At 66.9% G+C, this 114460-nt stretch carries 104 protein-coding genes and 1 pseudogene (2 of these 105 cut by a window edge); 38 read left to right on the top strand and 67 right to left on the bottom strand.

The window, feature by feature from the left end; genetic code table 11:
* Positions 1 to 1788 carry the 3' portion of an adenosylcobalamin-dependent ribonucleoside-diphosphate reductase gene (locus B6K69_RS07280; RefSeq protein WP_108643313.1) on the top strand. Its footprint begins 489 nt before the window's first position, so 1788 of the gene's 2277 nt are visible here — the last part of the coding sequence; the start codon falls outside the window, past its left edge; it ends in the stop codon at positions 1786 to 1788.
* A gap of 175 nt (positions 1789 to 1963) precedes the next feature.
* On the opposite strand, the gene B6K69_RS07275 is transcribed toward B6K69_RS07280, so the two are convergent.
* From B6K69_RS07275 to B6K69_RS07240, 8 genes are read right to left on the bottom strand one after another with little or no spacing between them, the layout of a single operon-like run.
* Positions 1964 to 2758 carry an ABC transporter ATP-binding protein gene (locus B6K69_RS07275; RefSeq protein WP_108643312.1) on the bottom strand — a complete coding sequence of 265 codons (795 nt, stop codon included), beginning with the start codon at positions 2756 to 2758 and terminating at the stop codon, positions 1964 to 1966.
* Positions 2739 to 3707, bottom strand: a complete 969-nt coding sequence (locus B6K69_RS07270; RefSeq protein ID WP_164681905.1) for an ABC transporter ATP-binding protein — start codon at positions 3705 to 3707, stop codon at positions 2739 to 2741. Before B6K69_RS07270 ends, B6K69_RS07275 begins: the two co-directional genes overlap by 20 nt.
* Positions 3694 to 4533 (bottom strand): ABC transporter permease, encoded by an 840-nt coding sequence (locus tag B6K69_RS07265; RefSeq protein ID WP_108643310.1) that lies wholly within the window; start codon positions 4531 to 4533, stop codon positions 3694 to 3696. Before B6K69_RS07265 ends, B6K69_RS07270 begins: the two co-directional genes overlap by 14 nt.
* On the bottom strand, positions 4530 to 5552 hold the full coding sequence (locus B6K69_RS07260; protein WP_108643309.1) for an ABC transporter permease: 1023 nt from the start codon (positions 5550 to 5552) through the stop codon (positions 4530 to 4532). The genes B6K69_RS07265 and B6K69_RS07260 overlap by 4 nt, the downstream gene beginning before the upstream one ends.
* Positions 5553 to 5564: 12 nt before the next feature.
* Complete coding sequence (locus B6K69_RS07255; protein WP_108643308.1) at positions 5565 to 7133, bottom strand: ABC transporter substrate-binding protein; 1569 nt, start codon at positions 7131 to 7133, stop codon at positions 5565 to 5567.
* Positions 7130 to 8281 carry a DUF917 domain-containing protein gene (locus B6K69_RS07250; protein ID WP_108643307.1) on the bottom strand — a complete coding sequence of 384 codons (1152 nt, stop codon included), beginning with the start codon at positions 8279 to 8281 and terminating at the stop codon, positions 7130 to 7132. Before B6K69_RS07250 ends, B6K69_RS07255 begins: the two co-directional genes overlap by 4 nt.
* Entirely contained in the window at positions 8278 to 9828 is a 1551-nt protein-coding gene (locus B6K69_RS07245) for a hydantoinase/oxoprolinase N-terminal domain-containing protein (RefSeq protein WP_108643306.1), read from the bottom strand. The genes B6K69_RS07250 and B6K69_RS07245 overlap by 4 nt, the downstream gene beginning before the upstream one ends.
* Positions 9828 to 10325 carry an Lrp/AsnC family transcriptional regulator gene (locus B6K69_RS07240; RefSeq protein WP_107672250.1) on the bottom strand — a complete coding sequence of 166 codons (498 nt, stop codon included), beginning with the start codon at positions 10323 to 10325 and terminating at the stop codon, positions 9828 to 9830. The genes B6K69_RS07245 and B6K69_RS07240 overlap by 1 nt, the downstream gene beginning before the upstream one ends.
* 449 nt (positions 10326 to 10774) lie before the next feature.
* Here B6K69_RS07240 and B6K69_RS07235 point away from each other — a divergent pair, with 449 nt between their 5' ends.
* Positions 10775 to 12595, top strand: a complete 1821-nt coding sequence (locus B6K69_RS07235) for an SLC13 family permease (protein ID WP_108643305.1) — start codon at positions 10775 to 10777, stop codon at positions 12593 to 12595.
* 7 nt (positions 12596 to 12602) lie between these two features.
* On the opposite strand, the gene betC is transcribed toward B6K69_RS07235, so the two are convergent.
* Complete coding sequence (gene betC, locus B6K69_RS07230) at positions 12603 to 14108, bottom strand: choline-sulfatase (protein ID WP_108644826.1); 1506 nt, start codon at positions 14106 to 14108, stop codon at positions 12603 to 12605.
* A 158-nt stretch (positions 14109 to 14266) separates the two neighbouring features.
* Here betC and B6K69_RS07225 point away from each other — a divergent pair, with 158 nt between their 5' ends.
* The 6 genes from B6K69_RS07225 (at position 14267) to B6K69_RS07200 (ending at position 22306) form a co-directional block, all read left to right on the top strand.
* The gene (locus B6K69_RS07225) at positions 14267 to 16306 is read left to right on the top strand and encodes a CocE/NonD family hydrolase (protein ID WP_108643304.1); all 2040 of its coding nucleotides are present in this window, start codon (positions 14267 to 14269) and stop codon (positions 16304 to 16306) included.
* Positions 16307 to 16422: 116 nt separating this feature from the next.
* On the top strand, positions 16423 to 18009 hold the full coding sequence (locus B6K69_RS07220) for an ABC transporter substrate-binding protein (protein WP_107672253.1): 1587 nt from the start codon (positions 16423 to 16425) through the stop codon (positions 18007 to 18009).
* 12 nt (positions 18010 to 18021) lie between these two features.
* A complete protein-coding gene (locus B6K69_RS07215; protein WP_108643303.1) occupies positions 18022 to 18978 on the top strand; it encodes an ABC transporter permease in 957 nt (318 codons plus the stop codon).
* Positions 18975 to 19790 (top strand): ABC transporter permease, encoded by an 816-nt coding sequence (locus B6K69_RS07210; protein ID WP_108643302.1) that lies wholly within the window; start codon positions 18975 to 18977, stop codon positions 19788 to 19790. The genes B6K69_RS07215 and B6K69_RS07210 overlap by 4 nt, the downstream gene beginning before the upstream one ends.
* Positions 19783 to 21420 carry an ABC transporter ATP-binding protein gene (locus tag B6K69_RS07205; protein ID WP_108643301.1) on the top strand — a complete coding sequence of 546 codons (1638 nt, stop codon included), beginning with the start codon at positions 19783 to 19785 and terminating at the stop codon, positions 21418 to 21420. The genes B6K69_RS07210 and B6K69_RS07205 overlap by 8 nt, the downstream gene beginning before the upstream one ends.
* Positions 21421 to 21472: 52 nt before the next feature.
* Positions 21473 to 22306: an alkaline phosphatase family protein gene (locus tag B6K69_RS07200; protein WP_108643300.1), complete on the top strand. Its 834-nt coding sequence runs from the start codon at positions 21473 to 21475 to the stop codon at positions 22304 to 22306.
* Between the two features lie 6 nt (positions 22307 to 22312).
* Here B6K69_RS07200 and B6K69_RS07195 read toward each other — a convergent pair whose 3' ends face one another.
* From B6K69_RS07195 to B6K69_RS18140, 4 genes are all read right to left on the bottom strand, one after another.
* Complete coding sequence (locus B6K69_RS07195) at positions 22313 to 23059, bottom strand: class II aldolase and adducin N-terminal domain-containing protein (RefSeq protein ID WP_108643299.1); 747 nt, start codon at positions 23057 to 23059, stop codon at positions 22313 to 22315.
* Positions 23056 to 23976, bottom strand: a complete 921-nt coding sequence (locus B6K69_RS07190) for an alpha/beta hydrolase (protein WP_108643298.1) — start codon at positions 23974 to 23976, stop codon at positions 23056 to 23058. The genes B6K69_RS07195 and B6K69_RS07190 overlap by 4 nt, the downstream gene beginning before the upstream one ends.
* A 102-nt stretch (positions 23977 to 24078) precedes the next feature.
* Positions 24079 to 24285 carry a cold-shock protein gene (locus B6K69_RS07185; protein WP_108643297.1) on the bottom strand — a complete coding sequence of 69 codons (207 nt, stop codon included), beginning with the start codon at positions 24283 to 24285 and terminating at the stop codon, positions 24079 to 24081.
* Between the two features lie 301 nt (positions 24286 to 24586).
* Positions 24587 to 24745, bottom strand: coding sequence for a hypothetical protein (locus B6K69_RS18140; RefSeq protein WP_164681842.1), 159 nt, complete (start codon positions 24743 to 24745; stop codon positions 24587 to 24589).
* Between the two features lie 397 nt (positions 24746 to 25142).
* Here B6K69_RS18140 and B6K69_RS07180 point away from each other — a divergent pair, with 397 nt between their 5' ends.
* Complete coding sequence (locus B6K69_RS07180) at positions 25143 to 25328, top strand: hypothetical protein (protein ID WP_108643296.1); 186 nt, start codon at positions 25143 to 25145, stop codon at positions 25326 to 25328.
* 56 nt (positions 25329 to 25384) lie between these two features.
* Here the strand turns inward: B6K69_RS07180 and ettA are convergent, their stop codons facing one another.
* Positions 25385 to 27040 carry an energy-dependent translational throttle protein EttA gene (gene ettA / locus B6K69_RS07175; protein WP_107672261.1) on the bottom strand — a complete coding sequence of 552 codons (1656 nt, stop codon included), beginning with the start codon at positions 27038 to 27040 and terminating at the stop codon, positions 25385 to 25387.
* 74 nt (positions 27041 to 27114) lie between these two features.
* Here ettA and B6K69_RS07170 point away from each other — a divergent pair, with 74 nt between their 5' ends.
* Together B6K69_RS07170 and dacB are read left to right on the top strand one after the other, a co-directional pair.
* The gene (locus B6K69_RS07170; RefSeq protein WP_107672262.1) at positions 27115 to 27711 is read left to right on the top strand and encodes a nicotinate-nucleotide adenylyltransferase; all 597 of its coding nucleotides are present in this window, start codon (positions 27115 to 27117) and stop codon (positions 27709 to 27711) included.
* Positions 27712 to 27819: 108 nt separating this feature from the next.
* On the top strand, positions 27820 to 29277 hold the full coding sequence (gene dacB / locus B6K69_RS07165; protein WP_108643295.1) for a D-alanyl-D-alanine carboxypeptidase/D-alanyl-D-alanine endopeptidase: 1458 nt from the start codon (positions 27820 to 27822) through the stop codon (positions 29275 to 29277).
* A gap of 305 nt (positions 29278 to 29582) precedes the next feature.
* Here the strand turns inward: dacB and B6K69_RS07160 are convergent, their stop codons facing one another.
* Positions 29583 to 30002, bottom strand: coding sequence for a tellurite resistance TerB family protein (locus B6K69_RS07160; protein WP_107672264.1), 420 nt, complete (start codon positions 30000 to 30002; stop codon positions 29583 to 29585).
* Positions 30003 to 30116: 114 nt separating this feature from the next.
* Here B6K69_RS07160 and B6K69_RS07155 point away from each other — a divergent pair, with 114 nt between their 5' ends.
* Together B6K69_RS07155 and B6K69_RS07150 are read left to right on the top strand one after the other, a co-directional pair.
* The gene (locus tag B6K69_RS07155) at positions 30117 to 31700 is read left to right on the top strand and encodes a lysine--tRNA ligase (protein WP_108643294.1); all 1584 of its coding nucleotides are present in this window, start codon (positions 30117 to 30119) and stop codon (positions 31698 to 31700) included.
* A 218-nt stretch (positions 31701 to 31918) separates the two neighbouring features.
* Positions 31919 to 34207 (top strand): glycosyl hydrolase family 28-related protein, encoded by a 2289-nt coding sequence (locus B6K69_RS07150; RefSeq protein WP_108643293.1) that lies wholly within the window; start codon positions 31919 to 31921, stop codon positions 34205 to 34207.
* 79 nt (positions 34208 to 34286) lie between these two features.
* Here B6K69_RS07150 and B6K69_RS07145 read toward each other — a convergent pair whose 3' ends face one another.
* Positions 34287 to 34799 carry a HugZ family pyridoxamine 5'-phosphate oxidase gene (locus B6K69_RS07145; RefSeq protein WP_108644825.1) on the bottom strand — a complete coding sequence of 171 codons (513 nt, stop codon included), beginning with the start codon at positions 34797 to 34799 and terminating at the stop codon, positions 34287 to 34289.
* Positions 34800 to 34908: 109 nt separating this feature from the next.
* Here B6K69_RS07145 and B6K69_RS07140 point away from each other — a divergent pair, with 109 nt between their 5' ends.
* From B6K69_RS07140 to B6K69_RS07120, 5 genes are all read left to right on the top strand, one after another.
* Positions 34909 to 36558, top strand: a complete 1650-nt coding sequence (locus B6K69_RS07140; RefSeq protein WP_108643292.1) for a SulP family inorganic anion transporter — start codon at positions 34909 to 34911, stop codon at positions 36556 to 36558.
* A 356-nt stretch (positions 36559 to 36914) separates the two neighbouring features.
* Positions 36915 to 38879, top strand: coding sequence for an acetate--CoA ligase (gene acs, locus B6K69_RS07135; protein WP_108643291.1), 1965 nt, complete (start codon positions 36915 to 36917; stop codon positions 38877 to 38879).
* Position 38880: 1 nt separating this feature from the next.
* Positions 38881 to 39555, top strand: coding sequence for an adenylate kinase (locus tag B6K69_RS07130; RefSeq protein WP_107672269.1), 675 nt, complete (start codon positions 38881 to 38883; stop codon positions 39553 to 39555).
* A gap of 217 nt (positions 39556 to 39772) precedes the next feature.
* Entirely contained in the window at positions 39773 to 41866 is a 2094-nt protein-coding gene (locus B6K69_RS07125; protein ID WP_164681904.1) for an MFS transporter, read from the top strand.
* A 93-nt stretch (positions 41867 to 41959) separates the two neighbouring features.
* Complete coding sequence (locus B6K69_RS07120) at positions 41960 to 42361, top strand: response regulator transcription factor (RefSeq protein WP_108643290.1); 402 nt, start codon at positions 41960 to 41962, stop codon at positions 42359 to 42361.
* Between the two features lie 4 nt (positions 42362 to 42365).
* On the opposite strand, the gene B6K69_RS07115 is transcribed toward B6K69_RS07120, so the two are convergent.
* Together B6K69_RS07115 and truA are read right to left on the bottom strand one after the other, a co-directional pair.
* Positions 42366 to 42650: a hypothetical protein gene (locus B6K69_RS07115; protein ID WP_108643289.1), complete on the bottom strand. Its 285-nt coding sequence runs from the start codon at positions 42648 to 42650 to the stop codon at positions 42366 to 42368.
* 73 nt (positions 42651 to 42723) lie between these two features.
* Complete coding sequence (gene truA / locus B6K69_RS07110; protein WP_108643288.1) at positions 42724 to 43497, bottom strand: tRNA pseudouridine(38-40) synthase TruA; 774 nt, start codon at positions 43495 to 43497, stop codon at positions 42724 to 42726.
* 90 nt (positions 43498 to 43587) lie between these two features.
* Between truA and B6K69_RS07105 the strand changes: the two genes are divergently transcribed.
* Together B6K69_RS07105 and B6K69_RS07100 are read left to right on the top strand one after the other, a co-directional pair.
* Positions 43588 to 45003, top strand: a complete 1416-nt coding sequence (locus tag B6K69_RS07105) for a YcjX family GTP-binding protein (RefSeq protein ID WP_108643287.1) — start codon at positions 43588 to 43590, stop codon at positions 45001 to 45003.
* Positions 45004 to 45026: 23 nt separating this feature from the next.
* On the top strand, positions 45027 to 46019 hold the full coding sequence (locus tag B6K69_RS07100; RefSeq protein WP_108644823.1) for a YcjF family protein: 993 nt from the start codon (positions 45027 to 45029) through the stop codon (positions 46017 to 46019).
* 11 nt (positions 46020 to 46030) lie between these two features.
* Here the strand turns inward: B6K69_RS07100 and B6K69_RS07095 are convergent, their stop codons facing one another.
* The 3 genes from B6K69_RS07095 to B6K69_RS07085 all read right to left on the bottom strand — a co-directional run bounded on the left by B6K69_RS07095 (position 46031) and on the right by B6K69_RS07085 (position 48706).
* Positions 46031 to 47173, bottom strand: coding sequence for a serine hydrolase domain-containing protein (locus B6K69_RS07095; protein WP_108643286.1), 1143 nt, complete (start codon positions 47171 to 47173; stop codon positions 46031 to 46033).
* A 93-nt stretch (positions 47174 to 47266) separates the two neighbouring features.
* Positions 47267 to 47941, bottom strand: a complete 675-nt coding sequence (gene pth / locus B6K69_RS07090) for an aminoacyl-tRNA hydrolase (protein WP_108644822.1) — start codon at positions 47939 to 47941, stop codon at positions 47267 to 47269.
* 168 nt (positions 47942 to 48109) lie between these two features.
* Positions 48110 to 48706: a 50S ribosomal protein L25/general stress protein Ctc gene (locus tag B6K69_RS07085; RefSeq protein ID WP_107672275.1), complete on the bottom strand. Its 597-nt coding sequence runs from the start codon at positions 48704 to 48706 to the stop codon at positions 48110 to 48112.
* Between the two features lie 241 nt (positions 48707 to 48947).
* Between B6K69_RS07085 and B6K69_RS07080 the strand changes: the two genes are divergently transcribed.
* Positions 48948 to 50108 carry an MFS transporter gene (locus B6K69_RS07080; RefSeq protein ID WP_108643285.1) on the top strand — a complete coding sequence of 387 codons (1161 nt, stop codon included), beginning with the start codon at positions 48948 to 48950 and terminating at the stop codon, positions 50106 to 50108.
* On the opposite strand, the gene B6K69_RS07075 is transcribed toward B6K69_RS07080, so the two are convergent.
* From B6K69_RS07075 to B6K69_RS07055, 5 genes are all read right to left on the bottom strand, one after another.
* Entirely contained in the window at positions 50096 to 51670 is a 1575-nt protein-coding gene (locus B6K69_RS07075) for a 5-guanidino-2-oxopentanoate decarboxylase (protein ID WP_108643284.1), read from the bottom strand. The genes B6K69_RS07080 and B6K69_RS07075 overlap by 13 nt on opposite strands.
* Positions 51667 to 52854 (bottom strand): pyridoxal phosphate-dependent aminotransferase, encoded by a 1188-nt coding sequence (locus B6K69_RS07070; protein WP_108643283.1) that lies wholly within the window; start codon positions 52852 to 52854, stop codon positions 51667 to 51669. The genes B6K69_RS07075 and B6K69_RS07070 overlap by 4 nt, the downstream gene beginning before the upstream one ends.
* Positions 52851 to 53525, bottom strand: coding sequence for a TetR/AcrR family transcriptional regulator (locus tag B6K69_RS07065; RefSeq protein ID WP_108643282.1), 675 nt, complete (start codon positions 53523 to 53525; stop codon positions 52851 to 52853). Before B6K69_RS07065 ends, B6K69_RS07070 begins: the two co-directional genes overlap by 4 nt.
* 93 nt (positions 53526 to 53618) lie before the next feature.
* Entirely contained in the window at positions 53619 to 54521 is a 903-nt protein-coding gene (locus B6K69_RS07060; RefSeq protein WP_108643281.1) for a cation diffusion facilitator family transporter, read from the bottom strand.
* A gap of 43 nt (positions 54522 to 54564) precedes the next feature.
* Positions 54565 to 55146 carry an SH3 domain-containing protein gene (locus B6K69_RS07055; RefSeq protein ID WP_418260465.1) on the bottom strand — a complete coding sequence of 194 codons (582 nt, stop codon included), beginning with the start codon at positions 55144 to 55146 and terminating at the stop codon, positions 54565 to 54567.
* A gap of 138 nt (positions 55147 to 55284) precedes the next feature.
* Here B6K69_RS07055 and B6K69_RS07050 point away from each other — a divergent pair, with 138 nt between their 5' ends.
* Complete coding sequence (locus tag B6K69_RS07050; RefSeq protein ID WP_107672281.1) at positions 55285 to 56271, top strand: 2-hydroxyacid dehydrogenase; 987 nt, start codon at positions 55285 to 55287, stop codon at positions 56269 to 56271.
* Here B6K69_RS07050 and B6K69_RS07045 read toward each other — a convergent pair.
* Positions 56247 to 56987 (bottom strand): endonuclease/exonuclease/phosphatase family protein, encoded by a 741-nt coding sequence (locus tag B6K69_RS07045; protein WP_108643280.1) that lies wholly within the window; start codon positions 56985 to 56987, stop codon positions 56247 to 56249. The two genes, B6K69_RS07050 and B6K69_RS07045, sit on opposite strands and share 25 nt — an antisense overlap.
* On the bottom strand, positions 56984 to 58336 hold the full coding sequence (locus B6K69_RS07040) for a phospholipase D-like domain-containing protein (RefSeq protein WP_108643279.1): 1353 nt from the start codon (positions 58334 to 58336) through the stop codon (positions 56984 to 56986). The genes B6K69_RS07045 and B6K69_RS07040 overlap by 4 nt, the downstream gene beginning before the upstream one ends.
* A gap of 148 nt (positions 58337 to 58484) precedes the next feature.
* On the opposite strand from B6K69_RS07040, the gene B6K69_RS07035 reads away from it, so the two are divergent.
* The gene (locus B6K69_RS07035; RefSeq protein WP_108643278.1) at positions 58485 to 59231 is read left to right on the top strand and encodes a TerC family protein; all 747 of its coding nucleotides are present in this window, start codon (positions 58485 to 58487) and stop codon (positions 59229 to 59231) included.
* A gap of 75 nt (positions 59232 to 59306) precedes the next feature.
* On the opposite strand, the gene B6K69_RS07030 is transcribed toward B6K69_RS07035, so the two are convergent.
* The 7 genes from B6K69_RS07030 to B6K69_RS07000 all read right to left on the bottom strand — a co-directional run bounded on the left by B6K69_RS07030 (position 59307) and on the right by B6K69_RS07000 (position 67757).
* Positions 59307 to 60572, bottom strand: a complete 1266-nt coding sequence (locus B6K69_RS07030) for an NAD(P)/FAD-dependent oxidoreductase (RefSeq protein ID WP_228156830.1) — start codon at positions 60570 to 60572, stop codon at positions 59307 to 59309.
* Positions 60573 to 60633: 61 nt separating this feature from the next.
* Complete coding sequence (locus B6K69_RS07025; RefSeq protein ID WP_108643277.1) at positions 60634 to 61794, bottom strand: iron-containing alcohol dehydrogenase; 1161 nt, start codon at positions 61792 to 61794, stop codon at positions 60634 to 60636.
* Between the two features lies 1 nt (position 61795).
* Entirely contained in the window at positions 61796 to 63175 is a 1380-nt protein-coding gene (locus B6K69_RS07020; RefSeq protein WP_108643276.1) for an aldehyde dehydrogenase family protein, read from the bottom strand.
* A gap of 73 nt (positions 63176 to 63248) precedes the next feature.
* Complete coding sequence (locus tag B6K69_RS07015) at positions 63249 to 64616, bottom strand: glutamine synthetase family protein (protein WP_108643275.1); 1368 nt, start codon at positions 64614 to 64616, stop codon at positions 63249 to 63251.
* Positions 64617 to 64814: 198 nt separating this feature from the next.
* Positions 64815 to 65855, bottom strand: a complete 1041-nt coding sequence (locus tag B6K69_RS07010; protein ID WP_107672288.1) for a TRAP transporter substrate-binding protein — start codon at positions 65853 to 65855, stop codon at positions 64815 to 64817.
* Positions 65856 to 65910: 55 nt separating this feature from the next.
* Positions 65911 to 67251, bottom strand: a complete 1341-nt coding sequence (locus B6K69_RS07005; protein WP_108643274.1) for a TRAP transporter large permease — start codon at positions 67249 to 67251, stop codon at positions 65911 to 65913.
* Complete coding sequence (locus B6K69_RS07000; RefSeq protein ID WP_108643273.1) at positions 67251 to 67757, bottom strand: TRAP transporter small permease subunit; 507 nt, start codon at positions 67755 to 67757, stop codon at positions 67251 to 67253. Before B6K69_RS07000 ends, B6K69_RS07005 begins: the two co-directional genes overlap by 1 nt.
* A gap of 201 nt (positions 67758 to 67958) precedes the next feature.
* On the opposite strand from B6K69_RS07000, the gene B6K69_RS06995 reads away from it, so the two are divergent.
* Entirely contained in the window at positions 67959 to 68837 is an 879-nt protein-coding gene (locus B6K69_RS06995; RefSeq protein WP_108643272.1) for a MurR/RpiR family transcriptional regulator, read from the top strand.
* 8 nt (positions 68838 to 68845) lie between these two features.
* Here the strand turns inward: B6K69_RS06995 and B6K69_RS06990 are convergent, their stop codons facing one another.
* The 27 genes and pseudogenes from B6K69_RS06990 to araD1 form a co-directional block, all read right to left on the bottom strand.
* Positions 68846 to 69775, bottom strand: coding sequence for an NAD(P)-dependent oxidoreductase (locus B6K69_RS06990; RefSeq protein WP_107672292.1), 930 nt, complete (start codon positions 69773 to 69775; stop codon positions 68846 to 68848).
* Between the two features lie 81 nt (positions 69776 to 69856).
* On the bottom strand, positions 69857 to 70612 hold the full coding sequence (locus tag B6K69_RS06985) for a TIGR02186 family protein (RefSeq protein ID WP_108643271.1): 756 nt from the start codon (positions 70610 to 70612) through the stop codon (positions 69857 to 69859).
* Complete coding sequence (locus tag B6K69_RS06980) at positions 70609 to 71529, bottom strand: sulfite exporter TauE/SafE family protein (RefSeq protein ID WP_107672294.1); 921 nt, start codon at positions 71527 to 71529, stop codon at positions 70609 to 70611. Before B6K69_RS06980 ends, B6K69_RS06985 begins: the two co-directional genes overlap by 4 nt.
* Positions 71530 to 71607: 78 nt before the next feature.
* Entirely contained in the window at positions 71608 to 72402 is a 795-nt protein-coding gene (locus B6K69_RS06975; RefSeq protein ID WP_108643270.1) for a purine-nucleoside phosphorylase, read from the bottom strand.
* Between the two features lie 93 nt (positions 72403 to 72495).
* Positions 72496 to 73464 (bottom strand): ABC transporter permease, encoded by a 969-nt coding sequence (locus B6K69_RS06970; protein WP_107672296.1) that lies wholly within the window; start codon positions 73462 to 73464, stop codon positions 72496 to 72498.
* Positions 73464 to 74567: an ABC transporter permease gene (locus B6K69_RS06965; RefSeq protein ID WP_107672297.1), complete on the bottom strand. Its 1104-nt coding sequence runs from the start codon at positions 74565 to 74567 to the stop codon at positions 73464 to 73466. Before B6K69_RS06965 ends, B6K69_RS06970 begins: the two co-directional genes overlap by 1 nt.
* On the bottom strand, positions 74567 to 76114 hold the full coding sequence (locus B6K69_RS06960; RefSeq protein ID WP_164681903.1) for an ABC transporter ATP-binding protein: 1548 nt from the start codon (positions 76112 to 76114) through the stop codon (positions 74567 to 74569). The genes B6K69_RS06965 and B6K69_RS06960 overlap by 1 nt, the downstream gene beginning before the upstream one ends.
* A gap of 143 nt (positions 76115 to 76257) precedes the next feature.
* Positions 76258 to 77262 (bottom strand): BMP family lipoprotein, encoded by a 1005-nt coding sequence (locus tag B6K69_RS06955; RefSeq protein WP_108643269.1) that lies wholly within the window; start codon positions 77260 to 77262, stop codon positions 76258 to 76260.
* 192 nt (positions 77263 to 77454) lie between these two features.
* Positions 77455 to 77868: a GNAT family N-acetyltransferase gene (locus tag B6K69_RS06950; RefSeq protein ID WP_107672299.1), complete on the bottom strand. Its 414-nt coding sequence runs from the start codon at positions 77866 to 77868 to the stop codon at positions 77455 to 77457.
* The gene (gene tsaB / locus B6K69_RS06945; protein WP_108644818.1) at positions 77865 to 78476 is read right to left on the bottom strand and encodes a tRNA (adenosine(37)-N6)-threonylcarbamoyltransferase complex dimerization subunit type 1 TsaB; all 612 of its coding nucleotides are present in this window, start codon (positions 78474 to 78476) and stop codon (positions 77865 to 77867) included. Before tsaB ends, B6K69_RS06950 begins: the two co-directional genes overlap by 4 nt.
* The gene (locus B6K69_RS06940) at positions 78463 to 79026 is read right to left on the bottom strand and encodes a NifU family protein (protein WP_108643268.1); all 564 of its coding nucleotides are present in this window, start codon (positions 79024 to 79026) and stop codon (positions 78463 to 78465) included. Before B6K69_RS06940 ends, tsaB begins: the two co-directional genes overlap by 14 nt.
* 102 nt (positions 79027 to 79128) lie before the next feature.
* Positions 79129 to 79287: a hypothetical protein gene (locus tag B6K69_RS18135; RefSeq protein WP_164681902.1), complete on the bottom strand. Its 159-nt coding sequence runs from the start codon at positions 79285 to 79287 to the stop codon at positions 79129 to 79131.
* 143 nt (positions 79288 to 79430) lie between these two features.
* The gene (locus B6K69_RS06935) at positions 79431 to 79805 is read right to left on the bottom strand and encodes a diacylglycerol kinase (RefSeq protein WP_108643267.1); all 375 of its coding nucleotides are present in this window, start codon (positions 79803 to 79805) and stop codon (positions 79431 to 79433) included.
* A 1-nt stretch (position 79806) separates the two neighbouring features.
* Positions 79807 to 81390 (bottom strand): phosphoethanolamine transferase, encoded by a 1584-nt coding sequence (locus B6K69_RS06930; RefSeq protein ID WP_236939019.1) that lies wholly within the window; start codon positions 81388 to 81390, stop codon positions 79807 to 79809.
* Positions 81391 to 81604: 214 nt separating this feature from the next.
* Positions 81605 to 83353 (bottom strand): S1C family serine protease, encoded by a 1749-nt coding sequence (locus B6K69_RS06925; RefSeq protein ID WP_123876545.1) that lies wholly within the window; start codon positions 83351 to 83353, stop codon positions 81605 to 81607.
* 123 nt (positions 83354 to 83476) lie between these two features.
* Positions 83477 to 83932 carry a universal stress protein gene (locus B6K69_RS06920; RefSeq protein WP_107672304.1) on the bottom strand — a complete coding sequence of 152 codons (456 nt, stop codon included), beginning with the start codon at positions 83930 to 83932 and terminating at the stop codon, positions 83477 to 83479.
* A gap of 59 nt (positions 83933 to 83991) precedes the next feature.
* Positions 83992 to 85311: an MATE family efflux transporter gene (locus B6K69_RS06915; RefSeq protein WP_108643264.1), complete on the bottom strand. Its 1320-nt coding sequence runs from the start codon at positions 85309 to 85311 to the stop codon at positions 83992 to 83994.
* Between the two features lie 72 nt (positions 85312 to 85383).
* Positions 85384 to 86382 (bottom strand): aldose epimerase family protein, encoded by a 999-nt coding sequence (locus B6K69_RS06910; RefSeq protein WP_228156829.1) that lies wholly within the window; start codon positions 86380 to 86382, stop codon positions 85384 to 85386.
* Between the two features lie 19 nt (positions 86383 to 86401).
* Positions 86402 to 86872 carry an ABC transporter permease subunit gene (locus B6K69_RS18505; RefSeq protein WP_250645398.1) on the bottom strand — a complete coding sequence of 157 codons (471 nt, stop codon included), beginning with the start codon at positions 86870 to 86872 and terminating at the stop codon, positions 86402 to 86404.
* Positions 86873 to 87038: 166 nt separating this feature from the next.
* Positions 87039 to 87224, bottom strand: a pseudogene (locus tag B6K69_RS18500) (sugar ABC transporter permease YjfF); the annotation flags it as partial.
* 149 nt (positions 87225 to 87373) lie between these two features.
* Positions 87374 to 88393 carry an ABC transporter permease gene (locus tag B6K69_RS06900; RefSeq protein ID WP_108643262.1) on the bottom strand — a complete coding sequence of 340 codons (1020 nt, stop codon included), beginning with the start codon at positions 88391 to 88393 and terminating at the stop codon, positions 87374 to 87376.
* Positions 88390 to 89889, bottom strand: coding sequence for a sugar ABC transporter ATP-binding protein (locus tag B6K69_RS06895; RefSeq protein ID WP_108643261.1), 1500 nt, complete (start codon positions 89887 to 89889; stop codon positions 88390 to 88392). Before B6K69_RS06895 ends, B6K69_RS06900 begins: the two co-directional genes overlap by 4 nt.
* A gap of 81 nt (positions 89890 to 89970) precedes the next feature.
* The gene (ytfQ, locus tag B6K69_RS06890) at positions 89971 to 90927 is read right to left on the bottom strand and encodes a galactofuranose ABC transporter, galactofuranose-binding protein YtfQ (RefSeq protein WP_107672443.1); all 957 of its coding nucleotides are present in this window, start codon (positions 90925 to 90927) and stop codon (positions 89971 to 89973) included.
* A 103-nt stretch (positions 90928 to 91030) separates the two neighbouring features.
* Complete coding sequence (locus B6K69_RS06885; RefSeq protein ID WP_108643260.1) at positions 91031 to 92545, bottom strand: aldehyde dehydrogenase (NADP(+)); 1515 nt, start codon at positions 92543 to 92545, stop codon at positions 91031 to 91033.
* 9 nt (positions 92546 to 92554) lie between these two features.
* Positions 92555 to 93475, bottom strand: coding sequence for a Gfo/Idh/MocA family protein (locus B6K69_RS06880; protein WP_108643259.1), 921 nt, complete (start codon positions 93473 to 93475; stop codon positions 92555 to 92557).
* Positions 93475 to 95217 (bottom strand): L-arabinonate dehydratase, encoded by a 1743-nt coding sequence (gene araD, locus B6K69_RS06875; protein ID WP_108643258.1) that lies wholly within the window; start codon positions 95215 to 95217, stop codon positions 93475 to 93477. The genes B6K69_RS06880 and araD overlap by 1 nt, the downstream gene beginning before the upstream one ends.
* Positions 95218 to 95225: 8 nt before the next feature.
* Positions 95226 to 96218, bottom strand: coding sequence for an AraD1 family protein (araD1, locus tag B6K69_RS06870; RefSeq protein ID WP_108643257.1), 993 nt, complete (start codon positions 96216 to 96218; stop codon positions 95226 to 95228).
* 272 nt (positions 96219 to 96490) lie between these two features.
* Between araD1 and B6K69_RS06865 the strand changes: the two genes are divergently transcribed.
* Positions 96491 to 97429, top strand: coding sequence for a LysR family transcriptional regulator (locus tag B6K69_RS06865; protein WP_228156828.1), 939 nt, complete (start codon positions 96491 to 96493; stop codon positions 97427 to 97429).
* 14 nt (positions 97430 to 97443) lie between these two features.
* On the opposite strand, the gene mmsB is transcribed toward B6K69_RS06865, so the two are convergent.
* The 5 genes from mmsB to B6K69_RS06840 all read right to left on the bottom strand — a co-directional run bounded on the left by mmsB (position 97444) and on the right by B6K69_RS06840 (position 102325).
* Positions 97444 to 98643 carry a multiple monosaccharide ABC transporter permease gene (gene mmsB, locus B6K69_RS06860; RefSeq protein WP_108643256.1) on the bottom strand — a complete coding sequence of 400 codons (1200 nt, stop codon included), beginning with the start codon at positions 98641 to 98643 and terminating at the stop codon, positions 97444 to 97446.
* Positions 98643 to 100172 carry a multiple monosaccharide ABC transporter ATP-binding protein gene (gene mmsA / locus B6K69_RS06855; protein ID WP_108643255.1) on the bottom strand — a complete coding sequence of 510 codons (1530 nt, stop codon included), beginning with the start codon at positions 100170 to 100172 and terminating at the stop codon, positions 98643 to 98645. The genes mmsB and mmsA overlap by 1 nt, the downstream gene beginning before the upstream one ends.
* Positions 100173 to 100237: 65 nt before the next feature.
* Positions 100238 to 101317 carry a multiple monosaccharide ABC transporter substrate-binding protein gene (gene chvE, locus B6K69_RS06850; protein ID WP_108644817.1) on the bottom strand — a complete coding sequence of 360 codons (1080 nt, stop codon included), beginning with the start codon at positions 101315 to 101317 and terminating at the stop codon, positions 100238 to 100240.
* Between the two features lie 163 nt (positions 101318 to 101480).
* A complete protein-coding gene (locus B6K69_RS06845) occupies positions 101481 to 101906 on the bottom strand; it encodes a PaaI family thioesterase (protein ID WP_108643254.1) in 426 nt (141 codons plus the stop codon).
* Entirely contained in the window at positions 101903 to 102325 is a 423-nt protein-coding gene (locus B6K69_RS06840; RefSeq protein ID WP_108643253.1) for a PaaI family thioesterase, read from the bottom strand. Before B6K69_RS06840 ends, B6K69_RS06845 begins: the two co-directional genes overlap by 4 nt.
* Before the next feature lie 101 nt (positions 102326 to 102426).
* Here B6K69_RS06840 and B6K69_RS06835 point away from each other — a divergent pair, with 101 nt between their 5' ends.
* From B6K69_RS06835 to B6K69_RS06775, 13 genes are all read left to right on the top strand, one after another.
* Entirely contained in the window at positions 102427 to 102825 is a 399-nt protein-coding gene (locus B6K69_RS06835; protein WP_108643252.1) for a MerR family transcriptional regulator, read from the top strand.
* Positions 102826 to 102964: 139 nt separating this feature from the next.
* The gene (locus B6K69_RS06830; protein WP_107672321.1) at positions 102965 to 103375 is read left to right on the top strand and encodes a MerR family transcriptional regulator; all 411 of its coding nucleotides are present in this window, start codon (positions 102965 to 102967) and stop codon (positions 103373 to 103375) included.
* 37 nt (positions 103376 to 103412) lie between these two features.
* Positions 103413 to 105188 (top strand): acyl-CoA dehydrogenase C-terminal domain-containing protein, encoded by a 1776-nt coding sequence (locus B6K69_RS06825; protein WP_107672322.1) that lies wholly within the window; start codon positions 103413 to 103415, stop codon positions 105186 to 105188.
* A 62-nt stretch (positions 105189 to 105250) separates the two neighbouring features.
* Positions 105251 to 105463, top strand: a complete 213-nt coding sequence (locus B6K69_RS06820) for a hypothetical protein (RefSeq protein WP_107672323.1) — start codon at positions 105251 to 105253, stop codon at positions 105461 to 105463.
* 269 nt (positions 105464 to 105732) lie between these two features.
* On the top strand, positions 105733 to 106371 hold the full coding sequence (locus B6K69_RS06815; RefSeq protein ID WP_108643251.1) for a glutathione S-transferase family protein: 639 nt from the start codon (positions 105733 to 105735) through the stop codon (positions 106369 to 106371).
* A gap of 10 nt (positions 106372 to 106381) precedes the next feature.
* Positions 106382 to 107593, top strand: coding sequence for an acetyl-CoA C-acetyltransferase (locus B6K69_RS06810; protein WP_108644816.1), 1212 nt, complete (start codon positions 106382 to 106384; stop codon positions 107591 to 107593).
* On the top strand, positions 107593 to 108066 hold the full coding sequence (locus B6K69_RS06805) for a cupin domain-containing protein (RefSeq protein WP_108643250.1): 474 nt from the start codon (positions 107593 to 107595) through the stop codon (positions 108064 to 108066). The genes B6K69_RS06810 and B6K69_RS06805 overlap by 1 nt, the downstream gene beginning before the upstream one ends.
* The gene (locus B6K69_RS06800) at positions 108066 to 108533 is read left to right on the top strand and encodes a cupin domain-containing protein (protein WP_108644815.1); all 468 of its coding nucleotides are present in this window, start codon (positions 108066 to 108068) and stop codon (positions 108531 to 108533) included. Before B6K69_RS06805 ends, B6K69_RS06800 begins: the two co-directional genes overlap by 1 nt.
* Entirely contained in the window at positions 108530 to 110719 is a 2190-nt protein-coding gene (locus B6K69_RS06795) for a 3-hydroxyacyl-CoA dehydrogenase NAD-binding domain-containing protein (protein ID WP_108643249.1), read from the top strand. Before B6K69_RS06800 ends, B6K69_RS06795 begins: the two co-directional genes overlap by 4 nt.
* Positions 110720 to 110822: 103 nt before the next feature.
* Positions 110823 to 111491, top strand: a complete 669-nt coding sequence (locus tag B6K69_RS06790) for an HAD family hydrolase (protein ID WP_108643248.1) — start codon at positions 110823 to 110825, stop codon at positions 111489 to 111491.
* On the top strand, positions 111488 to 112453 hold the full coding sequence (locus tag B6K69_RS06785) for a sugar-binding transcriptional regulator (RefSeq protein WP_108643247.1): 966 nt from the start codon (positions 111488 to 111490) through the stop codon (positions 112451 to 112453). Before B6K69_RS06790 ends, B6K69_RS06785 begins: the two co-directional genes overlap by 4 nt.
* A gap of 165 nt (positions 112454 to 112618) precedes the next feature.
* The gene (locus B6K69_RS06780) at positions 112619 to 113932 is read left to right on the top strand and encodes an ABC transporter substrate-binding protein (RefSeq protein ID WP_108643246.1); all 1314 of its coding nucleotides are present in this window, start codon (positions 112619 to 112621) and stop codon (positions 113930 to 113932) included.
* 96 nt (positions 113933 to 114028) lie between these two features.
* Positions 114029 to 114460: the start of a carbohydrate ABC transporter permease gene (locus B6K69_RS06775; RefSeq protein ID WP_107672330.1), read on the top strand. The gene runs 441 nt beyond the window's last position; only the first 432 of its 873 coding nucleotides appear in the window; it begins with the start codon at positions 114029 to 114031; the stop codon falls past the right edge of the window.

Below are 114460 nucleotides of genomic sequence, written 5' to 3'. Positions count from 1 at the left end.
ATGATGGCGACCATGCGCTGTGACCACCCCGACATCGAATCCTTCATCGAGGCCAAGAAAGACCCCGCCCGCCTGCGGATGTTCAACCTCTCGGTTCTGGTGACCGATGCCTTCATGGCGGCGGTCAAGGCCGACGGGCCGTGGGAGCTGACCTTCGGCGGCAAGATCTACAAGACCTTGCCCGCCCGCGACCTGTGGAACCGGATCATGCGGTCCACCTATGATTTCGCCGAACCGGGCGTGATCTTCATCGACCGCATCAACGCCATGAACAACCTGGGCTATTGCGAGACGATCGCCGCCACCAACCCCTGCGGCGAACAGCCCCTGCCGCCCTATGGCGCCTGCCTTCTGGGCAGCATCAACCTGGCCCGGCTGGTGAAGGATGCCTTCGAGCCCCATTCCAGCCTGGACATGGCCGCGCTGGACCGGCTGGTCCGGCTGGCCGTGCGGATGATGGACAATGTGGTGGATGCCAGCCGCTTCCCCCTGCCCGAACAGGCGCAGGAAGCGGCGGCCAAGCGCCGCATCGGGCTGGGCGTCACCGGGCTGGCCGACGCGCTTCTGATGGTGGGCCTGCGTTATGGCAGCGACGAGGCGGCCAAGGCGACCGAGATCTGGATGCACGCCATCGCACGGTCGGCCTATCTCGCCTCGGTCGATCTGGCGCGCGAGAAGGGCGCCTTCCCCCTGTTCGAGGCCGAGGGCTATCTGGCCAGCGGGTCCATGGCCCAGATGGATGACGACGTGCGCGCCGCCATCGCGAAGCACGGCATCCGCAACGCGCTGCTGACCAGCGTGGCGCCGACGGGCACGATCTCGCTTTACGCGGGCAACGTGTCCAGCGGGATCGAGCCGGTCTTCGCCTATGCCTATACCCGCAAGGTGCTGCAGAAGGACGGTTCGCGCAGCGAGGAAGAGGTGGTCGATTACGCCGTGCAACTGTGGCGTGAGAAGAACGGTGACGAACCGCTGCCCGACTATTTCGTGAATGCCCAGACCCTGCCGCCGCTGGACCATGTGCGTATGCAGGCCGCCGCGCAGAAATGGGTGGATTCCAGCATTTCGAAAACCATCAACTGCCCCGAGGACATCAGCTTCGATGCCTTCAAGGAGGTCTATATGGCCGCCTGGGATCAGGGCTGCAAAGGCTGCACCACCTACCGCCCGAACGATGTGACCGGCTCGGTGCTGACCGTCTCGGAATCCAGCGACAAGACCCCGGCCGAAGCCCCCGAAACCACGCGCGGCGCCGAGGTGGTGTATCTCAGCGAACCGCTTGACCGGCCCGCCGCGCTGGAAGGCCAGACCTACAAGGTGAAATGGCCGGGCAGCGAACACGCGCTTTACATCACCATCAACGACATCGTCATCGCCGGCCACCGCCGCCCGTTCGAGGTGTTCATCAACTCCAAGAACATGGAGCATTTCGCCTGGACCGTGGCGCTGACCCGGATGATTTCCGCCGTGTTCCGCCGGGGCGGCGACATCAGCTTCGTGGTCGAGGAACTGAAGGCCGTGTTCGATCCGCGCGGCGGCGCCTGGATGGAGGGGAAATACATCCCGTCGATCCTGGCCGCCATCGGCGGGGTGATCGAACGCCACCTGATCGAGATCGGCTTCATCGAGGGCGAGGGGCTTGGCCTGAAATCCGACCCCAAGGCCGAAATGCTGCGCGTCGGAGAGGCCCCGCGCGGCGCGGCCTGCCCCGCCTGCGGCAGCTATGACCTGCGCAAGGTGGAAGGCTGTCTCACCTGCGGAAGCTGCGGCCATTCCAAATGCGGCTGACGGGTCCGGTTCCGGCCCGGCCCGGAAACGGCAGATGACGACGCAAGGGGGGCGAAAGGCCCCCCTTGCTGCTGCAGGCGGCTGAACAAGCCGACGAACGGCCCTCCGCGCGCGCCGCAGCGACCCGGCGTTCAGCCTTGGGGGCGGGGATCAGCTCTCGGGAACCGGCCGTCACTCAGACGGCGGTCTGGCGCGCACGCATCCCGAAACCGAACAGGCGATGCGTGTAGTCATGGCGCGGCGCAGACATCAGCTCTGCCGTCGTGCCTTGTTCCAGCACCTCGCCGTTGCGCATGACCACCAGATGATCAGAAATATGCGCCACGACCTTCAGGTTATGGGTCACGAAAAGCATTGAAAGCCCCGATTCCGCCTTGAGATCGGACAGAAAGTTCAGGATCTGCGCCTGAACCGAAATATCCAGCGCCGAGGTGGGCTCATCCAGCACCAGCAGCTTGGGGTCCAGCGCAAGCGCCCGGGCGATGGCAACCCGCTGCGCCTGTCCGCCGGACAGCTCTCTTGCCCGGCGGGGCAGGAAATCGGCGGGCAGGCCGCAGCGCGACAGCAGTTCGGCGGCCCTGTCCTGCAAGGCCCGTCTTGCAAGGCCCTGGCGGGCCAGCAGCGGCTCGGCCAGGATTTCGGCAATGGTCATGCGCGGGCTGAGCGACAGGAAAGGGTTCTGCGCGACAACGCCGATGTCCTGGCGCGCGCGGCGCAGCTCGCGGGGGGACAAGGCCAGCCAATCCTGACCGTCCAGCACGACCTTGCCGCTTTCCGAGGGCACCAGCCGCAGGATCGCGCGCAGCAGGCTGCTTTTGCCGGACCCGGATTCGCCCACCACGCCAAGCGTCTGCCCCGGGGCAAGCGACAGGCTGACCCCTGACACCGCCGGGCGGGGCTGCCCGCGGAACAGCCCGCGGCTTCCATACCGGACAACCAGATCGCGCACCTCAAGCAGCGGCTTGGTCATCGGTTCCCCTTTCCACCAGGCAGGTCCAGCGGTGTGGCCCGTCCTGCCGCTCGGGCGGCGGGCGAAGGCGACATTCGGCCTGTGCGGCTGCGCAGCGTGGTGCGAAGGCGCAACCGGCAATCGCCTCGAAGGGCGGCGGGATGCGCCCTTCGATGGCGGCAAGCCGGGTGCCAGGCGGCCCTGCATCGGGCAAGGCGGCCAGCAGCGCGCGGGTATAGGGGTGGCGTGGCCGGGTCAGCACCTCGGACACCGGCCCGTCTTCGACCGAGGTTCCGGCATACAGGACCGTGGCGCTGTCGCAGACCTCGGCCACCACATCCATGTCATGGGTGATCATCAGGATGGTCAGGCCGCGCTCCTGCACCAGACGGCGCAGCAGCGCCAGCACCTGCGCCCCGATGGTCACGTCCAGCGCCGTTGTCGGCTCGTCCGCGATCAGCAGATCGGCCCCGGTCGCCAGCGCCTGCGCGATGACCACCCGCTGCTGCATCCCGCCCGAAAGCTGATGCGGATAGCTGCGCAGCACCCGCGCGGGGTCGGGCAGCCCGGTTGCGGCCAGCAGTTCAACCGCGCGGGCGTCGCGGGCCACCCGGGGCAGGTCGTGGTGGGCGCGCAGCACGTCGTCGATCTGGCGGCGGATGGTCAGAACCGGGTTCAGCGCCGCCGCCGGGTCTTGCGAGATCAGGGCGATGCGCCGGCCCCGCAGGCTGCCTGCGACATCGCGCAACGCCATGCCGTCAAACAGGAAACGCTCCGCCCCGATGTCGGCACCGCGCGGCAAAAGGCCCAGCAGCGCCATGGCCGTCATCGTCTTGCCGCAGCCGGATTCGCCGATCAGCCCGTGGATCGTGCCCCGCGTGACCGTCAGGTCCATCCGGCGCAGGGCGTGGATGGCACCGCCCGGGGCGGGCAGGTCCACCGACAGGGCGCGTATGTCAAGCAGAGCCATCGCGGCGCCCTCCTGCACGGTCGCGCAGCGCATCCCCCAGAACCGAGAAGGCCAGCGCAAGGATAAAGACCGCCATCCCCGGGGCGGCGGAATACCACCAACGCTCGGGAAAGAACTTGCGCCCCGCATCGACCATCTGGCCCCAGTCCGCCGTCGGCGGCAGCACGCCCAGCCCAAGGAAGGACAGCGCCGATGCGGTCAGCAGGGCAGGCCCCACGTCCAGCGCGGCCTGCACCGACAGCGGGCGAACGGCGGCGGGCAGGATGTGGCGCAGGATGATGCGCGGATGGCCGACCCCCATCAGTTGCGCCGCCTCGACATAGGGCTGCCCGCGCAGCGCCAGCACCTCGGCCCGGGCCATGCGGGCATACCAGGGCCACCAGGTCACGGCCACGGCGACGATGCTGTTCAGAAGGCCCGGCCCCAGCGCCGCCGCCATCAGCACCGCCAGCAGCAGCGCCGGGAAGGCCAGAAACACATCGGTGATCCGCATCAGCCCTTCATCCAGCCAGCCGCCGAAATACCCGGCCAGCACGCCGACCGGCAGTCCGATCAGCAGCGAGAAGGCAACGATCAGCAGCCCCGAACTCAGCGACACCCGGGCGCCGTAGATCACCCGGCTTACCATGTCGCGGCCAAGGTGATCGGTGCCCAGAAGGTGATCGGCCGAAGGCGGCAGGAACTTGGTGGCGATGCTGGGCGCCCCGGCGCCCTGATCGGGAAAGGGCGCGACCCAGGGCGCCAGAAGCGCCATGCCGAAGGCGATCAGGATCAGGGCCAGCGACACCGCGCCCGGCCAGCCAAGCCGCTGATGCAGGACCCTCATTTCAGCGTCACCCTCGGATCAATCAGCGCCTGCGCCAGATCGAGAACCAGGTTCATGGCGACATAGCACAGCGTCACCACAAGGGTTGCGGCGGCGATGACGGGAAAGTCCTTGGACAGGATCGCCTCGGACACATAGCGGCCAAGGCCGGGCCAGGCGAAGATGATCTCGACCAGAACCGCGCCGGTCAGCGCAAAGGCGAAACTCAGCCCCAGCACCGTCAGCGCCGGCCCCACCGCATTGGGCAGCGCATGGCCGAACAGGATGCGGCGGCCCGACAGGCCAAGGGCGCGGGCCGCCAGGATGTGCCGGCGCTCCAGGATCTCGATCATGGCCGATCGGGTCAGCCGCATGGCGATGCCCGCGGGATAGGCCGCCAGCGTCAGCGCCGGAAGGATCAGATGCGCCAGCGCGTCACCAAAGGCATCCAGGCGGCGCGACAGCAGCGCGTCGATCAGGGCAAAGCCCGTCACCGGCGCCAGCGGGGCCGAGATGGCAATCTCGCGCGACATCCGCCCCGACAGCGGCAGCACCCCCAGCCATTTGGCAAAGACGAATTGCAGCAGCATGGCAAGAAAGAACGCGGGCATGGCAACGGCGGCAATCGAGGCAAGCCCGCCCATCCTGTCCAGCCAGCCGCCCCTGCGGGCCGCGGCAAAGGCGCCCGCCGGGATGCCGATCAGCAGGGCCAGAAAGGTCGAGAAGGCCGCCAGCTCCAGCGTCGCGGGCAGGAAGGCGGCCAGATCCTGCGAGATCAGCCGCCGCGACTTGTAGGACACCCCGAAATCCCCGGTTGCCATCGCCTTGCCAAAACGGATGAACCGCTCCGGCAAGGACGCCTCCAGATGCAGCTCGGCCCGCGCCTTTTCGATCTGCTCGGCGCTTGGGCGCGGCCCGGCATACAGCGCCGCAGGGTCGGAAGGCACGACCTGCGCCGCGACAAAAACCAGGAAGGTCACACCGACAACGACGAAGGCCGACAGGATGAACCGTCTGAAGATGTACCGTCCCAGTCCCATCGGCCCGGCGTCCTATCGGCTCAGGTCGTTGACGAAGACGACATGGCCATAGGCCGGATTGTCGGCATAGCCCTTCACATCAGACCGCAGGATATGGACGTTCGGCTTGTCCAGGATGAAAACCGCGGGCGCGTCCTCGATCATCATCCGCTGCGCGGCCTTGAACATGTCTTCGGCCTTGGCGCGGTCGGTGCCCGAAAGGGCGGCCGCCTCGTCGATCAGCCTGTCGAAGGCGGGGTTGCTGTAATAGGCCAGATTGAAGGTCGGCGTCTCTTCGCTGTGGAAGAGGTTGAACAGATAGTCATAGGGCGTGACATAGGTCGCCCACCAGTACAGCAGCAGGATGTCCTGCGCCTGTGCCGGATCGGCCTTGGACAGATCCCACATCGCCTCCCAGGCCATCGGCTGCAGGGTCAGCGTGATGCCAAGGGTTTCGAGATTGGCCTTCCACAACTCTCCCGCCAGCGCCTCAAGCGCATCAGAGGTGACATAGGTCAGCGTCAGCTCCAGCCCGCTGTCAGCCAGGCCTTCCTCGGCCAGCAGGGCGCGGGCGGCCTCAAGATCGGTCATCACCATCGGCGCCTCGGGGTCATGGCCCCAGATGCCCGGCGGCACGATGCCACGGGATCGGGTGCCAAGCCCCGCCGTCCCGGCGGTGATCACATCGTCATAGGGAAAGGCCAGCGCCAGCGCCTGCCGCACGCGGGGCCGGTCCAGCGGCGCGCGGCGGGTGTTCAGCAGGGCAAAGAGGTTCTCGAACGACGGATTGGCCACCACCTGCAGGTCGGGATTGGCCTTCATCGCCTCAAGATTGTCGAAGGGCAGGCTGTAGGTCCAGTCCGCATTGCCGCTTTCGATCATGCTCTGGGCCAGAACCGAATCCTCGACCACCTCGAAAACGGCGGTGTCGAAGCCGCCCTCGGGCGTGCCGCCCCAGTGGTCGGCAAAGCGCGAGGCGATGACGCGCTGGCCCGGCTCATAGCTGTCGATGCGGAAGGGGCCGGTGCCGCCGTCCTGTCCGGCGTTGAACCAGGCATTGTCCTGGGCCTGCGCGGCAGGGCTGATGATCCAGCCCGCAAAGCCCGCCGAGGCGATCAGGTCAAGCGGCTGGGCCGTGGACAGGGAAAAGACCACCGTCAGCGGGTCGGGCGCGGTGATGGCGGTCACGGCGCTCCAGATGAAGGCCGCGCCGCCGCCGATCTTCATCGTCCGCTCGATCGACCCCTTGACGGCCTCTGCCGTCAGGTCGGTGCCGTCATGGAACCGCACGCCCTTGCGCAGGGTGAAGGTCCAGGTCTTGCCCCCGTCGGTGGCCTGCCAGCTTTCGGCCAGCAGCGGCGCCACGCTTGCCGGGGCCTCAGTCGTGCCCGGAACATAGCGGGTCAGGCTTTCATAAACATTGGCCAGCACCAGCCCGTCATTCGAAAACGAGGTGGAGGGGTCCAGGTCGGGAAACCCCGTGGGGTTGGCAAGGGTGAAGATGCGGCTGCCATCCTGGGCCTCTGCCACGCTCCAGCGCGACAGGGCCTGCAGGGCCAGGGGGGCAAGTCCGGCGGAAATCAGAAGGTCGCGGCGGTTCATGTCAGTTCACCTGTCATGATGGGGGTTGCAGCGGGTTCGGCATAGGCCGCGACCGGATGGGCGACGGTGGCCGTGCCGAAGGGGGTGTAGTCGAAGTCATAGCCAAATGCGCGCGGCCCCATCATCCGCAGCGATTCCGGGGTGCGCAGCAGGGGCGCGCAGGGAATGGCCAGTACCGAGACACGCAGACCATAGCGCTGTTCCTCGGTGCCGATGGGCCGCCCGGTCTCGCTGTCGACGATGCAGATCAGGTCGGGCACCATCACCAGACGCCGGCCGTCCTCGGTGGCGACCAGAAATTCGTTCTGGATGTCGATGGTCAGGGTCCGGCCCTGATCCCCGGCAAGGCCCGCCACGGTCAGGCTGCCGCGCACAAAGCCGCCCTCGATCCGGCGCGCAATGTCGGTCACCTTGCCCTGCATCAGCCGCCGCCCGCCCGAGACCCGCTCGATCGCCGCGACAGGATCGGTCTTGGCGGCGCGGGCCTGCAGCACCGCATCGCCCAGATGCCAGGCCTGGCTTGTGGTATGGGCAATCCCGAAGCGGCGCACGAAATCGCCGGTCATGGGCGCGGTGGTCATGCAGGCGGTGCAGCCCATGGCCACGGTCGCCGTCCGCATCAGCTTTTCCAGCATCTCGGGCGATTTCGCCTGCGTGATCACCAGCGTATTGCCCTCGGAATCCGACAGGGCCGCAGGCTGGTTCGCCTGGCCGTAAACGAAGAACGAGGTCATCTGCACCTCGGGGAAGGCGCGGCCCATGCCATCGGCATCGACCACCGGCAGGTCCAACTTGGCTGCCGTGATCATCGGATAGATGCCGTTGCCGCCGCCGACCTCATCGCCCAGCACGGCATCGACCCGGCGCCCGGTATGCGCCTCGATGGCGCGCAGGACGCGGATGCCCTCATTCCCCTCTTCCATCTTCTCGATGCTGACGGTGGGGGCGCCAATGCCGCCAAGGCCGATCACCTGTGCATCCGGCGCCAGATCGGCGGGGCGGATCATGCGGATGCGCTTGCCCTGCCGCAACAGCGCCTTGGCGATCAGCAGTTGCAGATAGGGGCTGCCGCCGCCGCCGGTGCCAAGAATCCCCACGCCGATGGCGATGCGGTCGATGTCGGTCTCGTTCAGTGTCCAGAAGGTCATGCTGCCAGATCCCCCACCACTTTCACCGCAATCCGCATGGCATTTCCGGGCAAATAGCTCAGCGGTGTCTCCTCCAGCTCGGCCAGCGTCACGCTTTCGGCCCGGGCTCCCGCCTCGACCGCGCGGTTGCGGGCGTCTTCCACGATCTGCTCCAGCGCCGCGCCGCGTGTCGTGCCCTCCAGCGAAACCACGCGGTCCACCTCGCCCGAAACCTGCGCGATGGCGGCCCCGATGGCATTGGCCGAACCAAAGTGATCGGGCCGCAGCGAAACCGATGTTCCGGCAAGCTGCCCTTCCAGCAGAACCGATCCACCGCCCACCAGAACCGCCGGGATCGGCTCGGCGCTGGGCTTCATGCGGTCCAGCACGGCCTCGACATCGGCTTTCATCTTCTCGACGGCAGCCTTGACGAACCCGGCATCCAGATGGCGCAGCCGCGCCGGATCGCCCAAGGTCACCAGACCGGCCGCCACGGCAATGTCCGTGGCCGTCAACGTGTCGCCGCCGAAGCAAAGCGCCTTTTCTGCCAGGCGGAAGCCCACCGATTGCGGCCCGATGGCCAAGGGCGCCGATCGCACCAGACTGCCGCCGCCCAGACCGAAGGAATAGACATCCGGCACCCGGAAATTGGTCGGGATGCCGCCGATTTCGGCGCCTTCGCTGCGCACGCGCGGAAAGCCCGCCACCAGCATTCCAATGTCGGTGGTCGTTCCGCCGACATCAATCACGGCGGCATCCGTCAGCCCCGTCAGGAAGGCCGCGCCGCGCATCGAGTTGGTCGGCCCCGAGGCAATGGTGAAGACAGGGTGACGCTCGGCATAATCCGCGCCCATCAGCGTTCCGTCGTTCTGGGCCAGGTACAGCGGGCAGAACAGGCCCAGCCGCTGAAAGGCCGAACGGAAGGCGCCAACCGTTTCCTGCCCCAGGGCGTGCAGGCTGGCATTCAGGATCGTCGCACTTTCGCGCGCCAACAGCCCCGTGCGGCCGATCCGGTGCGACAGGCTGATCGCGGCATCGGGCATCTCTTCGGCGCAGATCTCGGCCGCTTCGATCTCCATCCGTGCATCGACCAGCGCGAAGACCGAGGAAATCGCAACCGCCCCGATTCCGGCGGAACGCCAGGCCTTGCAGGCCGCCCGGATCTCGCGGGCATCCAGCCGGGCGATGGGTGCGCCGTCGAACTGCACGCCGCCATCCACCAGCGCGGCCCCGCCATCGACAATCCCGCGCAGATCGGCCGGCCAATCCACCATCGGGGGCAGGGCGCGCGTGGCCCGGCCGCACAGCCGCAGGATGCCCACCTTGCGCAACTGCCGCCCCTCGACCACGGCGTTCAGGAAATGCGTGGTGCCGATCATGATGGCCCCGACCTCGGCCCCGGTAACACCGCTGCCGTCCAGCACCGCGCGGATGGCATTGGCAACGCCGCCCGTCACATCCGCCGTCGTGGCCGTCTTGATCGTCGCCAGAACCTTGCCGCCGCGCAGCAGGGCGGCATCGGTATTGGTGCCGCCAACGTCAATGCCGATGCGAACCAGCCCCGACATCACGGCTTGCCCTCGGCCCGATCCGTCGCCGTGTTCAGAGCGGTGGTGCGGGTGCCAAAGGCCTTGTACATCCGCAGGATGACCCAGGGCTCCACCCGGCGCACCCCGGGGATGCGCCCGATCGTGTTCTCGCAAAAGTCCAGCAGCGCCGCGTGCGTCTCGACGAACAGCGACCCCGACAGGTTGAAACGCCCGCTGGTCGCCGCCAGATAGCCGATCTCGTCGAATTCCCCCAGGGCGATGGCCACCTCCTCTATGCGGCCGGGCTCGACCTCGATCATCACATCGGCCTGCACATCGCGCCCCATCGCGGTGGGGTCGGGAATGGCGCCGATGGTGATCATCCGGCTTTGCAGCAGCGCGGTGATCCGGTTGCGCACCGTGCGTTCGGACGCGGTGCCGATCTTCGAGGCGATTTCGCTGGCGGAAAGACGCCCGTCCTCGGTCAGAAGGCTGATGATCGTCCGGTCAAGATCGTCAAGGTCGTAACGCTGCAAGGGGGCTCTCCTTCATATGGGGTGACGATGGGGTGATCGCGGGGGTCTGTCAACAGAAATTTCCGAAACGGAAATTCAGGAGAAAATTTGGTTCCGAATACGGCAGTTTAAGTTCGAAAAGTGGCCGGATGTTCGGTGCGCGGCCTGTCCGCATCCCGAAGGGGATACCGTTTCTGTAGGATATTTGTCCCGTTTTTGACATGGAAAAGCACCCGGCAAGATTTCCGCCCGGCAGATTCCGCAGCCGCAGAACTGCCGGGCATGGCGCGCTTTCGGTGCCCGGGGGGACAACGGGTGTGGCGCCCGCCGCCCCGATCGTCCGGGGGCGGCCGATGGCCGCAGGGGCGTGCCCGCTTCCCGCTGGCGTTGTGATCGCGCGGCGCACCCGCTAGGGTTGCCCGCCCCCTGACCCAAGCCGCCCCCCGACCCAAGCCGCCCAAGGACCGCCCTTGACCCAGGATCTTGCCCTCGTCCTCTGCCTTCTGTCCGCGACCGTGCTCATGTTCGCGCTGAACCGCCCGCGCATGGATGCGGTGGCGCTGATCATGATGACGCTGCTGCCGCTGACCGGGGTCATCACCCTGGAAGACTCGCTCGCCGGGTTCAGCGATCCGAACGTGCTGCTGATCGCGCTCCTGTTCGTGGTGGGCGAGGCGCTGGTGCGCACCGGCGTCGCGCAGCGGCTGGGCGATCTTCTGGTGCGCTCGGCCGGCCCGGGCGAGGCGCGGCTGATCGGGCTGCTCATGGTGCTGGTGGCGGGAATCGGGTCGTTCATGTCCTCGACCGGGGTGGTGGCCATCTTCATTCCCATCGTGCTGCGGGTGGCGGCCAGTTCCGGCACCTCGGCGCGGCGGCTGATGATGCCGCTTTCCGTGGCCGCGCTGATCAGCGGAATGATGACGCTGGTCGCCACCGCGCCCAACCTTGTGGTCAACGCGCAACTGATCCGCGCCGGGCATGACGGGTTTTCCTTCTTTTCCTTCACGCCCTTCGGCCTGCCGGTGCTGGCGCTGGCGGTGCTGGTCATGGTGGCCACCCGCCGTTGGCTGGGCGGCACCACCTCGGCCCCCGGCCCCGACCGCCCGCATCTGGCCGACTGGATCGCCGCCTATGGCCTTGGCGCGCGCGAAGTCCGGGTGCGGGTCGAACCCGGCTCGGCCTGGGCGGGCCGGCGGCTGGATGCGCTGGACCTGCGGGCCACCTCGGGCATCAACGTGATCGCGGTCGAACGCGGGCGCGGCTTCGGCCACCGGCTGATCCAGCCCGCCGCCGATACCCTGCTGGAACCGGGCGACGTGCTGTTCCTTGACATGTTCAGCCCCGGCATCGCGCGACAGGATTTCGCCGCCCGCTTCGGCCTGCACCCGCTGCCGATCTCGGGCCGCTATTTCAGCGACCATTCGCAGGACATCGGCATGGTCGAACTGCTGGTCCCGCCCGGGTCGGCCCTGATCGGCAAGACCGTGACCGACGCCCGCTTCCGCACTGAACACGGGCTGGCGGTGATCGGCATCAAGCATGGCAGCAAGCCGGTGCCCGGCCCCGTTCCGGCCGAACCGCTGCGGCTGGGCGACACGCTTCTGGCCGTGGGCCCGTGGAAGGCCATCGGTGCGCTGCGCAGCGGGCGCGACATTCTGGTGCTGAACCTGCCCGCCGAGATGGACGAGGTGATCGAACGGCCGCGCCGCGCGCCCCATGCGCTGGCGGTGCTGGCGCTGATCGTGGGGCTGATGGTGACGGGCGTGGTGCCCAATGTGCAGGCCGCGCTGATCGGCTGCCTGCTCTTGGGCCTGTTCGGCTGCGTGGACATGACCGGCGCCTACCGCGCGATGCACTGGCAAAGCCTGATCGTGATCGTCGGCATGTTGCCGTTTTCCGTGGCCCTGCAGAACACCGGCGGGGTTGATCTGGCGGCCTCTGTGCTGGTGGCGGCGGTGGGCGATGCCGGGCCAAGGGTGGCGCTGGCGGCGCTCTTCGTGCTGACGGCGCTGTTCGGCCTCTTCATCTCGAACACCGCCACGGCGGTTCTGGTGGCGCCGGTCGCGCTGGCCGTGGCCACCGAGCTGGGCGCCTCGCCCTATCCCTTCGCGATGACCGTCGCGCTCGCCGCCTCGGCCGCCTTCCTGATGCCGGTCTCCTCACCCGTGAACATGCTGGTGCTGGGGCCGGGCAGCTACACCCTGACCGATTTCCTCCGCATCGGCACCCCGCTGGTGGTGATCACGCTGGTCATCACCATCGCCCTGGTGCCGCTGGTGTTTCCGTTCTAGGGGCGCCTCACTCCCCCCGCGGAAAGCGTTTGCTCTCTTCCAGCACGTTCAGGTCCATGTGGTTGCGCATGTAGCGTTCCGAGGCGGCGCGGAGGGGTTGATAGTCCCAGGGGAAATAGGCGCCGTTGCGCAGGGCCTCATACACCACCCAACGGCGGGCCTGGCTTTCGCGCACCTCGGCGTCATAGCGGGGGATGTCCCAGCGCAGGTCGGCCAGCGCGCGGAAATGCGCCAGCACCTCGGCCGCGCGCGGATCGGCGGCCAGGTTCTGCCGTTCGGCCGGGTCATTGGCCACGTCGAACAGCATTTCGGGGTCGGCCGGGCAGCGGATGTATTTCCAGGCCCCGTCGCGCAGCGCCACCATCGGGGTGATCGTGCCCTCGGCGGCATATTCCATTGGCACCGGGCCGCGCGGCTGGCCGGCGGCCACCGGCAGCAGGTTCACCCCGTCGGTCCAGGGCATCACCTCGGACAGGTCCACCCCGGCCAGCGCGGCCAGCGTCGGCGTCACGTCGATGGTCGAGACCGGCCCCTCGACCCGACCCGGCGCCAGCCCCGGCGCCGCAATCATCAGCGGTACGCGCGCCGCGCCTTCGAAGAAGTTCATCTTGAACCACAGCCCGCGCTCGCCCAGCATTTCGCCATGGTCCGAGACGAAGACGATGATCGCCTCCTGCCGGGTCGCCTCCAGCGTGGCCAGGATCTCGCCGATCTTGTCATCGACATAGGAGATATTGGCGAAATAGCCCTGCCGTGCACGGCGGATATGGTCGGGGGTAATGTCGAAGGCCCGCCAGTCGCAGGCATCCAGCAGGCGCTGCGAATGGGGATCAAGCCGGTCATAGGGCAGGGCCGCGGGCGGTTCCAGCTCCGGGGCGCCCTCGTACAGATCCCAGTATTTCCGCCGCGCCACGAAGGGATCATGCGGATGGGTGAAGCTGACCGTCAGGCACCAGGGCCGCGGATCGCCGCCGCGCGACAGGTCATACAGCTTCTGCACCGCCTGGAAGGCCACGTCATCATCATATTCCAACTGGTTGGTGATCTCGGCCACGCCGGCGCCGGTCACGCTGCCCATGTTGTGATACCACCAGTCGATCCGCTCGCCCGGCTTGCGGTAATCGGGTGTCCAGCCGAAATCGGCGGGGTAGATGTCGGTCGTCAGCCGCTGCTCGAACCCGTGCATCTGGTCGGGGCCGACGAAGTGCATCTTGCCGCTCAGCGCGGTCTGATACCCCGCCCGGCGCAGGTGATGGGCATAGGTCGGGATGTCGGAACAGAACTCGGCCGCGTTGTCATAGACCCGCGTCCGCCGCGGCAACTGCCCCGACATGAAGCTGGCCCGCGCCGGAGCGCACAGCGGCGAGGCGGTATAGGCATGTGCGAAGCGGGCGGAACGCCCGGCCAGCGCCCGCAGGTTCGGCGCGTGCAGGAAGGGCGCCGGTCCATCGGGGAACAGCGTGCCGTTCAACTGGTCGACCATCAGGATCAGGATGTTCGGGCGGGCGGTCATGCGGTCCTCCGGGGCTGGCTGGCCCATCGGTGCCGTTGCGGCAGGCGTCGCGCAAGGGGGTTTGCGGGGCGCTTGTCGCAAACGCGGGGCAATGCGGCGGAATCGGATTGCCGGGGCGGTGCGGCCCCGTGCCCAATGCGGCAAAGGAGACTCTGCCGATGGTTGTTCGCACCGATTTCCCGTTCCGCGTGGTCGAACACGAGGACATGGGGATCGTCCTGCCCGACGGCACGCGCCTGTCGGCCCGGGTCTGGATGCCCGAGGATGCACCCGCGAACCCGGTGCCCGCGGTGCTGGAATACATCCCCTATCGCAAGCGCGACGGAACCCTGCCACGCGACGAGATGATGCACCCCTGGTTCGCCGGCCATGGCTATGCCGCGGTGCGGGTCGACATGCGCGGCAACGGCGACAGCCAGGGTCTTATGGACGATGAATACAGCCCGCAGGAAATGGCCGATGCCCTGGCCGTGATCGACTGGCTGTCGCGCCAGCCCTGGTGCAGTGGCAGCGTCGGGATGATGGGCAAAAGCTGGGGCGGCTTCAACTGCCTGCAGGCCGCCTTCAACCAGCCGCCCGCGCTGAAGGCGGTGGTCTCGGTCTGCGCCACGACCGACCGTTTTGCCGATGACATCCATTTCAAGGGCGGCTGCCTTCTGGGCGAGAATTTCGGCTGGGGCGCGGTGATGCTGTCCTTTTCCAGCCGCCCGCCCGATCCGGCCCTGCGCCCCGACTGGCGCGAAGACTGGCTGCGCCGGCTTGAGGCCGAACCCTGGCTTGCGCCGCGCTGGGCGGCGCATCAGGCGCGCGATGCCTATTGGGCGCATGGCTCGGTCTGCGAGGACTGGTCGCGCAACACCGTGCCGGCGATGATCTGGGGCGGCTGGGCCGACAATTACATGAACACGGTGGCGGCGCTGGTCGAAGGGGCGCCTGCGCCGGTGAAGGGCGTGGTCGGACCCTGGGTCCACCAGTATCCGCATACCGCCGTGCCGGGGCCGCAGGTGGGCTTCCTGCAGATCGCGCTGCGCTGGTGGGACCGCTGGCTGAAAGGCGTGCCGAACGGGGCCGAGGCCGACCCCGCCTATCGCGCCTATGTGCTTCATTCCGAACCCCCCGATGCCAGCGCGAAAGCGCGCGCCGGGCATTGGGTGGCCGAGGACCAGTGGCCGTCGCCCCGCGTGGCGCCGCAGGTCTGGCATCTGGCCGCCGCCGCACCGGGGGTTTCACACCCCCGGACCTCCGTGGGATATTTGCAGACAGATGAAAGCCCGGACGGGTTTTTTGTTGAGGTGACCACGCCGCAGCATCTGGGTCTGGCAGCGGGCGAATTCTTCCCGATGGGCCTGAACGCCGAAATGCCGGGCGATCAGGCGGGCGACGATGCGCTGTCGGTCTGTTTCGACGGGCCGGAACTGACGGCGCCGCTGCAACTGCTGGGCGCGGCCGAACTGACGCTGCGGCTGTCGTCGGACCGGCCGCTGGGCTTTGTCGTGGCGCGGCTGTGCGATGTGGCGCCGGACGGTTCCAGCGTGCGGATCGCCCATGGCATGTTGAACCTTTGCCACCGCGACGGCATGGCCGCGCCCGCGCCGCTGGTGCCGGGGCAGCCGTTCGAGGTGACGGTCCGGCTGGACCAGATGGGCTATCGGCTGGCGCCGGGGCACCGTCTGCGGCTGGCGCTGTCGAACAGCTACTGGCCCTTCGTCTGGCCCTCGCCGCAGGCGGGGGTGCTGACGGTCACGGCGGGGCGGCTGGTGCTGCCCGTGCACCCGGGGGCCGACCGCAGCGAATGGACCCCGCCGCCCGCCGAACATGCCGCGCCCTGGCAGCACCGCGTGCTGCGGCCGGGCCAAAGCCGCCGCTTCGTGGAACAGGATCTGATCTCCGGCACCCGCGCGCTGGTGGTTGAAGAGGATAGCGGCGATGTCGAGAACCTGACCCATGGCCTGTGTTCCGGCGAGACGATGACCGAACGCTGGGAGATCGCGCCCGACGATCCGTTGTCGGCCCGGGCGGTGCATGTCTGGGAACAGCGGCTGTCGCGCGGCGACTGGCGCATCAAGACGCGGGCCGAGGCCACCATGACCGGCACCGCCACCCATCTGCGGATGCAGGCCCGGCTGACCGCCTGGGAGGCGGACCGCCAGATTTTCCTGCGCGAATGGGACGAGGAGGTGCCTCGCCACTTCGTGTGACGGCCCTGCGCGGCGGCCCGGGCAAGAATCGTTGCCCGGTCAGCGCCTTCGCGGTTTAGTGAGTGCAATAAACAAACAGGCCCCGAAAAAACCGGGCCAGACAGGGAGAAGACAAGATGACGGACCAACTTGACCGGATGATCGACACGGTGCGCCGCGGGCGGATGACCCGGCGCGAATTTGTCGGCCGCGCCTCGGCCATGGGCATCACGGCGGGGCTTGCCTCGGCGCTGTTCAGCAAGACCGCGATGGCGCAGGAACCCAAGAAGGGCGGCGTGATCCGCGTCGGTATGCAGGGCGGCGAATCGACCAACTCGCTTGACCCGGCGCTGGCCGCTTCGGAAGTGCCGTTCCAGGTGAACATGACCTGGGGCGAAATGCTGGTGGACGTGAACCCCGACGGGTCGATCGACCACCGCATCGCGGAAGAGGTCAGCAGCAATGCCGACGCGACCGAGTGGAAGTTCAAGATCCGCGCCGGCGTCGAATTCCATGACGGCAAGACCGTCACCGCCGAAGATGTGGTGGCCACGCTCAAGCGCCACACCGACGAGAAGTCGCAATCGGGCGCGCTGGGCATCGTGCAGGGCATCAGCGAGATGAAGGCCGAGGGCGACATGGTCACCCTCAAGCTGTCGGCCGCCAGCGCCGACCTGCCCTATCTGATGGCCGACTATCACCTGATCATCCAGCCCGGCGGCGGCGTGGACAATCCGGCCGCCGGCATTGGCGCCGGCCCCTACAAGGTGGTGGTGAACGAGCCGGGCGTGCGGCACACCTTCGCCAAGCACGCCAACTATTTCGACAGCAGCATCGGCCATGCCGATGAGGTGGAAATCCTGGTCATCAACGACAACACCGCCCGCACCGCGGCGCTGCAATCGGGCCAGATCCACATGATGAACCGGGTCGATCCGAAGATCGTCGAACTGCTGAAAGGCGCGCCGGGCATCCAGATCAAGTCGGTTGCCGGGCGCGGGCATTATGTCTTCATCATGCACGTCGACAAGCCGCCCTTCGACAACAACGATCTGCGGATGGCGCTGAAATATTCGATCAACCGTCAGGAAATGGTGGACAAGATCCTGGGCGGCCTGGGCAGCCGGGGCAACGATTTCCCGATCAACGCGGCCTATCCGCTGTTCGACGACAGCATCGAGCAGCGCGAATACGATGCGGCCAAGGCGGCAGAGCATTACAAGAAGTCCGGCCATGACGGCAGCCCGATCGTGCTGCGCACCGCGCCGGGCGCCTTCCCGGGGGCGGTCGATGCGGCCAACCTCTTTGCCGCCAGCGCCAATGCCGCCGGCATCCCGCTCTCGGTCAAGCTGGAACCCGATGACGGCTACTGGTCGAACGTCTGGAACGTGGAACCCTTCTGCGCCAGCTACTGGGGCGGCCGCCCCGTGCAGGACCAGATGTATTCCACCGCCTATCTCTCCACCGCGGAATGGAACGACACCAAGTTCAAGAACGCCCGGTTCGACGAACTGCTGCTGGCCGCCCGGGGCGAACTGGACGCGGCCAAGCGCAAGGGCATGTATTCGGAAATGGCCCATATCCTGCGCGACGAAGGCGGCCTGATCCTGCCGATGTTCAACGACTTCGTGTCGGGCGTCAGCGATGCCATCGCCGGCTGGGCCGACGATCCGAACGGCGAGTTGATGAACGGGCGGGCCCAGGTCCGCTGCTGGCTGGCATAAGGCCCGAAGCCGGTGCATCCCGTTCTTGTTCTGGTGGTCCAGCGCATCGCGCTGGGCCTCCTCCTGCTCCTCGCCGTGTCGGCGGTCATCTTCCTGGGCGTCGAGGCGCTTCCGGGCGATACCGCACAGGCGATCCTGGGGCAGCAGGCCACGCCCGAGGCGCTGGCCAACCTGCGCGAAAAGCTGGGCCTGAATGACCCCGCCATCACCCGTTATTTCCGCTGGCTGGGCGGTGTCCTGACCGGCGATCTTGGCACGGCGCTGACCAATGGCGCCGACATCGCCACCTCGATCGGGCAGCGGCTGGGCAACACGCTGTTCCTGGCGGGCTGCGCCGCGGCCATCTCGGTGCCGCTGGCCATCATCCTGGGCCTGATCGCCGCCCGCTATGCCGGGCGCTGGCCCGACAAGCTGATCTCGGGCGTCACCCTGACCACGATCAGCCTGCCCGAATTCGTGGCGGCCTATTTCGTGATCTACTTGCTGACCCAGGTCTTTCCGGTGTTCCAGCCCGTCGCCATGGTCTTTCCCGGCATGGGCTTCTGGGCCAAGCTGCAGGCGGTGGCGCTGCCGGTCATCGTGCTGGTGGTGGTCGTGCTGGCCCACATGATGCGGATGACCCGCGCCGCCATCCTGAACGTCATGCAATCGGCCTATATCGAAACGGCCGAGCTGAAGGGCCTGTCACCGATGACGGTGATCTGGCGCCACGCCTTCCCCAATGCCATCGCGCCGGTCGTCGCGGTCGTCATGCTGAACATGGCCTATCTGGTGGTGGGGGTTGTCGTGGTCGAGGTGGTGTTCAGCTACAACGCATTGGGGCAATATCTGGTGGACCACGTTTCCAGGCGCGACCTGCCGGTGGTGCAGGCCGTGGGCCTGATCTTCGCCGCCGTCTACATCACCCTGAACATGCTGGCCGATGTCATCGGCATCATCAGCAACCCGCGTCTGAGGCATCCGAAATGAGGGTGCCGTTCTCTGCCCTGCTGGGCCTGTCGCTGACCGGCCTGTTCCTGTTCACCGCGATCTTCGCCCGCTGGATCGCGCCCTATCCCATCGACCTGGCGGTCGGCGGGGTCTGGGAAGGCCCGTCCGCGAAATACTGGCTGGGCACCGATACCATCGGCCGCGACATCCTTTCGCGGCTGATCTACGGCGGTCAGGTCACCATCTTCGTGGCGCTGGCCTCGTCGATCCTGGCCTTCTCGCTGGGCGCGTTCCTGGGCTTCCTGGCCGCCGTCAAGGGCGGGCTGGTCGATCAGCTTCTCAGCCGCATGGTCGATCTGGTGATGGCAATCCCGTCGCTGATCGTGGCGCTGGTCATGCTTTCGGTGCTGCCGCTGAACCTGACGGTGCTGATCCTTGTCATCGGCGTTCTGGACAGCACCCGCGTCTTCCGCCTGTCGCGCGCGGTGGCGGTCGACATCGCCGTGATGGATTACGTCGAAGCCGCCAAGCTGCGCGGCGAAGGTCAGTCCTGGGTGATCTTCCGCGAAATCCTGCCCAATGCCCTGTCGCCGCTGGTGGCGGAGTTCGGGCTGCGCTTCATCTTTGCGGTGCTGTTCATTTCTACCCTGTCTTTCCTGGGCCTCGGCATCCAGCCGCCGCTGACCGACTGGGGCGGCATGGTCAAGGAAAACAAGGATGGCCTGATCTACGGCAAGGCCGCCGCGCTGATGCCCGCCGCCGCCATTGCCGCGCTGGCGATCAGCGTCAATCTGGTGGCCGACTGGGTGCTGACCCGCACCTCCAGCCTGAAAGGAGGCCGCGGTGGCTGACAACACGCTTCTGGCAATCCGCGGCCTTGTGATCCAGGCCACCAGCTATCCGCCCGGCGAACCCCCGAAAGAGGTGACGCTGGTCCACGGGGTAGACCTCACGCTGCAACGCGGCCGCGTGCTGGGGCTGATCGGCGAATCCGGCGCCGGCAAATCCACCATCGGCCTGTCGGCCATGGCCTATGGCCGGGGCGGGGTGCGGCTGACCGGCGGCACCATCACCCTGAACGGCCGGGAAATCCGGCTGGCCAGCCCCGCGGCGCTGCGCAGCCTGCGAGGGCGCGAGGTGACCTATGTCTCGCAATCCGCGGCGGCCTCGTTCAACCCGGCCAAGCGGCTGATGGAACAGGTGATCGAAACCAGCATCGCCCATGGCGTGATGACGCGCCCCGAGGCCGAGGCGCGGGCGGTCCTTCTGTTCCGCAAGCTGGGCCTGCCCAACCCCGAAACCTTCGGCAACCGCTATCCGCATCAGGTGTCGGGCGGGCAGTTGCAGCGCGCGATGACGGCCATGGCGCTGTGCCCCAAACCCGATCTGGTGATCTTCGACGAACCCACCACCGCGCTGGATGTGACCACGCAGATCGACGTGCTGGCCGCCATCAAGGAAGCCATCCGCGACACGCAGGTTGCCGCGCTCTATATCACCCACGATCTTGCCGTGGTGGCGCAGGTGGCGGATGAGATCATGGTGCTGCTCCATGGCCGCATGGTCGAACTGGGCGAAACGGCGCAGATCATCAAGGAACCCCGGCAGGACTATACCCGCGCGCTGGTCTCGGTCCGCAGTCTGGAACATGCCGAAAAGCCGCCCGCGCCCCCGGTGCTGCGGATCGAAGGGCTGACCGCGCGCTATCGCGGCACGCATTTCGACGTGCTGAAACGGGTCTCGGTCGAACTGCCCAAGGGCCAGACGCTGGCCGTGGTGGGCGAAAGCGGTTCGGGGAAATCGACGCTGGCCCGTGCCATCACCGGGCTGCTGCCGCCGTCTTCGGGGCGCATCACCTTTGACGGGCGCGAACTCTCGCCCGATCTGGCCGGGCGCAGCAAGGATGACCTGCGCGAAATCCAGATGATCTACCAGATGGCCGATACCGCGATGAACCCCCGGCAGACCGTGGGCACCATCATCGGCCGGCCGCTTGAATTCTACTTCGGCCTGAAGGGCGCCGCCCGCGACCGCCGCGTGCAGGAACTTCTGGACGAGATCGAGATGGGCAAGGGTTTTGCAGACCGCTACCCCGCCGAACTGTCGGGCGGGCAGAAACAGCGTGTCTGCATCGCCCGCGCGCTGGCCGCCAAGCCCAAGCTGATCATCTGCGACGAGGTGACTTCGGCGCTTGATCCGCTGGTGGCCGATGGCATCCTCAAGCTGCTGCTGAACCTTCAGGCCATCGAACATGTGGCCTATCTTTTCATCACCCATGATCTCGCCACGGTCCGCGCCATCGCCGACAAGATCGCGGTCATGTACAAGGGACAGGTCGTCCGCTACGGCCAGAAATCCGATGTGCTGGCCCCGCCCTTCGACGACTACACCGACCTCCTCCTGTCCTCTGTTCCCGAGATGGAAGTGGGCTGGCTTGAGCAGGTGATCGCGCATCGCAAGATGGAAAGTGCCGGAAACTAGGTATGACCCTTTGCCATACGCCGGACATACCCAAGGCAGACGGAACGCAGACATGACGAAACTCCTGCTCATCATCCTTGACGGGGTGCCTTACGCGAACTGGCGCCGGCTGTTCGGCAATCTGGAAGGCTGGGTCGAAAGCGGCGAAGCGCGGGTCCGCCGGATGCGCGCCGTGCTGCCCTCGACCTCGGCCAGTTGCTATGCCTCGATCCACACCGGCGTGCCGCCGCAGGTGCACCGGATCTGGGACAACGCCGACATAAGGCGGCTGGAAATGCCCGACGTGTTTTCCGAACTGACGCGGGCGGGCAAGAAGACCGGGGCCGTAACCCATTCATATTGGTCGGAGTTTTTCAACCGCGCGCCCTTCGATGTGGTGCGCGACATTGAGTATGACGAACCCGGCGGCCCCATCACCCATGGCCGGTTCCACACCATGAAGGGCTATGGCCACGCCAACCAGATGACGCCGGCCGATTACGACCTGTTCGGAACCCTCACCCGTCTGGCCGAGGTGAAGGGCATCGACTACGGCATTCTGCACACCTGCACGCTGGACAGCATGGGCCACCGCTTCTTCCACGACTGCGAAGAAATGGACCACGCCTGCTTCGCCATGGACGCCACCCTTGCCCCCTTCATAAGCCGTTGGAGAGACAAGGGTTTTGAGGTAATCGTCACCGCCGACCACGGGCAGGATTCCCGCGGCCACCACGGCGGAACCGGCGAAGCACAGCGCGATTTCGCCTTCTACTACTTCGGCTCCTCCCCCCTTCCGCCGGGGGATGAGGTGCTGGATCAACTGGCCCTTGCCCCCTCGATCCTGACACGGATGGGCGTTCCGGTGCCCGCCGGCATGAAGGCCCGCCCCTTCCTGTCGGCCTAGGCCGCCTCAGCCCGCGTAACCGGGATCTTCCGCGTCCAGAATGGCCCGGATCTCGCGCAGATGCGCCTCGGCAAAGCCGGGGTAGTCTTCCCATTCGCGGGCTGTCTTTTCGGCAACCTCGTCCGGCAGAACCCGCAACGGCCGCCCCGTCTGCAAGGCGCGGATGTAGGTTTCTGCTGCGCGTTCAAGGTAATAGAGCCGGTTGAACGTTTCGGCCACCGTGCGGCCAATCACCAGAACACCATGGTTGCCCATGATCAGCGTGGTGATCTTCGGGTCGGCCAGCAGGCCTGCACATCGCGCGCCCTCGGCCTCGAACGCCATGCCGCCATAGGCGTCGTCCACCACATGCCGGCCAAAGAACATGGCGGTGTTCTGGTCAATCGCCGGCAACCGGCTGTCGGCCAGACTGGCCAGCACGGTTGCATGGATCGAATGGACATGCATCACGCAGGCCGCATGGGGCAGGGCGCGGTGGATCGCGCCATGCAGGCCCCAGGCGGTGGGATCGGGCGCATCGGGGCGGGTCATGCTGGCCGGATCGTCGGCGTCGATCTCGATCAGCGACGAGGCGGTGATCCGGCTGAAATGCCGGCCGTTCGGGTTGATCAGGAACCGGCTGCCCGAGGGGTTTACCGCCAGCGAAAAATGGTTCGCCACCGCTTCATGCATGTCCAGCCGCGCCGTCCAGCGGAAGGCGGCGGCCATGTCCACACGCTGGGCCCAATGGGTGATGTTGGCAGGGGCGTTCATGGGCGGTCTCCGAAAGGCCAGTCGCCACGGGCAAAGCTGGCAAGGGTGGCGGTGATCAGGGCAAAGCTCTCGGCGGCGCGGGGAACCGTGGCCCGCGCCCGCAGATAGCCATGGACAAGACCGGGCGCCGTCACCGCATGGGCACGGCCCCCGGCGGCGGTGATCGCCGTGGCATAGGCGGCGGCATCGTCATGCAGCGGGTCACATTCGGCGCCGATGGCCAATGTCATGGGCAGGCGGGTGAAGTCCTTGTCCTGCAAGGGGGAAACGGTCGGATCGCCCGGTGGTGGCGCGGTGCCGCCGTGACGGATTCCGGCGTAGAACTCCAGATCGGCGGCGGTCAGCATCGGGGCGTTCGCGTGGGTGCGATAGCTGCCTTTGCTGCGGTCTCCCCCAAGGCCGGGATAGACCAGCACCTGCCCCAGAAGCCGCGCCTCGCGCAGCACATGCGCGGCGGCAGCCACCAGATTGCCCCCCGCGCTGTCACCCGCCAGCAGCAGTGGCCCGGGCGTGGCGCGGATCACGGCCAGCACATCCTCCAGCGCGGCGGGGTGGCGGTGTTCGGGCGACAGACGGTAATCGACGCTGATCACCGTCAGCCCGGTTTCGGCGCGGATCTCGGCGCAGACGTCATCATGGCTGTGCAGCCCGCCCACCACATACCCCCCGCCATGGGCGTAAATCACCACCGGCCCGGTGCCGGGGTAACGGCGGCAGGGAACGCCGGCGATCACCTCGTCCGTGGCGGTCACGCCCGGCGGATAGCCGCGAAAGAAGGCGCGGCACATCCTGTCATAGATCGCGCGCTGGTCGGCGATGGACAGGGTGGCGGTGTCGGGGGGATAGGCGGCCTCGGTCGCGCGGATGAAGGCCCAGGTGGGCGCGTCGATGAGGCGGGTGTAATCGGGCTGGGTCATGCCCGCAGTCTGCGCGGGGGCGCGCGATTCTGGCAACTGCGGCACATGAAAAAAGGCGGGTCACACGGACCCGCCTTGTCTGGAAACCGCTGTTCCGGCTGATCAGGCGATCGACAGGTTGGTGGCGGATTCGCGGCCGTCACGACCGGCTTCGATATCGAAGGTCACGGCCTGGCCGTCCTTCAGGCTGCGAATGCCGGCGCGTTCCAGCGCGGTGATGTGAACGAACACGTCCTTCTTACCGCCTTCCGGGGCAATGAAGCCGTAGCCCTTGGTTTCATTGAACCACTTCACGGTGCCCTTGGCCATCGTGAAACTCCTTCCGAAGTGCCGCCCGCGGGAGTGCGGCGGCCTGGCGCAGTCAGCTGTAGTCGATAGCTGCGGCCATAGGCCCGAGACAGATCGAGAGAGATAACGTCGCCCCCTGCATATGCGGCAAAGGCGACCAAAATGCAAGTATTTCCGCCATTGCGGGAGCTTGGCGATCCGGGGCGAACCGGCCCTTCCCATGTTATTGCACAAACGATTTCAGCCGGTTGCGGGCAGGAGGGGCCGCCTTGCCAAGATATGGGGGCCGCGCCATGGCGCGGCCCCCCTTCATGGGGCAGGGTCAGAAGACATCGGTCAGATAGAGGATGATGATGATGGGGATGGGAATACCGATCACCCAGGCGAGAATGCCTTTCATGGCCGTCTCCTTTCCATGTTCGGGGAAATCCCGTGCCTCAGGATGTGTGGTCTGATCCCGGCCCGGCAAGAACAGGGCCATCGGGACTGGCGGTATTCTGCTGAAACGGGAATTCCGAATCTGCCGTGCAATCGGAGGAGATCCGCCGACGCCTCGCTTGCGCTCTGACTGGGAAAGCCGGCTTGATTCTGCCCTGCCGCCCGGAAACGGCGTGCGAAAGGCCGGGAATTGTGGCGCACCTGTTTCCAGTTATGCGCGAAATACCGTCTTGGCGGTGGGATTGATGAGCTGAAATTGCTTAACCGTGTCTTGTTGTCGCGCGACACAACCTGAAGTTGACAAAAATATGCCGCGGATTTACCAATTTTGGCAGCGGAACCATCCCCGCTCGGGGCCAACCTGCGCCGTATGCCCCTGTTCCACCCGGTGAAAGTCGAAAACCAGAAAACCCGGAGATATTCTGCTCAAGGAGACGGAAATGACTGATCTTGCTGAAAAAGCCCGTGCCGGTCGTCTGGCTGCCCTTGGTTTTCGCGGGACCGCCGCGCTGTCTTCCCAAGACCCGTCGGTGGAAGGGGCGCGCTACCGCGCGCCTGCGCGGCAAGAGAATGTGATCTTCTTCTCCCGGCGTCACGGGGGCAAGCCGGCCCGTCTGGTGCTTTGACACCGCGCCGGCGGCTGGCCCCGACAGGATCGGGGCCAGCCGTCGCAGGCTGGACCTTAGCGCGTGAACTTCTTGTATTTCACCCGCTTCGGTTCCACCGAATCCGGGCCAAGGCGGCGGATCTTGTCCTGTTCGTAGGCGTCGAAGTTGCCCTCGAAGAACTCAACCTTCGCGTCGCCCTCAAAGGCAAGGATATGGGTGCAGAGGCGGTCAAGGAAGAAGCGGTCGTGGCTGATGATCACGGCGCAGCCGGCAAATTCCTCGATGGCGGCTTCCAGGGCCTGCAGGGTTTCCACGTCAAGGTCGTTGGTCGGTTCGTCCAGCAGCAGCACGTTGCCGCCGGATTTCAGGAGCTTGGCCATGTGGACGCGGTTGCGTTCCCCGCCTGACAGGATGCCTACCTTCTTTTGCTGGTCGGACCCCTTGAAGTTGAAGGACGAGCAATAGGCGCGGCTGTTCACCTCGGCATCGCCAAGCACCACGATGTCAAGCCCGTCGGAGATTTCCTCCCAGACGTTCTTGTTCGGATCAAGGCTGTCGCGCGACTGGTCGACGTAGGACAGTTGCACGGTGTCGCCTAGGGTGATGGTGCCGCTGTCGGGCTGTTCCTGCCCGGTGATCATCTTCATCAGGGTGGATTTTCCGGCGCCGTTGGGGCCGATCACACCGATGATGCCGCCGGGGGGCAGCATGAACGACAGGTTGTCGATCAGCAGCTTGTCGCCCATGGCCTTCGAGACATTCTCGAACTCGATGACCTTGGAGCCGAGGCGGGGCCCGTGCGGGATGATGATCTGGGCGCGGCCGACCAGTTCCTTGACGGATTCATCGGCCATCTTTTCATAGGCGCTGATCCGGGCCTTGGATTTGGCCTGACGCGCCTTGGCGCCGGCGCGAATCCATTCCAGTTCCTTTTCAAGAACCTTCTGCTTGGCCTTGTCTTCGCGGGCCTCCTGCGCCAGCCGCTTGGCCTTGGCATCCAGCCACGAGGAATAGTTGCCCTCATGCGGAATGCCGCGGCCGCGTTCCAGTTCCAGAATCCAGGTGGTGATGTCATCCAGGAAATAGCGGTCGTGGGTGACGGTCAGGATGGTGCCCTTGTAGTCGATCAGGTGCTTTTGCAGCCAGGCGATGGTTTCGGCATCCAGGTGGTTGGTCGGTTCGTCCAGAAGCAGCATGTCCGGCTCTTCCAGCAAGAGCTTGCACAGCGCGACGCGGCGGCGTTCACCGCCCGAAAGGGTGCCGACATTGGCATCGTCGGGCGGGCAGCGCAGCGCCTCCATCGCGATGTCGACGCGGCTGTCGAGATCCCAGAGGTTCTCGGCATCAATCTCGTCCTGAAGGCGGGCCATTTCCTCGGCGGTGTCGTCGGAATAGTTCATCGCCAGTTCGTTGTAGCGATCCAGCTTGGCCTGCTTGGCCGCCACACCAAGATTGACGTTTTCACGGACGGTCAGGTTTTCTTCCAGCTTGGGTTCCTGCGGCAGATAGCCGACGGTGGCGCCCTTGGCGGCCCAGGCTTCGCCTTGGAAATCCTTGTCCCAGCCGGCCATCACGCGCAGCAGGGTGGATTTCCCCGCGCCGTTGACGCCGACCACGCCGATCTTGACCCCCGGCAGGAAGTTCAGGCGGATGTTCTCGAACACTTTCTTGCCGCCCGGATAGGTCTTGGAGACGCCATCCATATGATAGACGTATTGATAGCTGGCCATGGTCGTTCTTCCTTTTCCGGCGGACCAAGGTGAGATAGCGGCAAACTGCGGGAAGGGCAACGAAGGGCGTAGCGATGCGGGCGGGGTTTCCGGTGGCGCGGCGGGGGATGGTGGTCGGCCTGCTGGGCGGGTCGTTCGATCCCGCGCATGAGGGGCATGTGATGATCACCCGCGAGGCGCTGAAGCGGATGGGGCTGGACCGGGTCTGGTGGCTGGTCAGCCCCGGCAACCCGCTGAAGGCCCGCCAGCCGGCGCCAATGGCGGCGCGGCTGGCGCGGGCGCGGGCGCTGATGCGCGACCCGCGGGTCGAGGTGACCGATCTCGAGGCGCGGTTGGGCACGGTCTACACGGCCGATACGGTGAAGCGCCTGCAGGAAATCTATCCGGGCGTGGCCTTTGTCTGGCTGATGGGGGCCGACAATCTTGTGCAGTTCCACAAATGGGGCCGCTGGCGCGAGATCATGGAGCGGGTGCCGGTGGGTGTGCTGGCGCGGCCCGGATCGGGGCTGAAGGCGCGGCTGTCGGTGGCGGCGCAGATCTACCGGGGCAACCGCGTGGGCCGTGGCGAGAACCTGGCCAAGTGCCGCGCGCCGGCCTGGGTTTTCGTGAACCTGCCGATGAATGACGCCTCGTCCACCGAGATCCGGGCGCGCGGGGGCTGGCGGCGCTGACACCCGGGCCGGGCTTCGGGTGGGCGATCCCGGACTGACGCCGGCGGCCGGATCGGGTATTCCGGGCCGGTGAGTTTCAGGAGAATCGCTGTGATTACGCGACGCGGAATGTTGGCGGGGCTGCTGGTGGGCACAGCCCTGCCGGCCTGGGCTGAAGGAATGGACCGTTCGCCGCGCCCGGTGGCGCGGGGCGGGGCTCCGGCGGCAGCTGCGGCAACGCCTGCGGTTGTCGATGCCGGCGCGCTGGTCAAGGCGGCCGATCTGGGCGGGACGGTCGGCTATGTCGTGGCCGATGCCGAAACGGGTGCCGTGCTTGAGGCCCGCGAGCCCGAGGCGATGCTGCCGCCGGCCTCGGTCGCCAAGGCGGTGACCTCGCTTTACGCGCTGGAGAAGCTGGGCCGTGGCCACCGCTTTGCAACGCGGGTGCTGGCGACCGGGCCGGTGCAGAACGGCATTGTGCAGGGCGATCTGGTGCTGGCGGGCGGCGGGGATTCCACCTTGCAGACGGATCAGCTTGGCGATCTGGTGAAGCGGCTGGCGGGGCAGGGGCTGCGCGGCGTGACCGGCGGCTTCCTGCGTTGGGAAGGCGCGCTGCCGCAACTGGAGCAGGTGGCCGGGGATCAGCCGGTGCAGGTTGGCTACAACCCGGCGATTTCGGGCCTGTGCCTGAATTTCAACCGGGTGAACTTTGAATGGAAGCGTGCGGGCGACGGCTGGTCGGTGCAGATGGATGCGCGCGGCGAGCGGTTCCTGCCGCTGGTCGAAATGACCCGGATGTCAGTGGCCCGGCGCGAGACGCCGATCTTCACCTATGACCGGGGCCCGGATCATGAGGACTGGACGGTTGCCTCGACCGCCCTGGGCAAGGGGGGCAGCCGCTGGTTGCCGGTGCGCCTGCCGGGGCTTTATGCGGCCGAGGTGTTCCGCACGCTGGCCCGCGCGCAAGGCATCAAGCTGCCCTCGCCGGTTGCCGTGCCGGCCCTGCCCGGCGGTATCGAGCTGGGGCGCGTCGAGAGCGAGGACTTGCCCGAGGTTCTGCGGGCGATGCTGAAATTCTCGACCAACCTCACGGCCGAATGTTCCGGGCTGAGCGCCAGCGGCAAGGCCGATCTGGCCACATCAGGGGCCGCGATGACCGACTGGGCGCGCGCCAGTTTCGGCATCGGGGCGCGGTTCGTGGACCATTCCGGTCTGGGCGGCGCGTCGCGGATCAGCGCGGCGGACATGGTCAAGGTGCTGCTGGCCGACCATGCGCAAGGCCGTGGCCTGCGGCCGATCCTGCGCGACGTGGGCATGAAGGACGACAAGGGCAAGGTGATCAAGGGCCATCCGGTGAAGGTGGTGGCCAAGTCGGGCACGCTGAACTTTGTCTCGGGGCTGGCGGGCCATATCATTCCGCCGGGCGGCCGTGAGATGGTGTTCGCCATCTTCACCGGCGACCCCGACCGCCGCGATGCGGTGCCCGTGGCCAAGCGCGAAGACCCGCCCGGCGTGAAAGCTTGGACCACCCGGTCGCGCCGCCTGCAGGGACAACTGATTTCCCGTTGGGCGACGGTGTATGGGTAAGGGATGCGGAGGGGCGGCCCTGACCGCATGGAACCGAGTGCGCCCCTCTGCCAGTTGTGATCCTTGAGCGGAACGCCAGATGTCCCGTTGGCCCGGAATCAAGGGCGAAGCCCGCCGGGCCGCGCCCTCCCTCCCCCGGGAGGGCGCTTTTGCGACGGGGTTCACCCGAACTGCGGCGGAGGTGTTGTGCCATAAACTGCCTCTGCCGGCCGTTGCTGCGCCCACCCGAGGAAGGGCGCGGCCCTGCGTTGCGCCGACTGCGTGGCGTCAGGTGAGCAGGCCGGGAGCGCCCGATCGGCCCCCCCTTACACCACCATATGTCGCACCCTTGCGCCCCATTCGATGGCGGCGGCGTGCAGGCGGTCGATGCCCAGTTCGTGGCTGACCTCTTCCAGCATCCGCAGTTCAAGCTGGCTGTGCCGCCCGTCGGCGGTGACCACATCGCAGGCCAGCGCATAGGCGGTTTCATAAAGGCGCTCGGGCAGGGCGCCGCGGATCAGGCCGAACAGGGCGTCCAGCCCGTCTTCCTCTTCGAACAGGTCAAAGACGGTCTGGCTGACGCGGCGGATGCGGTCGGTGTCATAGGTGGCGAAGACGGGCATGTGGTTGACCATGCGCTGGATCGCCACCAGTTCGGCGGTGCGCATGTTCTGGTCAGAGGCCGAACAGGCCACCATGACGGCCACCAGGGCATCTTGCGGTGACATCGGGGCGGTATCGGTCATCTGCGGCTCCTCTCTCGCGATGGCCGGAGATTATTGACGGGGCAGGGCGGCGGCAATAGAGGACACAGGGTCCGGGACACAGGGTTCCGGGCGTTTCCTTGAAGGATCATTCCCATGACCGCGCTCCGCGACGCTGCGATGAAATCGAAGGCCTGGCCGTTCGAAGAGGCGCGCGCGGTGCTGAAACGGTATGAGAAGAAGGACCCCGAAAAGGGTTATGTGCTGTTCGAGACCGGCTATGGCCCGTCGGGCCTGCCGCATATCGGCACCTTCGGCGAGGTGGCGCGGACGACGATGATCCGCCGCGCCTTCGAGATCATCAGCGACATCCCGACGCGGCTGATCTGCTTCAGCGATGACGTGGACGGTATGCGCAAGGTGCCCGAGAATGTGCCGCAGCAGGAGATGTTGCGCCAGCACATGCAGAAGCCGCTGACCAGCGTGCCCGACCCCTATGGCGAGTACGAAAGCTTCGGCGCGCATAACAACGCCATGTTGCGGCGGTTCCTGGACACGTTCGGCTTTGAATACGAATTCATCAGCGCGACCGAATTCTACAAGAGCGGCCGGTTCGACGACACGCTGCGGCTGGCGGCGGAACGCTATGACGCGATCATGGAGATCATGCTGGCGTCGCTGCGGGAAGAACGGCAGCAGACCTATTCCGCCTTTCTGCCGATCCACCCCGAGACGGGCCGGGTTCTGTATGTGCCGATGAAGGAGGTGAACGCCAAGGACGGCACCATCACCTTCGACGACGAGGCGGGCCGCGAATGGACGCTGCCGGTGACGGGCGGCCATGTGAAGCTGCAATGGAAGCCCGACTTCGGCGCCCGCTGGGCGGCGCTGGACGTGGACTTTGAAATGTACGGCAAGGACCACAGCACCAATACGCCGATCTATGACGGCATCTGCGAGGTGCTGGGGGGCCGCAAGCCCAACCACTTTACCTATGAGCTGTTCCTGGATTTCGAGGGCCAGAAGATTTCCAAGTCGAAGGGCAACGGGCTGACCATCGACGAATGGCTGACCTATGCGGCGACGGAAAGCCTGTCCTATTTCATGTACCAGAAGCCCAAGACGGCCAAGCGGCTGTGGTGGGATGTGATCCCCAAGGCGGTGGACGAATATCACCAGCAGCTCAAGGCTTTCCCCGAGCAGCCGCTGGAGCAGCAGGTGAACAACCCGGTCTGGCACATCCATGACGGCAAGCCGCCGGTGTCGAACATGGTGGTCAGCTTCAGCATGTTGCTGAACCTGGCCTCGGTGGCCGGGGCCAAGGATGCCAAGGGGCTGTGGGGCTATATCAAGGCCTATGCGCCCGAGGCGAGCCCGGAGACCCACCCCGATCTGGATGCGGCGGCCGGGTTCGCGGTGCGCTATTTCGCTGACAAGATCGCGCCGACACGGGCCTTCCGCCTGCCGGATGACAAGGAACGCGCGGCGATCGAGGATCTGCGGGCGCGGCTGGCGGCCTGGGAAGGCAGCCATGATGCCGAGGAACTGCAGGCGGTGGTCTATGCCGTGGGCAAGGACCATGGCTTCGACCCGCTGCGCGACTGGTTCAAGGCGCTGTACGAGGTGTTGCTGGGCGCCAGCGAAGGCCCGCGCTTCGGCGGCTTCATCGCGCTTTATGGCGTGACCGAGACCGAGGCGCTGATCGCCCGCGCGCTGCGGGGCGAACTGGTCGCCGGCTGAGGCCAGGTTGGCAGCATTTCCGGGGGCCGGGGCGCGCAGTCGTTCCGGCCCTTTGTCTTTTGGCCCCCTTTCCTTGCCGCCATGGCGTGTTGCGCGGGCGGCCCCTGTGCCGTGCGCCCGTCTGAGGCGCGGTTAACCCTTCATTGATACTTCGCTGTCCCCAAGGCGCGGCGGACATCGCCCGCCGGCATCCGGCGGAACGAGGCGAGGGATTTTCAATGAACATGGCAATTACCGACGGGCTGGTCCTGATGCCGCCGCCGTTTCTGGGCGGGCTGGCGAACTGGTCCAGCGCGAACGGGCTGGCGGGCGATGCCTCGTATGACGGGGCGGCCAATGCGGCGCTGGTGACCAACGATCAGGATTTCGGGGCCTGTCTGGAACTGCAAAAGACGCAAGGCACGCAGAAGCTGCGCGCCTTTGCCGAAACGCCGCTGCGGCCGGATATGTACATCCGGGTTTACGCGCGGGTGAAGGCGGTGTCGGGCAACCTGCCGGCGGTGCGGATCGCGGCCTGGGCGGGAAATGCAGCGGGTGCCGCTGTCGGCTCCGTTCCGCAGACCGGCCCGTCGGTGCAACTGCTGACCTATGGCGAGGTGGTGACGGTTCAGGCAATCATCGGGGCGGGCAGCCGGACGGGGGTGGATCTGGTCTGGGGGCTGACGCCGGTGCTGGCGCATGTCGGGCTGGACCTGACCGGGGCGAATGGCGGCGTGGTGCGCATCGACGACATCACGGTCGAGGACGTGACCGAGGTGTTCCTGCGCAAGCTGGTGGATGTGGTCGATGTGCGCGATTACGGCGCCAGGGGCGACGGGGTGACCAATGACTTCGCCGCCTTCCAGGCGGCCGATCTGGCGGCGGCGGGCCGGACGGTGCTGGTTTCGGCGGGCACCTATCTGGTTGCCGGCAACCTGACGGTCAATTCCTCGATCCGCTTCGTCGGCAGCGTGACACAGCCGGCGGCGAACCGGATGGTGCTGACGCGCAACTTCGATCTGGACACCTATGCCGCCGCCTATGGCAGCGATGCCGAAGGCTTCCGCCGTGCATTGCAGGCGCTGTTCTATTTCAGCGACCACGTCACGCTGGACCTGTCGGGGCGCCGGATCGACCTGAGCGCGCCGGTGGATGTGGCGGCGGTGGCCGGTCTGACCAGCTTCAGCAACCGCCGGGTGCTGCGCAACGGATCCTTGAACGCGGTGCCGTCAAGCGGCTGGGACAACGAGACGGTCACCTCGGTCGCAACCTATTCGGCCTCGGCGCAGACAGTGCTGACCGCAGTGGCCAATGTCGCCAATGTGCCGGTGGGCGCCCTGGTCGAAGGCACCGGCGTGGGGCGCGAGGTCTATGTCAAGGCCAAGGACGTGGGGGCCGGCACGATTGAGCTTTCGCAACCGCTGTACGGGGCGGTGGGAACGCGCAGCTATACCTTTACCCGCTACAAGTATCTGCTGGATTTCTCGGGCTTTTCCAAGCTGTCGCAGTTCGAGATCCTGGATGTCGAATTCAACAGCCTTGGCCTTGCCTCGGGCGTGATGCTGGGGATGTCGGGGTCGGTCAACCGCTTTGACCATTGCACCTTCAACCGCCCGCGCGACAGGGGCATCACCTCGACCGGGACAGGCTGTCAGGGGCTGCATGTCGATTACTGCCAGTTCCTGTCGAACGAGCAGGCGCTGCCGGCCCAGACCCGCACCACCATTGCGCTGAACGTGCAGGCAAATGATGTCAAGCTGCGCAACAACCGCGTGGTGCGCTTCCGGCACTTTGCCGTGATGAACGGCACCAGCCACATGATCCAGTCGAACCACTTCTTTCAGGGCGACGATCAGACAGCCGGGGTGCGGGTGGCCGGGCTGGTGTTCACGCAGACCAATGTGGCGACCGTGGTCACGGGCAATTATGTGGACAACTGCTTTATCGAATGGGGCAACGAACATGATGCCGAGCCCGAATTCACCAACGAGTTTTCGTTCGGCGGGCTGAACATCACCGGCAACATCTTCATCGCCTCGGATGTGTCGTCGGCCTTTCGCTGGCTGGTGGTCAAGCCCTATGGTGCAGGCCATTTCTTCAATGGTTTCAGCCTGGTGAACAACACGTTCCGCGTGTTCAACGCCACGGTCGACCGGGTCGAGGCGGTGGACACCACCTTTGCCACGCTGAACGCGGGGCGCGCGCGCAACGTGCAGATTGCGGGCAACACCTTCAATCAGGTGAACCAGACCATCGCCAATCCGCTGGTGATTGCGCATACGCAGAACACCGCCGCGGACACCTGGACCATCGACCCCGGCGCTGCGGTGCCGTTTGGCGGCCAGATCCGGCAGGTCGAAAGCATCTGCCCGGAAGGCACCATCACCAACGGCGCGAACGCGGCGCGCTACATGTTGCCGAACGCCACGCCGGCGGCGGGCAGTTCCGGCGCGCAGGCGCAACTGCGCTGGGGCGAGGCGGTGAAGGGCAAGGTCGTTGCTGTCCTGCGGATGGACGTGACGGTCTGAGGCGCGGCGCCCCGGCTGGGGCGGGGCGCCGCGGAACGGGCGGCGGTGTGGGGGCACCGCCGCCCGTTGACATTCGCGCCTATCCCGGCAGGCCGGCCAGCAGGTCGGACGGGGCCAGCCGGAAAGCGCGGGCAAAGCCGCCGTTCAGCAGCGCCGATTGCGGCACCAGCCGGACAAAGGCGAAATCGGGCAGGTCGATATAGACCTTGGCCTTGGGAAACCGGGCAAGCCAGGCAGCGCGCAGCGGCGCGCACTGGTCTTGCGGCACAAACTCGGCCCGGGCGCGCAGCATCAGCCGGGCATGGGTCATCGGATCGCCGCGCGTGGTGTCTTCCACCACCATCAGCGCGCAGTCGGGATGGGCCCGCAGCGCGGCGGTATGGGGCGCAAGGCCGGACACCAGCACCAGAGGGCAGCCATCTTCATCCAGCCCGAAGGCGACGCGGCTGATGCTGGGGGTGCCGTCGGCGGGATCAATCCACGACAGGGCCCCATGGCCGGTGCCCGACAGCAGCGTCTGCGCCAGCGTCCGCGCCTCGTCATTGGCGGCGGCAACGGGGTCGGGGCGGCGGGTTGGTTGGGGTTCGGTCATCACATGGTCCTGATCGCGGTTGACAGCCGGCAAGGGCGGGAGTCTTCTGGCGTCATTCAGAACGGCTTGCCAGTGATTTCTGGCGTGTGATCCCCCTTCCGGTGGTGAAATGACCGACCAGATCCGACTGTCCCGCGTGCCGGAAGAGTTCCTTCCGAAAATCGTCACCGTTTTCCGCGAAGGCTATGGGGCGGCCGCGCTGCGGGCCGATGCGCTGGCCGGGCTGACGGTGGCGATCGTGGCGCTGCCCTTGTCGATGGCGATTGCCATTGCCAGCGGCGTCGGCCCCGAGCGGGGGCTGACGACGGCGATCATCGGCGGCTTCCTTGTCTCGGCCTTCGGCGGCAGCCGGTTCCAGATCGGCGGGCCGGCCGGGGCGTTCATCGTGCTGGTTTCGGCCTGCGTGATGACGACCGGGATCGACGGGCTGATCACCGCAACCTTCCTGTCGGGCTTCATCCTGATCGCGGCGGGGCTGCTGCGGCTGGGAACCTATATCAAGTTCATTCCCTATCCGGTGACGGTTGGCTTTACCGCCGGGATCGGGGTGATCATCTTTGCCAGCCAGATCAAGGATCTGTTCGGCCTGACCCTGACCGCGGGCGAGCCGGCCGAGATTCTGGGCAAGCTTGAGGCGCTGTGGGCGGCGCGCGGGTCGGTCACGCCGCAGGCGGTGGCGGTGGCGGTGGCGACCATCGTCACCATCATGGCGGTGCGGCGGTTCAGGCCGCATTGGCCGGGGATGCTGATCGCGGTGGTGCTGGCGGCGGTCGGGGCCGTGGCGCTGAACCTGCCGGTTGAAACCATCGGCAGCCGCTTCGGCGCCTTGCCGAACCTGCCGCCGCTGCCCGCCCTGCCGGTGCTGGACCGGGCGGCGGTGATGGCGGCGCTGCCCTGGGCAACCAGCTTCGCGCTGCTGGGGGCGATCGAGTCGCTGCTGTCGGCAGTGGTGGCCGACGGGATGAGCGGTGCGCGCCATCGGTCCAATGCGGAACTGGTGGGGCAGGGCGTGGCGAACATTGGCAGCGCGCTGTTCGGCGGCTTCTGCGTGACCGGCACCATCGCCCGCACCGCAACCAATGTGCGGGCCGGCAGCCGGGGGCCGGTGTCCGGCATGTTGCACGCGCTGTTCCTGCTGGCCTTCATGGCGGTGGCGGCGCGCTATGCGGCCTATATCCCGCTGGCCGCGCTGGCGGGGGTGCTGGCCGTGGTCAGTTGGGGCATGATCGAGAAGGAAGAGTTCTGGAACCTTGTCCGCGGATCGCGGGGCGATGCGCTGATCATCCTGTCCACCTTTCTGCTGGTGGTGTTCCGCGACCTGACCGAAGGCATCGTGGTGGGCTTTGCCATCGCCGGGCTGGTGTTCATCAAGCGGATGTCCGATGCCACTGGCCTGCGCCAGGGCGAACTGCCCGCCGAGGAGGCAGGCTTCACCGCGGGCGACGTGCTGGTCTATCAGTTGAACGGCCCGTTCTTCTTTGGCGCGGCGGCGCAGGTGGGGGGCGTGCTGGACCGGATCGCCGAACGGCCGCGCATCTTTGCGGTCGATTTCACCGAGGTGCCGATGATCGACAGTTCCGGCGCCAAGAGCTTTGAGGTTCTGGCCCGCAAGATGCATCGCAAGGGCGGGCGGCTGTGCATCGTCGGCGCCCGGCCCGAGGTGCGGCGCGCATTGCAGGCGCAGGGTCTGACGGAAGCCGAGGCGCGCTACCTGCCCGATCTGGCCGCCCTGAAGGACTGCATCGCCACGCACGGCTGATTGCCGCCCGCGAATCACCCACGTTTTCGTGAGCGCCTGCCGGCACCGCTGGCAGGCGCTGCGCGGTGTCGGGGCCGTCGCCCTGACGCCGCGTAAGCCCGGGACAGAACACCGGGGCTGACTTGTGAATCTGCAGCACGTTGAAAAAACGCATCAAATCGGATGCGAGCTGCGGGATATTTACATAATTCACGCTTTATTCGTTAATTTATTTACAGAAAAATGTTTGCGTTAAAAGGGGTTATCAGAAAATTGACGATGCAGTAGAGTGACGTTGGGAGAGATCTTCCCGGGACGACCCGGAGGATGTGGCGCAGGCATGGCCCCGGCCTGCGATTTTATGGGGGGAGAACGCCATGAAGGACCAGCCAGACGCGAGCGCCGTCTATAAGCCGTCGGATGACTTCGTTGCGAACGCGCATGTCGATGCCGGCGCCTATGCGAAGATGTACGCGGCCTCGGTCGCCGATCCAGATGCCTTCTGGGCCGAACACGGCCAGCGGATCGACTGGATCCAGCCCTTCACCAAGGTGAAGAACACCAACTTCGAATTCGGCAAGGTTGACATCAAGTGGTTCGAGGACGGCACGCTGAACGTCAGCGCGAACTGCATCGACCGCCACATGATCACCCGCGCCAACCAGACCGCGATCATCTGGGAACCCGACGACCCCAAGACCCCGGCGCTGCACATCACCTATGCCAAGCTGCTGGAAGAAACCTCGCGCATGGCGAACGTGCTGAAGTCGGTTGGCGTCAAGAAGGGCGACCGTGTCGTCATCTACCTGCCGATGATCCCCGAAGCGGCCTATGCCATGCTGGCCTGCGCGCGGATCGGCGCCATCCATTCCATCGTCTTCGCCGGCTTCTCGCCCGATGCGCTGGCCAACCGCATCAACGACTGCGACGCCAAGGTGGTGATCACCGCCGACTATGCGCCGCGCGGCGGCAAGAAGACCCCGCTGAAGGACAACACCGACAAGGCGCTGCTGCACTGTTCGGACCGGGTGAAGTGCCTGGTGGTCAAGCATACCGGCGACCAGATCCACTGGATCGCCGACCGCGACATCGACCTGCGCCAGCAGATGGACTGGGCCAAGCCCTATTGCCCCTATGTGGAAATGGGGGCCGAAGACCCGCTGTTCATCCTGTACACCAGCGGTTCGACCGGCAAGCCGAAGGGGGTGGTGCATACCTCGGGCGGGTATCTGGTCTATGCCTCGATGACCCAGCAACTGACCTTCGATTACCACGACGGCGATGTGTTCTGGTGCACCGCCGACGTGGGTTGGGTCACCGGCCACAGCTACATCATCTATGGCCCGCTGGCGAACGGCGCGACCACGCTGATGTTCGAAGGCGTGCCCACCTTCCCCGACGCCGGCCGGTTCTGGGAGGTGTGCGCCAAGCACAAGGTCAGCCAGTTCTACACCGCCCCGACCGCGATCCGCAGCCTGATGGGCCTTGGCGCGGAATGGGTGGAAAAGCACGACCTGTCCTCGCTCAAGGTGCTGGGTTCGGTGGGTGAACCGATCAACCCCGAGGCCTGGAACTGGTACAATACCCATGTGGGCAAGGGCACGCGTCCCATCGTCGATACCTTCTGGCAGACCGAAACCGGCGGCCACATGCTGACCCCGCTGCCGGGCGCCATTCCGGCCAAGCCGGGCTCGGCCACGCTGCCCTTCTTCGGCGTCAAGCCGGTGGTTCTGGACCCGGCAACCGCCAAGGTCCATGACGAGGTGGAAACCGAAGGCGTGCTTTGCATCGCCGATAGCTGGCCGGGCCAGATGCGCACGCTCTGGGGCGACCATGAACGCTTCCAGGAGGCGTATTTCGCCCAGTACAAGGGCTATTACTTCACCGGCGACGGCTGCCGCCGCGATGCGGATGGCTACTACTGGATCACCGGCCGTGTCGATGACGTGATCAACGTCTCGGGCCACCGGATGGGCACGGCCGAGGTCGAAAGCGCGCTTGTGGCGCATGAGAAGGTGGCCGAAGCGGCGGTCGTGGGCTACCCGCATGACATCAAGGGCCAGGGCATCTATGCCTATGTCACGCTGATGAAGGGTGTCGAACCCAGCGATGCGCTGCGCAAGGAGCTTGAGGCCTTTGTCCGCCAGGAAATCGGCCCCATCGCCAAGCCGGACCTGATCCAGTGGGCGCCCGGCTTGCCGAAAACGCGCTCGGGCAAGATCATGCGCCGCATCCTGCGCAAGATCGCCGAAAACGACTTTGGCAGCCTGGGTGATACCTCGACGCTGGCCGATCCGTCAGTGGTGGACGATCTGATCGAAAACCGCATGAACCGGCACTGAGATGGCGGCATCCCAGTCCCCCGTCCTGATCCTGCTTGGCCCCCCGGGGGCCGGGAAGGGCACACAGGCGCGTATCCTGGAGGAGGACTTCGGTCTGATCCAGCTTTCGACGGGTGATCTGCTGCGCGCCGCCGTTGCCTCGGGCAGCGAGGCCGGCCGTCGGGCGAAATCGGTGATGGACGCCGGCGGGCTGGTCAGCGACGAGATCGTCCTGGCCATCCTGCGCGACCGGATGGCGGCGCCGGATGTGGCGCGCGGCATCATCCTGGACGGCTTTCCCCGGACCGATGGCCAGGCCTCTGCGCTGGATGTGCTGCTGGCCGAAACCGGCCAGCGGGTGACGGCCGCGATCAGCCTTGAGGTTGATGACGAGGCCATGGTCGGCCGCGTTGCCGGCCGCAGCACCTGCGCCACCTGCGGCGAAGGCTATCACGACGAATTCAAGCGGCCCGCCGTGGCGGGCACTTGCGACAAATGCGGCGGCACGGCGTTCAAGCGCCGCGCCGACGACACCGCCGAAACTGTGCGCGAAAGGCTGAAGGCCTATCACGCCCAGACGGCACCGCTGATCGCCTATTACGACGGCAAGGGCGTGCTGGAGCGGATCGACGCGATGGGAACCATCGCCGCGATCCGGGCCGCGCTGGGGGCCATCGTGGGGCGCGTGGCGGCCTGACGACCAGCCGGCATCCGGGCAGGAGGAGCCCGGGCGCCGGACAAGACCGGAAGGGGAGGCGGACCGCACCACCTGCGGGATGCCCTCTCGCCCGACCTCCGGCCCCGCAGGGGGACGGGGGCCCAGGGGCCCGGCCCGTCTTTCGCGGGCGGGCAAGAGGCCGAATGCGAAAGGGAACCGCTCCGACCGCAAGGCGGGGCAACATGGAGGAAGCCAAATGGCTATGACCGGTTCGGACGTGCGCGATCGCTCGCGTCCCATGACCGCAGAGGAGAAGAAGGTTATTCTTGCTTCCTCTGCCGGGACCATCTTCGAGTGGTACGACTTCTATCTTTACGGCTCGCTCGCCGCGATCATCGGCGCGCAGTTCTTCACCCCCTTCCCGGAAGCCACGCGCAACGTGTTTGCGCTTCTGGCCTTTGCGGCGGGCTTCATCGTGCGCCCGTTCGGCGCGCTGGTGTTCGGGATGCTGGGTGACCTCATCGGCCGGAAGTACACCTTCCTGATGACCATCCTGATCATGGGCCTGTCGACCTTCATCGTCGGCCTGCTTCCCAACTACTTCTCCTGGGGCATCGCGGCGCCGATCATCCTGATCGTGCTGCGCATGGCGCAGGGTCTGGCGCTTGGCGGCGAGTACGGCGGGGCCGCGGTCTATGTGGCCGAGCACGCGCCGGCCAACCAGCGCGGCTACTTCACCGCCTTCATCCAGACCACCGCGACGCTGGGTCTTCTCCTGTCGCTGGTCGTCATCCTGTCGGTGCAGGGCTATGTGAACGGCGCCTATCCCGACCAGCCGGTGCTGGACGCGGCCGGTGCGGCCACCTTCAACGCCGACGGCACGCCGGCGATGATGAAGGCGTTCAATGCCTGGGGCTGGCGTATTCCGTTCCTGGGCTCGATCCTGCTGCTTCTGGTTTCGCTCTACATCCGCCTGCAGATGAACGAATCCCCCGCCTTCAAGAAGATGAAGGAAGAGGGTTCCGCCTCGAAGGCGCCGCTGCGCGAAGCCTTTGGCCAGTGGAAGAACGCCAAGATCGCCCTGATCGCCCTGCTCGGCCTGACCGCCGGCCAGGCCGTGGTGTGGTACTCGGGCCAGTTCTACGCGCTGTTCTTCATGCAGAACGTGATCAAGGTCGACAGCTTCAGCGCCAACGTCTTCGTGGCCTGGTCGCTGATCCTGGGCACCTGGGGCTTCATCTTCTTCGGCTCGCTGTCTGACCGCATCGGCCGCAAGCCGATCATCCTGGCGGGCTGCCTGATTGCGGCCATCACCTACTTCCCGGTGTTCAAGTTCCTGACCGCCACCGCGAACCCCGCTCTGCACGCCGCGCAGCAGGTTCCGGTCGTGGTGACCGCCGATCCGGCTGACTGCTCGTTCCAGTTCAACCCGGTCGGAACCGCGAAGTTCAACAATAGCTGCGACATCGTGAAAGCCACGCTGTCGAAGAGCTCGGTGAACTCGACCACGGTCGAAGCCCCTGCTGGCACCGTTGCCACCGTCAAGGTGGGCGAGACCGAAGTGGTTGCCTATGACGCCGCCAAGAACGCCGCGGCCATCGCCGATGCCAAGGCTGCCCTTGCCGAAGTGTCGAAGGGGATCGACGCCGCCGCGCTGACCGCGCTGACGGATGCCGAAAAGGCCGTGGCCGCCGCGAAGGCTGCCGTCGGCACCGCCCAGAAGGCGCTGACAGCCGCCGAAGCCGGCACCGATGACGCGGCCAAGGCTGCGGCGCAGGCTGCCGTTGACAGCGCGACCGCCGCCGTTGCCCCGCTTCAGGCGACGCTGGACACCGCCCGCATGGCGGTTCCGGCTGACATCCTGGCCAAGTATGACGAGGCTGCGGCTGTTGTTGCCAAGGAAAGCGGCGTGAAGGCCGCTTTCGAAAAGGCCCTGAACGATGCGCTTGGCGCTGCCGGTTATCCGCTGGTTGCCGACAAGAACACCACAGTTGCCAAGGCGCAGAACTTCATCGACATCTTCACCGCGCAGAAGCTGACGATCATCGCCACCCTGACCTATCTGATCCTGCTGGTGACGATGGTTTACGGCCCGATCGCCGCGATGCTGGTGGAACTGTTCCCGACGCGCATCCGCTACTCGGGTCTGTCGCTGCCCTATCACATCGGCAACGGCTGGTTCGGTGGCCTGCTGCCCGCGACCGCCTTCGCGATCTCGGCCCAGTCCGGCAACATCTACGCCGGCCTGTGGTACGCCATCGTGGTTGCGGTCATGACCGTGGTCATCGGTGCGATCTTCGTGCCGGGCGGCACCCACAAGAAGGACATCTTCGCCGACACCGGCAAGTGATGCCTCACGCCCGGGCCGGGGTTCGCCCCCGGCCCGGGCTTTCTGCTTCTTTCTCGTTTGGCCGTTTTGCAGATACTCAGGTGAGACCAAGCGATGCCCGCGGACGTTGCCGTCCCAGTCAAGGCGCATCCGCGCCATGTGATGATCGTCGAGGACGACGATTCCATCGCGCTTGCGCTGGAGTTCGTTCTGGGCCGCGAAGGCTATGCGCATGAACGGGTGGCTGACGGAGCCGAGGCGCTGCGGCTGATCCGCGACCGCCGCCCCGATCTGGTGCTGCTTGACGTGATGCTGCCCGGCCTGTCGGGCTATGACATCTGCCACCAGTTGCGCGACGATCCCGCCACCGCCGGTATCCGCATCCTGATGATGACGGCGCGCGGCTCCGCGCAGGACCAGCGCCGCGCCCGCGATCTGGGCGCCGATGGCTTCGTGTCAAAACCCTTCGAACTGGAAAGCCTGCGCCGCGAATTGCGCCGCCTGCTGGCCGCCTGAGCCGTCAGCCGCCGCGGGCGCGCTGGATCGCCGTCCAGATGCCCAGAACCACCCCCAGAATGACGCTGTTCGCGACCACACCCGTCGCCACCTGCCGCCACAGCGGTTCGGGGCTGGCGGTGCCCATGGTGGTGGGCAGGATCACTGCCACGAAAAGCACACCCGCGGCCAGCGGCAGCCAGACGCCCGTGGCAGAGCGGGTGCGCAGCATGGTGAAGACAAGCGCGACGATCAGGCCAATGCGGAACGGATCGGCAAGTTGCGACAGGATCAGTTGGCTGAGGGTCATGCAGGGGCCTTTCTTCGCTGTGCAGAATTCCTAAGCCAAACCGGCCTGCCGGTCCACCGTTTCGCCCTTGCGATCAGCCGGCGAAGGGATCGGCCGGATAGGTGACGCCCGTCAGATACAGGCCCTGTGGCGGGGCAACCGGTCCGCAGGCGGCGCGGTCGCGGGCGGCAAGGGCGGTTGCCACCCGGTCCGGGGGCCAGGCCCCGGCGCCGACACGTTCCAGCGTGCCGACGATCGAGCGCACCTGATTGTGCAGGAAGCTGCGGGCGCGCAGGGCAAAGCGGATTTCCGTGCCGCCCGGATAGGGGTGTTCGGACACGGTGATCTCGTCCAGCGTCTTGACCGGGCTGTCGGCCTGACACAGCGCCGCGCGGAAGGTGGTGAAATCGTGCCGGCCCACCAGATGCGCCGCGCCTTCGCGCAGTGCATCCAGATCGGGGCGCGACAGCACCTGCCAGACCAGACCCGCGTCATGGGTGACCGGCGCGCGGCGGGCGACCATGCGGAACAGGTAGCGGCGTTCCACAGCCGAAAACCGGGCGTGGAACTCGTCATCCACGCGGGCGCAGGCGGTGATGGCCACCGGCAGCGGCCTGAGATGCCAGTTCAGCGCCTCGGACAGGCGGAACGCGTCCCAGTCGCGCGCCAGATCGGCATGGGCGACCTGACCCGTGGCATGAACGCCGGCATCAGTGCGCCCGGCTGCCGCAATGCGGTGCGGCCCCGGTTCCAGCCGGGCCAGCGCCTCCTCGATGGCGGCCTGCACCGAGGGCTGGCCATCGGCCTGCCGCTGCCAGCCGCAGAACGGGGCGCCGTGATATTCAACCTTCAGGGCATAGCGCGACATGTCGCGGCGATTAGCGCATGGTCCCCGGCCTGTCCACCTTTCCAATGGCCGCTGTCGCGCCTATCTTGCGCCCGAAGAAAAGGACGCATCTTGGCACTCTTCGGGATCACGGACGGTATTGCGCGGGGCGTCGAGGGCGTGCAGGCGCGCGTTTCGGAATATCTGTTCGAGCCGGTGATCCGGCTGGGCGTCACCGGCCTGTCGCGCGCCGGCAAGACCGTGTTCATCACCGGGCTGATTTCCAACCTGCTGGCACGGGGGCGGATGCCGCAACTGACGGCTGAACGCGAGGGCCGGATCGAGGCGGTCTATCTGCAACCGCAGCCCGACGATACGCTGCCGCGCTTCGACTACGAAGGCCATATGGCCGCGCTGATGGCCGAGGTGCCGCGCTGGCCGGACAGCACGCGGTCAATCTCGGAACTGCGACTGTCGTTCCGTGTGCGGCCCGGAGGCTGGTTCGCGGGGTTCCGCGGGCCGACCGTGGTGCATCTGGATATCGTGGATTATCCCGGCGAATGGCTGCTGGACCTGTCGCTGATGGAGAAATCCTACGAGACATGGGCGCATGACACGCTGATCCGGCTGGAAGAGCGGCCCGAGGGGGCCGAGTATCTGGCGCTGGTCCGGGCCGAGGATGGCGCTGCCCGGCTGGACGAGGCCCGCGCGCAGGCGCTGGCCCGCAGCTTCACCACCTATCTTCAGGCGGCGCGGGCGGCCGGACATTCCGATTGCACGCCGGGCCGGTTCCTGTTGCCCGGCGATCTGGCCGGATCGCCCGTGCTGACCTTCGCGCCACTGCGCCACCCCGGCCAGATGCCGCGGGGCAGCCTCTGGCGAGAGATGGAGCGGCGCTATGCGGCCTACAAGGACCGCGTTGTCGCGCCGTTCTTCCGCGACCACTTTTCGCGCATCGACCGGCAGGTGGTGCTGATGGATGTGCTGGGGGCCATCCATCAGGGACCGCGCGCAGTGGAAGACCTGCGCCGGCTGATGGCCGAAATCCTGCAGGCGTTCCGCGTGGGGCGCACCGGCTGGCTGGCCACACTTCTGGGGGCCAAGCGGGTGGAAAAGATCCTGTTCGCGGCAACCAAGGCCGACCATCTGCACCACGAACAGCACCCGCAACTGGCGTCCATTGCCGAGGCGCTGGTGGCCGAAGCCAAGGGACGCGCCGAATTTGCCGGGGCCGAGGTGGCGGCGCTGTCGCTGGCGGGCCTGCGCGCCACGGTGGAAGAGGTGATCGAACGCGACGGGCAGCGGCTGCCCTCGGTCAAGGGGCGGCTGTTGTCCACCGGCAAGCCGGCGGTGATGTATCCCGGCGCGCTGCCGGCTGATCCGTCGCGCGTGCTGGCGCCTGCGCGGGGCGGGGCGACGCGCTGGCTGGATGCCGAATACGGGCTGATGACCTTTGCCCCCGCACGGCTGAACCTGCGCCCCGGCGAAGGCCCGCCGCATATCCGCCTGGACCGGGCGGTCGAGTTCCTGATCGGAGACCGTCTGTGACCGAGGCGCCCAAGCCCTTTCTGATGGAGCTGGAGGACGACGAGGCCGATCCCTCGACCGCGCCGCCGGTGCCCGATACCCTGCCTTCGGGCGAGGCGATGCAGGCGCTGGCCAGCATCGCCACCGCACCGCCGAACCGGCTGCGCCGCTTTGCGGTCTGGGCCTTCGGGGCGCTGTTCAGCTTTGTCTTGTCGGTGGCGGCCTGGGAATTCGTGACCGACCTGCTGGCGCGCAATCCGGTTCTGGGCTGGATCGCGGTGGTTCTGGTCGGGCTGGCGGTGCTGGCCGCGCTGCTGCTGTCGCTGCGCGAGATGGCGGGCTTTGCCCGGCTGGCGCGGCTGGATGCGCTGCGCAGCCGCGCGGCCGAAGCCCATGCCAGGGCCGACCTCAAGGCCGCGCGTGGCGTGACGCAGGCGGTGCTGCGGTTGTATGACGGGCGGCCCGAGGCGGCCTGGGGCCTGTCGCGGTTTCATGAACGCGCCGATGAGCTGATGGATGCCGACGCCCTGCTGTCGCTGGCCGAGGCCGAGGTGCTGGCACCGCTGGATGCGCTGGTGAAGGCCGAGATCGAAGGCGCCGCGCGGCGGGTGGCGGCGATCACGGCCTTTGTGCCGCTGGCGCTGGTCGATGTGGCGGCGGCGCTGTTTTCCAACCTGCGCATGATCCGGCGCATCGCGGAGATCTACGGCGGCCGCGCCGGCACGCTGGGAAGCTGGAAGCTGATGCGACGGGTCTTCACCTCGCTGGTGGCCACCGGGGCGGTGGCGCTGACCGATGACCTGATCGGGTCGGTCGCGGGCGGGGGGGTGCTGTCCAAGCTGTCGCGCCGGTTTGGCGAAGGCGTGGTCAACGGCGCCCTGACGGCGCGGATCGGCATTGCCGCCATGGACCTGTGCCGCCCGCTGCCCTTTGTGGCGACGGAACGGCCCAAGGTTTCGGCCCTGGTCAGCCGGGCGCTGGCGGGGATGATCCCGCGCAACGGGGCGGCCAAGGGCAACGGTGGCGGCCAGGCCTGACCGGCGCGGGGTTACAGCGCATCGGCGATGGCGCGCAGCATGGTCAGGTTCTGCGCCTCGACGCCCGGTTCCTCGAACCCGCGGTCGGCCGCGTTCACGGCGATGGCGATGCCCTTGGTGCGGTCGATCCAGAGGTATTGCCCGTAGATGCCCCGTGCCATCACCTCGCCGGGGCGGGCATCGTCGGGCACCCACCACTGGAACCCGTATCCCGCCCCATCGGGGGCCTGTTTCGTGGTCATCGCCTCGACCCAAGGTTCGGGAACGATCTGCGTGCCGTTCCAGCGGCCGTTTGCGGCGATCATGCCCGCGACCCGGGCATAGTCGCGCGTGCGCATGTTCAGCCCGCCCAGAACGAAGCTGACGCCCTCGCCATCGGCCAGGTAATAGGGCGCGGCCTCAAACCCCATCGGGGTCAGGATGCGGTCTTCCAGCAGTTCGGGAATGTCCTTGCCGGTGGCGCCGCGGATCACCATGCCGATCACATGCGTATCGACCGAGACATAGTGCATATGGGTGCCGGGTTCGGTGGCGCGTTCGGTCAGGCCTGCGGCAAAGTCATCCATGCTGCCACCAAGGGCAAGGATACGGCCCATCTTGTTGATGTCGGACCAGAAATCCATGTAGTCCTCGTTGAAGGCCACGCCCGAGGTCATGGTCAGCACGTCGCGGATCGTGGTGCCGTCATAGGCCGAGCCCTTCAGCGACGGCGCGTATTTGATGACCGGATCGTCGATCGAGGTGATGGACCCGTCGGCCAGCACAAGGCCGAACAGCGAGGCCAGCACCGATTTCGCCATTGACCAACTGATCCGCAGATCGTCCGGCCCGGTGCCAAGGTAATAGCTTTCGTGCCGGATCTGGCCATCTTTCAGCACGACAAGCCCCGTCACGCTGCGCGCCTTGATCCAGTCCTCCGCGCCGGGGGGCAGGGTCATGGGTTCCCCCTGCGGCAGGGGCGAAACCGGCCCGTCGCCCCGGCTCAGGGCCCGGGTCAGGAACAACTTGTCCATATGGCTGAAATTCTGGACGATCGTGCCGGGGGAAAACAGCGAATTGGCCGCCATCAGGCGGGTGATCTCGTCGCGTTTCCAGGCGGCGACGGCCGCCAGTGCGACAACCGCGATCAGCAAAACCTTCAGGATGCGCCGCATTCCCGTTTCTCCTCCGTGCCCCTGCCGCAGGAAGCATCAGGCGCGGGCCGCAATCAAGCGCGGGCAGGTCTGGTTGACGTTACGTCGGGCCAGTCAGCGGAACTTGTCGAGCAGCTTCTGCATCGGGCTGCGGCTGTCTTCGGCGGGGGGCTCCGGCGGGGTGGCGCGCGGCTTTTCGTCGGCTGTGGCCGAAGACCGGGGCGGGGCGGTGCGCAGCGACACCGCGTTCATGAAGCGGGTGCCATCGCCCGCCGCCAGGGCCGCCGCCCCGTCCGACAGGCCGCGCAGCAGATCGTCCAGCCAGTCCTGATCGGCCTTGGCGAAATCGTGCAGCACATAGGCGGCCACGGCATCCTTGTGGCCCGGGTGACCGATGCCCAGCCGGACCCGGCCGTAGGTCTCGCCCAAATGGGCATGGATGGACCGCAGCCCGTTGTGCCCGGCATGGCCGCCGCCCTGCTTGACGCGGCACTTGCCGGGGGCAAGGTCCAGCTCATCATGGAAAACGGTAATGTCTTCGGGGCCGATCTTGTAGAAATCGGCAGCGGCGCGAACCGACTGGCCGGAGAGGTTCATGAAGGTTTCGGGCTTGAGCAGCACCACCTTTTCGGCGCCCAGCCGGCCTTCGCTGGCCAGCCCCTGAAACGCCTTCTTCCACGGGCCGAAGCCATGGTCGGCCGCGATGCGATCCATCGCCATGAAGCCGATGTTGTGCCGGTTGCCCGCGTATTTCGCGCCGGGGTTGCCAAGGCCGACAAAGAGTTTCACCGTTCCTGCCCCCGTCATCCTGTCGCTCCGGGCCGCCCGGATCTGACCCCGCCGGTATAGCGGCGATGCGCCGCCCCCTCAACCGGCAGCCCCGGATGATGCGCCTGCCGGAATGAAAACGGGGGGCGCGAAGGCCCCCCGTGATCCTGTTCTGCAAAGGCCCTGACCTTATTCTTCGTCAGCCACCGCGGCCAGACCGGCCGGAGCTGCGATGTTTGCCACGGCGAAGTTCCGGTTGACGGTCGGCTTGACGCCGGCAGGCAGCGGAATGTCGTTGATGTGGATCACGTCGCCGATCACCTTGCCGGTCAGGTCAACGGTGATGTGGTCAGGAATATCCCCGGCCATCACTTCCAGTTCGACTTCCGGGCGCATCACCGTCAGCGTGCCGCCGCGCTTCAGGCCGGGGCTGGCTTCGTGGTTGATGAAGGTCACATGGATGAACAGGTTGATGCGCGATTCGTCGTGAATGCGCATGAAGTCCACATGGGTGGGCAGATCCTTGACCACATCGCGCTGCACACCGCGGCAGATCACATGCGTGTCAGGCTGGCCTTCAACCTTGAGGTTGAACAGCGTCTGCAGGAAGCGACCGGCCTTCAGGCGCTTCAGCAGGTAGTAGTAGTTCAGGTTGATCGGCGTCGGCTCTTTGCCGTCGCCATAGACGATGCCGGGTACGTAGCCCTCTCTGCGGGCTTGACGGGCGGCCCCCTTGCCTGTCCCCGTCCGCACCACGGCCTGAAGATCGGGGATCTCGCGAGCCATTGGTTCTCTCCTAATGTTCGTCCGCCATCCTCCAAGGGTGCATGGCGCGACCCGCGGCCTATAGCGGGGAATCTGCGGCAGGGAAAGCCCGAATTCCGCCGCCACCGCAGGAAAAGCAGGCAGTCCGGCCCCTGTTCCGCAAGGCCCGCGCCGTTTCGCGCGCTTTCGGTGTCGCGCGCAGGATGGACGGGCAGGGGCGCGGCGGGCAAGGTCGCGGTTCCTGAAAGACCCGGAGTCCGTGATGCCCCTTGCCCGAACCCTGATCGCCGCGCGGCCGGCGGTGGCGGCCTTCGCCGCCATGGGCGTGCTGTGGGGCACCTTCGCCGCCGTTCTGCCCGATCTGAAAACCATGCTGGGCGTTGACGAGGCGCGGCTGGGGTTTCTGCTGCTGTTCACGCCGCTGGCGGCGGTGACGGCCATGCTGCTGGCCCCCGTCATCGGGGCCGGTCTGGGCCGGATTGCGCTGCCGCTGTCCGCCGGGGCCATGGCGCTGGCTTTTGCGCTGCCGGGGCAGGTGCCCGTGGTCTGGCTGTTTCCGCTGGCCATGATGTGCTGCGGCGCGGCCACCGGGCTGACCGATGTGCTGATGAACGCCCGCACCGCCCAGATCGAGACCGAGCGCGGCCTGCACCTGATGAACCTGACCCATGCCGCCTATTCCTTCGGCTATGCCGCCGGGGCGATCGGCACCGGCTTCATGCGCGGCTGGGGCTGGGGGCCGGGCTGGGTCATGGGGGTGATGGCGGCCTTCGGGCTGCTCTGCGCGCTGCTGACCTGGGAACGGGACGGCACCATCCATGGCCTGCGCAAGCCGCAGGATGGATCAGGCGGCGGGCTTGGCCTGTTGCCGGTGATTGGCGGCGGCATGGTGCTGATCGCCTTCCTGACCGAGAACGCGGCCGAGAACTGGTCGGCGCTGCATATCGAAAAGACGCTGGGCGGCAGCCCGGCCGAAGGGGCGCTTGGCCCGGCGGCGCTGGCGCTGACCATGGGGTTTGCGCGGCTGGCGGGGCAGGGCATTGCCGGCCGTATCAGCCCGACCGCGCTGCTGAAGGGGGGCGCGGTCATCTCGGCCACGGGGGCGCTGATCGCGTCGCAGGCCATTTCGCCCGCCATGGCCTATGCCGGCTTCATCGTGATGGGAATCGGCTCTTCGGTGATTGCCCCCACGGCGTTTTCGCTGGTGGGCCGCCTTGGCCCGCCCGAGGCGCGGGCGCGGGCGGTCGCGCGGGCCACCCTGCTGGGCTACTTCGGCTATTTCTTCGGTCCGCCGACGCTGGGGTTTGTCGCCGGGGCCTTCGGGCTGCGGGCGGCCTTCGTCGTCGCGGCCTGCGCGCTGCTCTGCATCTTCCCGCTGGCCGCGCTGATGCTGCGGGCCAGCGGCCGGGTTCAGCGCGCCTGAACCTCGATCAGCCGGGGGCCGGGGGCGGGGCTTCGCAGCGCTTGGGCCAGTGCCTCCGGTTCCTGCGGGACGCGGGCATAGGGCAGGCTGCAGGCGGCCGCGAAATACGCCATGTCGAACGGGCTGGGGCTGCAGCCGATCACCTTCGTCTGGGCGGCGATCATTGCCTCGGCGATCTCGCGGTAGGCGGCGTTGTTCCAGACCAGAAACGTGACGGGCAGGGTTTCATCGACCGCGACCCGAAGCTGGGCCGGGTCAAAGCCAAGGCCGCCGTCGCCGATCAGGCAGACCACCGGGGTGCCCGGCGCGGCCACCGCCGCGCCGATGGCCGCGCCGGGGCCGAAGCCAAGCGCGCCATAGCCGGTGGCGGCGTTGAACCAGCCGCGCGGGCGGTCATGGTCATAGAACAGGTTGGCGGCATAGACCGGCTGGGTGCTGTCGCCCACGATCAGCGCGCCCGGCATGGCATCGCGGATGGCCTCGACCATCGCCAACTGGTCGGACATCCCCGGATGCAGCCCCGCCAGTTCGGCGCGGGCGGCGCTGCGGGCGGTTGCGGCACGGGCGGCACCATCGCCCTGCCGGGGCGCCAGCCTTGCGGCCAGCGCAGCGGCAAAGGCGCCGGCGTCGGCCTGCACGGCCAGCCGGGCCGGATGGCGGGCCAGTTGGGCGGCACAAAGATCGACACGGATCATGGATGACAGATCCGGCAGGCGACCGTTGACATACATGTCATAGTCGGTCGGCCCCAGTTCGGTGCCAAGCGCCAGAATTGCATCGGCGCCGCGGATCAGGTCGCGCGTCGCCTCAAGGCTGGGCGAGGCGGGAACGGCCAGCGGGTGCCCGTGCAGCAGGCCACGGGCGTTGGCGGTCTGGATGACGGGGGCATCCAGCGCTTCGGCCAGCGATTGCAGCGCGGCTTCGGCAAAACGGGCGCCGCCGCCGGTCAGGATCACCGGGCGTTGCGCGGCCGACAGCAGGGCCGTGGCCGTCTCAAGGTCTTGGGCAGTTGCCTGCGGCGGGGCCGGCAGCGCTGCGGGGGTGTCCAGTTCGGGGCAGGGCAGGCCCATCACATCGGTCGGAATCTCGATATGGGCGGGGCCCGGGCGGCCGCCCAGCATGGCGGCAAAGGCGCGGTCCAGCACCGCCCCCAGATCGGCGGGGTCGGTCAGGGTTTCTGTGGGGCACATGGCGCGGACCATCGCCGCCTGATCGGGCAGTTCATGGAGCAGGCCCAGGCCCTTGCCCAGCGACGCGCGGCGGTTGACGCCCGAGATTACCAGCATCGGCACGGAATCGGCCTTTGCCTGCGCCATGGCGGTCAGCGTGTTGGTCAGCCCCGGCCCGGTGATGACGAAAGCCACCCCCGGCTTGCCGGTCACCCGCGCATAACCATCGGCCATGAAACCCGCGCCCTGTTCGTGACGCGGCGTGACATGGCGGATCAGCCCCTGCGCAAGGCCGCGATAAAGCTCGATCGTATGTACGCCCGGGATGCCGAACACCACCTCGACCCCGCGCGCGGCCAGACCCTGAACCAGCCGTTCGCCAACCGTCGTCATGCCGCGTGTCCTTGCAGGCGGGCGGCATGGACCGCGATGCGCCGGATCGCCTCGGCCACGCGGGCGTCGTCCTGCGTCAGCGAAATGCGCAGCCAGCCGCCCAGGCTGCTGCCGAAACTTTCGCCCGGCATGGCGGCGACCGACTGTTCTTCCAGCAGGCTGCGGGCGAAGGCTTCGCCCGACAGGCCGGTGGCCCGCACATCCAGCAGCGTGAACATGCCGGCCTCGGGGCGATGCACCCGCAGCCCGGCCACGCCATCCAGCCCGTCAAAGAACATCGCCGCGCGGCGGGCAAAGCGCTCCGTCATGCCGGCCGCAACCGGCGAAGGTTCGGATACTGCAAGCGCCGTCATGTCCGCGATGAAGGGTTGCGCCCCGAAAAGCATGGTTTCTGAAAGCGGCAACATGCGCGAGATGAATTCGGACGGCCCGATGACCCAGCCCGAACGGAAGCCGGGCGCCGCGTGCGACTTGGAAATCGAGGCGGCGATCACCGTGCGTTCGGCCAGGTCCGGCAGATCCAGCGGCGAGGTGAAGGCGACCCCGGGGAAGACCAGATCCTCATAAACCTCATCGGAAAGGATCCAGAGATCATGCTTGCGGGCCACCTCGCCCAAGGCGGCAATGTCTTCGCGGCGCAGCACCGCGCCGGTGGGGTTGTGCGGCGTGTTCAGGAACAGCACGCGGGTGCGCGGGGTGATCCGCGCCTCGACATCGGCGGCCTGCATACGGAAGCCGTGTTCGGGCCGCAGCGGCACGGGCACCATGGTCGCGCCGGTCTGCGCGATCAGCCCTTCATAGGTGGCATAAAGCGGATCGCCCAACAGCACCTCATCGCCGGTTTCGACCAGCGTCCGCAGGATTCCGTAAAGCGCCGTCTGCGTGCCGGTGATGCAGATCACCTGATCTGTGCCGATCGGCCGGCCCCGGCGGGCGGCATAGCGGCGGGCGATGGCGGCCACCGTCTCGGGTTCGCCCCGGCCGTTGGAATAGCCGGTCCGCCCGGCCTGCATCGCCCGGGTTGCCGCCTGGATCAGGCTGTCGGGCGTGGGCACGTCGGGTTCGCCGATGGTGAATTCCAGAATGTCCCGGCCCGCCGCAGCCAGCGCGCGGGCGCGGAAATGCAGATCCCATTTGGCCGAGCCAAGGTGTTTCAGCCGTTCGGTCACGCTGGCGTATTTCATGCTTGGGCCTTTCCGGGTGTCGTGTGCAGTTCGGGAATGAAGGTGGTGTGGCGGGTCAGGTCGACGCCAAGGATGGCGCTGATCGAGCGCAGGCCGATGCGGACCAGTTCGCCGGGCTCAAATCCGCGCGGCAGGACCGAGCCTTCCAGCCACAGCCCGTCCAGCACGGCATTGCAGGCGATGGCCTCTTGCCGCAGTTGCGCCGTGGTCACGTCCGGCCGGTCCAGATCGGCGATCAGCGCCTGCAACTGGTCGCGGTAGCGCAGGTAGCTGCGTTCATGCTGGGCCAGCAGGGCCGCATCCTGCTGGACCTGGTGCAGATAGCCCGCCCAAAGGCCAACCGCGCGGGCGTCCACCACCGGCGGGCGCAACGAGGCGGCGACAAAGGCCGCAAGCCGTTCGCCGGGATCGGCGCCCACGCCGGCCAGAGCATCAGCGCCCTTGTCGGTCATCCCGTCGACCAGCGCGGTATAGGCGGCGCGGGTCAGTTCGTCCTTGGACCCGAAGTAATGCCGGATCAGCCCCGGTGTCACCCCGGCCCGCGCCGCGATGGCGCGCACGGTTGCCGCCTGCGGCCCACCCTCGGCCACCAGTGCCTGCGTGGCCGCGATCAGCGCCTCGCGGCGGTTCTCTTCGGTGTCGCGAATGAAGCTGCGGCGTTCTGGTTGCATGGGTAATCGGACCGGGGCAGATTGTTATACATCTGCATAATCTCCGGTCGGGGCGGCCTGTGCAAGCCTGTTTGCGGCATGTCGCCGGTCTTTTCAGGTGCCCGGCTGGCCGTCGCGCGCGGCAACATCCTTGTGGATGATGACATCGGTCTGCGGATAGGCGGTCAGGATCGCGCGCCGCAGGCTGGCACCAATGGCATGGGCCTCCCGCAGGGTCTGCTCGCCGTCCAGTTCGATATGCAGGTGAACAAACACCCGGCTGCCTGCGGTGCGGGTCTTCAGATCATGGTAGCCGTGAACGCCCGGCCAGCTCTTGGCGATGGCGGCGATGCCGGCAATCAGGGCAGGGTCGGCGCGTCGGTCCATCAGCGCATCCCAGGCGCCGCTGCCGATCCTGATCGCGCCCAGGATCATGAAGCCTGCCGCCGCCAGCGCGATCACCGCATCCACCTGCGGCAGCGCGAACCGGGACGAGGCGATCAGCGCCACGATGGCGCCGATGTTCGGCAGCAGGTCGCCGATGTAATGCAGCCGGTCTGCCGCCACCACACGGCTGCCGGTGCGCCGCGCCACCCGGCCTTGCCACCAGACCAGCGCCAGCGTCAGCACGACTGAAACCGTCATGGCGATGATGCCGCGCCCTTCGGCCTGAAGCTGGGTCGCCTCTCCGGCCAGCAGGCGCAGCACGGCCGAAACGGCAATGATCACCGCCGAGACCAGGATGAACACCGATTGCCCCAGCGCCGCCAGATCCTCGGCCGAGGTGTGGCCGAAGGCGTGGTCTTCGTCCGCCGGGCGCGCGGCGTACAGGATCGCGGCCGCCGCGGCCAGTGACATCACCAGATCCAGCGCGCTGTCGGCCAGAGAGGCGGCCACCGACAGCGCGCCCGTTTCCGAAAGCGCCCACAGCTTCAGCGCCACCAGCACGCCGGCGACGCTGACCGAGGCAAGCCCGGCGGAAAGGGTAAGGCGTGAGTCGTGGTTCGGGAGTGTCATGCGCCACCCCTAACCGGCAGAGGCGCGCCGTGCAATTAGGGGTTTATTCGATGATCTCGCCGGGCAGCACGCCCCAAAGCGCGGTCTTCTCGACCCAGCCCTTTTGCCCGTCGGCGGAAATCCGGCACCAGTCGGGCTGACATTCGATGACCTTGGCGATCACGCCCATCTCGGCCTGCGCCTCGACCGGGGCGCGGAGGTCGGGCTTGCTGCGCAACTCGGCCATGTCCAGCGTGATCAGCACGGTGCGCACGCCCGACAGCAGGGCATAATGCACCCACCCGCCGGCGCCGTCCTGATCCTCGACCCGGCGCCAGTGTTCGAATTCGGCGGTGATCATCAGCGGCATCCCGGGCCGGGTGAACACCCAGTCGATCCGGTGCGTCAGCCCCGGGCCCCGGCGGGCGTTGCCCTCATCGCCCTTGAGGCTGACAAAGCGCGGCAGGGGCAGGTTGGTCACGCAGCCGAAGCCCGGCTTGCAGTCCTTTCCCGTCTTGGTTTCAGGCGCGTCTTCCGATGGCATCGCCGCATCGGTTTCAACCCCGGCGGTCTCTTGTGCCGCAAGGGGCAGCGCCACCGCGCCGAACATCAGGAAAACCAGGAACGCCAATCGTCCACGAAACATGTCACTTGCCCGTCTTCGCCGCCCGGCCGGGAATTCGCGGCCGCGGCGATGTTGCCTCGTCTCGGGGCTTGTGATCCGCCCCGCTTCGCCCCACTCTGCCCCAGCAAGACGCCCAAGGGAAGTGTTGAGGGAGAGACCATGCCTACGCCGCGACTGAGTGTTGTTGTCACGCGACGCCTTCCCGAGGCCGTCGAGACGCGGATGAAAGAGCTGTTCGATGTCGAATTGCGCGATCCCGATACCGCGATGAGCCGGGACGAACTGGCCGCCGCCATGCGGCGGGCCGATGTTCTGGTGCCGACCATCACCGATACGATCGACGCGGGCCTGATCGCGCAGGCGGGCGACAAGCTGAAACTGATCGCCAACTATGGCGCGGGGTTCGATCATATCGACGTGGCGACCGCCCGGCAGCGCGGGATTCTGGTGTCGAACACGCCCGGCGTGGTGACCGAGGATACCGCCGACATGGTGATGGCGCTGATCCTGGGGGTAACGCGGCGCATTCCCGAAGGTCTGGCCAAGATGCAGTCGGGCGAATGGGAAGGCTGGTCGCCCATGGCCAACCTGGGCGGGCGGCTGGCGGGGCGCCGGCTGGGAATTCTGGGCATGGGGCGCATTGGCACGGCGGTGGCGCGGCGGGCGCGGGTGTTCGGGTGCCAGGTGCATTACCACAACCGCCGCCGTCTGCGCCCCGAGGCGGAGGCCGAGGTTGAGGCGACCTGGTGGGAAAGCCTGGACCAGATGATCGCGCGGATGGACATCCTGTCGATCAACTGCCCGCACACGCCTTCCACCTTCCATCTGATCAACGCGCGCCGGCTCAAGCTGATGAAACCTTCGGCGGTGATCGTGAACACCTCGCGCGGCGAGGTGGTGGATGAAAATGCCCTGACCCGCGCGCTGCGCGCGAATGAGATCGCCGGGGCCGGTCTGGATGTCTATGAGCGCGGCGCCGACATCAACCCGCGTCTGCGCGAACTGCCGAATGTCGTGCTGCTGCCCCATATGGGCAGCGCCACGCTGGAAGGCCGGATCGAGATGGGCGAGAAAGTCATCATCAATATCAAGACCTTCGCCGATGGCCACCGCCCGCCGGATCAGGTGGTGCCGGGGATGCTCTGACCCCTCGGCAGCAAGGTCAGATCGGCCACCAGCGGCAGGTGGTCCGAGGCGCGGCGCGTCAGGGCGGTGTGCAGGGCGGTTGACGATTGTGCCTGAAAGCCGGGGCTGATGGCGATGCGGTCCAGCGCGAACAGCGGGCGACGGCTGTGCCAGGTTGGCCCGCCCGACAGGATCTGGAACCGCGGCGACAGCCGGCCCAGGCCCACCCGCAGCGATCTTTCGTTGAAATCCCCCGCGATCAGCGTGGGCATGTCCATGGCAGGCGGGATCAGATCGTTCAGCGCGCTGAGCTGCAACCGACGGCTGGCACGCAGCAGACCCAGGTGCACACCGAGTATGCGAAAGGTATGACTGTTCGTGGCCACCACCGCCTCGATCATGCCGCGCGGTTCCAGACCCGGCAGGTCATGCAGGGCGGTGCGGACCAGATCGAGACCCGGCCGCAGCAGCAGGGCATTGCCGTGCCAGCCCAGACTTTCGCGGCCATGGTCGAAGCGCACCGCGCGCAGGCCGGTGACTTCGGCCAGTCGGTCGGCCGCCAGCACCGGCGGGCGGGGGGGAAGGCGGAAGTCGGCCTCTTGCAGCAACACTGCATCGGCGCCGATGCCGGCGATCACCCGCATCACCCGCTCGGGGTCGCGGCGGCGGTCGGTGCCAAGGGCCTTGCGGATGTTCCAGGTGGCGATGCGCAGCGGCGCGGGATCGGTGTCGGTCACAGGATCGGGGCCCCCAGACGGAAGATGCCCTCGACCAGACGCCGCGACCGGGTGGCGGGGCGCAGGCCTTCGGCGCAATCGGGGGCCAGGCCAAGGAACCAGCCTTCCAGCGCGGCCACGGTTTCGGCGTCATAGATCATCAGCGCGGTTTCAAAGTTCAGCAGCATCGAGCGCACGTCGAAATTGGCGGACCCCACCCAGCCATAGCCGTCAATCAGCCCGGCCTTGGCGTGCATCATGCCGGGCAGGTAACGCTGGATGCGCACCCCGGCGGCGGCGGCTTCGCGCAGATAGGCGCCGCGGGCCAGATCGGCGGTTGGCTGGTTCGATTTGTCAGGCAGGCACAGCCGCACATCGCGCCCGGCCCGGGCCGCGGTGGCCAGCGCCAGCGCAAGGGGTTCGGTCGGCACGAAATAGGGTGTCGCCAGCCAGACCCGGCGGTCGGCCCGCTGAATGGCGGCGACCAGCCCGTCATGCAGCACATCATGCGCCTCGTCCGGCCCGGCTGGCACCAGTTGCACCCGCGACGCGCCGGCCGGGGCGCAAGGGGCCGGCAGCGGAACGGCTTGCCCGCCGGCAACGTGCCAGTCCGAGGCGAAAACCTCGGCATAGGCCAGGGCAGCGGGGCCGGTCAGGGTGAAGCTGAGGTCGGTCCAGCGGCCCGGGGGCGAGGCCAGATAGTCATCGCCCACATTGCGGCCCCCGGCCCAGACGGCGGTGCCGTCGGCGATCACCAGCTTGCGGTGGTTGCGCAGGTTCAGGTTCGCGGCCTTGCGCAGTGGCAGGATTGGCAGCAAGAGCCGCACCTCGCCCCCGGCTTCCACCAGCCGGTGCAGCGCCGCGCTGGGGCGGCGCAGCGATCCCAGCCGGTCAACTCCCAGCCGGACCGTGACCCCGGCCCGCGCCCGTTCTGTCAGGTGTTCGACGAAGCGGCGACCGCTGTCATCATCGGCCACGATGTAAAGCAGGGCGTCGATCCGGGTTGAGGCGCCGCTGACCAGCGCGTCAAGCGCATCGCGGGCCGCTTCGGGCGTGGCGTGCAGGTCAAGGCGGTTGCCCGGCAGGGCGGGTGCGGCGCCCAGCCGGTGAAACAGCGTTGCCATGCCGGCCGGATCATCGGCCGTGGCCGGGGCGGGGATTGCCAGACGCAGCGGCGTCTTGCCCCGGCGTTCCTTGCGGAAGCCCAGCAGAAGGAACAGCGGCACCGCCACATAGGGCAGGGCGATGATGAACAGAATCCAGGCTGCCGCCGACTGGGGCGACCGCCGCGCCTGCAGGGCCAGAATCATCGACAGCGCCACAAGGAAGACGCCCAGGACGACGGCGAGATGTTCCAGCACAAGGATCATGCGGCCATGCTAGCCGCGCTTTCGCCCCGCCGCCAAGCCCGGCTCTGCGCGGTCGGGCGCTTTTCCCGAAGCGGACCTCGGGTTCATCTTGAAGAGACCCCCGTCATTCCTTACCAGTCTGCACAAAAGAACAGGGAACCGGGACATCATGGAAATATTCACCTACGATGGCTTTCTCATCCTGCTGCAGGTCATCGGGATCGACCTGGTGCTGGCGGGGGACAATGCCATCGTGATCGGGCTGGCCGCCGCAGGTCTGCCCAAGGACCAGCGTGCCAAGGCCATTCTGGTTGGCATCATTGCCGCGACGATCATGCGCATCGGTTTTGCGCTGATCACCACGCAGCTTCTGGCGATCATCGGCCTTCTGCTGGTGGGCGGCCTTCTGCTGCTGTGGGTCTGCTGGAAGATGTGGCGCGAGCTGCGCGAAGGCGGGCATGAGGCGGAACATGCCGCCGCCGAGGCGCTGGCCGACGAAGACCTGAACAAGGACGGCACCATCGCCGGCGGCGCCCCGCGCAAGACCTTTGCGCAGGCGGCGACGCAGATCGTGATCGCCGACGTGTCGATGTCGCTGGACAACGTGCTGGCGGTGGCCGGCGCGGCACATGCGCATCCGACGGTGCTGATCGTCGGGCTGGTGCTGTCGGTGGCGCTGATGGGCTTTGCCGCCTCGTTCGTGGCGCGGCTGCTGAACAAGCACCGCTGGATCGCCTTCATCGGCCTTGCGATCATTCTCTATGTCGCGCTGAAGATGATGTATGACGGCGCGCTGGAGATCATCCATGGCCGCAAGGAACATCCGGCGGTCGAGCTGATCGAGGCGGCTCCGGCCACGGGGGCGCCTGCGGGCACCACCACCGCACCTGCCCCGGCGGCGACCTCATCACCCTGACCGGGCGCAACTACACGCACGGAAACAGGAACCCGCCCCTCTGGTCTGAGGGGCGGGTTCTTTCGTTCCGGGGTCTTAGAACCGGGCGGGGCTGACCGAGGCCAGCCGTGGATCAGCCCCCCGGCCAAGGATCAGGTCAGCCACCAGCCGGGCGGTGACGGGGGCCAGCGTGACGCCCAGATGACCGTGGCCGAAGGCATGAACCACCTCGGCCCCGCCGGCAGAGGGGCCGATCACCGGCAGGCTGTCGGGCAGGCTGGGGCGGAACCCCATCCAGTCGCGGTCGGGGGTGGCGGGCAGGTCGGGGAAGATGGAACGCGCGCCTTCCACCAGTTTCGCGATGCGGTGGGGGGATGGCGGCAGCTTCAGCCCGCCCAGTTCCACCGTGCCCACGGCGCGCAGGCGGCCCTCCATCGGGCAGAGGTAGAAGCCGCGTGCGGTGGGGCAGCAGGGGCGGTTCAGCCGCGGCGCGGGCATGTCCCATTCGACGTGATAGCCGCGTTCGGTATCCAGCGGAATCCGGTCGCCGGCCATGGCGGCCAGCGGGCGCGAATGGGCCCCGGCGGCCACCACCACGCGGCGGGCGTGCAGGTGCAGGCCGGGGCCGGTCAGCGTGATGCCGTCGGGCCGCCGGGCCATGGCCGTCACCGGGGCGCGGATGTGGTCGGCCCGGGCGGTGACATGGGCGGCAAGGGCGCGCATCATCTGGCCGGGATCGTTCAGAAAGATCGCCTGCGGGAAATAGGCGGCCCCCGCCATGGGCGGAAGCGCGGGTTCCAGCCGGGCCAGATCGTCGCCGGACACCAGATCGACCGTCACCCCAAGCGCGCGGCGACCGGCCATGTCGGCCTCGGCCGCCTGCCGCTGGGGGGCGGTCTGGTACAGATACAGCGCGCCGCGCTTTTGCAGGATGTCGCCGGCATTGATCCGGTCGGCCAGATCCAGCCACAGGGGGCCTGCGCCCTGCAACAGCGCGGCGATGGCGGCGGCGTTGCGGCGGGCGGGGCCGGGCAGGGACTGGAAGGCGAAGCGCAAGAGCCAGGGCATCAGCGCGGGCAGCGCCTCGCGCCGGATCGCCAGCGGCGAGTCGCGGTCGAACAGCAGCGCGGGCAGGCCGCGCAGCACATCGGGCGTGCCGACCGGGTTCACCGCGTAATCGGCGATGGTGCCGGCATTGCCATAGGACGTGCCCATTCCCGGCTCGCCCGGATCGACCAGCGTCACCTCGCGGCCTTCGGCCAGCAGCCGTTCGGCAATGGCCAGACCCACGACGCCGGCGCCGAGGATCGCGATATCGGTGGTCAGGTGGTGGGTCATGGTGCTGCGGGCGGACCTGCGCACCCCGCGTCTTCCGCCGCGCCTTGGGCGACGGGAAGCGGGGCGCGCAGGACGCGCCACCTTGTCAGAGGCAGGCTTCGAACAGCGCGCGGGTGTTCTTGCGCGTCATCTTCACCGGATTGCCGCCGCAGGACGGATCTTCCAGCGCCATCTCGGTCAGCATGTCGAGATCGGGGTTGGTCACGCCCAGTTTCGTCAGGTTTTCCGGGATGTTCAGTTCTTCGCGCAGGTCCATGATCCGCGACCGGAAGCCCTTGTAGCCGCCCTTGATGCCGCAATAGGCCGCCGCCGCCGCCAGCCGGTCCTTCACGGCCTTGCGGTTGAAGTCCAGCACCATGGGCATGACCACGGCGTTGGTGGTGCCGTGATGGGTGTTGTAGACGGCGCCGATCGGGTGCGACAGCGAGTGGATCGCGCCAAGCCCCTTCTGGAAGGCGACCGCGCCCATGGCGGCGGCGCTCATCATGTGGCCGCGGGCCATCAGGTCATCGGGGTGCTTGTAGACCTTGGGCAGGTTTTCGAACACCAGCCGCATCCCTTCCAGCGCGATGCCCTGAGACATCGGATGGTAGAAGGGGCTGCAATAGGCCTCAAGGCAATGCGCCAGCGCATCCATGCCGGTGCCGGCGGTGATGAACTTGGGCATCCCCACGGTCAGCGCCGGGTCGCAGATCGTGACCTTGGGCATCAGGGCGGGGTGGAAGATGATCTTCTTCTTGTGGGTTTCGCTGTTGGTCAGCACACCGGCGCGGCCGACCTCGGACCCGGTGCCCGCCGTGGTGGGCACGGCGATGATCGGGGCGATCTTCTTTGCATCGGCGCGGGTCCACCAGTCGTCGATGTCTTCCAGTTCCCAGACCGAGAGCTTGGGTTTCTGGCCCGCCATCAGGGCGATCATCTTGCCCAGATCCAGCGCCGAGCCGCCGCCGAAGCAGATCACGCCGTCATGCTTGCCGTCATTATAGACGGCGATGCCGGCGGCCATGTTCTTTTCGTTCGGGTTCGGGTCCACGTCGGAAAACACCGCGCGGCCAAGCCCGGCCTTTTCCAGCACGTCCAGCGCGGCGGCGGTGATCGGCAGGCTGGCCAGCGCCTTGTCGGTGACCAGAAGCGGCTTTTTCAGCCCGGCTTCCTTGGCGTGATCGGCCAGTTCGCCGATGCGGCCCACGCCGAACTTGATGGCGGTGGGGTAGGACCAGTTCCGGTTCGGAACGTCGTGAGACATGTCACACCTTCTTGAGATGATAGGATTTCGGGCGGGTCACCGAATGGAAACCCAGATAGGAAAGGCTGCCGCCGCGGCCGGTGTCCTTGCAGCCGGTCCAGCACAGCGCCGGGTCAAGATAGTCGGCCCGGTTCATGAAGACGGTGCCGGTCTCGATCCGGGCGCCGATGGCGGCGGCGGTGTCATAGTCCTGCGTCCAGACCGATGCCGTCAGGCCATAGGGGCTGTCGTTCATCAGGGCGATGGCTTCCTCATCATCCTTGACCTTCATGATGCCGACGACAGGGCCGAAGCTTTCTTCCATCATCACCCGCATCGAGTGATCGACGTTCACCAGAATCTGCGGGGCCAGATAGGCGCCGCCGTCATCGGCGGGGAAATTCGCCGGGTCGATCAGCGCCTTGGCGCCCTGTGCCACGGCTTCGGCGATCTGGTCGCGCACCACCTGCGCAAACCGCTTGTTGGCCATCGGGCCAAGGGTGCTGGAGGCGTCGAAGGGGTTGCCCAGCTTCAGGGTGTTGACCCAGGCGACGGCCTTTTCGACGAAGGCGTCATACAGGCTTTCGTGGACATAGATCCGTTCGATCCCGCAGCAGCACTGGCCGGCGTTGAACATGGCGCCGTCCATCAGCGTATCGACGGCGGCGTCCAGATTGGCATCGGCGCGGACATAGCCCGGGTCCTTGCCGCCCAGTTCCAGCCCAAGCGGCGTGAAGGTGCCCGCCGCCGCGCGTTCCATGGCGGCCCCGCCGCCGACGCTGCCGGTGAAGTTGACGAAGTTGAACGCCCGCGCCTTGATCAGCGTCTCGGTCGTGGCGTGGTCCAGCACGACGTTCTGGAACACATCCGCCGGCACGCCCGCCTCATGGAAGGCCTGCGCCAGACGTTCGCCCACCAGCATGGTCTGGCTGGCGTGTTTCAACACCACCGTATTGCCCGCGATCAGCGCCGGAACCAGCGTGTTGATCGTGGTCAGGTAGGGATAGTTCCACGGCGCCACGATGAAGACAACGCCAAGGGCTTCGCGCGCCAGGTAGCGGCGGAAGCTGTCGCTGTCTTCGATCACCAGCGGCGCCAGCGTCTTGGCGGCGATTTCCGACATGTAGTCGGTGCGGGCGTTCACGCCGCCGTATTCGCCGCCAAAGCGGGTGGGGCGGCCCATCTGCCAGGCCAGCTCCTCGACCACCACGTCCTTCATCTCGTTCAGGCGGGCGACGCCGGCCTTGACCAGCGCGATCCGGTCTTCCAGCGACCGGGCCGCCCAGCCCTTTTGCGCCGCCTTGGCGCGGGCCGCGGCCGCCTGCGCGGCCTCAAGCGTGAGCGGGGTCCGCTCGGCATAGACCCGGCCATCGACCGGGGAAATCAGTTGGATGGGTTTCATCGTCTCACCTCACAGGGCAGGGCCTTGCCCGCCGCACATCTGGTGGCCGGGGTGAACCCCGGCCGCTGTTTCGTCAAGCCCGTTCCAGCAGGCGTTGCAGTTCGAAATCCGTCACCACGCGGTCGGTCTCGGAAATCTCCCATTCGGCGGCGTGGTGGTAGTGGTCCACCACATCGTCACCGAAGGCCCGGCGCAGCATGGCGCTGCCGTGCAAGGCCGCTGCCGCCGCGCGCAGGGTCTTGGGAATTTCGCGCACGCCGCCCGCGGCATACATGTCCCCCTTCATCTCGGGTTCCAGTTCCAGCCGGTTCTCGATCCCGTCCAGACCGGCGGCCAGCAGGGCCGCGCAGGCGAGATAGGGGTTCACGTCGCTGCCGGGGATGCGACATTCGACCCGGATCGCCTTGGAGTGCAGGCCGCAGATGCGGAAGCCGGCGGTGCGGTTGTCCGCGCTCCACACGGCCTTGGTGGGGGCGAAAAGGCCGATGCAGAACCGCTTGTAGCTGTTCACATAGGGCGCCAGGAAGGCGGTGATCTCGGTCGCATGGGCCAGTTGGCCGGCCAGGAAGTGCTTCATCGTGGCCGACATGCCGTGATGATCGGCCTTGTCTTCAAACGCGGGCTTGCCGTCCAGTGTCCACAGGCTTTGGTGGATGTGGGAAGACGACCCGGCCTTGCGGTGATCGTATTTCGCCATGAAGGTCACGGCCTTGCCGGCGGCATGGGCGATTTCCTTCACCGCCTGCTTGACGATCACATGATTGTCGGCGGTGTCCAGCGCGTCGGAATACTTGTAGTTCACCTCGTGCTGGCCGGCGTCGGCCTCGCCCTTGGTGTTTTCCACCGGGATGCCCGCGCCGTAAAGCCCGTTGCGGACGGCGCGCATCAGGCCTTCTTCCTTGGTGGTCTGGAAGATGTGGTAATCCTCGTTATAGCCGCTGATCGGGCGCAGCCCGCCGAAGCCTTCGTCGCGCAGCGCCTCGTAGCTGTTTTCGAAGATGTAGAATTCCAGCTCGGTCGCCATCATGGCGTCGAAGCCCATGGCCCTGGCGCGGGCGATCTGGGCCTTCAGGATGGCGCGCGGGCTGACGCGCACCTCGGCATGGGTGTCATGTTCCAGCAGGTCGGCCAGACACAGCGCGGTGCCCGGCAGCCAGGGCAGCGGGCGCAGGGTGGCAAGGTCGGGCTTCATCACATAGTCGCCGTAGCCCTGTTCCCAACTGCTGGTCTTGTAGCCGGGGACGGTGTTCATCTCCATGTCCACGGCCAGCAGGTAGTTGCAGCAATGGGTTTCCTTGTAGCCGCCGTTCACGAAGAAGGCGGCGTGGAAGCGCTTGCCCATCAGGCGGCCCTGCATGTCGGGGGCGGCCACTAGAACGGTGTCGATCTCGCCGCGCGCGACGGCTTCCTTCAGGTCTTCGAATGTCATGTTACCGGGCATCTCTGGCCTCATCTTTCAGGGTTGTGGGGCCCCTTTTCCAAGGGGCGATCGGCGGGGGCTGACAAGGGTCAGCCGCGCCCGCCTGCGCCACCGAATTCGGGTTTCCTGGGCCAGCAGTCGCCGCCGGCGTGTCGCGTGGTCATCCTGTCCCCCTGGGGCAAGGGCCGGGCACGTCTTGCGTGCCCGGCCCGGTTTGCATCAGCCGTAGCGGTAGGGCCGGCCGGCCTTGGACATCACATCGTTGTACTTCTTGATGATCTCGACGACCTTGGCCTTCACCTCGGATTCCGCGGCGATCTCGTCCCAGAACTTGGCCGCGGCGGTTTCGACGGTGGCCCATTCCGCATCGGGGATCGAGGTCAGTTGCAGCTTGGGGCCGTTGACGCGCAGGTCGGCCTCGCCGCCCCAATACCACCACTGGCGGTAGTAATGCGATTGCTCGAAACAGACCTGCATCAGGGTCTTCAGATGGTCGGGCACTTCGTTCCAGCGTTCGGCATTGGCGAAGAAATGGCCGATCCAGGCGCCCGAGATGTTGTTGGTGAGGAAATACTTGGTCACATCGGCCCAGCCGACGGTGTAATCCTCGGTGATGCCGGACCAGGCGATCCCGTCCAGTTCGCCGGTCTGCAGGGCAACCTGGATGTCTTCCCACGGCAGTTGCACCGGCACCACGCCGAATTGCGCCAGGAAGCGGCCGGCGGTCGGGAAGGTGAAGACGCGCTTGCCTTGCAGATCGGCCAGCGAGTTGATCGGGTCCTTGGTCGCGAAATGGCAGGGGTCCCACGACCCGGCCGAGATGTGCTGCACACCGACCTTGGCGTATTCTTCCTTCCAGATCGCATCCAGGCCGTACTGGTTGAACAGCACCGGCACATCAAGGCTGTAGCGCAGCGCCAGAGGGAAGTAGCCGCCGAACACCGTCACCTCGGTGGGCGACTGCATCGAGTCGTCATCCGACTGGACGGCGTCGATGGTGCCCGACTGCATGGCGCGGAACAGTTCCGACGTGGGGACAAGCTGGTCGGCGTAGTAAAGCTCAATCTCCATCTGACCGGCGGCGATCTTGTTGAAGGCGTCGATGGCGGGCTTCACCACATGTTCGCCAAGGGCGGCGCCGGCATAGGTCTGCATCCGCCATTTGATCGGCGCGGCCTGCGCCTTGACGGCGGGGGCGGCAAGGGCGGCGGCACCGGCCAGCGCGCCGGTGCTGAGGAATTTCCGTCTGGTCGTCGTCATCTTTACCTCCGTTGGGTTGGGCGGGGACGGTTCGGCCGCCCCTCTGGATGGGTCTCTATTGTCCGTAAACCTGATGGGGCAACCACAGGGCGATTTCGGGGAAGACCATCACGATCACCAGCGTCAGCAGCATCAGCCCGACGATGGGAACGATGGAGCGGTAGATGTCGGCCAGCGACACATGGTCAGGCGCCATGGCGCGCATCAGGAACAGGTTATAGCCGAAGGGCGGGGTGATATAGGCGATCTGGCAGGTGATCGTGTAAAGCACGCCATACCAGATCAGCACGTCCTGCGGCGGCATCCCCAGATCCAGCTTGGCCACCAGCGGCACATAAAGCGGGGCCACGATCACCAGCATGGCGGTATCGTCCAGGAACATGCCCATGATCAGGAAGGACACCTGCATCAGGATCAGGATCGTCCAGGGCGACAGGCCCATGTCCTGCAGGAACAGCGTCTCGATCGCCTTCACCGCGCCCAGCCCGTCGAACACCGCGCCGAAGGCAAGGGCGGCCAGGATGATCCACATGAACATGCAGCTTACGCCAAGCGTCTGCACCATGCAGGATTCGAACACCTTTTTCGTCATGCGGCCACGGACCAGCGCCACCAGCGTGGCGATGGTGGCCCCGATGACCGAGGCTTCCACAAGGCTGGCCCAGCCATAGAGGAACGGCCCCATCATCGCGGCGAAGATCGCGAAGGGCAGGATGCCCGCGCGCAGCAGCCGGTATTTTTCGGCCTGGCCGGCGGCGCGTTCCTCGCCGGTCAGCGGCGGGCCAAGGGCGGGGTTCCGGGCGCAGCGGATGATGATGTAGACAAGGAAGACGCCGGCCATCAGCAGGCCCGGGAACACGCCCGCCAGCCACAACTGGCCCACGGGCTGCCGGGCGATCATCGCATACAGCACCAGAACCACCGAGGGCGGGATCAGGATGCCCAGGCTGGAACCGCCCTGGATCACCCCGGTGATCATCACCTTGTCGTAGCCGCGTTTCAGCATCTCGGGCAGGGCGATGGTGGCGCCGATGGCCAGACCCGCCACCGAAAGACCGTTCATCGCCGAGATCAGCACCATCAGGAAGATGGTGCCGATGGCCAGCCCGCCCGGAATGGCACCGAACCAGACATGGAACATGCGATAGAGGTCGTCGGCCATGCGGGTTTCCGACATGACGTAGCCCATCCAGACGAACATCGGCAGTGTCAGCATCGGATACCAGTTCATCAGCTTGATCGTGCTGGTGAAGGGAATGGCCGATCCGCCGGTGCCCCACAGCGCCAGCGCGGCCACGGCGCCGACAAAGCCGATCACCGCAAAGACCCGCTGCCCGGTCAGCAGCATGATGACCATGCCGCCGAACATGACGATGGCGATATATTCGTTCGGCATCAGATTTCTTCTCCGCGCAGCCGCGCGATGTCGCGGATCAGGAAGGCAAGGCTTTGCAGGATCATCAGCACGGTGCCGAGGCAGACGATGATCTTGATCGGGGCCAGATAGGGCCGCCAGACGGTGCGTGACCGTTCCCCGATTTCAAGCGCGTAGATCGTGCTGTCGATGCCGCCATAGAGCACGACGCCCAGAAAGAAGATCATCGCGAAGACGGTGACGGCATCGACCGCCGCCTGACGGCGCGGCGACCAGCGGCCATACAGCAGGTCCATCCGCACGTTCGCGCCCAGTTGCAGCGAATAGGCGCCGCCCAGAACGAAATAGGCGACCATGGTGAATTGCGCCATTTCCTGCGTCCAGAGCGGCGGCTGCCAGAAGGCCTTGGCCACGATCGACCACAACAGAACCCCGGCCAGCAGGAACAGCAGATACATGGCCATGCGGCCGATGCGGTAATTCATCGCCTCGACGATCCGCACGAACAGGATTGCGGCACGTGGCATCAGCGCCGCCCCCGAAGGAAAGCGGTCGTGCAGGTTGCACCAAAGGGTGCCGCAGCGTTGCGGGCCATGGACGAGTCGACTCCCTGTTTTTTGATCAGCGTTCCCCGTCGCCCCCCGTCCTGTCAAGAATATTCCTGTCAAGAATTTTCCAGAGGACGAATCGCTGTTACAAATGTTTCTGTTTCCGGGAAGGAGCCTGCGATGGATCAGCCGCCCACCATCGAAAACCGGATGCGTGCCGCCCTGGGCGAGCTGACCCGTGCCGAGCGGCAGGCGGCCACGCATATCCTGTCGCATTTCCCGATGTCGGCGCTGGGGTCGATCACCACGCTGGCGCGGGCGGCGGATGTGTCTTCGCCCACGGTGATGCGGCTGGTGCAGAAGCTGGGGTTCAAGGGCTATTCCGATTATCAGGCCGCCCTGCGGGCCGAGGTCGAGCGGTTGCTGGTGGCGCCGCTGAGCCTGCCGGGCAACGGACGCGACCCGCAGCCCCATCCGTTGCAGGATTTCGCGGTGCGGGTGGTGGCGAACATCGACGCCACGCTGTCACAGATTCCGGCCGACGATTTTCTGGGGGCGTCGGACCTGCTGGCCGATCCGGCGCGGCGGGTGGCGATCATGGGGGGGCGGCTGACCCATGCCCATGCCGATTATCTGGCCACGCTGCTGCGGGTGATCCGGCCCGAAGTCACCTATCTGGACGACCACCTGACCGACTGGCAGCAGGCGCTTCTGGATCTGCGGGCGGGCGATGTGGCGGTGATCTTCGACATCCGCCGCTACGAAGGCAATGCGGTGCATTTTGCGGAACTGGCCGCCGGGCAGGGGGCCGAGGTGGTGCTCATCACAGACCGCTGGCTGTCACCCGCCGCCGCCCATGCCCGCCACACGCTGGCCTGCCATATCGAGGTGCCCGCCGCCTGGGACAGCACCGCCGCGATCCTTGTGGTGGTCGAGGCGCTTCTGGCGCAGGTGCAGGGGCGGCTGGCCGATCAGGTGCAGGCGCGGCTGAACCGGCTGGAGGATTACTTTGCCCGCACCCGCGTTTTCCGGGCGCCCAGGGTGGGCGGCCGGGGATAGCGGCGCGGTCAGTAGCCGCGCCGGCGATCCACCAGATGCAGGAACGGCTCTCCGGCCTCGCCCCGGCGGATGTTTTCCACGATCACCCGCGCGGCCGACCAGGGCCGGGTGTCTGCGGCGATATGCGGGGTGACGGTGACGCGCGGATGCGCCCAATAGGGGTGGTCGGGCGGCAGCGGTTCGGTGCGGAACACATCCAGCGTGGCATGGCCGACCTGACCCGCCTCCAGCGCCGCCAGCAGCGCCGTATCGTCGATCAGCGCGCCCCGGCCGGGGTTCAGGATCGCCGCGCCGCGCGGCAGCAGCGCCAGACGGCGCGCGTCAAGCAGGTTCTCGGTCTCGGGCGTTTTCGGCAAGAGCGTCACCACGATCTGCGCCGCTTGCAGCACCCGGTCCAGCCCTTCGGGGCCGTGGTCGGTGGGCAGGCCGGCAATGGCCTTGGGGCTGCGGCTCCAGCCGGTGACGGGGAAGTTCAGCGCCTGCAGGGCGCGGGCGGCGGCCAGCCCCAGCGCCCCCAGCCCCAGCATCGCCACCGGCCGTTCGCGGGCCAGCGGCGGACAGGTCGCGTCCCAGACATGGCCGGGGTTCACGATATGGCGGTCCATGCCCAGATGGTGGCGCAGCGTGTGGCCCACCACCCATTCCACCATGCCCTCGGTCAGCCAGGGATCGACCATCCGGCACAGCGGCTGGGTCAGCGAGGCATTGCCTACGATCCGCTCAACCCCGGCCCAAAGCGACAGCACCGCCTTTGTGCGGGTATAGGGGGCGAAATCCTGCAAGGGGGCCGAAGGGGCATAGATGATGTAATCGACCGCCGCCGGATCGGGGGCCTCGGTCACGATCCGGGCCGCGATGCCGGCTTCGGCCAGGGCCGCGGGCAGGATCGTTTCATACTCGGGCCAGACCGCGGGGGCGGCGAACAGGATCAGGGTCATCGGGGCGGCCTTTCCTTCGTCGGATCACCCCCAAGGGATAGGGGCGGGGGCGGGGCAAGTCCAGCCGCTGCGCCGGGTGCTTCAGGACCGAACGAAGCGGAAGGCGGCCGAGGCGGCCCAGCCGGCCACGGCGGCCAGCGCCAGCGCGAACAGCCCGTAAAGCAGCGGCTGTTCGCGCGACATGTTGAAGATCAGCCGTTCCAGCCCCGCCTTGCGCACGCCGATGAAGCGTTCCTGCGTGGCGACCACGCGGCCATCGCGCAGCACGAACATGCGCACCTTGTAGGTGCCTTCGGTCAGGTTGGCAGGCAGCGCCACATCGGTGCGGAACAGCGTGCCTTCGGTCAACTGCACCCGGTTTTCCAGCAGCGGATAGCTGCCTTCGGCCCGGCGCACGCGGACCAGCGCGCGCAGGAATTCGTCTGACCCGTCGGCTTCGGCCGAAATGCCGATGGCGCGGATCAGCCGGTCGATGGTGATGTTATGGCGGATGTTCTCGGTCGCGCCCAGCACGTCATGCAGGCGGCCGGTGGTGGCGACGGCATAGAAGGTGGGCGCGCTGTCCACCCGGACCGCCGCATCGTTGATCCAGATCCCGGCCACCCGGTCCTTGCGGCGGACGGTGACCGGGGTCGGCGGACCCTCGATCGTGATGATCACGTCCATGCGGCCTTCGGGGGCGGGGGATTCGCGCTTGATCGCGCCGTAGATCAGGATTTCGGACCCGTCGAAATCGGCGGTGATCGACACCCGGTTCTGGCTGAGGCCGGACACGATGGTTTCCTGCGCCGCGGCGGGCAGGGCAAGGGCCAGCAGAAGGAGCAGCGCCCGGATCACGGCAAGACCCCCGGCGCCACGCTGTAAAGCTCGGCCGGGCGGATCAGCAGATCCACCCCGATGCGCAGCGCCACGCCCAGCACCAGCAGCGACAGCAGCACCCGCAACTGTTCGGCCTTGAGCCGCAGCCCGACGATGGCGCCGATCTGCGCCCCGATCACGCCGCCCAGGATCAGCACCAGCGCCAGCAGCATGTCGACCGTCTGGCTGTTCACGGCGTGCATCACGGTGGTGAAGGCGGTGACGAAGATGATCTGGAAAAGTGAGGTTCCGATCACGACCTTGGTCGGCATCCCCAGCAGGTAGATCATGGCGGGCACCAGGATGAACCCGCCGCCGACCCCCATGATCGCGGCCAGAAAGCCGACGAAGGCCCCGATCAGGGCCGGGGGAATGACGCTGATGTAAAGCCCGCTGGCGCGGAATTTCATCTTCAGCGGCAGGCGGTGCACCCAGCTATGGGTATGCGCCCGCCGCACCGGCGCGCGGGCATTGGCCGACCGCAGCAGCGCCCGCAGCGATTCCTGGAACATCGCGGCGCCGATGAAGCCAAGGAAGACGACGTAGGACAGTTGCACGAACAGATCGAGCTGCCCCAGCGCCTGCATCACCGAAAAGACCTTGATGCCGATGGCCGACCCCACCACGCCCGAGACAAGCAGCACAAAGCCCATGCGGAAATCCACCGCCTTGCGCTTGAGCTGGGCCAGAACGCCCGAGATCGACGAGGCGACGACCTGGTTCGCCCCGGTTGCCACCGCCACGGCGGGCGGCACGCCGATGAAGAACAGAAGCGGCGTGATCAGGAACCCCCCGCCCACGCCGAACATGCCCGACAGAAAGCCGACGATGCCGCCGATCCCGAGAAGCAGGAAGGCATCGACCGAGACCTCGGCAATGGGAAGGTAGAGCTGCATCGGGGCGGTGGGGCTGAAAGGAACGGGTTGTCCAAAGGGTTGCGCCCCTTTGGCGGCAAAGTCAAAGGCCGGATTTCCCTAGCGCAGGTTGCGCAGGAATTGCCTCAGGATGCGTTCCAGTTTTGCCGCACCCAGCGGGGCCATGGCCTTGGTGTGTTCGTGGCTGATGGATTCGCTGCTCATCCCGGCGGCCATGTTGGTGATGGTCGAGATGGCCGCGACATTCAGGCCCAGAAAGCGCGCAAGGATCACCTCGGGCACGGTGGACATGCCGACGGTATCGCCGCCCAGCATCTTGAGCATACGGATTTCGGCCGGGGTTTCGAACGAAGGGCCGGAATACCAGCAGTAAACGCCTTCGGGCAGCGGCAGCCCCTCGGTCTGGGCGGCGGCGCGCAGGCCGGCACGCAGGGCGGGGGAGTGGGCTTCGGTCATCGGCACGAAGCGGGCGTCGGTCTTTTCGCCGATCAGCGGGTTCAGCCCGTTGTAGTTGATGTGGTCGGAGAGCAGCATCAGGTCGCCGGGCGGAATGTCGGGGCGCAGGCTGCCGGCGGCATTGGTGGCGATCAGGTCGGTCGCGCCAAGCGCCTTGAGCGTTTCCAGCGCCGTCCGCATCGCGGCGGGGTTGCCGTTTTCGTAGTAATGTTCCCGCGCCCCGAACACGGCGACGCGGACGCCTTCCAGCGTGCCGACATGCAGGTTCGGATTGTGGCCCGAGACGCCGACATGCGGAAATCCGGGCAACTCGTCATAGGGGATGGCCGGGCCATCCACCGCATGGGCCAGATGGCCAAGGCCGGAGCCGAGGATCAGACCCAGGCGCACCGGGGCATCGCCGGCGCGGGCACGGATCAGGGCGGCGGCTTCGGTCATCGGTCTGGCCTTTCTGCTGTGGCAGGCCCCGGGGGCGCTTCGCCCCCCGGACCCCCGAGGATATTTCTGGACAGAAAATGAGGCGGGGCGGGTCTAGCGTTCCTTCACATAGGGCTCGCCGCCCGCGCGCGGCGGGATCGCCTTGCCGACAAAGCCGGCCAGCACGAAGACTGTCAGCACATAGGGCAGGGCTTCAAGGAAGGAGCCGGGGATGCGGAACGGCACGATGCTGCCAACCACATCCGAGCGCAGCGCCAGCGCCTGGAAGAAGCCGAACAGCAGGCAGGCCCACATGGCCGCGACCGGGCGCCATTTGGCGAAGATCAGCGCCGCCAGCGCGATATAGCCGCGACCGGCGGTCATTTCCTTGCCGAAGCCGGCTTGCAGCGCGGTGGCCATATAGGCGCCGGCCAGCCCGCAGAGGATGCCGGTGATCATCACCGCCGAAAACCGCAGCCCCGTGACCGAGACGCCGGCCGTATCGACCGCCGCAGGGTTTTCCCCCACGGCGCGCAGCCGCAGGCCGAAGCGGGTGCGATACATCACCCACCAGGTCAGCGCGACCACGCCGAAGGCGGCATAGACCAGCACCGAATGGCCCGAGATCACCTCGTAATAGAGCGGGCCGATCAGCGGCACATCCTTCATCGCCTCGGCCCCGGGCAGGGTGATCGGGTTGAAGCGGGCGTCGCCCGTCAGCGGCGGTGTGCGGCCGCCCTGGCGGAACAGCGCCTGCGCCACCAGAACGGTCAGCCCCGAGGCCAGGAAGTTCAGCGCCACGCCGGCGATCAACTGGTTGCCGCGGAAGGTGATCGAGGTCAGCCCGTGGATGAGCGCAAAGGCCATCGAGCCCAGGATGCCCGCCCCCAGCCCCGCCCAGACCGAGCCGGTGTAGAAGGCCACGGCGCCCGAACACATGGCGGCGACCAGCATCTTTCCTTCCAGCCCGATGTCGAAGACGCCGGAGCGTTCCGAGTAAAGCCCGGCGATGCAGGCGAACATCAGCGGCGTTGCCAGCCGGATGGTGGTGTCAAGCAGTTGCAGGATCGTTGCGTAATCCATCACGCGGCCCCCACCGGCCTTGGGTTGCGGAAAAGGGCGAAGATCCGGGTCAGCATCATGCGCACCATCATGTCCAGCGCGCCGGTGAACAGGATCACCAGACCCTGCACCACGATCCGCATCTCGATGGGGATCTTGGTCCACATGCCCAGTTCCGCCCCGCCCTGAAACAGGAAGCCGAACAACAGCGCCGCCAGCACCACCCCGATCGGGTGGTTGCGGCCCATCAGCGCCACGGCGATGCCGATGAAGCCCGCGCCGCTGGCCGAATTGCCGACCAGACGCTCGGCCTCGCCCATCACGTTGTTGATGGCCATCATCCCGGCCAGCGCGCCCGACAGCATCAGCGCGATCATGGTGATCTTGGTGGCGCTGATCCCGGCATAGCGCGCGCCCGCTTCGGACTTGCCGAAGGCGCGGATCTGGTAGCCCAGCCGTGTGTGCCACAGCAGCACCCAGACCCCCGCCGCCACGGCCAGCGCGATCAGCAGCGAGATATTGGCCGGCACCGGCTTGGTGAAGATCAGGTTGAACAGCGGCAGTTCATCCAGCGAGGGGATATGCGTGACCGCCGGGAAGTTGGCGGTCGAGGGGTCTTGCTGGCCCGGCGGGCGCAGCACATCGACCAGCATGAAGATCATCAGGCTGGAGGCGATGTAGTTGAACATGATCGTGGTGATCACGATATGGCTGCCGCGCCGGGCCTGCAGCCAGGCCGGAATGGCGATCCAGGCCGCGCCGAAGGCCGCCGCCGCCAGCGAGGCGCCGATCAGCGCCAGCGACCAGTGCGGCCAGGGAATGAACAGGCAGGCCAGCGCCACGCCCAGGCCACCCAGTTGCGCCTGCCCTTCACCGCCGATGTTGAACAGGCCGGCGTGGAAGGCGATGGTGACGCAAAGGCCGGTGAAGATGAAGCTGGTGGTGTAATACAGCGTATAGCCCCAGCCATAGGCCGACATCAGCGACCCTTGCACCATGACGGTGATGGCTTCCCACGGGTCCTGGCCGATGGCCAGAATGACAAGGGCCGAGATGATCGCGGCCAGCAGAAGCGAAATGAGCGGCACAAGGGCCAGATCGGCCCAACGCGGCAGGCGGTCCATCAGGCGGCCTCTCCCTTCTGGTCGGTGATGCCGGCCATCAACAGGCCCAGCTCGCGTTCATTGGTGGTGGCGGGGTCGCGGTAGCCCATGATCTGGCCGTCGAACATCACGGCGATCCGGTCCGAGAGCGACATGATCTCGTCCAGCTCGACGCTGACCAGCAGCACGGCCACGCCCTTGTCGCGCAGCGCGATGATCTGCTTGTGGATGAACTCGATGGCGCCGATGTCGACGCCGCGCGTGGGCTGGCCGACCAGCAGCAGCACCGGATCCTGTTCAAATTCCCGCGCGACGACGATCTTCTGCTGGTTCCCGCCCGAGAAATTCTTGGCCGCCAGCGCCGGGATCGGCGGGCGCACGTCATAGGTTTCCATCTTGCGCGCCGTGTCTGCCTTCAGCGCGGCGTTGTCCATGATCAGGGCATTCTTCTGGTAGTCGGGATCGTTGTGATAACCGAAGGCGATGTTTTCCCAGGCGGCGAAATCCAGGATCAGGCCGTAATGCTGGCGGTCTTCGGGCACATGGGCGATGCCGGCGCGGCGGCGGCTTTGCCCATCCGACCCGGCGCCCGACAGCGGCAGAGCGGCGCCTTTCAGCGTGGCGCGGCCGGTGGCGCGCATCATGCCGCCAAGGGCCGCCAGCAGTTCCGACTGGCCATTGCCCGCGACGCCGGCAATCCCCAGAATCTCGCCCGCGCGGATTTCAAGGCTGATGCCTTTCAGGCGTTCGACGCCGTGTTCGTCCCGAATCCGCAGGTCTTCCAGTTTCAGCACCGTCTCGCCGGGGGTGGCGGGGCCTTTTTCCACTTCCAGCAGCACCTTGCGGCCCACCATCAGCTCGGCCAGTGCCTCGGGGCTGGTTTCGGCGGTTTTCACCGTGGCAACCATGGTGCCGCGCCGCATGACGCTGACATTGTCGGTTGATTCCATGATCTCGCGCAGCTTGTGGGTGATCAGGATGATGGTCTTGCCCTGATCCTTCAGCCCTTTCAGGATGCGGAACAGGTGGTCGGCCTCGGCCGGGGTCAGCACGCCGGTGGGTTCGTCAAGGATCAGGATGTCGGCCTGACGATACAGTGCCTTGAGGATTTCCACCCGCTGCTGGTGACCGACCGACAGATCCTCGATCAGCGCATCGGGATCGACATCCAGTTCATAATCGTCGGCCAGTTGCTTCAGCGTCTTGCGCGCCCGGGCCAGCGAGGTGTTGAGCATCGCCCCTTCTTCGGCGCCAAGGATGATGTTTTCCAGCACCGTGAAATTCTGCACCAGCTTGAAATGCTGGAACACCATGCCGATGCCGGCGCGGATGGCGCTTTGGCTGTCGGGGATGGGGGTCGGCTTGCCGCTGATGAAGATCTGGCCGGAATCGGCCTTGTAGAAGCCGTAAAGGATCGACATCAGCGTCGACTTCCCGGCGCCGTTTTCGCCGATGATGCCGTGGATCGTGCCCTTGGGCACCGCGATGTTGATGTCCTTGTTGGCCTGGACCGGACCGAAGGCCTTGGAAATGCCCTTCAGCTCGATCGCAAAGGAAGTGTCGCTCATCCCCTGTCCCTTCCCCGGTGGCATCTGGCGGTTGTGGCCCGCCTTGTCTGCCGTGCAGCCGGGCCTGCGCGACGCGCGGCCCTTCTGCGACAAGGGCCGCGCCAGATGTGGCGCGGCCCCGGTTCAAACTGGCCTGGGCCCGATCAGAACGTCGCCGCCGGGCAGGTGTTGTCGGTGCGGTAGTCATGCACCTTCAGCTCGCCCGAGATGATCTTGGCGGCGGCCGCGTCCACCGCGGCCTTCATTTCGGGCGTGATCAGCGCGGCGTTGTTGTCATCCAGCGCATAGCCGACGCCATCTTCCTTAAGGCCCAGCGTCTGCGGCTTGGTGTCCAGCGCCTCGCCGGCGGTGAAGGCGTTGAACACGGCCACATCGACGCGCTTCATCATCGAGGTCAGAACCTGCCCGGGGTGCAGGTGGTTCTGGTTGCTGTCCACGCCGATCGACAGGATGCCTTCGTCGGCGGCGGCCTGCAGCACGCCGATGCCGGTGCCGCCGGCGGCGGCATAGATCACGTCGGCGCCCTGCGCCTTTTGCGCCTTGGCCAGTTCGGCGCCCTTCACCGGGTCATTCCAGGCGGCCGGTGTGGTGCCGGTCATGGCCGAGATGAACTTGATGTCGGGGTTCACCGCCTTGGCGCCCTGGGCATAGCCGCAGGCGAAGTTGCGGATCAGCGGAATGTCCATGCCGCCGATGAAGCCGACGGTGCCGGTCTTGGAGGCCTGCGCCGCCAGCATCCCCACCAGATACGACCCTTCATGTTCCGAGAAGCCGATCGACAGCACATTCGGGTTGGTCGCCGGATCGACCCAGCCGTCGATGGTGACGAACTTGGTGTTCGGGAAGTCGGGGGCGACCTTGGTGATCGGGTCCGACATGGCGAAGCCGGTGGTCACGATGGGGTTGGCGCCCGACTCGGCCAGACGACGCAGCGCCTGTTCGCGCTGGGCCTCGTCCTGCATTTCCAGTTCCTTGTAGGTGCCGCCGGTTTCCTTGGCCCATTTCTCGGCCCCGCCGAAGGCGGCTTCGTTGAAGGATTTGTCGAACTTGCCGCCAAGGTCGTAGATGACCGCCGGCTCTGCCGCAGCGGCGCCGGCCATGAGGGCCAGGGCAGCGGTTGCCCCCGCAAGGGATTTCATCAGGGTCATGGGTGCTCTCCCGGTTGATGGACCACAGTGCCACCACGTCCGCCGGGAAACCCGGTCGCGGGCAGCTTACGGCGCAGATTAGGCGGGAGTCGCCCTTGGGGGTCAAGTCGGATTCGCGTGAACGGCGGCGGGAACCTGACCCTTTGGTCAGGCTATGCGGGGTGACCTCGCGTCTGGCGCGGGTGGCAGGGGTTACAGGTCGCGCGCAAGGACCAGTGCGTCGATCCGGCGACCGTCCGCATCGTGGTAGTAACCGCGCCGCCGGCCCGCCTGGGCGAAGCCTGCCGAATCGTAAAGCGCGATGGCGGCGGCGTTTTCGGCGCTGACCTCAAGGAAGGCGCGGGTCGCGCCGCGCAACCGGGCCTGATAGACGAAGCGTTCCACCAGCCGCCGCCCCAGCCCGCGCCGGCGGGCCTGTGGCGACACCGCCAGCGTCAGCAGCTCGGCCTCGCCGGCCACGGCGCGCCCGGTCAGGAAGCCGGCATCGCCTTCGACCAGGGTGAAGGCCAGCGGATCGCTGTCGAACAGGGCGAACTCGGCCTCGGACCAGGGGCGGGGCGTGCGGAAGCACAGGCGGTGCAGGGCGGCGCGGTCGGCCGGGGTCACGGCAGGATCACCGGCGGCGGATCGGCGGGCGGCGCGGCATCGGCCGCGCGCAGGTAGAACGGGGCGGGGCGCGGGGCGCCGTCGCGGATGGCGGCGATGCGGGCAATCGCTTCGGCCAGCGGCAGGGCCGGGGGCAGGGCATGGGGGCCGGCGGCGCTGCCGGTGACAGGTCTTCCGGGGGCGGCGGGCAGATCGGCCAGCGCCACCAGATACGCCGCGCCCTCGGGGAAATCCTGCACATAGGCCAGCCCTTGCCGCGCATCCTCGACCACGCGCAGGGGGCGGGGCAGGGTATGGGCCAGCGCCTCAAGCGTTGTCACCCCGACCGCCGGGATGCCCAGCCCCAGCGCCAGCCCGCGCGCGGCGGCCACCGCAATGCGGACGCCGGTGAAATTGCCCGGGCCGGTGCCGACGCCGATCCGCGTCAGATCGGCCCAGCCGATGCCGCCTTCGGCCAGCAGTCCCTCAAGCAGCGGGATCAGCCGTTCGGCCTGCCCCTTCTGCATGGCGTCCTGCCGCAGCAGGCAGCGTCCATCGGGCAAAAGCAAAGCGGCGGCGCAATGCGCCGCCGATGTGTCGAAGGCCAGAACCGTTTCAGGCGGCGACAGGGCGCACCTCAAGCACTTCGGGAATGTAGTGCCGCAGCAGGTTTTCGATGCCCATCTTCAGCGTCAGCGTGCTGGAGGGGCAGCCCGCGCAGGCGCCCTGCATGTGCAGATAGACGACGCCGCGGTCAAAACCGTGGAAGGTGATGTCGCCCCCGTCCTGCGCCACGGCGGGGCGGACGCGGGTATCCAGCAGCTCCTTGATCTGGCGCACGATGTCGGCATCGGCGCCGCTGTGTTCGGCATGGCCGCCGGCCGCCTTGGCCTCGCCTTCCATCACAGCCGCGCCCGACTGGAAATGCTCCATGATCGCGCCCAGGATCTGCGGCTTGATATGCTGCCATTCCACATCGTCGGCCTTGGTGACCGTCACGAAGTCTGACCCGAAGAAGACGCCGGTCACGCCGCCAGCCGCGAAGATGCGCCGGGCCAGGGGCGATTTATCCGCCGCCGCCGCATCGGGGAAATCGGCCGTGCCGATTTCAAGCACCGTCTGCCCCGGCAGGAACTTCAGCGTGGCGGGGTTCGGGGTGGATTCCGTCTGGATGAACATGGGGTATCTCCAACCATTCCAGTCGGGATATGCGCCCCGTCGCGGCATTAGTCAACCTGCCCGGGCCGGAATGGCCCCGGGCGCAGTTGTCGCACAGCAGCCTCAGGCCCGGTCCGAGCCCCAGTAGGCGTACATTTCATCCAGCGCGGACAACGATTGCAGTTGAACCGCCCGCAGCAACGCGCGTTCCTCGGCGTGATAGGCCACGGCAGCATTCACTGCGGGCTTGCCCGAACGCGGGGCGGATTTGACGGCCGACATCATACACTTCCTTTGCAAACACTCTTCCCCGGGCAGGAATGTAGGCCGTGCTGCGGTGCAGCGCCACGCCCGATGCGGTATGGCAGCGATGCGCTTGCGGCATGGCTTGGCGCGCGGCGGCAAAGGGCGCGCACGCCGTCCTGTCAGGCCAGGATCACCCACAGAAGATAGGCACCGATGGCGGTGATCGTCATCGCCACGGCCAGCGACCCCAGATCCTTGGCCTCCTTGGCGAAGCGGGCCCATTCCCTGGGCGCCAGATGATCGACCACCACTTCGATCGCGGTGTTCAGCGCCTCGACCGCGATCAGCAGGCAGAGCAGGGCGAAGAAGCCCAGCATTTCCCCGACCGAGGCGCCCAGAACCGCCATTGCCAGCAGGATAGCAACGCCCGCCAGCGCCTCTTGCCGGAAGGCGCTTTCCTGCGCCAGCCGTTTCAGCCCGGCCGCGGAATAGCTGGCCGCCGCCGCGAAATGGGCAAGCCCCGTCTTGCGCGGCGGAATCCCGTCGCCGGTCATCTCAGCTCTCCTGCCCCTTGCAGCCTGCGGTCAGATCCAGCGCATCGTCGCGCACCTCGGTCTTGATGTCCATCAGGCCAAGGATGGTGGCGAACATGTTGTCATGGCTGGCCGGCTGGTCCTTGCGCGCCCCGATGCAGGCCTGATCCAGACCCATCGCATTGCGGAAGGCCGGCGGTGTCCACATCACCATGGGCACATGCGTCTGGAAATCGGGCGCCATGAACCAGGGCGCGCCGTGCAGATAAAGCCCGCCTTCGCCCAGCGATTCCCCGTGGTCCGAGACATAGAACATGGCCGGGATCACCCGATCCTGCGTGGCCAGCATGTCGATCACCTGCGACAGGAAGCGGTCGGTGTAGCGGATGGTGTTGTCATAGGCGTTGACGATTTCCTCGGGCGAGCAGGTGGCAAGTTCCGGCGAATGGCAGGCGGGTTTGAACACCTCCTGATCCTTGGGGTAGCGCAGCCAGTAGCTGGGGCCGTGGCTGCCGATCTGGTGCAGCACGATCACGGTGTCTTCGGTCATCGTCTCGGCCACCTTGGCCAGCCGGGGCAGGAACACGGCGTCGATGCACTCGCCTTCCGCGCAGGCGGCGGCGTCATCCTCTTTCGTCATCATGTGGCTGGTGACGCGGTTGGCGATGTCCTTGTCGCCGGTGTTGTTGTCCCACCATTCGACATGCACCCCGGCATGGGACAGCACGTCCAGCAGGTTTTCATACGAAAGGCCGGCCTCATAGCTGTAGTCTTCCCGCGTCAGGTGCGAAAACATGCAGGGAAGCGAGGTGGCGGTGGCCGTTCCGCAGCTTGTGACATTCGAAAAGTACAGGATGTCGCGCTTGGCAAGTTCCGGGTTGGTGTCGCGGCCATAGCCGCCCAGGGCCCAGTTCTGCGCGCGCCCCGTCTCGCCCGCGACGATGACCATCAGCACCGGCTTGCCGGCCGCCGCCAGACGCGGGCCCTTGGTGGCGTCACGGCCGAAGGGCTGGGTCACGATCTTGGCCGATTTCTGCAACAGGCGGGCATAGCGGATGGCGCCGCCCAGCGGGGCCAGCGGCTGCGTGCTGCCGATCAGATCCTTGCGCCCGCGCAGCGAGGTGGAAAATCCCTTGAGGTCGGTGAACAGCAACCCCACCACCATGGCCGCGGCCGCGCTGCAGGTCAGCACCCAGGCCAGCGTGCCGCGCAGGAAGCTGCGCCGCCGCACCCGCGGCCAGAACACCAGAACCAGCCCTGGCACCGCCCGCAGCAGCACATGCAGCAGGAAGTTCGGGGTGATCAGGTGCTTGCCTTCGTTGACCGTGGTGGTCAGCGCGTTCTGGATCATCTCGCGGTCGATGATCACGCCCAGCTTGTCCTGATAGAACGAGGTGACGGCGGCCAGAACGACCAGAAAGGCCAGCATCGGCTTTTGTAGCCAGCCCACGGCCAGCAGCGAAACCACCAGCATGAACAGCGCCCAGACGGCCAGCGCCAGCGTGACCATGGCAACCGGCCGGTCGCCGAAGATCTCGATCAGCTTGCCCCAGTAGGTGGCATTGCAGGTGGCCAGCAGATAGGTGGCGATCAGAAGGTTCAGCAATTGGGCGGAAACTTCCGGGCGGCGCAGGCCGAATCGGCCTGTCCGCGCACCGTGATCGGGGGCGGCTGTAACTTGCATGATGGGTCCGAATTCTGTTTGCGCGGATAAGCTGCGCAACTCGGCACTTCGTCAACGGCCGCGCTGTCAGCACCCGCTTATGCGGCCTGACCGGCAATCGGCTTAGCCGGATCGCCCCGACAGGGGCGATACCGGCTTATTGATAGCAATGCAGCGGGATCACCGCTTTCGCAACGCCATCGGGCACTTCGCCCGACATTTCGGCGCCGGTGCCATCGCCTTGCGGGCGGCTGATCCGGTTTTGCGCAAGGAAGGTCAGCAGCGGCCCCGAGGGCACCGCGAAGTTCATGTTCTGCGGCAGGCTGCCGGTTTCTTCCAGCACCGCCAGATCGTCGATCCGGCTGACCACCACGCCGATCACCGCGCCCTTCTTGTTCAGAAGCGGCCCGCCCGAATTGCCGGGCTGCACCGGGGCCGTGATCATCACCCGGTTGGAAGACCCGTCCGCCCCGCGCAGCGCGCTGACATTGCCGCTGGTGACGGTCAGGCCCTGATCGAGGCTGGTGTAATAGGGGTATCCCAGGGCCGTCACCGCCTCGCCCAGCTTGGGCACCTCAAGCGCCGACAGTTTCAGCCAGACGCCCGCATCGGTGGCGCCCGACAGGACGGCAATATCCAGCGAGCTGTCGGCGGCCATGATGTCCAGCGGGGTGCCGTCGATCATGGCCACCGCGCTGCAGCCTTCGATCACATGGGCGGCCGTCACCAGCATGGTGGGCGCGATATAGAACCCGGTGCCCGAGCTTTTCAGCGTGCCGGTCACCTTGGCCTTCGGCGGTTCGGGTTCGGGGGCGGGCGTGCCCAGGGCGGGCAGCGACGGGGCCGCGCCGGTGCCGGGGGCCATCACCGGGGCCGGGCCGGGATTGCCCACGCCAATGACCGAAGGCGACGGGCCGGGCGTGCCGCCGGGCGTGGGGGTGGGGATCGGGGTCGCGCCGCCGGGGGCAGGCGTTCCAAGGGCTGGGGGCTTGGGCGTGGGGTCAACCGGGCTGGCGCCGGCCACATCCACCGTTGCCGGGCCTGGGTCGGGCGTCGCGGCAGGGGGGGATGCCTCCACGCCGGGCGGCATCGGTCGCAGCACCTGATCCTTGGGGTCGTTCGAGGCGATCCGGGGCGTCGGATCGGGGGCAGCGCCGCCCCCGCCGCCGTTGATCAACTGGTCGATCACCCCGCCCTTGGTCCAGATCAGCGAGGCCGGGCTGCCGCCCACCGTCATGCTGGCCGCCATCAGGTTCAGTTGCGGGAAGTAGGAGGGCGTCAGCACGATGGAAATGGTTGACCAGTTGCTGCCATTCCGGTCCGACCGCACATAGGCGATGTAATCGCCCTCGATCGTGGTCGAGGTGATCGAAAGGTTGTCGTCGGCAAACTGGTAGGGGTCGGCGGATTTCAGCGATTTCGACATGAACCAGTCATGGATGTCCTTCATCCCCGGCTGATCGGTGAAGCGGACATACATGCTGAACCCTTCATCCGCGGACAGGAATTCCACGGCATCGGGGTTGTCCACCTCTTTCAGCATCTCGAACGGATGCAGGTAAGAGGTGTTGGTGCTTTCGGAATAGAACAACTGCCAGCCGTTCTTCATCCGCTCTTCTTCCAGCGCCATGACCGGCTTTTCGATGTGGCGGAACAGCGGGCGGCCGCCGCCATCTTCACGTTTCACATAGGCTTCCAGCGCCGCCTGCGCGTCATTGTTCCAGACGCCATCGGTGAAGCCGAAGTAATCGCCGGAAAAGGCCAGCGCGGCCTGCAGCGTGGCCACATCCTCGCGGCTCATGGTCGAGGCGTCGAACGGCTGGTCGGCCCAGCCCTGCGCGCGGGCGGCGGACAGCGGTGCCAGGATCAGCATCAGGCAGACAAGAAGCAGCTTCCCAAGGCGCATACCGGAAATCCCCGAAAGAATGCAAAGGCGGTTGCCGCCATGCTGCCGCCAATCGGGCGGCTTGAAAAGGGAATCTTGCATGTTCGCAGGTGGGGGATTCCGCCCCGCGTCCTGCGGCGACGCTCAGGTGATGCTTTCCAGCCGTTCCTTCGACATGTCGCCCGGCACGATGGTGACCGGAATCGGCAGGTTGCCCGAGTTGCGGGTCATGGCGGTGACCAGCGGGCCGGGGCCGGCCTTTTCGGTGCCCGCGCCCAGAACCAGCACGCCGATTTCCGGGTCTTCCTTCACCTGGGCCAGAATCTCGGCCACCGGATCGCCTTCGCGGATCACCAGTTCGGGGTTGATGCCCTGCTTGTCGCGCATCCACTTGGCGAAAACCTCGAAATGCGCCTCGATCCGTTCGCGCGCCTCGGCGCGCATCAGGTCGGCCACGCCCATCCAGTGCTGGAACTCCTCGGGCGGGATGATCGACAGGATGGTGACGCCGGCCCCGGTATGGGCGGCGCGCAGTGCCGCGAACCGCATCGCATTCAGGCATTCCCGACTGTCGTCGAGCACGACCAGAAACTTCCGCATGATCTTCCCCAGGCTTTCGCAGGGGCAATCATGGCCAGCGCGCGGGGCGAAGGCAAGCCTTACGCGGCGGCGGCCTTGGCTTCGGCTTCGGGGGCGCGCAGGTGCATGGCCACCGACCGCGCCCCGTTCAGCACCATCAGCGCGGCCCAAAGCCCGTGGTTGCCCAGCGTGGGCACCAGCACCAGCAGGGCGATGGCATAGATGCCGACGCACAGGATCATCAACTGCCGCATCGCGCGTGTCAGCGTGGCGCCGATATAGATGCCGTCATAGGTCCAGGCGGCGCTGCCGATCAGCGGCGCGGCGACGACCCAGAACAGATAGTGCCGCGCCTCGGCCCGCACTTCGGGCGCGGTGGCCATCAGGTCAATGATCCCCGGCCCGAACAGCGCGAAGACCGCCGCCAGCAGCCCCGCCCCGATGAACCCCCATTGCATCGCCAGCCGCGACGCCCGCCGCACCGCCGGGGCCGACCGTGCCCCCACCGCCTGGCCGACCAGCGTTTCGGCGGCAAAGGCAAAACCGTCCAGCGCATAGGCGGTGATTTCAAGGAATTGCAGCAGCACCTGATTGGCCGCCAGCGTCACGTCGCCTTCGCGGGCGCCCAGGAAGATGAAGGTGGTGAAGCTGACCTGCAACAGCACGGACCGGATCATGATGTCGCGGTTCACGTCCAGCATCACCCGCAGCGCCGCGCGGTCGGCGATGCGCGCCCGCGCTTCGGCAAAGACCGGCCCGAACGCCTCGCGGCACAGCCACAGGCCCAGGGCAAGGCCGGTCCATTCCGCGATCAGGGTGGCCACCGCCACGCCCGGCACGCCCCAGCCAAGCCCCAGCACGAACCACAGGTCCAGCACGACGTTCACGCCGTTGATCCAGATCTGCAAGGCGACCATGCCCCGTGACCGTTCGACCGCGATCAGCCAGCCCATCAGCGCGTAAAGCCCGATGGTGGCGGGGGCGCCCCAGATGCGGATCGCCAGATATTGCCGGGCCAGGGTTTCCACCTCGGGGCTGGCCGGCGCGATCAGGAAGGCGCCGTGGATCAGCACCCCCTGCGCCGCGATCAGCACCAGCCCCGCCACCCCGGCGATCAGAAGCGCGCGATACAGGATCGCGGCCCGTTCCGCCCGGTTGCCCGCACCATGCGCCTGTGCCGTCAGCCCGCTGGTGCCCATGCGCAGAAAGCCGAAGATCCAGTACAGCGTGGCCAGGATCACCGCGCCCAGCCCCACCGCGCCAATCGGCGCCGCTGCCCCCATCTGGCCCACCACGCCGGTATCCACCGCGCCCAGCAGGGGCACGGTGGCGTTCGACAGCACGATCGGCCCGGCAATCCGCCAGATCCGCCGATGGGTCAGGGGTATGTCTTCGGCCAATCCGGCCTCCGCTGTGGTGCTGGTCCCGTTCTAGCCTGCCGCCGTGGCCCCCGCCACTGCGCGCGCACGCCCTTAGCCAGACTGGCCGGATTTCAGGAAGACATGCCGCGTTCTTGCGCACCAGTCCTGCCCGGGGCGCAGGATGCAGGGCGGAAAGCCGGGGCGGTTCGGGGCATCGGGCCAGCCCTGGGTTTCCAGCGCGACGCCCGCATGAGGGCCGTAAACCCGCCCGTCCAGCCCCGGCACGCCCGCGAAATGCCGCCCGTCATAAAGCTGCAGGCCGGGTTCGGTGGTTTCCACCCGCATCTGAATGCCGTCCTGGCCCTGCAGCCAGGCCACCGGGCGCAGCGGCCCGCGCGCCGGCGACAGGCAGAAGTTGTGGTCATAGCCCGCATCGCCGATGGGCCGCGCGGTGCGAAAGTCGAAGGCCGTGCCCGCAACGGGGGCGATCTCTCCCGTCGGAATCAGCGCGTCATCCACCGGCAGGTAGTGATCGGCCGCCAGCCGCAGACGGTGGCCGCGGCTGTCGCCGCGCCCGTCCAGCGTGAAATAGCCGTGATGGGCCAGGCTGACCGGGGTCGGCGCCTCGGCCTCGGCCCGAAGCTCGATCTCCAGCGCGTCGCCCGGCACCGAGAGGGTGGCCGCGATCCGCAATTCGCCCGGAAAACCCATGTGGCCATCGGGCAGGGTGGCGGTCAGCGTCACGCTGTCTTCGCGCAGCGTCACCACCTGCCACAGCCTTGCGTGCAGCCCGTCCGCCCCGCCATGCAGCAGGTTGCGCCCTTCGTTGGCCTCCAGCCGGTATTCGATGCCGTCCAGCGTGAACCGCGCCCCGCCGATCCGGTTGGCAAAGCGGCCGACGATGGCGCCGCTGTAGAGGCCCGCGCCCAGATAGGCAGCGGCCGTGGGAAACCCCAACACCAGCGGATGCTGAACGCCGTCCAGCCGCAGATCCTGCACCGTGGCGCCCAGCGTCAGCACGGTGGCCGCAAGCCGTGGCCCACGCAGGCGGATCGCCTGAACCGCGCGCCCGTCCGGCAGATGGTCGAAGATCTCGATCCCGCCTGTCACTGTGCCTCTCTCTCTGCCCTCAGGCATCGCGCGCTGCCAGCCGGGTTTCCGACAGGTGCAGCAACCCTTTTTGCAGCAGGATGAAGACCAGCAGCAACAGCCCGATCACGATCTTGGTCCACCACGAAGACAGCGTGCCGTCGAAGACGATATAGGTCTGGATCAGCCCCATCGTCAGCACGCCCACCAGCGTGCCGAAGACATAGCCCGCGCCGCCGCTCAGCAGCGTGCCGCCGATGACCACCGCCGCGATGGCCGTCAGCTCGGTGCCCACGGTGGCCAGCGAATAGCCCGACCCGGTGTAGATGGAAAAGACAATGCCCGACAGCCCCGCCATCAGCCCGGAAAAGGCATAGACCAGCACCGTCGTCCGGCCCTGCCGCACCCCCATCAGCCGGGCGGTCTGTTCGCCGCCGCCCAGGGCATAGACCGAGGTGCCGAAGCGCGTTCTGTGCGCCACTATCATGCCAAGGACGAAGGTCAGCAGCATCAGTACCCCCGATCAGCGTCAGCCGCCCCTTGCCCGGCATCAGCCAATAGGCGTTCTGCAGCGTCTGATAGAACGGATGCGTGATCGGAACCGAGTCGATCGACAGCAGATAGGCCGCCCCGCGCGCCAGGAACATGCCCGCCAGCGTCACGATGAAGGCCGGCATCGCCAGCCGGTCGATCAGCCAGCCCATGCAGGCGCCATAGGCCGTGGTCAGCCCCAGCAGCAGCGCAAAGACCGGCAGCGGATGCAGGCCGGTGTCGCGCAGCATCACCGCGATGAAGACACCCGAAAAGGCGATGACGGACCCGACCGAAAGGTCGATGCCCCCCGACAGGATGACAAGCGTCATCCCGACCGCGACAATGCCCAGATAGGCGTTGTCGGTCAGCAGGTTGCCCAGAACCCGGGTTGACGCCATGTTGGGGAACTGCACCCAGCAGATCAGGCAGCCGGCCAGAAAGATCCCGATGGTCACGAACAGCGGCAATGTGCGGGTGTTCATGGCGTGCCATTCCCTTCGGCTTCGCGCTTGCGGCGGGCCTCGTCGCGCCAGTAGCGCCATTCGGCCGCGATGCGCGGGGATTGCAGGACAAGGATCACCACCACCAGCACGGCCTTGATGACAAGGTTGTATTCCGACGGAAACCCGGCCAGCCGGATGCCGATGGTGATGGTCTGGATGATCAGCGCCCCGATCACCGAGGCCGCGATCGAGAACCGTCCGCCCAGCAGGGAATTGCCGCCGATCACCACGGCCAGAATGGCATCCAGTTCCAGCCACAGCCCGGCATTGTTGGCATCCGCGCCCCGGATGTCGGCGGTGACCACCAGCCCCGCCAGCGCCGCGCAGAAGCCCATCGCCATGTAGACGGCGATCAGCAGCACCACCGCGTTCACACCCGCCAGCGCACTGGCGCGGCGGTTGATGCCGATGGATTCGACCAGCATCCCCAGCGCGGTGCGCCGCATGACCAGCGCGGTCAGCACCGCCAGCGCCAGCCACAGCCAGGCCGGGAAGGGCAGGCCCCAAAGCGTGCCCGAGCCGACAAAGGCAAAGGCCGGGTCGGTGAAGGTCAGGATGCGCCCTTCGGTGATCAGTTGCGCGATGCCGCGCCCGGCCGTCATCAGGATCAGCGTGGCGACGAAGGGCTGCACGCCCACAAGCGCCACCAGAACACCGTTCCACAGGCCCGCCAGCAGGCCCGCGCCGATGGCCAGCGCCAGCGCCACCGGCAGCCCGGTGCCGGCGCTGACGGCATAGGCCGCCACCGCGCCGCAGATCGCCATGGTGGCGCCGACCGACAGGTCGATGCCGCGCGTGGCGATGACCAGCGTCATGCCCACGGCCAGGATGGCCACAGGCGCGCTGCGTTTCAGCACGTCGATGGCCGGCCCCACCAGACGCCCGTCATTGACCGAAACCGACAGGAACCCCGGATAGAACAGCGAGACCAGCGCCACCAGCGCGGCCAGCGCCAGCAGTTGCGGCGCGATGCGTTTCAGTGCGGTGCCCGTCATGCCGGTGCCCCTTCGGTGGCGGCGATGGCCCGCATGATGCCTTCGCCCGAAATCGCGGCCCCGGTCAGTTCGGCGACATGGCGGCGGTCGCGCAGCACGATCACGCGGTTCGACACCGCCAGCAGTTCGTCCAGTTCGGATGAGATCACCAGGATCGACAGGCCCTGATCCACCAGGTCGTGAATCAGGTGCAGAATCTCGGCATGGGCGCCCACGTCGATGCCGCGCGTCGGTTCGTCCAGGATCAGGAAGCGCGGGTTCATCGCCAGCCAGCGCGCCAGCACCGCCTTTTGCTGGTTGCCGCCCGACAGTTCACCGATGGGCTTTTCCTTGCCCGAGGTGCGGATGTCCAGCCGGCGGATATAGTCATCGGCCAGCCGGTTCTGTTCGGCCCGCGGAATGGGCCGCATCCAGCCGCGCCGCGCCTGAAGGCCAAGGATGATGTTCTCGCGCAGCGACAGGTCGGCGACGATCCCGTCGGTCTTGCGGTCCTCGGGGGCAAAGCCGAAGCCGTGCCCGATGGCCGCGCGCGGACCCGAAAGGTCCAGCTTGCCGTTTTCGTCGCGCGCCTCGCCCGTTTGTGCCGGGCGCAGGCCGAACAGCAGTTCGGCGCTTTCCGTCCGCCCCGAACCCAGAAGCCCGGCCAGACCGACCACCTCGCCCTTGCCGATGGTCAGGTCGAACGGTTCTACCACGCCCCGGCGGCCGATGCCGGTGAAACGCAGCATCTCTGGCCTTGGCCCCCGGTCGGGCGGCGGGTTGTGCAGCACCTCGTCGCGCAGGGTGCGGCCCAGCATGTGTTCGATCAGCGCCATCCGGTCCAGCGCGTCGGTCTCGGTCGTCACCACATGCCGGCCGTTGCGCAGCACGGTCACGCGGTCGCACAGGTCAAAGACCTGATCCAGGAAATGCGACACGAAGATGATGCCAAGGCCGCGGTCACGCAGTCCGCGCACCACCTTGAACAGCATCTGCACCTCGCGCGCGTCCAGGCTGGCGGTCGGCTCGTCCAGGATCAGCACCTTGCCCGACAGCGCCACCGCGCGGGCAATCGCCACGATCTGGCGCACCGCCACCGAATAGCTGCCCAGATCGCGGTCAACGTCGATGTCCAGCCCGTAATCGGCCAGAAGGCGCCGCGCCTCGGCCCGCAGGCTGCGATGGTCGATCAGCCCGAAGCGGCGCGGTTCGCGGCCGAACATCAGGTTCTGCGCCACGGTCAGGTTGGGCAGAAGGTTCACCTCCTGATAGACCGTGCCGATGCCCAGATCCTGCGCCTCGACCGTGGAGGCGGGGGCGATCTCGGCGCCATCCAGCCGCACGGTGCCGGCGCTGCGCTGATAGGCGCCGGTCAGGCATTTGATCAGCGTGGACTTGCCCGCGCCGTTTTCGCCCAGAAGGGCGTGCACCTCACCGGCGCGCAGATCGAAATCCACACCGTCCAGCGCCCGGGTTCCCGGGAAGATCTTGGTCAGGGACCGGATCGAGAGCACCATGCAACACCTCCTTCTTCGGCGCCCCGGGGGGCGTCGGGTCCGGGCAGCCTGTGCCGCCCGGACCCCGTTGCCGGTGTTGGATCAGTAGCCCAGATCCTTGCGCGCCTCATATTGCCCGGCCGGATCGTCGGCCTGGGTATACAGCTTCGATTCGGTCTGGATGAACTTCGGCGGTTCGGTGCCGTTCGCCCAGAACGCCTCAAGCGCGTCGAAGGCCGGGCCGGCCATGTTCGGCGTCAGTTCGACCGTGGCATTCGCCTCGCCATCGGCCATGGCCTTGAAGATGTCGGGCACCGCGTCGATCGAGACGACAAGAATATCCTGGCCCGGCTTCAGCCCGGCTTCCTTGATCGCCTGGATCGCGCCGACCGCCATGTCGTCGTTATGGGCGTAAAGCGCGCAGATGTCCTTGCCGCCGTTTTCGGCCTGAAGGAAGCTTTCCATCACTTCCTTGCCCAGACTGCGGGTGAAGTCGCCGGTCTGGCTTTGCACGATCTTCAGGTTGTCATGCCCGGCGATGCCCTTTTCAAAGCCGGTCTTGCGGTCGATGGCGGGCGAAGATCCGGTCGTGCCCTGCAATTCCACGATGCGGCAGTCCTTGTCGCCCACCGTGGCCGCCAGCCATTGGCCGGCCACCTCGCCTTCATGCACAAGGTTCGATCCGACGGCGGTCAGATACAGCGACGGGTCGCTGTCCACCATCCGGTCCAGCAGAACGACCGGAATCTCGGCCTCCTTCGCCTCTTGCAGCACGGCATCCCAGCCGGTTGCCACCACCGGCGCGATCAGGATCGCATCCACACCCTGCGCGATGAAGGACCGCATCGCCGCGATCTGGTTTTCCTGCTTCTGCTGCGCATCCGAGAACTGAAGCTGATAGCCGCGCTCCTCGGCCTGCTTCTTGGTCAGCGTGGTTTCCGCCGCCCGCCAGCCGGATTCCGATCCGATCTGCGAAAAGCCGATCACCTTGCCGTCGGCAAGGGCCATTCCGGCCGAAACGGCAAAGGCCGCCGTGGTCAACATCAAGGTCTTGAACATCATCGTCTCCTCCCTCGGGTGAAAATGCCGGCTCCTCCTGCCGGGGGTCGTGACCGGGGCGAACGGTGCCCCGGCGGTGGTTCCTGCAACCGGCGGTCCCTGTTCAGGTCCGCAGGTCCTTGGGCAACAGCGCGTCGGGCAGGTTCTGGTAGCAGACCGGGCGCAGGAAGCGCCGGATCGCCAGGGTTCCCACACTGGTCGCACCGAAATTCGTGCTGGCTGGGAAGGGGCCGCCATGCACCATGGCATCGGCCACCTCGACCCCGGTCGGCCAGCCGTTCGCCAGCAGACGGCCCGCCTTGCGTTCCAGCACCGGAGCCAGACGCGCGGCCAGCGCCGTATCGTCGCCGTCCAGATGCAGCGTTGCCGTCAACTGCCCCTCCAGCGCGCGGGCAAGGGCCAGCATCTCGTCGCCATCGCGGGCGGTCACGATCAGGCCCACCGGCCCGAACACCTCATGCGCCAGCGCCGGCTTGGCCAGGAATTCGGCCGCCGTGACCCGCAGCAGCGCCGCCCGCGCCTTGCGCCCCGCCGTGCCGCCGGCCACCAGGACGCCGGCCCCTTCGCCGGCCATGACCTTGGCCCCGCGCGCATAGGCGGCAGCGATGCCGTCGGTCAGCATGGTCTGTTCGGCCACGGCTTCCGCCGCCGCCTGCGCGGCGGTGACGAAGGCTTCGGCGTCCGGCCCTTCGGTCAGGATCAGCAGGCCGGGGTTGGTGCAGAACTGCCCTGCGCCCAGGGTCAGGCTGCCCACCCAGCCCTGCGCCAGCGCCGCCCCGCGCACCGCCAGCGCGGCGGGCAGCAGGAAGGTCGGGTTGATCGACCCCAGCTCGCCAAAGAAGGGAATCGGCTCTGGCCGCGCGGCGCACAGGTCGAACAGCGCCTTGCCCCCGTGATAGCTGCCGGTAAAGCCCACCGCGCGGATCAGCGGATGCGTCACCAGCGCCGTGCCGGTCTCGTTCGTGTTGCCGTGGATCATCGAGAACACGCCCGCCGGCATGTCGCAGCGGGTGATCGCGGCCAGCACCGCTTCGGCCACCACCTCGGATGTGCCGGGATGCGCCGGATGGCCCTTGACCACGACCGGGCAGCCCGCCGCCAGCGCCGAGGCCGTGTCGCCACCCGCCACCGAAAAGGCCAGCGGAAAGTTCGACGCGCCGAACACCGCCACCGGCCCGACCGGCCGCTGCATCATCCGCAGGTCGGGGCGGGGCAGGGGGGCGCGGTCGGGCAGCGCCGGATCATGGCGGCGGTCCAGATAATCGCCCTTGCGGATATGCGCTGCGAACAGCCGCAACTGCCCTGTGGTGCGCCCGCGTTCGCCCTGCAACCGCGCCTCGGGCAGGCCGCTTTCCTGCATGGCAATCTCGGTCAGCGCGGCCCCGCGCGCCTCGATCTCGTCCGCGATGGCCTCAAGGAAGGCCGCCCGTTCGTCGCGCCCGGTCCAGCCATAGGCCCAGAACGCCGCTTCGGCCGCCGCGCAGGCGCGGTCCACCAGACCGGCATCGCCCGCGCTGAAGGAATGGCTGTCGCCAAAGGCGGGGGACGAGGCGAAGCGCGCCTCGGTGGCGATCCAGTCGCCCGCGATCAGATGCTTGCCGTGGGGGGTGAAGGTCATGGCCAGCTCTCAGAAGTCAAAAGGATCGGTCAGGATGCGGCGGCCCAGCGTCAGCGCGTCGGCCACATGCACCATCGGCGCAAGGTCCACCTCGCAGGCCCCGGCCCGCACCAGTTCGGCCATGCGGGCATAAAGGGCGGGGTATTCGCCCATGATGCTGGCCTGCCCGCCGGCGGGTTGCCCGTCGATTTCCAGCACATTGCCGCCCATCCGCAGCGCCAGGACGCCCCGGTCGGTTTCCACCTCGATGTCCCAGGTCTGCGGTCCGGTCTGGCGCCAGTCGAAATCGGCGGTGACATTGCCCGAAAACGCCAGCCGCGCCGCGATGGGCGTTTGCCGGTTGGCGGGAAACTCCAGCTCGGCCCCGGTCAGATGCACCGGCTGCGGCAGGATATGGGTCAGGATCGACAGCGCGTTGATGCCGGGATCGAACACCCCCATCCCGCCGGGTTCAAACACCCAGTCCTGGCCGGGGTGCCATTTCCGCACATCCTCGCGCCAGGTGATATGGGCGCGGCGGATCACCTTGTCGGTCAGCCAGTCGCGTGCCGGCTGCACCGCATGGGCCATGCGGCTGTGCCAGGTGGTGTACAGCGTCAGGCCACGGGCCGCCGCCAGCCGTTCCAGTTCCTGCACCTCGGCCAGCGTGGCGCCGGGCGGCTTTTCCAGCATCACATGCCGGCCCTGCAACAGCGCCGCCTCGGCATAGGCAAAGCGCGGCACCGGCGGCAGGCACAGCGAGACGACCGGCACGTCGGGGCGTTCGGCCAGAAAGGCCGCGAAATCGGTATAGGCCGGCACGCCGTCCACCGCGCCCTTGCGGCTGATGGTGGCGGCCAGAGTCCAGTCCGGGCTGGCGGCAATGGCCGGAACGTGCTGGTCCAGCGCGATCTTGCCAATGCCCACAAGGGCGATGTTGCGCGCGGCCATCAGTGGGAATCCCGGCCCACCGGCGCGCCACGGCAGCCCTTCAGGAAATCAAGGTCGGCCCCGGTATCGGCGCCCTGCACATGCTTCTGGTGCAACCAGGCGTAGCCGCTTTCGTATTGTTCGTGCAGCGGTTTCCAGGCCGCCAGCCGCGCGGCCAGTTCCGCCTCGGGAATGTCCAGTTGCAGGCGGCGGTTCGGCACGTCCAGCTCGATCATGTCGCCGTCGCGCACCACCGCCAGCGGGCCGCCCGCCGCGGCCTCGGGGCTGGTGTGCAGGACCACCGTGCCATAGGCGGTGCCCGACATGCGCGCGTCAGAGATGCGCACCATATCGGTGATGCCCTTGCGCAGCACCTTGGGCGGCAGGCCCATGTTGCCCACCTCGGCCATGCCGGGATAGCCCTTCGGGCCGCAGTTCTTCATCACCATCACGCAGGTCTCGTCGATGTCGAGCGCCTCGTCGTTGATCTTGGCCTTGTAGTCGTCGATGTCCTCGAACACGACCGCGCGGCCGCGATGCACCAGCAGATGCGGGCTGGCCGCCGACGGTTTCAGCACCGCGCCCTTCGGGGCCAGATTGCCCTTGACCACCACGATGCCGCCCGACCGCGCCAGCGCCTTTTCGGCGGGCAGGATCACGTCTTCATTGTGGTTGGTCACATCCTTGACCTGATCCCACATCGACTGCCCCGAGACGGTCAGCGCGTCCTTGTGCAGAAGGCCCGCCTCGCCCAGCCGCTTGATCACCACCGGCAGGCCGCCGGCATAGAAGAACTCTTCCATCAGGTATTTGCCCGAGGGCATCAGGTTCACCACGGTGGGCACGTCGCGGCCGCAGCGGTCCCAGTCGTCCAGCGTCAGGTCCACGCCGACGCGGCCGGCGATGGCCAGCAGGTGAATCACCGCATTGGTGCTGCCGCCGATGGCCGCATTGGTGCGGATGGCGTTTTCGAACGCGGCCTTCACCATCACGTCCGAGGGTTTCAGATCGTCCTTCACCATCTGCACGATGCGGCGGCCCGACATCTGGGCCATCACGCGGCGGCGGCTGTCCACCGCCGGAATGGCGGCATTGCCCGACAGCGCCATTCCCAGCGCCTCGGCCATGCTGGCCATGGTGCTGGCGGTGCCCATGGTGTTGCACGACCCCGCGCTGCGGCTCATGCTGGCTTCGGCCTCGGCGAATTCCTCCTGCGTCATCTCGCCGGCCTTCACCGCCTCGCTGAATTTCCACAGATGCGTGCCGGACCCGACCCGTTCGCCCTTGAAATAGCCGTTCAGCATCGGCCCGCCGGTCACCACGATCGACGGCAGGTCGGTTGATCCGGCGGCCATCAGCAGGCTGGGCGTGGTCTTGTCGCAGCCCACCAGCAGCACGCAGCCATCCATCGGCTGGCCGCGCATCTGTTCCTCCACCGACATGGCGGCCAGGTTGCGGAACATCATCGCGGTGGGGCGGAAGGCGCTTTCGCTGGTGGAAAACGCCGGCACTTCCACCGGGAAGCCGCCGGCTTCATACACGCCGCGCTTCACGAATTCGGCCAGCACGTTCAGATGCGCGTTGCAGGGCGTCAGTTCCGACCAGGTGTTCAGGATGCCGATCACCGGCCGCCCGTCGAACATGTCATGCGGAAAGCCCTGATTCTTCATCCAGCCGCGGTGATAGATCTGGTCGCGGCCATTGCCGCCGAACCATTCCTGAGAACGCAGACGGCGGGGCCAGGGAGCGGGCGTGAAGGTCATGGCGTCCTCTAGAGAATGGCTACGGTGACGGGTTTCGCGTCGCCCGGCTGCTGGTCAAGCGGGTTCGACAGGGGCAGGCCCAGGGCGGGGCAATCCAGTTGGAACACGTCGCCCGGCTCGGCCCGGATGCCATCGGCGAAGGACAGGGTGGCGGTGCCGAAGAAATGCACATGCACATCGCCCGGACGGCGGAACAGGTCATACTTGAAGTGGTGGTGTTCCAGATTGGCCAGGCTGTGCGACATGTTCGCCTCGCCCGACAGGAACGGCTTTTCCCAGATCAGGGCGCCGTTGCGCAGGATGCGGCTTTTGCCTTCCACATGGTCGGGCAGGGCCCCCACCCGCAGCTCTGGGCCATAGCTGGCCGGGCGCAGCTTGGAATGGGCCAGCCACAGGTAATTGCCGCGCTCGGTCACATGGTCGGAAAATTCGTTGCCCACGGCAAAGCCCAGCCGGTGCGGCCGGCCATCAGGGCCAACCAGATACAGGCCTGCCACCTCGGGCTCTTCCCCCGCGTCCAGCGCGAAACCGGGCGAAGCCAGCGCCGCCCCCGGTGCCACCGCGTTGAAGCCGTTGCCCTTGTAGAACCATTCGGGCTGCACCCCCACCGCCCCCGCCGCGGGCTTGCCGCCCTCGATCCCCATGCGGAACATCTTCATGCTGTCGGTCAGGGTTTCCGGGTCGGCCTTGGCGTGCATCGAATTGCGCGTGGCGGCCGATCCCAGATGCGTCAGCCCGGTGCCGGTCAGGTGCAGATGCGCCGGATCGGGGTGGTCCAGCGGCAGCAGAACCCGCCCCTCGTCCAGCGCGGCCCGCAGGTCAACCGTGTTGCCTGCGCCGCGCGCCGCCACTTCGGCCGTCAGGTCGCGGCCCGCCGCAATGGCCGCCAGCGCCAGATCGCGCGTGCTGGCCGCGCCGGGCACGATCCGCGCCGGCTGCCCGTCATGGCGCGCGACCACGGCGCGGCTTCCGTCCGCCTGAACAATCTGTGACAGAAACATGCGCAGCCCTCGCCCTGGTCTTTTCCACATCCCGGGCCGGGGAACGGGCGCGGTCCCCTGTCCGGTTCCCGCCGCCTGACCATGCACGCCATCCGCCTGGCGGATGTTCAAAGGTGGACAGATGTCATCCCCCCGAAAGGACAAGCCCGGCCCTCTGTGCCGCGCCTCTCCTGCAACATGCCGTTCCTCCCCGGCATTTGTAGCCTAGCGCGCGAGTAAGATGCTGGTAAAATTACATCTGACACGTTCTCCATATTAAAAATGGTATAGCCATGCCCGCCGCCCGCCAGATGCTGAAGCCCGCGCAACTGCGTCTGTTGCAGGCCATTGCCGAACACGGGCAGGTGCAGCTTGCCGCCGAAATCGTCGGCATGTCGCAACCCGCCGCCTCGCGGATGCTGGCCGAGACGGAGCGCCAGTTGGGCGCCTCGCTGTTCCTGCGCCAGCCGCGCGGCATGGTGCCCACCGAATTCGGTCTGGCCGTGCTGCGCCGCGCCAGTGTCATCCTGCGCGAGATGGCCGGCATGGTCGTCGATCTGGAAAACCTGCGCGAAGGTCTGGGCGGATCGGTCCGCGTCGGCTCGGTCACGGGGCCGGCGGTCAACTACCTGGTCTCCGCCATCCGCGAGGTCAAGGAAGTAGCCCCCAACGCCGAGATCACCGTGGACGTGATGCCTTCGCGCGATCTGATGACGCAGCTTGTGGCCGGCGAGATGGATTTCGTGCTGGCCCGCATCCTGCCCGAATTCGACAGCACCGATTTCAGCATCCACCCGATGCGCGACGAAAAGGTTGCCTTCCTTGTCCGGCAGGGGCATCCGCTGATGCGCGCGCCCATCGTCACCCTGACCGAACTTCTGGGCTATGAATGGATCATGCAGCAGCGCGGCGCCCCCATCCGCGAGGCCACGCTGTCGGCCTTTGCCGGGCTTGGCCTGTCGGAACCGCAGAATGTGGTCAACAGCCCGTCAACCCTGCTGACGCTGGCCTATCTGGCGCAGACCGATGCCATCGCGCCCCTGTCGGCCGAGGTGACAGAGCTGCTGATCCGCCCGCCGATCAGCGCGCAGTTCTGCGTGCTGCCCGTGGCGCATGACCTGCGGGTGTCACCCTATTACCTGTTGCACCTGAAGCGGCGGCACCTTTCGGCGCTGGCGCTGCGGCTGCGCGAAGGCGTCATCGCGCAGCTTGCCCGCGATCAGGGCGGCTGACCGCGCGCCCCCGCTTACTTGTTCTTGTTGTAAACGTCGAAGGCCACGGCGGCCAGCAGCACCAGCCCCTTGATCACCTGCTGATAGTCGATGCCGATCCCCAGGATGGACATGCCGTTGTTCATCACGCCCATGATCAGCGCGCCGACCACCACGCCGACGATCCGCCCGGTGCCGCCCGCCATGGACGCGCCGCCGATGAAGACCGCCGCGATCACGTCCAGCTCAAACCCGACGCCGGCCTTGGGTGTGGCGCTGTTCAGCCGTGCGGTGACGATCATCCCCGCCAGCGCCGCCAGCGCCCCCATGTTGACAAAGCACCAGAACACCAGCCGGTTGGTGCGGATCCCCGACAGCTTGGCCGCCTTTTCATTGCCGCCGGTGGCATAGATCCGGCGCCCCGCCGTCGTGTTCTCGGTGAAGAAGGCGTACAGCACCGTCAGCACCACCAGGATGACCAGCACGTTCGGCAGGCCCCGGAACTGCGCCAGCTTCCAGCCGACAAAGATCAGCGCGGCCGAAACCACCAGATTGCGCGCCCAGAACAGCGCCGGCGGCTCGGGCGCGATGCCGAATTCCACATCGCGTTTCTGCGCCCGCAGGCCCAGCCAGATCAGCACCGCCGCAGCGATCACCACCACCAGAACGGCCGTGCCATTCAGCCGGTCCATGCCCAGCAGCGCCTGATCCCAGTCGCCGAACAGGTCGGGGACAAAGCCGTTGGACATCGACTGGAACGCCTTGGGGAAGGGGCCGATGTTCTGCCCGCCCAGCAGCCACAGCGTCAGGCCGCGGAACACCAGCATCCCCGCCAGCGTCACGATGAAGGACGGGATGCGCCAGAACGCCACCCAATAACCCTGCGCCGCGCCGATCGCCGCCCCGGCCAGCAGCGTGACCGGGATCACCACCCAGACCGGCATCCCGGCCTTGACCGTCAGCGCCGCCGCGATGGCCCCGGTAAAGGCCGCGACCGACCCGACCGACAGGTCGATATGCCCCGATACGATCACCAGCAGCATCCCCAGCGCCATGATGATGACATAGCTGTTCTGCAGGAACAGGTTGGTGATGTTCTGCGCCGACAGGAAATCCACGTCGATCATCACCCGCACGATGACGGTGAAGAAGAACACGATGGCGACCAGCGCCACCAGCATCCCGTTTTCGCGCAGGTGCCCGCCCAGATGGGCGCCCAGTCCCTTTTCCGCCATCACGCAGCCTTTCCTGTCGTCCCGAGGATCATTCCCATGATCCGTTCCTGGCTTGCCTCGGCGCGGGTCAGTTCCCCCACCAGGCGGCCCTCATTCATCACATAGATCCGGTCGCACATGCCCAGAAGCTCGGGCATTTCCGACGAGATCATCACCACGCCGCGCCCTTGCGCGACCAGATCGTTCATCAACTGGTAGATCTCGAACTTGGCGCCCACGTCGATGCCGCGGGTGGGTTCGTCCAGGATCAGCACCTGCGGATCGGTGAACAGCCATTTCGACAGCACCACCTTCTGCTGGTTGCCGCCCGACAGGTTCACCACCTTCTGCAACACGCCCGGCGTGCGGATCGCCAGCGCGCGGCGGTAATCCTCGGCCACCTGTGCTTCGCGCCGCTTGTCCAGCACGCCGCGCAGCGCCACGCCGGCCAGGTTGGCCAGGCTGATGTTGCGCAGGATGGGTTCTTCCAGGATCAGACCCAGAACCTTGCGGTCCTCGGTCACATAGGACAGGCCCGCCGCGATGGCCTTCTGCACGGTCGAGACATCGACCGGCTGCCCGTTCATCCGCACGGTGCCCGTCTGGCCGCGTCCGTAGCTGCGGCCGAACAGGCTCATCGCCAGTTCGGTGCGCCCCGCGCCCATCAGCCCGGCGATGCCGACGATCTCGCCCCGCCGCACGGTCAGCGCGGCGTCATGGATCACCTGCCGGTCACGCTGTTCGGGGTGCCAGACCGACCAGCCCTTCACCTCCATCAGCACCTCGCCGACATTCGGCACCCGTTCGGGATAGCGGTGCGCCATGTCGCGGCCCACCATGTCGCGGATGATGCGGTCCTCGGAAATCTCGTCGCGGTCCATGGTCGAAACCGACCGCCCGTCGCGCAGCACCGTGATGCGGTCTGCCACGCGGGAAATCTCGTTCAGCTTGTGGCTGATGATGATCTGCGTCACCCCTTGCGCCTTCAGCTCCAGCATCAGGTCCAGCAGCTTTTCGCTGTCGTTTTCCTGCAGGGCCGCTGTCGGCTCGTCCAGGATCAGCAGGCGCACGTCCTTGGCCAGCGCCTTGGCGATCTCGATCAACTGCTGCTTGCCCACGCCCAGCTTGCCCACCGGCGTGGCGGGCGGTTCGTTCAGCCCCACCTTGGCCAGCCAGCCTTCGGTCTTCTGGAACGCCTCGGGCCAGTTGATCACGCCGCGCCGCGCCACCTCGTTGCCCAGAAACAGGTTCTCGGCAATCGACAGCAACGGCACCAGCGCCAGTTCCTGATGGATGATGATGATGCCCTTCGCCTCGCTGTCGCGGATGCCGCGCAGGGCCAGGGTCTCGCCGTCATAGACGATCTCGCCTTCATAGCTGCCCTGCGGGTAAACGCCGGACAGGATCTTCATCAGCGTGGACTTGCCGGCGCCATTCTCGCCGCAGATGGCGTGAATCTCGCCCGCCTCGACCGAAAGGTTCACATGGTCCAGTGCGCGCACACCGGGAAAGGCCTTGCCGATCCCGCGCATTTCCAGAAGAGCCGTCATCCTTCCCCCCACAAGGAAGCAGGCCCGCCCCGGGGTTCCGGGGCGGGCCAAACCGCAACAAACGCTTATTTCAACTGGTCGGCGGTGTAGTAGCCGGATTCCACCAGCACCTTCTCGATGTCGCCGACGCCCAGCGACATCGGTTCCAGCAGGTAGGACGGCACGACCTTGACGCCGTTGTCATAGGTGGTGGTGTCGTTGATCTCGGGCTCGCCGCCCTTGAGCACGGCATCCACCATCTTCACGGTCACCGCGGCCAGCGCGCGGGTGTCCTTGAACACGGTCGAATACTGTTCGCCCGCCATCATCGACTTGACCGACGGAATCTCGGCGTCCTGGCCGGTGACGCAGGGCATCTTCAGGTCGCCCGAGCCGTAGCCCACGCCCTTGACCGACGACAGGATGCCGATCGACAGCCCGTCATAGGGCGACAGCGCGCCGTTCAGCACCTTGTCGCCATAGTTGGCCGACAGAAGGTTATCCATCCGCGACTGCGCCACCGCGCCATCCCAGCGCAGCGTGCCCACGACATCCATCCCCATCTGCCCCGAGGGCACGGCGATCTCGCCCGCGTCGATCATCGGTTGCAGCACCGACATCGCGCCGTTGTAGAAGAAGAAGGCGTTGTTATCGTCGGGGCTGCCGCCGAACAGTTCCACGTTGAACGGCTTCTGGTCGGGGAAGCGTTCCTTCAGGCACTGCACCAGGCTGTTGGCCTGCAGCACGCCCACCTTGAAGTTGTCGAATGTGGCGTAATAGTCCACCGCGCCGCTTTCACGGATCAGCCGGTCATAGGCGATGACCTTGATCCCCGCGGCTTGCGCGTTTTCCAGCGCGTTCGACAGGGTGGTGCCGTCGATGGCGGCAATCACCAGAACATCGACGCCCTTGGTGATCATGTTCTCGATCTGCGCCAACTGGTTCGGAATGTCGTCTTCCGCATATTGCAGATCGGTGTCGTAGCCGGCGGCCTTGAACTGCTCGACCATCGAATTGCCGTCCGAGATCCAGCGCGACGACGATTTCGTCGGCATGGCGATGCCGACGGTGGGCTTGTCCTGTGCCAGGGCCGGCACGGTGGCGATGGTGGCGCTGGTGACCAGTGCGCTGGCCAGGGCCAGGGCGGCCCGTCTTGAGAGCGTCATGCTTTCCTCCCTAAAAAGCAGTTCTGCCATTTCTTGATGCAGCATGACACCAAAGCGTCATCCTGTCGCAGGATGACTCTTGCGATCAAAACCCATTACCGTCAAATTTGGATTCCCGAGAAGCGCATACCGAAAATGGTATGGCTGCGGTCGGGCGTCAGGATCAGGGCATCAGGAAATGCCCGTTGCCCTGCGCAAACAGGCGGGCCGGATCGTCCTGCCAGGCCTCGACCTGCACGCTGGCGTAACGCCGGCCCGAACGGTTGATGCGGGCGCGGGCGAAGGAATCCTTCGGCTGGCCCGCGCGCAGGTAATCGACGGTCAGGTCAATGGTCTTGGGCAGCGCAGACACCTGCACGCCCTCGCCAAGCCCGGCCCAGACCAGCCCGACGATGGCCGTCACCTCAAGAAAGGCCGCCGTCACCCCGCCATGCAGCGCGGGGATCACCGGATTGCCAATCAGATGCGGGGTAAAGGGCAGCACGGCGGTCAGCTCGTCGCCCGACCGTTCGAACCGCATCCCCAGGAATTGCAGATAGGGAATCCCCCCGGTCAGCCCGCGCAGGGCGTCCTCGCGTGCGTCGGTCATCGCGGCCGGTCCACCGTAAAGGCGCCGTGACCCATGGCCACCGGGCGCGTTTCATCGTCATCCGTCGCCACCACGCTGACAAAGGCGACCGAGCGCGTCACATGATGGCAATGCGCGCGGGCGCGGATGGTCTGACCGGGCGTGGCCGGGCGCATGTAGTCGATCCGCAGGTCCAGCGTCGCGGTCGAGGCGGGGCCCGCCGGATGCGACATGACCGCCGCCCCGGACGCGGTATCCATCACCGCGCTGACCGCGCCGCCATGGATCACCCCCGAGGCCGGATCGCCGATCAGCCGCGTGTCATAGGGCATGGCGATCACCGCCCGCCCGTCCCCGATCTCCTCCACCCGCAGCCCCAGCGCCGCCGCATGGGGCAGGGCTTCGATGAACTGGCGGGCGATGCGCGTGATCTCGGTCATGGCGCCATGAAACCCAGCCGCCCGCGAAGTGCAACCCCACCGCACGCCAACCGTTGCGTCACGCCCGCGGTTGGCCCTAGGCTGCGGCCAGGAGGATCCCCATGACCGACGCGACACGTCTCAGCTTCAAGGAAATGTGCGCGAAGTTCGACGTTACTCCCCGCACCTTGCGTTATTACGAGTATATCGAGCTTCTGTTCCCCGAAAAGGAGGGCCGCTCCCGCTTCTACGGCCCCCGCGAAATTGCCCGCATGAAACTGATCCTGCGCGGCCGCCGCTTCGGTTTTTCGCTGGAGGAAATCCGCCAATGGCTGCTGATCTACGGCAAGAAGGGCGAACGCCCGCAGCTTGAGGCCTGGCTGCAACTGGCCGACCGGCAACTGGGCGAACTGGATCGTCAGCGCGCCGAGCTGGACACCACCATCGCCGATCTCAAGGCGCTGCGGGCCACCGCGGTGGAAGAGATGGACCGCCTGCCGAAGGGCGGGGCAGGGGCCTGACGCGCCCCGCCCCGGCTGACCGAACGTCAGCGTCCGGCGTGACGTGACGTTACGCTGACGTTAACGTCAACCGCCCTGTTAGACAGTCTCGACGGCGCCCATCCTGTTTGGGAGATGCGCCTTTGCCAGCGAGATTGAGATGACCGCCCGCACCGACGATCACATGACGATCCGCCAGATGTGTGACGCCTTCGAAGTCACGCCGCGGACCCTGCGTTTCTATGAGGCGAAAGAGCTGATTTCGCCGCTGCGCGAAGGGGCCCGGCGGCTTTACACCCGGCGCGACCGCGCCCGGCTCAAGCTGATCCTGCGCGGTAAGCGCTTCGGGTTCAGCCTGGAAGACATTCGCCAGACGCTGGACCTGTATGACCGACAGGGCACCAACTTGCCGCAGATGGAACATACCTTCGCCCTGGCCTGTGAACGGCTGGCCATCATGGAGGCGCAGCGCGCCGAACTGGACGAGGCGATTGCCGAACTGAAAACCGAACTTGCGGCCGGCGCCACGCTGATTGCCGAAGTGAAACGCGGTGGCACCGCCGCCGCCTGACGCCGCTGCCACCAGGACTTTGAGGGAGAGAGAGACGATGCCCGGTTATACCGCCCCCGTAAAGGACATGCAGTTCCTGCTGCACGACGTGCTCAAGGTCACCGATTCGGGAATTCCCGGCTATGCCGACCTTGATGAAGGCTTCACCGCCGCCGTTCTGGAAGAGGCCGGCAAGGTGGCATCCGACCTGCTGGCCCCGCTGAACGCCGTGGGCGACCAGCAGGGCTGCGTGCTGGAAAACGGCGTGGTGCGCACGCCGGACGGGTTCCGCGCGGCCTTCGCCTCGATGCGCGAAGGCGGCTGGACGGCGCTGGACGGCCCCGAGGAATTCGGCGGTCAGGGCCTGCCCTACATCATGAACACCGCCGTGAACGAAGGCTTCGTTTCGGCCAACATGGCGTTCAACATGTATCAGGGCCTGACCCATGGCGCCTGTTCGGCCATTCTGGTGCATGGCAGCGCCGAACAGAAGGCCACCTACGCGCCGAAGCTGATTTCGTGCGAATGGACCGGCACGATGAACCTGACCGAGCCGCATTGCGGCACCGACCTTGGCCTGATGCGCACCCGCGCCGAGCCGCAGGCCGATGGCAGCTACCGCATCACCGGGCAAAAGATCTTCATCTCCGCCGGCGAACATGACCTGGCCGAGAACATCATCCACCTGGTCCTGGCCAAGGCCCCCGGCGGCGGCGAAGGCACCAAGGGCATCTCGCTCTTCATCGTGCCCAAGTTCCTGGTGAACGCCGACGGCAGCCTTGGCGCCCGCAATGCGCTGCGCGCCGAGCGGCTGGAACACAAGATGGGCATCAACGGCAGCGCCACTTGCGTGATGGGCTTCGAAGGGGCCACCGGCTATCTGCTGGGCGACCTGCACAAGGGGATGCGGGCGATGTTCACCATGATGAACGAAGCCCGCCTCGGCGTCGGCCTGCAAGGCTATGCCGTGGCCGAAAGCGCCTATCAGGCCGCCGTCGCCTATGCCCGCGAACGCCTGCAGGGCCGCGCGGTGACCGGCACCAAGAACCCCGACGGCCCGGCCGACCCGCTGATCGTGCACCCCGACATCCGCCGCAGCCTGATGGACCAGAAGAGCTTTGTCGAAGGCGCCCGCGCCCTGACCTACTGGGGCGCCAGCCTGATCGACCGCGCCCACCGGCTGAACGACGCCGATGCCGACGGCCTGATCGGCCTGCTGACCCCGGTCATCAAGGGCTTCCAGACCGACAAGGGCTTCGACGCCGCGGTGCAGGCCCAGCAGGTGTTCGGTGGCCATGGCTACATCGAGGATACCGGCGTCTCGCAATTCGTCCGCGATGCCCGCATCGCCATGATCTACGAAGGCGCCAACGGCGTGCAGGCGCTGGATCTGGTCGGCCGCAAGCTGGCCACCGATGGCGGCAAGCATGTCATGGCCTTCTTCGACCTGATCAAGGCCGAGGTGAAGGCGCATGACGGCGACGAGCGGATGAAGCCCTTCGCGGAAGCGCTGAAAACCGCCTCCAAGCAGATGCAGCAGGCGGCGATGTTCTTCATGCAGAACGGCATGAAGAACCCCGACGCGGCGCTGGCGGGTTCGACCGACTTCCTCCACCTTGCCGGCCATGTCTGCATGGGCCTGATGTGGACGCGGATGGCCAAGGCCGCCTTCACCGCGCTGGACGAAGGCCGCGGCGACGCCGACTTCCTGAACGCCAAGGTGACAACGGGCCGCTACTACATGGCCCGCCAGATGCCCGCCTGCGGGATGCACCTTGCCCGCATCGAAAGCGGCGCCGATCCGGTGATGGCCTTGCCGGCCGAGGCGTTCTAACCTGCGGGGGGCAAGGCCCTTGCCAAAGGGGCTTTGCCCCCAGCCCGACCGGAGGTTCCCAGATGCCCAAGCGTTTCCGCCTGACCCGCCGCTTCCCCGTCGCCATGACCGAGGACGGCTATCGCCGGCTGAAACGCTTTGCCGCCGAGGCCGGGCTGGACGAGGGCGAGGCGCTGTCCTTCCTGTTCGAACATTTCGACAGCGTGACCGATCAGGACACCCTCGCCCACCGGCTGCGCCTGTTCAATTCGGAGCTGGAGGCGCGCAAGGGCTAGGGCAGGGCGGGCGGACCCGGCGGATGCCTCCGGCGGGGGTATTTGGACCAAGATGAAGATGGGTCCACCCCGTTCCGACTGTCCGTCCTGGCTATACGGGGCTTCGGAACGGGGCTTCACCTCGGGCGGTCATCGGCTCCCCAGCCTGTACCGCCGGTCAAGACTACGAGGCACTGGTTAACGAACCGTTGCTTCATCTTGGCCCAAATACCCCGCGGGGGTCCGGGGGCGCAAAGCCCCCGGTCCGCCGCCGCCACAGGGAGGAAACGATGACAGCGCAGCTCTGGTGCTTTGGTGAAAGCGGCAACGCGGCGAAGGTGGCGCAGATGCTGACCCTGACCGGCACCGCCTGGCAGCCGGTCTTCGTCAACTTCTTCGCCGGCGAGGCACGCAGCCCCGCCTTCCGCGCGATCAACCCGATGGGCGAGGTGCCGGTGCTGCGCCTGGACGGCCGCACGCTGACGCAATCGGCGGTGATGCTGCGCCACCTGGCCCGCAAGACCGGCCAGTTCGGCTGGGCCAGCGAGGAGGAAGAGGACGAGATCCTGCGCTGGCTGTTCTGGGACAATCACAAGTTCTCGGCCCAGATCGGCACCACCCGCTTCCTGATGAACTTCCTGCCGCCCGAGAAGCGCCCCGAACAGGCGATCGCCTTCCAGCAGGGCCGGCTCAAGGCCGCCTATGCCGTGCTGGAGGACCATCTTGCCAGCCGCGACTGGGTGGCGAACGGCCGCCCCAGCATCGCGGACCTGTCGCTGGCCTCCTATCTTTACTACCCCGAACCCTTCGGTTTCGCCCGGGCCGACTGGCCGCGGATCGACGCCTGGATGAGCCGCCTTTCCGCCCTGCCGGGCTGGAAACACCCCTATGACCTGATGCCGCGGGCCTTTCCGCCCGCCACCGCCTGAGGAGATGACCATGACCGAAGCTTTCATCTATGACGCCGTCCGCACCCCGCGCGGCAAGGGCCGCCCTGATGGCTCGTTGCACGAGGTCAGCTCGGTGGCGCTGTCTGCCGGCCTGCTGAACGCGGTCAAGGATCGCAACGGCCTGACCGGCCATGCGGTGGAAGACGTGATCTGGGGCAATGTCACCCAGGTCGGCGAACAGGGCGGCTGCCTGGCCCGCAGCGCGGTGCTGCTGTCGGATCTGGACGAATCCATTCCCGGCCTTGCGATCAACCGCTTCTGCGCCAGCGGGATGGAGGCGGTGAACATCGCCGCCAACCAGGTGAAGGGCGGCGCCGGCCGGGCCTATATCGCCGGCGGGGTCGAGATGATGGGCCGGGTTGCCATGGGCAGCGACGGCGCGGCCATCGCCGTGGACCCGACGCTTGCGATGAAAACCTATTTCGTTCCGCAGGGCATCTCGGCCGACATCATTGCCACCGAGTATGGTTTCACCCGCGAACAGGCCGATGCGCTGGCCGTGGAATCGCAGCGCCGCGCCGCGGCCGCCTGGAAGGACGGGCGCTTTTCCCGCTCGGTCGTGCCGGTCAAGGACCGCAACGGCCTGACCATCCTGGACCGCGACGAATACATGCGCCCCGACACCACGCTCGAGGCGCTGGGGGCGCTGAAGGCCAGCTTCAAGGACATGGGCGAGGTGATGCCCGGCTTCGACAAGCTTGCGATGATGAAATACCCGCATCTGGAGCGGATCGAGCATATCCACCATGCCGGCAATTCCAGCGGCATCGTGGACGGGGCCGCCGCCGTGCTGATCGGCAATGCCGAGTTCGGCCGCGACCACGGTCTGAAGCCGCGCGCCCGCATCCGCGCCACGGCCAAGATCGGCACCGATCCGACGATCATGCTGACCGGCCCGGTTCCGGTGACCGAAAAGATCCTGCGCGACAGCGGCATGTCCATCAAGGACATCGACCTGTTCGAGGTGAACGAGGCCTTCGCCAGCGTCGTGCTGCGCTTCATGCAGGCCTTCGATGTGGACCCGGCGCTGGTCAACCCCAATGGCGGCTCCATCGCCATGGGCCACCCGCTGGGCGCCACCGGCGCCATCATCATCGGCACCCTGCTGGATGAGCTGGAGCGCACCGGCAAGGGCACCGGCCTTGCCACGCTCTGCATCGCCTCGGGCATGGGCGCGGCCACCATCATCGAGAGGGTGTGATGCCCAAGCTGAACCCCGAAGACGCCCCGCTGCGCACCGGCTCGATCTACCCCGAGCCCTATGCGGCGATGGTGCGGGGGCGGTCCTCGCGCCGGCTGGGCGATCTGGCCGGGCTGACGCAGTTCGGCGCCAATCTGGTTCGGCTGGAGCCGGGGGCGGTGGCGTCGCTCCGCCACTGGCACCTGAACGAGGATGAATTCGCCGTGGTCCTGACCGGCACGCTGGTGCTGGTCGAGGACGAGGGCGACATCCCGATGGGACCGGGCGAATTTGCCGGCTGGAAGGCGGGGGTGGCCAATGGCCACCGTTTCGAGAACCGCTCGGACGCGCCGGCCACCTTCCTGATCGTCGGCACCAAGGCCCCGCGCGAGGTGGCGACCTATTCCGATGTCGATTTCCGCATCCAGATGGAAGCCGGCCAGCCGCCGCGCTTTACCTATCGCGATGGCAGCGATTGGGCGGGGCCGCGCTGATGCCAAAGGTGACGCTGCCCGCGTTTGAAACCGACGACAGCCCGCATGTCATTCTGGGCAGCGGGCTTGGCCCCTATCGCTATCAGCTCATCTCCGATCCCGGCGGTCTGACCCAGTTCGGCGCCTTCATCGAGGAACTGGCCCCCGGCTCGGCCTCGGGTTTCCGCCACTGGCACGAGACCGAGGACGAAATGGTGCTGATCCTTTCGGGCGAGGCGGTGCTGGTCGAGGACAGCGAAACCACTCTGCGCCCCGGCGATGCCGCCTGCTGGCCTGCGGGAAACCCGGTCGGCCACCGGCTTGAAAACCGTTCGGACGCCCCTGTCCGCTATCTCGTCATCGGCACCCGCAATGCGTCGGATGTCATCCATTACACCGATCACGACCTGATCACCCACAAAGAGGGCAAGGCCCGCCGCTACCTGCACCGCGACGGCACGCCCTACCCGCAAGGAGGAAAGAAATGACCGATTTCACCATGCAGACCGGCCCCGATGGCGTGGCCGTCATCACCTGGGACGTTCCGGCCAAGTCGATGAACGTCATGTCCACCGCGGGCTTTGCCCTGCTGTCGGATCTGGTCGATCAGGCGCTGGCGGACCCTGCGGTCAAGGGCATCGTCATCACCAGCGGCAAGAAGGATTTTGCCGGCGGGATGGACCTGAACGTCATCGCCCAGATGCGGGCCGGCGGCGCGCAGGCGATCTTTGACGGCGTGATGACCATGCACAAGGTTCTGCGCAAGATCGAACTGGCCGGCATGGACCCCAAGACCAAGAAGGGCGGCAAGCCGATTGCCGCCGCCCTGCCGGGCACCGCACTGGGCATCGGGCTGGAACTGCCGCTGTCCACCCACCGCATCTTTGCCGCCGAAAACCCCAAGGCCAAGATCGGCCTGCCGGAAATCATGGTCGGCATCTTCCCGGGCGCCGGCGGCACCACCCGCCTGGCCCGCAAGATGGGCGCCATGATGGCCGCGCCCTTCCTGCTGGAAGGCAAGCTGTCGGACCCCAAGGCCGCCAAATCCGCCGGCCTGATCGACGAGGTGGTGCCGGCCGACGAACTGCTTGCCCGCGCGAAGGACTGGGTGCTGAACGCCAAGGACGCCGATCTGGTCAAGCCCTGGGATGACAAGGGCTACAAGATGCCGGGCGGCGCGCCCTATCACCCCGCCGGCTTCATGACCTTTGTCGGCGCCAATGCCATGGTCATGGGCAAGACGATGGGCGTCTATCCTGCCGCCCGCGCCCTGCTGGCCGCCGTCTACGAAGGTGCGCTGGTGCCCTTCGACGCCGCCCTGCGGATCGAGGCGCGGCACTTCACCAGCGTGCTGATGAACCCCTCCTCCAGCGCGATGATCCGCTCGCTGTTCATCAACAAGGAGGCGCTTGAGAAAGGCGCGAACCGGCCCAGGGTCGCCGATCAGGCGGTGAAGAAGGTTGGCATCATCGGCGCCGGCATGATGGGCGCCGGCATCGCCTATGTCAGCGCCAATGCCGGGATCGAGGTGGTGCTGATCGACAACAGCCAAGAGGCCGCCGACCGCGGCAAGGCCCATTCCGAAGGCCTGCTCGACAAGGGCATGAAGCGCGGCAAGGTCACGCCCGAGAAGAAGGCCGAGGTTCTGGGCCGCATCACCGCCACCACCGATTACGCCGCCCTTGCCGGGGCTGACCTGATCGTGGAAGCGGTGTTCGAAGACGTGGGCGTCAAGGCCGAGGTCACGAAGAAGGTGCTGGCCGCCACCGGCCCCGACACCATCTTCGCCACCAACACCTCGACCCTGCCGATCACCCAACTGGCCAAGGCGTCGGACAAGCCGGCGCAGTTCATCGGCATCCACTTCTTCAGCCCGGTCGACAAGATGAACCTTGTCGAAATCATCAAGGGCCGCGAAACCGGCGAGGTGGCCGTTGCCAAGGCGCTGGATTTCGTGCGCCAGATCCGCAAGACGCCCATCGTGGTGAACGACGCGCGGTTCTTCTACGCCAACCGCTGCATCATCCCCTATATCAACGAAGGCATCCGCATGGTCGCCGAAGGGGTCGAGCCGGTTCTGGTGGAAAACGCGGCCAAGCTGGTTGGTATGCCGCTGGGGCCGCTGCAACTGGTGGACGAAACCTCGATCGACCTTGGCGTCAAGATCGCCAAGGCGACCAAGGCCGCCATGGGCGCCGATTATCCCGATGGCGCGGTCGATGACGTGCTGTTCTGGATGGCCGATCAGGGCCGCCTTGGCCGCAAGTCGAACGCGGGCTTCTACGCCTATTCCGACAAGGGCGAACGTCTGGCCCTGTGGGAAGGGCTTGAGGCCAAGTATCCGCAGGACAAGATGCAGCCCAGCCTGACCGATGTGCAGCACCGCCTGCTGTTCGCGCAGGTGCTGGAAGCGGTCCGCGCGCTTGAGGAAGGCGTGCTGACCGACATCCGTGAAGGCGATGTCGGCGCCATCCTTGGCTGGGGCTTCGCTCCCTGGTCGGGCGGCCCGTTCTCGTGGCTGGACATCATCGGTGCCGCCCGCGCGGTGGAAATCTGCCGCGGCCTGACCGCCCAGTTCGGCCCGCGCTTCCACGCGCCGGCCCTGCTGCGCGACATGGCCGAGAAGGGTGAAACCTTCTACGGCCGCTTCGGCGGCGAAAAGCGCGCGGCCTGACCCGGCCTTCCGCAGGCGCGGCCCGTCGCGCCTGCGGAAACCGCTACACCTTCGGCCCCGCCTCTGCTTTCCTGCACCACAGGAAACGGGGGTGGGGTCCGGCGTGGCGAAACTGATCATCTTCGATTGCGACGGCGTGCTGATCGACAGCGAGATCATCTCGGCGCGCATGTTGGTTCAGGCTTTGGCCGCGCTTGGCGTGCAAATCGACCTGCCCTATGTCGCCCGGCATTTCCTGGGCCGCAGCTACCCCACTGTGATGGCCACCATCCGGCGCGACTTCGGTCTCGACCTGCCACCCGCCTTTGAAGACGATTACCGCGCCCGCCTTCTGGCCGCCTTTGAACGTGACCTTCGGATCATGCCGCATGTGCAGGATGTGCTGGCCCGGCTGGCCCTGCCGCATTGCGTGGCCACCTCGTCCAGCCCGGGCCGGGCCGAATTTTCGCTGCGTCTGGTAGGGCTTGGCAACCTGACCGGGCCGCGGCTCTTCACCGCCTCGATGGTGCCGCACGGCAAGCCCGCGCCCGATCTGTTCCTGCACGCCGCCCGCAGTTGCGGCGCCGATCCCGCCGACTGTCTGGTGATCGAGGACAGCCTGACCGGCATCCGCGCCGGGCTTGCCGCCGGGATGCAGGTCTGGCGCTTTACCGGCGGCAGCCATCTGCGCGACAGCCTGCCCGACGAACCCGAAGATGCCCGCCCGCACCGGCGGTTTGATTCCTTTGCCGATTTCTTCCAGATTGACCCCAGCATGACCGGACCCGCATGAGCACCCGCCCCGACCCCGAACCCAGCCTGCAGGACGAAGCCGCCCGGGCGGGCTGGCTGTATTATGTCGGCGGGCTGACGCAGGACCAGATCGCGCAGGATCTGGGGGTCAGCCGGCAGCGGGCGCAGCGCCTGGTCAGCCGCGCCATGTCAGAAGGGCTGATCCATGTCCGGCTGAACCACCGCATCGGCGCCTGCGTCGATCTGGAAAAGGCACTCACCGCGCGCTTCGGCCTGACCCGCTGCCGCGTTGCCCCCGACCTTGGGCCGGGCAGCGATGGCGTGCGCGCCATTGCCCCCGCCGCCGCCGCCGAATTCGAACGCTTCCTGCGCATGTCCGATCCGCTGGTGCTGGCGCTCGGCACCGGGCGGGCGCTGCGCGGCATGGTGGATGCGGTGTCCGATGGCATCGCCGCCGAACATCACCGCCTTGTCTCGCTGATCGGCAACATCGCGCCCGATGGTTCGGCCTCGTTCTTCGATGTGGTGATGCGGCTGGCCGACAAGGTGCGCGCCCCGCATTACCCGATGCCCGTTCCGGTGATCTCGTCCACGCCGGAAGAGAACGCCGCCTTCCACGCCCTGCCGCCCATTCGCCGCGTGGTCGATCTGGCGCGGCAGGCCGATGTGATCTTTGTCGGCATCGGCCAGATGTCCGATGATGCGCCGCTGCTGAAAGACGGCTTCGTCACCCGTGCCGAGCTGGACGCGATGCAGGTCGCCGGGGCCGTGGGTGAAGTGGCGGGCTGGGTGTTCCGTCACGACGGCCGCTATCTTGAGGTTGGCACCAACCGCCGCACCGGCGGGGTGCGGGTCGAACCGGGGCTGGACCGCCCCGCCATCGGCATCGCCGCCGGGGCGACCAAGGTTCCCGCCATCGCCGGGGCGCTGACCGCGCGCATCGTCAACGGGCTGGTGACAGACGAACCCACCGCCCGCGCGGTTCTGGCGCTGGCAGGCTGACGGCGCGGCCCCGCGTTCGCAGACTGCCGGAAAAAAGATCAGCAATTGAAGGGCGCTGCCCGGATTCCTCACGAAGTGTGAAAAATCCGCTTGACGATTCGGTCCTATGGCGAGCAATTTCCCACTAAGCGATCAATTGCTCAATCGCTGCTGAGGGAGGAAACCATGACTGTTTCGCTGCGCGCGCTTCTGGGCGCGACGGCATTGCTTGCGCTGTCCGGCGCCGCGATGGCCGAAACCACCATCACCGTTGCCACCGTGAACAACGGCGACATGATCCGTATGCAGGGTCTGATGGACGACTTCTATGCCAAGAACCCCGAGATCAAGGTTCAGTGGGTGACGCTGGAAGAAAACGCCCTGCGCCAGAACGTCACCACCGACATCGCCACCGGCGGCGGTCAGTATGACGTGATGACCATCGGCACCTATGAGGTTCCGATCTGGGGCAAGCAGGGCTGGCTGGTGTCGCTGAACGACCTTCCCGCCGAATATGACATTGATGACATCCTGCCCGCCATCCGCGGCGGCCTGACCGTTGACGGCAACCTTCTGGCCGCGCCCTTCTACGGCGAAAGCTCGATGGTGATGTACCGGACCGACCTGATGGAAGCCGCCGGCCTGACCATGCCGGAAGCGCCGACCTGGGCCGACATCGAAAAGGCCGCGGCCGCGATGACGGACAAGACCAAGGAACAATACGGCATCTGCCTGCGCGGCAAGCCCGGCTGGGGCGAGAACATGGCCTTCCTGACCGCCATGTCCAACAGCTTCGGCGCGCGCTGGTTCGATGAAAAATGGGTGCCCCAGTTCGATCAGCCGGAATGGAAGGCGACGCTCGACACCTACATGAACCTGATGACGAACTACGGCCCGCCCGGCGCCAGCGCCAACGGCTTCAACGAAAACCTGACGCTGTTCCAGCAAGGCAAATGCGGCATGTGGATCGACGCCACCGTCGCCGCGTCCTTCGTGACCGACCCCAAGACCTCGACCGTGGCCGACAAGGTGGGCTTCGCCCTTGCCCCCGACAACGGTCTGGGCAAGCGCGGCAACTGGCTCTGGGCCTGGTCGCTGGCGATCCCGTCCTCCAGCCAGAAGCAGGATGCCGCCAAGGCCTTCATCAACTGGGCCACGAACAAGGACTATCTGGCGCTGGTCGCGTCCAAGGAAGGCTGGGCCAACGTTCCCCCGGGCACCCGCAGCTCGCTTTATGCGAACCCGGAATACGCCAAGGTGCCCTTCGCCAAGATGACGATCGACTCGATCAACGCGGCTGACCCGACCGCGCCGACCGTCAAGCCGGTGCCCTATGTCGGCGTGCAGTTCGTCGCCATCCCCGAATTCCAGGGCCTTGGCACCAATGTCGGCCAGGAATTCTCGGCCGCGCTTGCCGGGCAGAAATCTGTGGATGATGCTCTTGCCGCCGCGCAGAAACTGGTCACCGACGAAATGACCGCTGCGGGTTACATCCAGTAACCCCTCCCCGGCGGGGCCGCTCACCACTCCCGTGCGCGGCCCCGCCACCCTTGCCCGATCTCCGCCGTCCTGTCCGTTGCTGCCGGAGTTTCCGTCATGTCCACAAAATCCTCACGCCTCGCCGCAAGGCTGATGCTGTCGCCCAGCGTCGTGCTGCTGCTGATCTGGATGATCGTGCCGCTGGTGCTGACGCTGTGGTTTTCATTCCGGCGCTACAACCTGATGTATCCCGACCGTCAGGGTTTCAACGATTTCGGCAACTACACCCGCTTCGTGATGTCCTCAGATTTCGGTCTGGCCGTCCTGAATACGCTGATCCTGGTCGGCGCGGTTCTGGTGATCACCGTCGTCCTTGGCATCCTGATCGCCCTTCTGATCGAGCGGCCGATGTGGGGGCAGGGCGTGGTGCGCATTCTTGTCATCTCGCCCTTCTTCATCATGCCGCCCGTCGCCGCGCTGATCTGGAAGAACATGTTCTTCAACCCCACCAACGGGCTTTTCGGCGAAGCGGCCAAGTATCTGGGGCTG

This window comes from Pseudogemmobacter blasticus (genome assembly GCF_003071405.1).
GTDB lineage: Bacteria > Pseudomonadota > Alphaproteobacteria > Rhodobacterales > Rhodobacteraceae > Pseudogemmobacter > Pseudogemmobacter blasticus.
This window is presented reverse-complemented; position numbering and strand designations above follow the sequence as displayed.

Coding starts and splice junctions, on each gene's coding strand:
- B6K69_RS07275 (WP_108643312.1), bottom strand. CDS start 2,758: ATGACCAAGCCGCTGCTTGAGGTGCGCGATCTGGTTGTCCGGTATGGA.
- B6K69_RS07270 (WP_164681905.1), bottom strand. CDS start 3,707: ATGGCTCTGCTTGACATACGCGCCCTGTCGGTGGACCTGCCCGCCCCG.
- B6K69_RS07265 (WP_108643310.1), bottom strand. CDS start 4,533: ATGAGGGTCCTGCATCAGCGGCTTGGCTGGCCGGGCGCGGTGTCGCTG.
- B6K69_RS07260 (WP_108643309.1), bottom strand. CDS start 5,552: ATGGGACTGGGACGGTACATCTTCAGACGGTTCATCCTGTCGGCCTTC.
- B6K69_RS07255 (WP_108643308.1), bottom strand. CDS start 7,133: ATGAACCGCCGCGACCTTCTGATTTCCGCCGGACTTGCCCCCCTGGCC.
- B6K69_RS07250 (WP_108643307.1), bottom strand. CDS start 8,281: ATGACCTTCTGGACACTGAACGAGACCGACATCGACCGCATCGCCATC.
- B6K69_RS07245 (WP_108643306.1), bottom strand. CDS start 9,828: ATGTCGGGGCTGGTTCGCATCGGCATTGACGTTGGCGGCACCAATACC.
- betC (WP_108644826.1), bottom strand. CDS start 14,108: ATGACCGCCCGCCCGAACATCCTGATCCTGATGGTCGACCAGTTGAAC.
- B6K69_RS07225 (WP_108643304.1), top strand. CDS start 14,267: ATGGTTGTTCGCACCGATTTCCCGTTCCGCGTGGTCGAACACGAGGAC.
- B6K69_RS07220 (WP_107672253.1), top strand. CDS start 16,423: ATGACGGACCAACTTGACCGGATGATCGACACGGTGCGCCGCGGGCGG.
- B6K69_RS07210 (WP_108643302.1), top strand. CDS start 18,975: ATGAGGGTGCCGTTCTCTGCCCTGCTGGGCCTGTCGCTGACCGGCCTG.
- B6K69_RS07200 (WP_108643300.1), top strand. CDS start 21,473: ATGACGAAACTCCTGCTCATCATCCTTGACGGGGTGCCTTACGCGAAC.
- B6K69_RS07195 (WP_108643299.1), bottom strand. CDS start 23,059: ATGAACGCCCCTGCCAACATCACCCATTGGGCCCAGCGTGTGGACATG.
- B6K69_RS07190 (WP_108643298.1), bottom strand. CDS start 23,976: ATGACCCAGCCCGATTACACCCGCCTCATCGACGCGCCCACCTGGGCC.
- B6K69_RS07185 (WP_108643297.1), bottom strand. CDS start 24,285: ATGGCCAAGGGCACCGTGAAGTGGTTCAATGAAACCAAGGGCTACGGC.
- B6K69_RS18140 (WP_164681842.1), bottom strand. CDS start 24,745: ATGGCCCTGTTCTTGCCGGGCCGGGATCAGACCACACATCCTGAGGCA.
- B6K69_RS07180 (WP_108643296.1), top strand. CDS start 25,143: ATGACTGATCTTGCTGAAAAAGCCCGTGCCGGTCGTCTGGCTGCCCTT.
- ettA (WP_107672261.1), bottom strand. CDS start 27,040: ATGGCCAGCTATCAATACGTCTATCATATGGATGGCGTCTCCAAGACC.
- B6K69_RS07170 (WP_107672262.1), top strand. CDS start 27,115: ATGCGGGCGGGGTTTCCGGTGGCGCGGCGGGGGATGGTGGTCGGCCTG.
- dacB (WP_108643295.1), top strand. CDS start 27,820: ATGTTGGCGGGGCTGCTGGTGGGCACAGCCCTGCCGGCCTGGGCTGAA.
- B6K69_RS07160 (WP_107672264.1), bottom strand. CDS start 30,002: ATGACCGATACCGCCCCGATGTCACCGCAAGATGCCCTGGTGGCCGTC.
- B6K69_RS07155 (WP_108643294.1), top strand. CDS start 30,117: ATGACCGCGCTCCGCGACGCTGCGATGAAATCGAAGGCCTGGCCGTTC.
- B6K69_RS07150 (WP_108643293.1), top strand. CDS start 31,919: ATGAACATGGCAATTACCGACGGGCTGGTCCTGATGCCGCCGCCGTTT.
- B6K69_RS07145 (WP_108644825.1), bottom strand. CDS start 34,799: ATGACCGAACCCCAACCAACCCGCCGCCCCGACCCCGTTGCCGCCGCC.
- B6K69_RS07140 (WP_108643292.1), top strand. CDS start 34,909: ATGACCGACCAGATCCGACTGTCCCGCGTGCCGGAAGAGTTCCTTCCG.
- acs (WP_108643291.1), top strand. CDS start 36,915: ATGAAGGACCAGCCAGACGCGAGCGCCGTCTATAAGCCGTCGGATGAC.
- B6K69_RS07130 (WP_107672269.1), top strand. CDS start 38,881: ATGGCGGCATCCCAGTCCCCCGTCCTGATCCTGCTTGGCCCCCCGGGG.
- B6K69_RS07125 (WP_164681904.1), top strand. CDS start 39,773: ATGGCTATGACCGGTTCGGACGTGCGCGATCGCTCGCGTCCCATGACC.
- B6K69_RS07120 (WP_108643290.1), top strand. CDS start 41,960: ATGCCCGCGGACGTTGCCGTCCCAGTCAAGGCGCATCCGCGCCATGTG.
- B6K69_RS07115 (WP_108643289.1), bottom strand. CDS start 42,650: ATGACCCTCAGCCAACTGATCCTGTCGCAACTTGCCGATCCGTTCCGC.
- truA (WP_108643288.1), bottom strand. CDS start 43,497: ATGTCGCGCTATGCCCTGAAGGTTGAATATCACGGCGCCCCGTTCTGC.
- B6K69_RS07100 (WP_108644823.1), top strand. CDS start 45,027: ATGGAGCTGGAGGACGACGAGGCCGATCCCTCGACCGCGCCGCCGGTG.
- B6K69_RS07095 (WP_108643286.1), bottom strand. CDS start 47,173: ATGCGGCGCATCCTGAAGGTTTTGCTGATCGCGGTTGTCGCACTGGCG.
- B6K69_RS07085 (WP_107672275.1), bottom strand. CDS start 48,706: ATGGCTCGCGAGATCCCCGATCTTCAGGCCGTGGTGCGGACGGGGACA.
- B6K69_RS07080 (WP_108643285.1), top strand. CDS start 48,948: ATGCCCCTTGCCCGAACCCTGATCGCCGCGCGGCCGGCGGTGGCGGCC.
- B6K69_RS07075 (WP_108643284.1), bottom strand. CDS start 51,670: ATGACGACGGTTGGCGAACGGCTGGTTCAGGGTCTGGCCGCGCGCGGG.
- B6K69_RS07070 (WP_108643283.1), bottom strand. CDS start 52,854: ATGAAATACGCCAGCGTGACCGAACGGCTGAAACACCTTGGCTCGGCC.
- B6K69_RS07065 (WP_108643282.1), bottom strand. CDS start 53,525: ATGCAACCAGAACGCCGCAGCTTCATTCGCGACACCGAAGAGAACCGC.
- B6K69_RS07060 (WP_108643281.1), bottom strand. CDS start 54,521: ATGACACTCCCGAACCACGACTCACGCCTTACCCTTTCCGCCGGGCTT.
- B6K69_RS07055 (WP_418260465.1), bottom strand. CDS start 55,146: ATGTTTCGTGGACGATTGGCGTTCCTGGTTTTCCTGATGTTCGGCGCG.
- B6K69_RS07050 (WP_107672281.1), top strand. CDS start 55,285: ATGCCTACGCCGCGACTGAGTGTTGTTGTCACGCGACGCCTTCCCGAG.
- B6K69_RS07040 (WP_108643279.1), bottom strand. CDS start 58,336: ATGATCCTTGTGCTGGAACATCTCGCCGTCGTCCTGGGCGTCTTCCTT.
- B6K69_RS07035 (WP_108643278.1), top strand. CDS start 58,485: ATGGAAATATTCACCTACGATGGCTTTCTCATCCTGCTGCAGGTCATC.
- B6K69_RS07025 (WP_108643277.1), bottom strand. CDS start 61,794: ATGTCTCACGACGTTCCGAACCGGAACTGGTCCTACCCCACCGCCATC.
- B6K69_RS07020 (WP_108643276.1), bottom strand. CDS start 63,175: ATGAAACCCATCCAACTGATTTCCCCGGTCGATGGCCGGGTCTATGCC.
- B6K69_RS07015 (WP_108643275.1), bottom strand. CDS start 64,616: ATGCCCGGTAACATGACATTCGAAGACCTGAAGGAAGCCGTCGCGCGC.
- B6K69_RS07010 (WP_107672288.1), bottom strand. CDS start 65,855: ATGACGACGACCAGACGGAAATTCCTCAGCACCGGCGCGCTGGCCGGT.
- B6K69_RS07005 (WP_108643274.1), bottom strand. CDS start 67,251: ATGCCGAACGAATATATCGCCATCGTCATGTTCGGCGGCATGGTCATC.
- B6K69_RS07000 (WP_108643273.1), bottom strand. CDS start 67,757: ATGCCACGTGCCGCAATCCTGTTCGTGCGGATCGTCGAGGCGATGAAT.
- B6K69_RS06995 (WP_108643272.1), top strand. CDS start 67,959: ATGGATCAGCCGCCCACCATCGAAAACCGGATGCGTGCCGCCCTGGGC.
- B6K69_RS06990 (WP_107672292.1), bottom strand. CDS start 69,775: ATGACCCTGATCCTGTTCGCCGCCCCCGCGGTCTGGCCCGAGTATGAA.
- B6K69_RS06980 (WP_107672294.1), bottom strand. CDS start 71,529: ATGCAGCTCTACCTTCCCATTGCCGAGGTCTCGGTCGATGCCTTCCTG.
- B6K69_RS06975 (WP_108643270.1), bottom strand. CDS start 72,402: ATGACCGAAGCCGCCGCCCTGATCCGTGCCCGCGCCGGCGATGCCCCG.
- B6K69_RS06970 (WP_107672296.1), bottom strand. CDS start 73,464: ATGGATTACGCAACGATCCTGCAACTGCTTGACACCACCATCCGGCTG.
- B6K69_RS06965 (WP_107672297.1), bottom strand. CDS start 74,567: ATGGACCGCCTGCCGCGTTGGGCCGATCTGGCCCTTGTGCCGCTCATT.
- B6K69_RS06960 (WP_164681903.1), bottom strand. CDS start 76,114: ATGAGCGACACTTCCTTTGCGATCGAGCTGAAGGGCATTTCCAAGGCC.
- B6K69_RS06955 (WP_108643269.1), bottom strand. CDS start 77,262: ATGACCCTGATGAAATCCCTTGCGGGGGCAACCGCTGCCCTGGCCCTC.
- B6K69_RS06940 (WP_108643268.1), bottom strand. CDS start 79,026: ATGTTCATCCAGACGGAATCCACCCCGAACCCCGCCACGCTGAAGTTC.
- B6K69_RS18135 (WP_164681902.1), bottom strand. CDS start 79,287: ATGTCGGCCGTCAAATCCGCCCCGCGTTCGGGCAAGCCCGCAGTGAAT.
- B6K69_RS06935 (WP_108643267.1), bottom strand. CDS start 79,805: ATGACCGGCGACGGGATTCCGCCGCGCAAGACGGGGCTTGCCCATTTC.
- B6K69_RS06925 (WP_123876545.1), bottom strand. CDS start 83,353: ATGCGCCTTGGGAAGCTGCTTCTTGTCTGCCTGATGCTGATCCTGGCA.
- B6K69_RS06920 (WP_107672304.1), bottom strand. CDS start 83,932: ATGCGGAAGTTTCTGGTCGTGCTCGACGACAGTCGGGAATGCCTGAAT.
- B6K69_RS18505 (WP_250645398.1), bottom strand. CDS start 86,872: ATGCTGCTGACCTTCGTCCTTGGCATGATAGTGGCGCACAGAACGCGC.
- B6K69_RS06900 (WP_108643262.1), bottom strand. CDS start 88,393: ATGACGGGCACCGCACTGAAACGCATCGCGCCGCAACTGCTGGCGCTG.
- B6K69_RS06895 (WP_108643261.1), bottom strand. CDS start 89,889: ATGGTGCTCTCGATCCGGTCCCTGACCAAGATCTTCCCGGGAACCCGG.
- ytfQ (WP_107672443.1), bottom strand. CDS start 90,927: ATGTTCAAGACCTTGATGTTGACCACGGCGGCCTTTGCCGTTTCGGCC.
- B6K69_RS06885 (WP_108643260.1), bottom strand. CDS start 92,545: ATGACCTTCACCCCCCACGGCAAGCATCTGATCGCGGGCGACTGGATC.
- B6K69_RS06880 (WP_108643259.1), bottom strand. CDS start 93,475: ATGGCCGCGCGCAACATCGCCCTTGTGGGCATTGGCAAGATCGCGCTG.
- araD (WP_108643258.1), bottom strand. CDS start 95,217: ATGACCTTCACGCCCGCTCCCTGGCCCCGCCGTCTGCGTTCTCAGGAA.
- araD1 (WP_108643257.1), bottom strand. CDS start 96,218: ATGTTTCTGTCACAGATTGTTCAGGCGGACGGAAGCCGCGCCGTGGTC.
- B6K69_RS06865 (WP_228156828.1), top strand. CDS start 96,491: ATGCCCGCCGCCCGCCAGATGCTGAAGCCCGCGCAACTGCGTCTGTTG.
- mmsB (WP_108643256.1), bottom strand. CDS start 98,643: ATGGCGGAAAAGGGACTGGGCGCCCATCTGGGCGGGCACCTGCGCGAA.
- mmsA (WP_108643255.1), bottom strand. CDS start 100,172: ATGACGGCTCTTCTGGAAATGCGCGGGATCGGCAAGGCCTTTCCCGGT.
- chvE (WP_108644817.1), bottom strand. CDS start 101,317: ATGACGCTCTCAAGACGGGCCGCCCTGGCCCTGGCCAGCGCACTGGTC.
- B6K69_RS06845 (WP_108643254.1), bottom strand. CDS start 101,906: ATGACCGACGCACGCGAGGACGCCCTGCGCGGGCTGACCGGGGGGATT.
- B6K69_RS06840 (WP_108643253.1), bottom strand. CDS start 102,325: ATGACCGAGATCACGCGCATCGCCCGCCAGTTCATCGAAGCCCTGCCC.
- B6K69_RS06835 (WP_108643252.1), top strand. CDS start 102,427: ATGACCGACGCGACACGTCTCAGCTTCAAGGAAATGTGCGCGAAGTTC.
- B6K69_RS06830 (WP_107672321.1), top strand. CDS start 102,965: ATGACCGCCCGCACCGACGATCACATGACGATCCGCCAGATGTGTGAC.
- B6K69_RS06825 (WP_107672322.1), top strand. CDS start 103,413: ATGCCCGGTTATACCGCCCCCGTAAAGGACATGCAGTTCCTGCTGCAC.
- B6K69_RS06820 (WP_107672323.1), top strand. CDS start 105,251: ATGCCCAAGCGTTTCCGCCTGACCCGCCGCTTCCCCGTCGCCATGACC.
- B6K69_RS06815 (WP_108643251.1), top strand. CDS start 105,733: ATGACAGCGCAGCTCTGGTGCTTTGGTGAAAGCGGCAACGCGGCGAAG.
- B6K69_RS06810 (WP_108644816.1), top strand. CDS start 106,382: ATGACCGAAGCTTTCATCTATGACGCCGTCCGCACCCCGCGCGGCAAG.
- B6K69_RS06805 (WP_108643250.1), top strand. CDS start 107,593: ATGCCCAAGCTGAACCCCGAAGACGCCCCGCTGCGCACCGGCTCGATC.
- B6K69_RS06800 (WP_108644815.1), top strand. CDS start 108,066: ATGCCAAAGGTGACGCTGCCCGCGTTTGAAACCGACGACAGCCCGCAT.
- B6K69_RS06795 (WP_108643249.1), top strand. CDS start 108,530: ATGACCGATTTCACCATGCAGACCGGCCCCGATGGCGTGGCCGTCATC.
- B6K69_RS06785 (WP_108643247.1), top strand. CDS start 111,488: ATGAGCACCCGCCCCGACCCCGAACCCAGCCTGCAGGACGAAGCCGCC.
- B6K69_RS06780 (WP_108643246.1), top strand. CDS start 112,619: ATGACTGTTTCGCTGCGCGCGCTTCTGGGCGCGACGGCATTGCTTGCG.